This is a genomic window from Saccharomonospora xinjiangensis XJ-54, assembly GCF_000258175.1.
GTDB classification, from domain to species: domain Bacteria; phylum Actinomycetota; class Actinomycetes; order Mycobacteriales; family Pseudonocardiaceae; genus Saccharomonospora; species Saccharomonospora xinjiangensis.
This window is the reverse complement of sequence record NZ_JH636049.1, coordinates 1289239-1401326: the sequence shown is the minus strand read 5'-3', so window position 1 is coordinate 1401326 and position 112088 is coordinate 1289239. Positions and strand designations below refer to the sequence as shown.

The window sequence follows — 112088 nt, the reverse complement described above, 5'->3', positions numbered from 1 at the left end:
ATGGAGTTGACGGTGGACGCGCGCGGCACGCTGCTGCGGCTGTGGCTGGCGCCGTCTGCCGTGAACTGGGGGCCGCAGCGACTCGGCTCGCTCATCGTCGAGGTGGCGCAGGTGGCCATGCGCGAGGCCATCCAGGCGAGCTACAACCTGGTGGCGTTGCGGCTGGGCGAGGACATGACCTACCTCATCGAGCAGCTCTCCGGCATGCCTGCGCCTGCTCGCGACCCGCAGGCCGACACGGGCATCACTGTGGAGGAGTTCCAGCGGCGGCGCGAGCTACGCCTTCGGGAGACCGAACGCCGTACGGGCGGCGCCGCTCGTCAGCACGACGCGGGAGACGGCGCGCAGGGCGAGGCCGACGACTACGACCTCGACACCTTCGACCCCGCGACACTGCGGTCGGACAGATAGCGACCCCCGGTCGAGGGCGGTTTTCGGGCCTTGTATAGTTCTGGGTACAGATGAACACGGGGCTATGGCGCAGCTGGTAGCGCACCTCACTGGCAGTGAGGGGGTCAGGGGTTCGAGTCCCCTTAGCTCCACCACATTGGCGAGAGTGTGAACGCTCGATGCCGCTACCGACGGTTTTCCGAAGGTAGCGGCTTTTTTCATGATGACGGGCGAATGTACCTTCCTGAACTGAACCAGCGCGCGAGCCCAGGGCCCGTGGCAGCCCGGTGCCGGTTGAGGCACAGGCCTCAACCGGTGGGTGCGTCGGCACCCAGTCCGCATGATGTTCGTGGTGGCGGGCGGCAGGGAAGTGCGTCGTCACAGGGACCTGCTACCGACACGGCTCGGCTCGACCGAGGTCGCGCATGCTGGGGCGAGAGGGCAAGCCGTAGCGATGTCGATGATCTGTTCGGCGGCAGACTTTCGTGCGCAGCAGCGCGACCACCGGAATGCGTGAGCCCGTGCCGACCAATGGTCTCCGTGTAGGCTCAGCGGTCGAGTAGTTGGGTCATCGCGGTGCTGGCTTTGAGTCCGGAGCCGGTCAGTACGGCGACGATCGTGTCATCGCGACTGAGCTGGCCGTTACGGGCGAACTGTTCGACAGCGGGTACTACTTGTGCGCTGGTGGGTTCGGTGTAGAGGCCGGTCTTGGCCAGTTCGAGGGTCGCTGGACGCAGCTTCTCCTCGGGGACAGCGGTCATCGCACCTCCGCTGTCACGGATCGCGCGTAGTACCTCGCGGTCGCGGACCGGACGCGCGATGGAGGTCCCCTCGGCGATCGTCCTCCGCCATTCGGCCGGTTCGACCGCATCGACGCCCGAGGTGAACGCGTGGACCAGTGGGCTGCAGTGTGCGGGCTGGGCGACCAGTAGACGCGGAAGGTGCGTGATTTCTCCGGCCCGGTAAAGCTCGGAGAAACCGATGGCGCAACCCAGCACGAGGCTGCCTGCACCGGCCGGGATGACGATGGCGGTCGGTGTTGTGAATCCGAGGTCTTCCCACATTTCGTAGGCGATGAGCTTGGTGCCTTCGATGAATTGGGGGTGCCAGTTGTGGCTGGCGTAGAACCGCTCGGCGGAGCGGCGAAGTGCTTCGTCAGCGGTGTCCTGCCGGGTCCCCGGAATGAGGTTCACCGAGGCGCCGTGGACGTTGCTCTGAAGGATCTTAAAAGACGAGGTTGTTTCCGGGGCGAGGATTTGCGCGTCCATGCCAGCCGCAGCGCAGTAGGCGGCGAAGGAGGAGCCGCCGTTGCCGCTGGAGTCCTCCAGCACCGCGTGAATGCCTTGAGCGCGCAAGGTACTGATCACCACGGAGGTGCCCCGGTCTTTGAAGCTGGCTGTGGGGTTGCACGACTCTACTTTGACTGCCACGTCGAGTCCTGCGAATCGCCACTACTGACGATGCTGGTCATGCCGCTGATCATCTTGACTCTGATAGCAGGTGTTTCGGCTATCGATCCTGGTGCACTCGGGCGGATCGGCGCTAAGGCATTCATCTTCTACTTGATCACGTCAGCCTGTGCCATCGTGATCGGACTGGTGTTGGCGCTGGTCGTTTCGCCGGGCGCCAGGCTGTCGATTCCAGGGGATGCCGAAGGATAGGGCAGGGAGGGGCCGCCCTTGATGTGCGGGCCATCACGGGGTCCTGCCGACGAGCTACTCTCGCCCGGTGGAGTGGCCGGACGTCCTACGGTGAGGTCCGGATTCCGCCAGCCTCCGACCGTGCCCGTTCCTACGGTCGATCGGTGTGAACGTTGACTTCGCCGCGACGACCCCGATCGCGGCTCCGCTCCGCGCTCCCGTCGTGTGGTTCATGTCGCTCGCGGCGGCGTTGGGGACCTCTGCGATCTACCCGCTGCAGCCCGCGATCGCCGATGTGGCCGGCTCACTGGGTTCTCCAGTCACCGCTGTGGGCTTCGCGCTGGCGTGCGGTCCCGCCGGATACCTGATCGGCCTCGCTCTGCTCGTGCCGATGGTCGATCGGTTCCCCGCGAACCGGGTGCTGGCGATGCAGTTCGCGGTCCTGGCTGCCGCGCTGGCGGTGAACACCGTTGTCAGCAGCGTGTGGGCGCTGGGGCCGGTGATCGGCGTGATCGGCGCGTGTTCGGCGGTCGGTGCCGGGCTCAGCTCGGTGGCCGCCCGGCTTGCCCCGCCTCACCGGCGCGCGACGATTCTGGGGATCGTGACCGCCGGGATCTCGGCAGGAATCCTCGCCGGCAGGATCGTCGGTGGGTGGCTCGCCGACGAGATCGGCTGGCGCGGCATGATCCTGGTCTTCGCCGCGGCTTGTGCCGTTGTCGCGGTGTCTTGCCTGTCCCTGCTTCCCGCCACGCAAGGTGGCGGCGGGCGCGGCTACCTCGCCACCTTGCGCTCGATCCCCGGCCTGGTCGTCCGGTATTCCGTCCTCCGGCTCGCGGCGCTTCGCGGAGCCCTGTGGTTCTTCGCGTTCTGCGCCGTGTGGGCGGGGCTCGCGGTAGCCCTCTCGGAACCCCCGTTCTCGTACTCGGCCGAGCGGATCGGCCTGTACGCGCTGGCCGGCCTTTCCGGCATCGTCGCGACACGGATCGCCGGTACCTGGACCGACAGGGCAGGCGCCCGCCGCGTGATCCTGGTCGGCCTCGCACTCACGGGAGCGGCCGCCGCCGTCATCGGTTTCGCGCTGGAGAACACCGCCGTGACGCTGGTGTGTCTCGCGCTCTTCGACGCCGGTCTGTTCGCCGCTCAGGTCGCGAACCAGAGCACCGTCCTCGCCATCAATCCCGCAGCCCCTTCGCGCTTCAACAGCGCCTACATGCTGGTGTACTTCGTGGGCGGAAGCCTCGGTACTGCCTTCGGTGCGGCGTCGGTCGAGTGGTTCGGCTGGCCGGGCACGGCTCTGCTCGCAGCGGGGACGGTCGGGGCAGCCGCACTGCTGACCGTCCCCGAACGCGAGGACGCGAACCCGGCGGCAGCGGCCGACAACGCTCCATAGTGGATAATCGCTGTGCTCGGGCGGTCCGGTGTGGCTCCGCCGTGCAGGGCGAGTGTGCGGCACCCCTGTGATCATCGACTCATCGCCCCGGGCCGGGAATCAGGTGTATGGGAGCCGTGGTTGTTGGGTGACAGCACATCCATGGCTCGGGCGCGCTCGGCGCTCGGCCCGGGGGGAAGGAACAGCCGATGTCGCACGTCATCGTCAACCCGGAGGGCTTGGCCGATCCGGTGAAGTACGGCTACAGCCACATCGCTCGCGGACTGGGCGGGCTCGTGTTCGTGGCGGGTCAGTACGCGGCCGACGCGGAGGGCAACCTCGTGTCCGGCGACTTCGCCGGCCAGGTGCGCCAGTCGTTCGAGAACCTCCGCATCGCGCTGGCCGCCGAGGGGCTCGACTTCTCGTCGGTCCTGCGGCTGGGCACGTACATCGTGGACCACGACACCGAGAAGCTGGCGGTGCTCGGCAGGCAGATCGCCGAGATCTGGGGCGAGCGCCCGCCGACGCAGACCCTCATCGGCGTGGCCACACTGGCTCTGCCCGGCATGCTGTTCGAGGTTGACGCCATCGCGGCGTGAGCATCCGCGACCACACCGGCGGCCCGCACCGCACCGATGTGCGGGCCGCGGTCGTTGAACTTCGTCAGCGCCTGCCCTGCCTCGCGGCCACCAGCGTCGAGAGCATCCCGGCGCACAACAGCGCCGCCGCAGCGAGCGCGGTCGCCCGCATCCCGCCGCCGACGGCCGCGCTGACCTGTGACCCGAGGCTCGCGACGTCGCCGCGCCCGGCGAACCGCCGTGGTGCCACATGACGGCGTCAGCAGGAAAAAGCGTTGCCTGCCTTCCCACCGGGCGCGAGATGATCGCGGCATGCATGCCCGCGCACATCCCGCACCCGACCTTCGCCCGCAGCGATCGTTGCCGACCCTGCACACCGAACGGCTGACCCTGCGGCCGGTGGCCGTCTCGGACCTCGACGCGATGCACGCCTATCTCTCGCGTGAGGACACCTGCCGCTACCTGTTGAACGAACCCCTGTCGCGCGAGGAGGTGAGGGCCAAGCTCACCGAGTGCGAGAGCCGCTCGACACTGGGGGAGAACGGCGACTTCGTCCGGCTCGCCGTCGTGCGGAACGAGGACGGCACCGTGGTGGGTGACGTCATGCTCAACATCGTGTCGGTCACCTCCGCCACCGTGGAGATCGGCTGGATCTTCTCCCCACACGCCAGGGGCCGTGGCTACGCCACCGAGGCGGCGCGCGCTCTGCTCGGCTACACCTTCGAGACCCTCGGCGCGCATCGCGTGATCGCCCACCTTCATCCGGACAACACGGCGTCGTCGCGACTGTGCGAGCGGCTCGGGATGCGTCACGAGGCACTGCACCGCGCCGATTTGTGGATCAAGAACGGGTGGGAGGACACCAGCGTCTACGCGGTCCTGCGCCAGGAGTGGGCGGGCTGACCCGCGTGGACCCGGTGCTCTCCGGCCGCCACGCCGCTGGTCTCAGGGTTTCGGTCCGCAGCGGAGCGGGTACGGGGGGTGCGTGTCAGCGAGAGTGACGAGCGAGGCGGGCCACCGCCACTGCCGTGGACACGCCTGAGTGCGGTGCGGACCCGGTCAGGCGCGTCGAGGTCCGTGTCGAGGGTGTTGTTCAAGGCGTGGGATTCCGCCCTTTCGTCCACGGGCTGGCGCAGCGGCTCGCCCTCTCGGGGCACGTCGGCAATGACACCGCGGGCGTCGTGATCGAGGCCGAGGGACCGAGAGAGGCGGTGTCCGGTTTCCTCAAGGCACTGCGTTCGGACGCCCCTCCACTCGCGGCGATCCACGAGCTTTCCGTCGTCGAGCTCGTCCCGAGGGGAGGCCGTGGCTTCCGCATTCTCGACAGTGACGGGTCGGGGCGGCGCAGGGCGCTGATCTCCGCCGACTCCGCCACCTGCGAGGCGTGCCTTCGGGAGCTGTTCGACCCGCACGACCGGCGCTACCGCTACCCGTTCGTCAACTGCACCGACTGCGGGCCCCGCTTCACGATCGTGCGCGACATCCCGTACGACCGGCCGAACACGACGATGGCGGGATTTCCGCTGTGCGGCGCGTGCTCACGCGAGTACCACGACCCTTCCGACCGCCGCTTCCACGCCCAGCCGGTGTGTTGTCCCGAGTGCGGTCCACAGCTCCGGATCATCGATGCCCACGGGCGGCCACTGGGCGAGGACCCGGTCTCGCGGGCGGCCGAGTTGCTGCGGGCGGGGATGATCGTGGCCGTCAAGGGGCTCGGCGGCTACCACCTCGCCGCCGACGCCGTGAGCCGCGACGCCGCCGCGACGCTGCGCGTTCGGAAACACCGGGAGGACAAACCCTTCGCGGTCATGGTCGCGACACTCGCCGAAGCCAGGCGTCTGTGCCATGTGGATGAATGCGCCGAGCGAGCGCTGTCGGGAAGGCGCCGTCCTGTCGTGTTGCTCGACCGCCGTGACGCGGGGGGCGCCGGTGCACCCGTGTCCGATGCGGTGGCACCCGGCACTCGCAGGCTCGGGATCATGCTGCCGTACACGCCGCTACATCACCTGCTGATGCGTGAGCTCGCGACACCCATCGTGCTCACCAGCGGGAACGTCTCCGACGAGCCCATCGCGTTCACCGACGACGACGCGCTCGCCCGGCTGGCCGGCATCGCCGACGCCTTCCTCGTTCACGACCGCCCCATCCACGTCAGAGCGGACGACTCGGTGGTGACGACCTGGCGCGGCAGGGTAATCCCGGTGCGGCGGTCGCGTGGCTACGCGCCCGAGCCGATTGCCTGCCCCCGCGAGTTCCCGCGTCCCGTCCTCGCCTGCGGTGCCGAGTTGAAGAACACCGTCTGCCTCGCCACGGGGCGCAGAGCGGTGCTGTCCGCGCACATCGGTGATCTGAAGAACGCCGAGACCCTGCTGTCGTTCACCGAGTCGATCGAGCACCTGTGCCGCCTCTTCGACATCACCCCCGAGGTGGTGGCCCACGACCTGCATCCCGACTACGCGTCCACCCGGTACGCGCTGGAGGAGACCGGCCTCGACGCGATCGGGGTGCAGCACCACCACGCCCACGTGGCGGCGTGCCTCGCGGACAACGGTGTGGACGGTCCCGCGATCGGGGTGGCGTTCGACGGCACCGGATACGGCACCGACGGCACCGTGTGGGGCGGTGAGTTCCTGCTCGCCACCTGCGCGACGTTCGAGAGGGCAGGCCACCTCGCGACCGTGCCGATGCCGGGTGGCGAGGCCGCCGTGCGGCAGCCGTGGCGGATGGCCGCAGCCTACCTGCGAGCGGACTCGCGTGCGGGTGACCTCGCGGTGGCACGACGCCAGGGCGACCGGTGGGAGCAGGTGCGGAAACTGATCGATTCGCGCGTGAACACGCCTGCGACGTCGAGCGCGGGCAGGCTGTTCGACGCCGTCGCGGCCGTTCTCGGGGTGCGCGACACCGTCACCTACGAGGGGCAGGCGGCGATCGAACTCGAACAGCGCGCCGACCCGCATCACCCGGACGGCTACCACGCGGGCGTCACCGACATCGGCGGAACACTGGTCGTGGACTCGCCCGCACTCCTCGGCGCCGTCGTGGACGACCATCGGCGGGGCGTGGACCCCGCACTCGTGGCCGCCCGGTTCCACAACGGGCTCGCGGACGTGATCCGCCGTACCTGCCAGGAGATCGCCGAACGCACCGGGATACGCCTCGTCGCGCTGTCCGGCGGGGTGTTCGCGAACCGGCTGCTGCTCGGCAGGACGGTTGATGCGCTGGAGCAACACGGATTCACCGTGCTCAGTCACGGCCACGTGCCGTGCAACGACGGCGGCATCGGTTTCGGGCAGGCCGTTGTCGTGGGCGCCCGCGACAGGGCAGCCCGCTGAAGGGAGCCGCCGTGCTGGTGACCGTGGTCTGTGCCGTGACCGCCGCGCTGTGCAACGCGCTCGGCTCGGTGCTCCAGCGCAAGGGTGCCCGTGAGGTGCCCTCCGACGAGGCGATGTCACCGCGCCTGCTGTGGAAGCTCGGGCACAGTGCCGCGTGGCTCGGGGGAATCGCGGCCATGCTCGGCGGCTTCGGGTTCCAGGTCGCCGCGCTGTCCACCGGGCCGATCTCACTCGTGCAACCGATCCTCGTGGCCGAACTCGGCTTCACACTGGTGCTGTCAGCCATGCTGCTCGGTGCGAGCCTGCACATCCGGGAGTGGACTGCGGTGCTCGGCATGAACTCCGGCATCGCCCTGCTGCTCGTCGCGCTGACCCCAAGCGGCGGTGCCACGCAGGTGTCAGGGCCGAAGTGGGCGGTCGGCTGCGCGGTGACGCTTCTGATCATCGGCACGTTCGTCGTCGTGGCGCATCGCTACCGCTACGCGCACAGGGCCGCCTATCTCGGCATCGCGTCCGGGCTGTTCTTCGGCTTTCTCGCCGTGCTCGTCGCCGGGGTGACGGGACTGTTTCCCGACGGCGCAGGCGCCGTGTTCTCGGCATGGCAGACCTACGCGGTCGTGGTGGCGGGGCCGACCGGGTTCTTCCTCCTTCAGGCGACGTTGCGGGCAGGCAGTCTCGTGGCATCCCAGCCGGGTCTGACGCTCGCCAATCCCGTGGTCGGCATCGGCTGGGGCGTCGCGGTCTTCGGGGAGGACGTCCGTGGTGGCGGGTGGATCGCCGCCGAGATCGCCGGATTCGCGTTGATCGCCGCGTGCACGGTTCTGCTGGCCCGGTCACCGTCGCTGCACGGGGCCGCGGGTGCTTACGAGGGCACCGACGGTGCCTCCAGCTCGGCAGGCGCGGCCGGTTCGGACACTTCGCGGGACGGCACTCCCAGCTCGGACCGCAACCACGAGAACCACTGATGTAGCCCCTCCCCGGACACCACCGAGGTCACCAGCAGTTCCGCCGACCGATTCACCCTGCTCAGGTGCCTGGCGAAGTGGTCAACGTCGAACGTCAGATGCGGGACGAGATCGGCCTTCGTCAGCACCACGAGGTCGGCCGCGCGGAACATGTGCGGGTACTTGAGCGGCTTGTCCTCACCCTCGGCAGTGGACGCCAGCACGACCCTGCGCCGCTCACCGAGGTCGAACAGCGCGGGGCACACCAGGTTTCCCACGTTCTCCACCACGACGAGCGAGCCCCGTTGCGGGTCGAGCTCCCTCAGCGCACGGGCCAGCATGCCAGCGTCGAGATGGCAGCCTGAGCCGGTGTTGATCTGCACCACCCTGCAGCCCACCGCACGCAGCCGGTCGGCGTCGAGCGAACCGGCCTGGTCGCCCTCCACCGCGCCGACGAACACGTCGTCAGCCAGCACACGTACCGTGGCCTCCAGCAGAGTGGTCTTGCCCGATCCCGGCGCGCTCATCAGGTTCACCGCGAACACCGACCGTGAGGCGAGCCACGCCCGGTTCTCCTCGGCGATCCGGTCGTTCTTGGCGAGCACGTCCTTCTCGACCGTGACGGTCTCACTCGTCCCGGCCGCAGTGACCTCGTCACATCCGCAGGTCCCGCACATCGCGTTCCACCTCCACGTCGAGAATTCGTAGTTGTTGTCCCGATCTGACAGCCACATCCACCGACCCGCACGGGCAGGCGTCGAGAAACGACGACAGCGGCACGTCGGCACCGCACCGTCCACATCGGCCTGCCCCGGCCGCGGGCTCGATCACCAATCCGGCGCCGTCCAGCGGGGTTCCCCTCGTCACCGCGTCGAAGCAGAACCGCAGCGCGTCCGCCTCGACGCCGGACAGGGCACCGATCTCAAGGCGAACCGAGCACACCCGCGCGCCGCTGGTGTGCTCGACGACGGCGTCCACGATGCTCTGGGTGATCGACAGTTCGTGCATGTCAGCAGATGCGGGGCAGTGGATCGCCGACGAGCAGGTCGGCGACCCTTGTTCCACCGAAGGCCGTGTTGAGCAACACCGTGCCTGCGGGATCGGGGCCCACCCTGCCGATCACAGCGGCCTCGGCTCCCTGCGGGTGTTCCCGCAGGATCGTGACGGCCTGCTCCGCGTGCGCACCCTCGACCACCGCGACGAACCGCCCCTCACAGGCCACGTACAGCGGGTCGATGCCGAGTAACTCGCAGGCGCCTCTGACCTCGTCGCGCACCGGGACGCGTTCCTCGTCCACCACCACGCACACCTCGGCCGCGCGGGCGATCTCGTTCAGCACTGTCGCGACCCCACCCCGGGTGGCGTCCCGCATGGCCCGCACCCCGGGCACGGTCAGCAGCCGCGCGCAGAGATCCGCGAGCGGCGCGGTGTCGGAGACGAGTTCCGCCTCGATGTCCAGCTCACCTCGGGCGAGCATCACGGTGACGCCGTGCTCACCGACGGGGCCCGAGACGATCACGGCGTCCCCCGGCTTCACGGTGTGGATGCCGAGGGCCCGGTCCGTCGGCAGCAGACCCACTCCCGTGGTGTTGATGTAGCACCCGTCCCCGCTGCCCTTGCCGACGACCTTGGTGTCACCGGTCACGAGCGTGACACCCGCGGCATCGGCGCACTCCCGCATCGACTCCACGATGCGGCGGAGGTCGGCGACTTCGAAGCCTTCCTCCAGGATGAACCCGCACGAGAGGTAGGAAGGCCGCGCGCCTGCCACAGCGAGATCGTTGACGGTTCCGTTGACGGCGAGGTCACCGATGTTGCCGCCGGGGAAGAACAGTGGTGACACGACGAAGGAGTCGGTCGTCATCGCCAGCCTCGTGCCGCCGAGGACGAGGTCGGCGGCGTCACCGAGCGGTTCGAGCAGCGCGTTGCGGAAGGCATCGACGAACACGGCCTCCACGAGCGTCTGCGTCGCCTTGCCACCTGCGCCGTGCGCGGCGGTGATGCGTTCCTGGAGCACCCTCGGCTTGCGGCGGCGAGCCCGCTCGATGCGGTCGAGCACGTCGTCCTCGGTTCTCGTGCCGGTCTTCATGCCGGTCTTCATGCCGTGGTCGCCTCCTTGATCCGCTGCCGGGTGAACCGGCCGAAGTTGTAGTAGGCGGCGCACGCGCCCTCCGGCGACACCATGCAGGTGCCGATGGGGGTCTCCGGGGTGCACGCGGTACCGAACACCTTGCACTCCCACGGCTTCAGCACGCCCTTGAGTACCTCGCCGCACTGGCACGACTTCGGGTCGGCGACGCGCACGCCGGGCAGCGAGAACCGCTGCTCGGCGTCGAACGCCGCGTACTCGTCGCGCAGCCGCAGCGCCGAGTGGGAGATGAAGCCGAGACCGCGCCACTCGAAGTAGGGGCGCAGCCGCATGGTGCGCGCGATGGCGTCGAGTGCGACGGGGTTGCCGTTCCACGGCACCACCCGCGCGTACTGGTTCTCCACCTCGCAGCGGCCCTCCCGCAGTTGCCGGAGCAGGAAGTACACCGACTGAAGAATGTCCAGCGGCTCGAAGCCCGCCACCACGAGTGGTTTGGCGTAGTCGCGCGGGATGAACTCGTAGGGACGGCAACCGATCACGGTGGAGACGTGGCCAGGCCCGAGGAAGCCGTCGAGCCTCAGGTCGGGGGAGTCGAGGATCGCCTTGATGCCGGGGATGATCGTGACGTGGTTGCAGAACACCGAGAAGTTCTCGATACCCTCGCGTTGCGCGCGCAGCACCGTCATGGCGGTGGAAGGCGCGGTGGTCTCGAACCCGATCGCCATGAACACGACCTGCTTGTCGGGGTTCTGCCTGGCAATGCGTAGGGAGTCGAGCGGCGAGTACACCATGCGGATGTCGGTGCCCTCCGAGTTGGAGTCGAAGAACGTGCCGCCGCTGCCGGGAACCCGCATCATGTCGCCGAACGAGGTCATGATGACGTCGTCGAGGCTCGCGATGTGGATGGCGTCGTCGATCCGGCCCATGGGGATCACGCACACCGGGCAGCCGGGCCCGTGCACGAGGGAGACCTGTTCGGGCAGGTAGTCGGCGATCCCGTGCTTGTAGATGGTGTGGGTGTGACCGCCGCACACCTCCATGAACTTGTACTCGCGGCCGGGTTCGCACAGTTCAGCGATCCGCTTCGCCAGCGCCCGTGCCGTGTCCGCGTCGCGGTACTCATCGACAAACCGCATCGTCGCCGCCTTCACTCGATCATCGATTGACTCAGTGCGTCCATCTCGTCGGTGTAAGCACTGCCCAGTTCCTCCAGGTAGCGCAACACCGCCTCGGCCTCTTTTTGGTCTATTTTGGACATTGCGAACCCGACGTGGATGAGCACCCAGTCGCCGGGAACAGGCGGGTCGTCTGACAGCAGGCCGATGTTGATCGCCCTGCGCACCCCGCTCACGTGCACCCTGGCCAGATCCGGCCGATCCGCCAGGATCTCAACCACCTCACCGGGAATGCCGAGACACATCGACGCCACCCCTTTCCAACGCGTCGGCGACGAGCTCGCGCACTCGCCGTGCCGCCTCGTCCACCGCGGCGGCCACCGGTTCGCTCAGCCCCATGCCCTCGGCGACGGTGAGCGGTTCGCAACCGACGACGAACACGCGGCCGGGAGTCCCGCCCAGCCTGCGCAGCAACGCGAGGACGGCGGCGGGATGCATGCCGTGCGCGTCGAGCACAGGGCCCTCGTCGCTGTGATCGCCCGCCGACGGCGTCGAGGCGGGGTCGGCGTCGATGACGTAGACGGTTCCCGGCTCACCACCACGGCGAACGGCGTCCACGAAGATCGTGGTCTCGTACCCGCCGTCGAGGAGCTCGTACGCCAGGTGCACGCCCCGGATGCCGTAGTCCGCGACGACGGCTTCCGGTGGCAGGTCCCTGGTGGACAGCCGGGCCACCACCTCGACACCGAACCCGTCGTCGCCGTTGAAGACGTTGCCGATGCCTGCGATGAGCACCTTGCTCGTCACGGCACCACCTCCCCTGGATAGGGCTCGACCTCGGCCGTGGTGAAGTACCGGAACCGGCCCTGGGCGAGCTGCCACTCCTCGGCGGGGTCGCCATCGACGGTCACCGCGAGGAAGCAGGTTCCGTCCACGTCCTCCAGGACGCTGCGCACGGTGGCCACACGCCCATCGACGAACATGTCCTGCGCGTCGCCGTCCTGGTGAGGGCGCAGCACCACCTTGCTCCCCGTGCCGATCTCGGTGCCTGCCACGCGCACGACGCGGACCCTGCCGTGCATCGACTCCCTCGGCTGGTGCGGCAGGTCCTCGACGCGATCGACGATGCGCCTCGCGCGCTCGTCGGTGGCACGGGCCTCGCGCTTCTCGGCGTCCGTGAGCGTGAGCGTGCGCAGCGTCAGCATCTCGTCGATCTCGCAGGCGTCGAAGAAGTCGCCATGACTGCTCGGGTCCACTTTCGGGTGGTCGTAGAGGATGATCGGCGAGGACAGCATCACGTCGTCGCTGCCCACCGGGCCGACCAGCACCGGCCAGGTGTGCTCGTTGACGCATCCCTTCGCGTACTCCCTCGCCCACTCAGGCGGGTCCAGCAGCGAGAGGAAGCGGCCGTTGCGCAGGCTCAGCACCGTGTGTGCCGCGATGAGGGAGTGCCGCAGCGCCTCGTCCCTGGTGTGCCGCGAACAATCGACGGTGTCCGTGTTCGCCACCGTGACATGCAGGCGCACCAGCCCGGGCAGCCGTTCGGCCCTGCACCGCAGCTCCGCGGTCAGCGGGTTCTTGCGGCGTACCACGCGCCCGCCGTCCACGGCGGTGGTCAGCTCGCCGCCGCGCACGATCACCGGAAGGTACTGGTCGGAGTCGAGCAGCCGCCCGACCGGCAGCGTGACGTCCTGCTCGCACTCCACCGCCTCGTCCCACGGCAGTAGTTCGTCCTCGCCGATGATCAGGGCGTCCACCTCGCGAAAGCCGCTGGGCGCGTCTTCTCGTTCGACCTCAACGGTGCGGCGCTGAGCCTGGAGGAACCGCAGGCGGATGTGCAGTTCGGCGTCCGGCCCCACCTCGGCGAGACACTCCGTGCGGCACGCGGAGTGTTCGCCGGTGCCCGTTGCCGCGTACGACGGCGGCACCAGCACACCGAACTGCCAGCGGACGTGGTTCTTCTGCGCGGACGCGCGGTACGGGTAGAGCACGTACCCCTCGTAGAGCACGGCGTCCGCCACCGCTTTCACCTGGTCGAGCGCGGCCGGATCGGTCATCGCGCACCCTCCGCCGCGAGCTCGGCGAGCACGTGGTAGATCGTCGTCTGCGCCTCCTGGACCCGGTGCACCGACGACGACGGCACCCGGAACAGGTAGTCGATCGAGTCGAGTTCGGCCATCCTGCCGCCTCCGTCGCCGGTGATCCCGATCGTGAGCATCCCGATGCGATGCGCCTGGTCGAACGCGGTGAGGAGGTTGGCCGAGTTGCCGCTGGTGGACAGGCCGACCGCGAGGTCGTCCTTCCTGCCGAACGCGGCGAGTTGCCGCGAGAACACCAGGTCGAAGCCCACGTCGTTGCTCAGTGCGGTGACCACGGCGGCCTCGGCCGTGAGGGCGAAGGCAGGCAGCGGGGTCCTGCCCTGGGGCGGGTCGAGGAACTGCGTGGCGAGATCGGCCGCGTCGGTGGAGCTGCCGCCGTTGCCGAAGCAGAACAGGCGGCCTCCCCTGGAGAACCGCTCCGCCATCGCGGCTCCGCACGCGGCGAGCAGCGCACCCTGCTCCCGGTGGACGCGCCGCCGCAACGCCATGATCTCCCTCGCCTTGTCCACGGTGGAGCGGCGCACCTCGTCCAGTACCGCGTCGGCGGACCTTCCACCGTCCTCGGCGTCGTAGAGGAACGGGTACAGCGAACTCATCGCATCGGTCATCGGGGCACCCCGATCGCCTCCTTGGCGTGCACGAGCAGGTGGGCTCCGGGTTCGAGACATGCGGGATCGACCAGTGCCACGCTGACCTCCTCGTGACCTGTCCCGGTGTCCACGAGCGCGAGGTCGTCGCCGAGAAGCCGCACCACGCGGACGACGACGGCGGCGTCGGAGCAGGTCAGGCACACCTCGCCCGCGCAATGGCCGTCCTCGCTACTCGCGGGGGTCACGACACGGCCTCCGGGGTCAGCGAGCCGGGGTGCTCCAGGAACACGTGCACCAGCTCCCACAGGACGTGGTACATGGTCACGTGCACCTCCTTGACCACCCGTGGATCGTCGGAGTCGGCGCGCAGCACGTGATCGACCGCAGTACTTCTCGCGATGGCGCCACCGTGATCGGTACGGCCTCCCACCAGCGCGATCGTGAGCATGCCGAGCGCGCGTGCTTCTTCGAAGCCGCGGAGCACGTTGGCGCAGTTGCCGTCCACCGAGAGGCCGAGTGCGATGTCGTCGCGGGTGGCCAGGTGGCGCAACTGGTGGGCGAACACCTCGTCGAAGCCCACTCTGGCGGCGATTCCGGTCATGGTGGCCACGTCGGCGGTGAGCGACAGCGCGGGTAGTGCGCGTTTGCCCACGATCACCGGGTGGACGAACTCCACGGAGATGTGCTGGGCGTCGGTCGAGCCGCCGCCGTTGCCGAAGACGACGAGTGTGCCGCCGTTGTGAAAACGCTCCGCCATCGCGTGACAGGCGCGTGCCACGGACCCGGCTTCGCCGAGCAACGATTCGAGGGGCGCGTCACGGCGCTCCATGGCGGCATCGACAAGGGCGTCGAAGGCAGAACTGTCAGGCACTGGTCGTCCGGGCTTTCGTCTCGGTGAATGATCACTGTGGACGGTCTGGCGCATGCTGGACCGGAGATGACCTGACGTTACGGTTCGCGCACAGCTGGCACAAATCGATGTCGGGTGCGCGAATCTTCTTGCCGGGCAAGGCAAAACCACCGTTTCTACCCGCGCCCGAGGAGGTTCAAACAAGTCCACTCCGGACGGGGGCGAAGCTGTGCGAAGCGTTCGCCGGGGCCGCACTGTGGACGCATGAGCACACAGGCAAGCGCCACCGCCGTCGAAGAGATCCACATCCTGTGGACCTCGGAGGGAATGAGCTGCGACGGTGACACCGTCTCGGTCACCGCAGCGTCACTGCCGAGCATCGAGGACGTGGTGCTGTCGGCCGTTCCCGGAATCCCTAAGGTGCATCTGCACAACAAGGTGCTCGCCTACGAGACGGGGGAGGATTTCCTCCGGCCGTTCTTCCAGGCGGCCAACGGTGAACTCGGCGCGCCGTTCATCTTCGTCGTCGAGGGCTCCATCCCCAACGAGAACATCCACAGCGACCCCGACGGGTTCTGGACGGCCATGGGCAACGATCCCGAGACCGGCAAGCCCAAGACCCTCAACCGGTGGATCGACGAACTCGCCCCGAAAGCGTGGGCCGTCGTCGCCATCGGCACCTGTGCCACCTACGGCGGGATTCACGCCATGGCGGGAAACCCGACAGGGTGCATGGGGCTCGTTGACTATCTCGGTGAGGATTTCCGGTCGGCCGGTGGCCTGCCCGTCATCAACATCCCCGGCTGTCCGGTGCAGCCCGACAACTTCATGGAGACCCTGCTGTGGGTGCTGCACCAGGCAGCAGGGCTCGCACCCACCATCCCGCTGGACGACCAGCTCCGGCCGCAGTGGCTCTTCGGTAAGACCGTGCACGAGGGCTGCGATCGCGCGGCCTACTACGAGCAGGCCGACTTCGCCCACGACTACAACTCCCCGAAGTGCCAGGTCAAGATCGGCTGCTGGGGACCCGTGGTGAACTGCAACGTCACCAAGCGGGGCTGGATGGACGGCGTCGGAGGGTGCCCCAACGTCGGCGGCGTGTGCATCGGCTGCACGATGCCCGGATTCCCCGACAAGTTCATGCCGTTCATGGACGAGCCGCCTGGCGGTTCCCTCTCGTCCGCGCTGCTGAGCGTGTACGGGCCTTTCGTGCGCACGATGCGCAGCATCACGAACAAGACAGTCAACACAGAGCCGAAGTGGCGCCACCCCGGCGAGAAACTCACCACCGGCTACCAACCCCGCTACCCCCGAGCCTGAGATCCCCCGAGCAGGAGCGAATCACCCATGTCCCAGACCCAGCGAGAGGTCCGTACCCCGACCCAGCGCGAGTTGGTCGAGGTCAACTTCGACCCGATCACCCGCATCGTCGGCAACCTCGGCATCTACACGAAGGTGGATTTCGCCAACAACGAGGTCGTCGAGTGCCGGAGCACCTCGTCGCTGTTCCGCGGCTACAGCGTGTTCATGAAGGGCAAGGACCCGCGTGACTCGCACTTCATCACCAGCCGGATCTGCGGCATCTGCGGTGACAACCACGCGGTGTGCTCGATCTACGCGCAGAACATGGCCTACGGCGTGAAACCACCACCGCTCGCCGACACGATCATGAACCTCGGTGAGGCCGCCGAGTTCATGTTCGACCACACGATCTTCCAGGACAACATGGTCTTCGTTGACTTCTGCGAGCGGATGGTCGCCGAGACCAACCCCGGCCTGCTCAAGCGCGCGGAGACCACCGAAGCCCCTCGCGGTGACCTGCACGGACGCCGCACCATCGCCGACATCATGCGCGCGTTCAACCCGTTCGAGGGCGAGGTCTACAAACAAGCCCTCCAGATCAGCCGGATCACCAGGGAGATGTGCTGCCTCATGGAGGGCAGACACGTGCACCCCTCCACCCTGTACCCCGGCGGTGTCGGGACGGTGGCGACGCCGCAGGTGTTCACCGACTACCTCACCCGGCTGCTGCGCTGCCTCGACTTCGTGAAGCAGGCCGTCGCCATGAACGACGACGTGTTCGACTTCTTCTACGACGCGCTGCCCGGCTACGAGGAGGTCGGCAGGAGGAGGATTCTCCTCGGCTGCTGGGGCTGTTTCCAGGACCCGTACTCGGTGGACTACCGCTACGAGAACATGGCGAGCTGGGGCCGTGACATGTACGTCACACCCGGCATCGTGGTGGACGGCGAGCTGCTCACCAACAACCTCGTCGATATCAACCTGGGCATGCGCATCCTGCTCGGCAGCTCCTACTACGACGACTGGACGAACGAGCAGACGTTCGTGGAGCGCGACCCGCTCGGCAACCCCGTCGATCAGCGGCACCCGTGGAACCAGACGACGCTGCCCGTCCCGCAGGCCCGTGACCTGGAGAACGGCAACTACAGCTGGGTGATGAGCCCGCGCTGGTTCGACCCGTCGAGCCGCGAACACCTGGCACTCGACACCGGGGGCGGCCCGCTGGCGAGGCTGTGGGCGACGGCGCTGAACGGTCTCGTGGACACGCCGTACGTCAAGGCGACCGGTGGGGCCGTGCAGATCGACCTGCCCGCCACACCGCAGACCCCGGACGTGCGGCTGGAATGGCGGCCACCCCGCTACGCCAACACCCTCGAACGCGACAGGGCGCGGATGTACTTCGTCGCCTACGCGGCTGGCATGGCGTTGCACTTCGTCGAGCAGGCGCTCCAGGAGGTGCGTTCCGGCAACACGAAGGTGTTCGAGAACTTCGAGGTCCCGGACGAGGCCATCGGCGTCGGTTTCCACGAGGCGGTGCGGGGTGTGCTGTCGCACCACCTGGTGATCCGCGACGGGAAGATCGCCAACTATCACCCCTACCCGCCAACCCCGTGGAACGCGAGCCCTCGCGACAGCTACGGGACGCCGGGGCCGTACGAGGACGCGGTGCAGGGGACGCCGATCTTCGAGGAGAACGGCAGGGAGAACTTCAAGGGCATCGACATCATGCGCACGGTGCGCAGCTTCGACCCGTGCCTGCCGTGTGGTGTGCACATGTACCTCGGGGAGGGCAAGGTGCTCAAGAAGATCGCCTCCCCCACGTTCGGCGCGGCGCACCCGGCGTGATCGTCGATGGGTGAGCACGGGAAGGACGACATCGGGCGCATCCGCCGCAGGCTCTCCGAACTCGACGACGGACTCGCCGGGTTGTCGGAGCGAGCCGACGGCGAGGCGCTCGACACGGTGCGGGCCCTCGTCGAAATCTACGGCGAGGCACTGGCCCGAGTGGTGGCCATCGCGACCGAGACCGCGCCCGGACTCCATGACACGCTGGGCCGCGACGAGCTCGTCGGGCATCTGCTGCTGGTGCACGACCTGCACCCCCACGATCCGGCGACCCGTATCCGTCGCGCGCTGGAGGAGCTCGGACCACGGCTCGCCGCCGAGCTGACCGGCTACGACGACGGTGTGGCCACCGTGTCGGTCGAGGGTGCCGCGCGAGCGGGAGGCGACGCCGAGGAGACGGTGAAAGGTACCGTGGCCGCCGCGGCTCCCGAGGTGAGGGACGTGCGCGTGCGGGTGCGAACCGAACCCGCGTTCGTCCCGCTCACGGCGGTGCGGTCGCGATGAAGGGGCCTGTCACGGAGAGCGTGACCCGGCCGTTGCCCCTCGGCAGGCTCCGGGAGCTGGCTCGCGCCGCCACCGGCTCCGCCGAGGAACGCCATCGGTGCGAGTTGTGCGGGGAGATCGTGCCTGATGCGCACCGGCACCTGCTGCGGTTGCCGTCGAGGGAACTGTCGTGTGCGTGCAGGGCGTGCGCTGTGTTGTTCGACCGCGCGAACGCGCGAGCGGGCCGCTACCGCGCCGTGCCGGAGTCCCGCGAACGACTGCCCGGCACCCCGGTGGACGACGTCGGGTGGGCCGCGCTCGGGGTGCCTGTGGGACTCGCGTTCTTCGTGCGGCACGACGACGTGACGCGGGAGCAGCCGGATACCGGTGACGACTGTGACGATGGTGACGGCGGTGACGGCGGTGACGACGGTCACGATGCTGACGCCTCCGGCGCCGGTGAGGGGACGACCGTGATGGCGTACTACCCGAGCCCACTCGGGGTGGTCGGCACGGACGTCGATCCGCAGGCGTGGGAACGCCTTGTGCGCAAGCAGCCGTCGCTTTCGAGGCTCGAACCCGAGGTGAGGGCACTGCTCGTGCACCGTGACATCGGCGAGCAGTGGCTCCTGGGCATCGACGAGTGCTACCGGCTCGTCGCGCGGGTACGCGGCACGTGGAGCGGAATGACAGGAGGTGACGAGGTATGGCACGAGATCGGTCGTTTCTTCGCCGAGTTGCGGGGCGACGGCGTTCCGGCCTGAAACTCGGCAGGCCCGACGTGAGCGTCGATCTGCCCTCACACACCCGAGGGGTGAGACAGGGCAACAGCATCGGCAACTACGCCAAGCAGCAGGGGCATCTGCCGGACGGCAGGTCAACGGCGGAGCGGTCCACCGGAATCCGTTCTCGGCAGAGGAATCCCGTCCTGCCCGGGATGCCGAACCTGTCGCCGCCGTGAGCGCCGTAGTGAGTCCCGAGCTGTCGTGGGCGATCACCGGTGTGGACGCCGCGCCCGTGGACGCCGTGCCGACCCTCCGGTTCCGGCTGCGGGTCGGGTGCGAGGAGACCGGGCGCGCGGCGGTGGTGCGGTCGCTGACACTGGCGGTGTCCGTGCGGATCGCGGCGGCCCTGCGTGACTACAGCGAGGGGGAACGCCGTCGGCTGCGGGGCGTTTTCGGCACGCCCGGCCAGTGGGCCTCCGGCATCGGGGACCTCGTGTGGGCCCGGCCGGTGGTGCACGTGCCGGGTTTCACAGGGCACACCGAGGTGGACGTGCCGGTCGCCTGCGGTCAGGACGTCGAGCTGGCTTCGGTGAGCTATCTCTCCGCACTGGCGGACGGCGACGTGCCACTGCGGTTCCAGTTCAGCGGCACGCTGTTCCACGAGCGGGACGGCAGGCTCGCTGCGGCGCGGCTTCCGTGGGACAGCGAGACGACCTACCGGCTTCCTGTCGCGTGCTGGCAGCGGCTGCGGGAGGCGTACTTCGGGCGCCACCGGTGGCTACGGGTGGACGAGACGGTGTACGAGCGGTTGCACGACTACCGGGTGCGCCACGCGTACGGCTCGCCACAGGAAGCGATCGAATCTCTTCTGAAGCTGTCAGGGAGTGTGTGATGACGAGGAACAGAACGAACCGGGACGCCCGCCCGACGGTGGCCAGGATCGTGGCAGCCGTGGCCAGTGCCTTGGTGCTCGGGGTGCTAGCAAGGGAGCTGCCTGCCGTGGTGCGCTACGTCAAGATCAGGTCGATGTAGCACTCGCCCCATCGTCGTCAGGGTTTTCTGGCCACGCAGAGGATCGACTGGCCGAAGGGGATGGGCAACGTCTTCTCGATCGCTCTGGTGACTGGGACGACGTAGCGGTCGTACAGCGAGACAAGGCGCGGGTCGGGTGCCGTGGTGCCGCCCCTGCGCACAGCTGCCCACCAGGCGAAGGCGCCGAGGAAGTTGACGGGCCGGGCGAGTTCCACCACGAGCCCCGCCTCGCGGGCCGTGGCGGCCACGGTTGTGGGTGTGTAACGGCGGAAGTGCCCGACCCTGCGGTCGAACTCACCGTAGAGCTGCTGGTATCCGGGCACGAAGAGGACGACGTTGCCCCTCGAGGTCAGTGACCGCGAGAGCTGACGTAGAGCGCCGATGTCGTCCTCGATGTGTTCGAGGACGTTGATGGCGACGAGGGTGTGCACGGGTGTGGCGAGCGTGGTGGTTCCGTCGATGTCGTACTGCTGGACCTCCACCTCGGGCCGGTCGTGGAAGCGTTCCTTCAGCTTCTGCACCGCACCGGTGTCCACGTCCGTCACCACGTAGCGGTCGAAGCCTGTGAATCCGGAGGCGAACTCGCCGAGTCCCGCGCCGACCTCCAGGACGGTACGGCCGCAGTGGGGCCGGATGAGTTCACGCTGGTAGGCGAGGTAGCGGGGCTTGCCGTGATCGCTTTCGAGATCGCGTCCCGTCGCGGCACGGAACGCCGATGCCGAGTCGCGTGCCGCGTCGTCGAACTGCCGGATGCCCTCGTCCTGGGGTTCGTTGCGCTGCTCTTTCGCCACGTGCCCTCCCGTCTCAACGCTCGTTCGTTATCAGGATGTGGCCTGATCGTAATGCATGGAGAGGAATGAGATCGGGACGCCACGCGGCCCCGGGACGCCACGGCAGCACAGCGAAGGCACGTCCCCGGATTCGATCCAGGGACGTGCCTTCGAAAGAGGACCGGCGCACATCCGTCGCCTCTCGGCGAGTGGCGCGACGCGGCTCCAGCCGAACGGAATTCCGCGAAGGCATTTCCAGATGGGGCCCGGGGACTGTCAATGCGCACCGGCATGTGGTTCAACACCGGAGTGGAAGCCGCTGTTCCCCTTGGGGAATGAGCTGGCTCACAATTCGGTTCGCGAACTCAGGCGGCCTCGTCCGCGGCGTCCTGGACCCGGCTGGCCCGGCGATTCCGGTGAAGGAGATCACGCCGCTCGCGCTCGGTCAGTCCACCGAAGATTCCGTGGTCGAGGCCGTTCTCCAGCGCGTAGCGCAGGCACTGGTCACGAACGGGACATCTCGCGCACACCGCTTTCGCGCGGGCGGTCTGCCGCGCGCCGGGACCCATGTCGGAAACAGGGAAAAACAGCTCGGGATCTTCGTCACGACAGGCGGCATCCTGCCACCATTCACCATTCGTCATCGGCGTGCCGCCTCCTTTCGTCGTCGGTTGCTCGGAAGTGGGCAAACCCTGGAGGCAACGCGCCGTCGTGAAGCGTTATTCCGGGCGCGTCCTCCGCGGTACAGGTATCCGGGCCAGGTCGTGCGCGATCACGACTTCGCCGTCGAACACCTCAGCCGCCTGATCATGAAATTCGGCCATATTCGAATAGCGTTGTGAAAAATGCGTCAGCACCAGCGTGTGGACACCGCTCTCCCGCGCCACCCGCGCGGCCTGCCGGGCCGTCAGATGGCCGTGCGTGGTGGCCAAGTCCGCTTCGGCTTCGAGGAACGTGGCCTCGATCACCAGCAGGTCCGCACCCTCCGCGAGTGCGAACACGGCATCGCACAACCGCGTGTCCATCACGAACGCGAACCGCTGTCCCCGCCGGAGTGCGCTCACCTCGTCGAGGGTCACGGTGCGTCCGTTGACCAGCCACGATCCTTCCCGCGCCAGCGCGCCGACGTCCGGCCCCGCGACGCCGTGACGTGCCAGCAGGCGGGGGACCATGTTGCGGCGGTCGGGTTCGACGAGCCGGTACCCGAACGCCTCGACGGGATGGTCGAGGCGCAGGGCCGACAGCTCGCCGAACCCTCCTCGCGCCACGACACCGTCTCCCGTGACGGGTTCCTCGATCAGTTCGGTTGTCTCGTGGAAGACGCTGGCGTGCCGGAGCCGCTCGAAGTACGCCTGCCCCGACGCGGGGTAGTGCGCGTGCACCCTGGGAACACCGTCCAGGGAAAGCCGTTGAACGATACCGGGCACCCCGAGGCAGTGATCGCCGTGGAAGTGCGTCAGGCAGAGGCGGGTGACGGCACTCGCGGGAACCCCCGCGAATGTGAGCTGCCGCTGTGTTCCCTCACCGGGGTCGAACAGCAGGCCGATCGAGTCCCAGCGCAGGAGATACCCGTTGTGGTTGCGCGCGCGGGACGGCACCTGGCTGCCAGTGCCAAGGACGATCAGCTCACGGTTCGACACGCGGGCGACGGTACGGCCGGCAGGGTGGTCGCCGCATCCGATTTCGACCGCGGCCGACCTGCCCGGACCGGTCAGCGGTTGCCCCGAGCCGACGAGATGTCGCCGAGCGCCGAGTCCGGATCATGCTCCATCGCGGCATCCCCGATCGAGAACACCCCGACCGGCCTTCCCCTGTCCACGACAGGCACGCGGCGCACCGCGTGCTCGCGCATCCTCGCGACCACGTCGCCGGTCGCGTCGCCGGGACGAGCCGTGATCAACTGCTCGCTGCACACGTCGCGCAGCCGCGTCTTCGAGAGATCGTCGTGGTCGGCCAGCCCGCGAACCACCAGGTCGCGGTCGGTCACGATGCCACGGACCTCCTCGCCGTCGGACACCAGCACGTTTCCGATGTCGTCGTCCCGCATTCTGCGGGCGGCGTCGCGGACAGGGGTGTCGCCGGGCAGCGCGACGGGCTGAGGAGTCATCAGCTCCTTGACCAGCTGTGCCATGAGATCTCCTTTCCTCATCAGCGGTGTGGGTCAGTGCCCCTCACCGGCTCTCAACCGTCTGTTGTCACCCGGCCGGGTACCCCGGTGCCCCGCCGTTCTACTCCTCCTCGTCCTCTGTCTCCACGAGACCGTGCCCGGCCTGCCTCGCGGGGCGCATACTGCACAGGTGTCCACACCGGACTGGGTGCTGCATGTGGATCTCGACCAGTTCATCGCAGCGGTCGAGATCGCCCGCCATCCCGAACTGCGCGGAAAACCCGTCGTCGTGGGAGGCGCCGGAGATCCGAGCCTGCGCGGGGTGGTGGCCACCGCTTCCTACGAGGCGAGGGAGTTCGGCGTGCATTCCGGCATGCCGTTGCGAACGGCGGCCCGTCGCTGTCCCGACGCGATCTTCGTCGCGTCCGATCCGCCCGCGTACGAGGAGGTGTCGGAGCGGGTGATGGCCGTGCTGCGCGAGTTCCCCGTGGTGGTCGAGGTGGCGGGGTGGGACGAGGCGTTCCTCGGTGTGTCGGGTGAGCAGGCCCGCGACCCGGAGCGCCTCGCGAACGCCGTCCGCGAGGCGGTGTCGAGGCGCACGGGGTTGTCGTGTGCGGTCGGGATCGGGGACAACAAGCACACGGCCAAACTGGCGACGGGGTTCGCGAAACCCGGCGGGATCTACCGGCTGACCCGGCAGAACTGGACCGACGTCATGGGCGGGCTGCCCACCGACGCGTTGTGGGGGATCGGGTCGAAGACCCGGAACAAGCTCGCCGCTGCCGGTATCACCACCGTCTCCGACCTCGCCGGGGCCGATCCCACCGAACTGGCAGCGGAGTTCGGCCCCACACTCGGGCCCTACTTCCGTGCGCTGGCCCACGGCCTCGGCGACCGGGACGTGACGGCGACGCCGTACGTGTCGAAATCCCGGAGCCGCGAGATCACGTTCCAGCACGACATCAGCGACGCCGAGCGGCTGAGGGAACACCTGGCCAGGCTCGCGGAGCGGGTCGCGGGCGACGTCGCCGAGGAGGGGCGACCGGTCGCGCGGGTCGCCGTGAAGGTCCGTTTCGCACCGTTCGTCACGCGGACACGCAGTGTCACACTGGCATCGCCGACCAACGACGCGGCGGTGCTGGCACAGGCCGCCGCCGACGTGTTCGGACGCTTCACCGTGGACCGTCCCGTGCGGCTTCTCGGTGTGCGAGCCGAGTTCGTCAGGGAATGACGCCGGACACACCGACGTTGCATTACACGCGCGTCGTCTGTGTCGTTACGCTGCACTACGCTGATGCGGCACTCGAACAGTTGACCGAAACTGCTCGACGCACCCGTCACGATTCCGCGTATCACGACCTGGGAGAGCGACCACGTGACTGTCTCTGCTGAGAACCTCTACGGGGCCGACGACCTCACGCACCTCGAAGGTCTCGAAGCGGTGCGCAAGCGGCCGGGTATGTACATCGGGTCCACCGACAGTCGCGGGGTCAACCACCTGTTCACGGAGATCGTGGACAACTCGACGGACGAGGGCGTCGCGGGGCACGCGACGAAGATCGTGGTGACGCTGCACGCAGACGGCAGTGTGGAGGTCGCCGACGACGGGCGTGGCATCCCCACCGACACCCACGGCAAATCGGGTCTCAGCGGTGTGGAACTCGTGCTGACGCGCCTTCACGCGGGCGGCAAGTTCGGCGGCTCCGGGTACAAGACGTCCGGCGGTCTGCACGGTGTCGGCGCCTCGGCGGTGAACGCGCTGTCGCTGCGGTTCGACGTCACGGTGAAGTACGGCGGCAAGGTTCACGAGATGTCGTTCGCCCGTGGTGTGCCGGGAATCTTCGACGGTCCCGGCCCCAAGGCGAAGTTCACCCCGCAGTCCGGGTTGCGTTTCGTGCGGAAGATGAAGCGTGGTGAATCCACCGGCACCACCGTCCGCTACTGGTACGACGCCCGCTACTTCGAACGCGGCGCGCAGCTCGACGTGGACCTCGTGCGCGCGAAGCTGCGCCACACCGCGTTCCTGGTGCCCAGCGTCACGTACGTGCTGCGCACCGCCACCGACTCGGCCATCAACGAGGAGACCTTCCACTACCCCAACGGGCTCGCCGACATGGTGGAGTTTCTCGCGCCCTCTGGTGACCGCGCCGTGTGTGAGACCCAGTTCATCACCGGCGAGGGGACGTACAAGGAGAACGCGGCCGACGCCAACGGAGTCATGCAGTCCAATGTGGAGCGGCGGGCCGAGGTCGAGGTGGCGCTCCGCTGGGGAACCGGCTACGAACGCACCGTCGAGTGCTTCACCAACACCATCCGCAACGTCCACGGTGGAACGCACAGGAAGGGTTTCGAGCGGGGTCTCGTGCGGGCCGTCCACGACGCCATCTCGAAAACCCGTGGGCTGCTCAAGGCCAAGGAGGAGCCGCCCATCCTCGACGACGTGTGCGAGGGACTCACGGCTGTGGTGCATGTGCGCATCCCCGAGCCGCAATTCACGTCGCAGACCAAGGACGAGCTGTCCACCTCGGGTATCACCAAGGTGGTGCAGGGGCTCGTCGAAAAGCACATCAAAGCGTGGGCCGACAACCGCAGGAGCCGCACCGAGGCCAAGACGGTGCTGCAGAAGATCGTGGACGCCTCGCGCGTGCGGCTGACGCAGAAGCAGCAGAAGGACGCGGCACGGCGCAAGACCGCGCTCGAAGGCGCCGCCATGCCGCCGAAGCTCGTGGACTGCCGCAGCACCGGCATCGCCCGCAGTGAACTGTTCCTCGTGGAGGGTGACAGCGCGCTCGGCTCGGCGAGGATGGCGCGCGTGTCGGAGTACCAGGCGCTGCTGCCACTGCGCGGCAAGATCCTCAACGTGCAGAAGGCCAACCTCGGTGAGGCGCTCAAGAACGCCGAGATCGCGTCGATCGTGCAGGTACTCGGAGCGGGGACGGGGCGGACGTTCGACATCTCGACCATGCGCTACGGCCGCGTGATCCTGATGGCCGACGCCGATGTGGACGGCTCCCACATTCGGACGCTGCTGATCACGCTGTTCGCGAGGTACATGCGGCCGGTCATCGCCGAGGGCAGGCTCTACGCGGCCATGCCGCCGCTGCACAAGATCACCACGAAGGGGCGCGACTCCCGGACCTTCTACACCTACACCGAGCGCGAGATGGAGGCGAAGGTCGCCGAGCTGGAACGGTCGGGTAAGCAGGTCGTCAAGCCGGTGCCCCGGTTCAAGGGACTCGGCGAGATGGACGCCGACGAGTTGTGGGAGACCACGATGAACCCGGCGACCCGCTCGGTGCGCCGCATCACCCTCGACGACGCAGACGCCGCCGAGGCCGCGCTGGAGTTGCTCATGGGCGAGAAGGTCGAACCCCGCAGGAAGTGGCTCATCACGTCGGCCGCGAGGGTTGACCAGGCCGCGATCGACATCTGACGACACAGGAAAGCGACGACCAAGTCATGGCACGGCGTAAGAACCCGACCACCCGCGTCGATCCCTCCGCCTTCGACAGGGCGGGCGCGCGGGTCTTCGACAACCCGGTGAAGACCGAGATCGAGGACTCCTACCTGGAGTACGCCTACTCGGTCATCCACTCTCGCGCGCTGCCCGACGCGCGGGACGGCTTGAAGCCGGTCCATCGCCGCATCCTCTACTCGATGCACGAGAACGGTTACCGGCCCGATCACGCCTACGTGAAGTCGTCCCGCGTCGTGGGCGATGTGATGGGCCGTTACCACCCGCACGGCGACACGGCGATCTACGACGCCATGGTGCGGCTGGCTCAGGACTTCTCGATGAACGTGCCGCTGGTGGACGGGCACGGCAACTTCGGAAGCCCCGACGACGGACCCGCCGCGTCCCGTTACACCGAGGCCCGCATGTCGCCGGAGGCCATGCTGCTCGTGGGCGAGCTGGGCGAGGAGACCGTCGATTTCCGGCCGAACTACGACGGATCGCTGGCCGAGCCGTCGGTGCTGCCCTCGGCGTTTCCGAACCTGCTCGTCAACGGCACCTCCGGTATCGCGGTCGGCATGGCCACCAACATGATCCCGCACAACCTCGGCGAGGTCGTGGCCGCGGCGCGGTGGCTGATCAACCACCCGAACGCCTCACTGGACAAGCTGATGGAGTTCGTCCCGGGCCCCGACCTGCCCACCGGTGGGCACCTGCTGGGGCTCGACCAGGTGCGCAAGGCGTACGAGACCGGGCGCGGCGTCGTGCGGATGCGGGCGAAGGTCACCACAGGCCCCATCGAGGGCAGCCGAAGGCAGGGCATCACCGTCACCGAACTGCCCTACGGCGTCGGCCCCGAGAAGGTGATCGAGCGGATCACCGACGAGGTCAACAAGACGAAACGCCTCTCCGGCATCGCCGACGTCAAGGACCTCACCGACCGCGAGAACGGCACGAAGCTCGTCATCGAGTGCAAGGTCGGGGTGAACCCGCAGCCACTGCTCGCCGACCTCTACCGGCTCACTCCGCTGGAACAGTCGTTCGGCATCAACAACCTCGTGCTGGTGGACGGTCAGCCGCGCACGCTCGGGCTGAAGGAACTTCTCGAAGTCTTTCTCGCCCACCGGTACGAGGTCGTCACGCGGCGCACGCGGTACCGCAGGCGTAAGCGCGAGGACCGCCTGCACCTCGTCGAGGGTCTGCTCGTCGCGCTCCTCGACATCGACAAGGTGATCAAGCTGATCCGGGGGAGCGAGAACGCCAAGGCCGCGAAGGAAGGCCTGATGAGACGCTTCGCGCTGTCCGAGATCCAGGCCACCTACATCCTCGACACGCCGCTGCGCAGGCTCACCAAGTACGACAAGATCGAACTGGAGTCCGAAAAGGAGCGCCTCCGCGAGGAGATCGCGGAACTGACGGCAATCCTCGACGACGAGAAGGTGCTGAAGCGAGTCGTCTCCAGGGAACTCGCCGCCGTGGCCAAGCAGTTCTCCAGCCCGCGCCGCACCTCCCTCATCGACGGCGACCTCAAGGAGGTTCTGGAGGCGTCGAAACCCGCGGGTCCGCTCGAAGTGGCCGACGACCCGTGTCAGGTCATCCTGTCGTCCACCGGCTTGGTCGCGAGGACTGCGGCCGAGTCTGAGGAGGCCGTCGAGGGACGAAGGCGCAGCGGCAGGGCCAAGCACGACGCGATCGCCGCCATGGTCCATACCACCGCGCGCGGCCAGGTACTGCTAGTGACCAGCCGGGGCAGGGCGTTCAAGACCGACGTGCTGCCGCTGCCCGTGCTGCCGCAGTCGTCCGGCACCGTGTCGTTGCGCGGGGGGATGCCAGCGCGGGAACTCGTGCCATTGGAGGGCGACGAGCGCGTTGTGGGGCTCGCGCCGCTGGGAGAGCAGGCGGAAGGCTCGCCGGGCCTGGCTCTCGGCACCCGGCAGGGCGTGGTGAAGGTGTGCGCGCCCGACTGGCCGGTGCGGGCTGACGAGTTCGACGTCATCAGCCTCAGAGAGGGTGACGAGGTGGTCGGCGCCACCTGGCTCACCGACGGCACGGAGACGTTCACGTTCGTGTCGTCGCAGGCCGCGCTGCTGCGGTACGACGCCTCACTCGTGCGACCGCAGGGTCTGCGGGGCGGCGGCATCGCGGGTATCGCGCTCGGCAAGGCCGCCGAGGTGGTGTTCTTCGGCGCGGTGCGCGGTGACGACGCCGAGCACGGTGAGCCGATGGTGGTGACGGCCACCGGCGAGACCGTCAAGGTCACGCCGCTCTCGGAGTATCCGGCCAAGGGCAGGGCCACCGCGGGGGTGCGCGCGCACCGCTTCCTCACAGGTGAGAAGGGACTCGTGCTCGCCTGGGTGGGGCCACGTCCTGTCGGGTCGTCGAAGCGGGGTGAAGCGGTCGAGCTGCCCCAGGTGGACCTTCGAAGGGACGGTTCAGGCGCCGCTCACCCCGGGCCGGACGTGGTGGGCCACCAGATCGAACGTCCGTGACCGGCGGCGTCCGGGCCGGGCCCTCAAGCCGGCCCGGACAGCCACGCCGCATGATCCGACCACGCCACCAGCTCGCGCTTGCTCTCGAAGCGGCGGCGTTCACCGGTCACGGGATCGTCGAACTCCAGTGCCCTGGCGAGGAGCTGGAGTGGCCGGGTGAAGTCGTCGGGCGCGATCTCGCGGACCTCGGGATACAGCGGATCGCCGAGGATCGGGACGCCGAGGCTCGCCAGGTGGACGCGAAGCTGGTGCGTGCGGCCCGTCGTGGGGAGCAGCCGGTACCTGGCGAGGCCGTCCGCGTGGTCGAGCAGGTCCACGTGCGTCTCGGCGTTGGGCTCGCCGGGTATCTCCCGCGCTGTCGGAACCCCGCGCTTCTTGACGATGCGGCTGCGTACCGTGCGCGGCAGTTCCAGCCCGGGGTCGTACGGTGCGACGGCCTCGTACTCCTTGCGGACCAGCCGGTTCTGGAAAAGCTGCTGGTACGGCGCGCGCAGCTCGCGCCGGGTCACGAACAGCAGGAGCCCTGCCGTGACGCGGTCGAGCCGGTGTACCGGGGCGAGGTCGCGGATGCCGAGCAGGTGGCGCAGCCGTACCAGCGCCGTCTGCCGCACATGGCTGCCACGAGGTGTGGTGGCGAGGAAATGCGGTTTGTCGGCCACCACGATGTCGTCGTCGGCGTAAGCGACCTCGATCTCGAACGGCACCGGGACCTCGTCGGGAAGTTCGCGGTGGAACCAGACGAGGGTGTTCGGCAGATACGCCGAGTCAGGGGCGATCGGTCCGTCGAGGGTGACGAAGCGGCCCTGCCGCAGCATCTCGTCGATGTGTTCGGGCTGCAGCCGGTCGAGTTTGCGCACCAGGAAGTCGCGCGCCGTCTCCCACGGTCCGTGCGCGGGAAGCCGGATGCGGGCGGCGTCGAGCCCGTCGCGTTGCGGCAGGGGCGAAGGTGGTCTCCGCGCACGTCTCATGCCCGCACTGTATCCAGGCATCCCCGCCACCGTGTCCGCACCTGACGCACGGGTGTTGGCACCTCACGGACAGGCTCTTGCACTCCACGCACGGTTGCCTGCACTTGTCGTCCGTGTCCGCGCGGGAGGTGCGGACACGGGTGCGGGAGGTGCGGACACGGGTGCGGGAGGTGCGGACACGGGTGCGGGAGGTGCGGACACGGGTGCGGGAGGTGCGGACACGGGTGCGGGAGGTGCGGACACGGGTCAGCGCGACGGGGGGCGGCGTTCCGCGAGCGTGAGGACTCTGCGCGCGGTGTCGTGGTCTGTGACCAGGGTGCTCACCGTGCCGGAGCGGAGCACGGCGTCCACGGCCTCGGCCTTGGGAGTGGTGTAGCCGAGGGCGATCACCTCGGGAATCCGGCGCAGCTCCTCGTGGCTGATCGCGAGCACGTGGTGCGAAAGGCCGGTGTCGAGCGCGTTGCCGTCGGCGTCGAACAGCCGCGCCGCCACCTCGGCCTTCGCGCCCCGCTTCGCGATGGACTCCCGCTCCGCCGGTGACAGCGCGTCGTACACAGTGGACTCGTTCGGTTGCCACGCACCGATGCTCACCACGGCCTTGGTGAGATCGCGGAACCGCCGGAACGTTTCGACGATGCCCGGCTGCCTGCGGAGGATGTCCGTGGTTCTGCGGTCCGGCAGCACGAGAGGCGCGTAGATCGGGTAGGACTCGCCGCCGGACACACCCGCCAGCCTGGACACCGTCTCCACCGACCGGTCGCGCCTGTCGAGGCCGGCCTGGACACCGCAGAGCTGGACGATCGGGCAGCGCGGCAGCGTGCGGATGTGCTCGGTCATGACGTTCACCGAGCGCGCCCAGGACAGGCCGATGACGTCCTCGTCGGTGACGATCTCCGACAGCAGGCGGGCGGCCAGTGAGCCGATGCGCTGCCTGAGCACGGGCCGCGCTTCGGCCTTCTCCGCTCGTTCGAGCACGAATGCCCTGCGGAGTCCGTATGCCGAACGCAGCTCCTCCGACAGCGCGACATCGACGGGCTCCGGTAGGGAGAACTCGATCCGCACCAGGCCCTCGTGCAGCGCCCGCTCAAGCACCCTGGCGATTTTGAACCGGCTCTTGCCGACATCGTTCGCGATCTCCAGCTTCGATTCGCCCCGGACGTAGAAGCGGTGGGCGATGGCGGCTGCCTCGACGGCATCGAGCAGGGACCACGATCGATTACTCGCGCTCATGTGAGCACTATAGCGCCGATCTTTCGGGGCAATGTTGACGTCGTGGCCGGTTCGGTCGTTCAATGCCTGCACATCTGAGACGGATCTTTCTTCAAAGCGCTCGTCTGAGCGATGGAGAGGTGGGGCTTGTGCGTGCCGTTGTCGTGGATCGCCCTGGGAGTGTCCGGGTCGGTGACGTACCCGATCCGACACCGGGCCGAAGGGAGGTCGTGATCAAGGTCGGCGCGTGCGGCATCTGCGGCACCGACCTGCACATCGCCGACGGCCACTTCCCTCCGACGCCGTACCCGATCGTTCCGGGACACGAGTTCGCGGGCGAGATCGTGGAACTGGGCCCGGACGTGCGGGGTGGCTGGGCGATCGGTGACCGGGTCGCCGTCGATCCTTCGCTGTTCTGCGGGTACTGCGATCCCTGCCGGTCGGGGCGCGGCAACCTCTGTGCCAACTGGGGTGCCACGGGTGACACCGTTGACGGGGCGTTCGCCGAGTACGTCGCGGTTCCCTCCGCGACCTGCCACCGGTTGCCCGGCGAGTTGACCTACGCGCAGGGTGCGCTCGTCGAGCCGGTGTCCTGCGCCGTACACGGAATCCGCCGGATCGGTGTGGAGGCGGGCGAGCGTTTTCTCGTGATGGGCGCCGGCACGATGGGCCTGATCATGCAGCAGTTGCTCCAGCGTGCGGGGGCGCTCGTCACCGTGGCCGACCGCAACGCGGGGAGGCTGCCGAGGGCGAGTGCTCTCGGTGCCGCCGCCGTCGTCACCGATCCCGGAGAGCTGGACGGCGAGACGTTCGACGCCTCCGTCGATTGCACCGGCGCCGCACCCGCCATCGAGGCGGCGTTCGACAGGCTGCGCAGGGGCGGGCGGCTCCTCGTCTTCGGCGTCGCTCCGGAGCAGGAGCGGGTGTCACTGTCGCCGTACCGGTTCTACAACGACGAGATCACCGTCGTGGGTTCGATGGCGGTGCTGCACAGCTACGGCGCCGCGCTCGATCTCGTCGCGAGCGGCGCCATCGACACCGACGCGCTGGTGACGCACTCCCTTCCCCTTGAGCGGTTCACCGAGGCACTCGACCTGATGCGCGGCGGAACCGGGCTGAAGATCCAGGTCGTTCCGGGAGGTGAGTGAGCGATGTCGCGAGCCGCACGCCACCGCCTTCCCCTGCTCGTGCTGGCCGTGGTACTCACGGTCACCGGGTGCGCGGGCGCGGGGGCGATCGGAGCGAGTGGCCGCTCGCTCGTCGTCGCCATCGTGGCGAATCCCCAGATGAACGACGCCATCGCCCTGTCCGACCGGTTCGAGCGGGAGCACGGGGTCGAGGTGACGTTCGTGTCGCTTCCGGAGAACCAGGCCAGAGCGAAGATCACGGCCTCGACCGCGACGCAGGGCGGCGAGTTCGACATCGTGATGATCAGCAACTACGAGACGCCGCAGTGGGCGGCCAACGGCTGGTTGACCGACCTCGGCCCGTATCTGGAGGCGAACCCGGACTACGACGCGGACGACTTCATTCCCAGCATCCGCGACTCCCTTTCGTACGGCGCGTCGATGTACGCGGTGCCGTTCTACGGGGAGTCGTCGTTCCTCGCCTACCGCAAGGACCTTTTCGCCGAAGCGGGACTGACGATGCCGGAGCGTCCGACGTGGGAGCAGATCGCGGAGTTCGCCGCTGTGCTCGACGACGACGAGGCCGGGGTCGCCGGGATCTGCCTGCGCGGCAAACCGGGCTGGGGCGAGAGTCTCGCGCCGCTCACCACGGTGGTGAACACGTTCGGGGGGCGGTGGTTCGATGAGAACTGGAACGCGCGACTGACGTCGCCGGAATTCCGCGCGGCGACGCGGTTCTACGTCGATCTGGTGCGCGAGCACGGTGAGGTGGGCGCGTCCAGCGCGGGGTTCTCCGAGTGCGGCACCCGGTACACGCAGGGTCAGGCCGCCATGTGGTACGACGCGACGGTCATGGCTGGCACCAACGAGGACCCGGCCACCAGCAAGGTCGTCGGCAAGTCGGGGTACGTGCAGGCTCCGGTGGCCAAGACGGAGGCGAGCGGCTGGCTCTACACATGGGCGCTGGCGATCCCGGCGAGCACGGAGAACGCAGGCCTCGCCTGGGAGTTCCTGAGCTGGATGACCAGCAAGGACTACGTGCGGCTCGTCGGTGAGGAACTCGGGTGGAATCGCGTTCCGCCAGGCTGCCGACGCTCCACCTACGACATTCCCGAGTACCGCAGAGCCGCGAGCGCCTACGCCGATGCGACGCTCGACGGTATCCGCACCGCCGATCAAGACCACACCATGACGCGGCCGGTGCCGTACGAGGGCATCCAGTTCGTCGGCATCCCCGAGTTCCAGGATCTCGGCACGAGGGTGAGCCAGCAGATCTCGGCCGCCATCGCGGGTCGGCAGACCGTCGAGGAGGCGCTGCGACAGTCCCAGTCCTACGCCGAGACCGTCGGCGATTCGTACCGGGAGGCCCGATGACGACGATGACGACAGTGGCCGGGAAGACCTCAACGCCGTCTCAGGAACGTCGGGAGCCTCGGCGAGGAGAGAGCGGGTGGAAGCGCAGGGCGCCGCTGTTGCCCGCGCTCGTCTTCACGATCGCGGTGACGCAGGTGCCGTTCCTGCTGACGGTGATCTACTCGTTCCAGTCGTGGAACCTGGTGCGGCCCGGTTCGCGGCACTTCGTGGGGCTCGACAACTACGTCGATGTGTTCACCGACAGCCAGTTCAGGGTCGCGATGGTCAACACGGTGCTGTTGACCGTGGTGTGTGTGTTCGTGTCGATGCTGCTCGGCCTGGGTCTCGCTCTGTTGCTCGACAGGGCGTTCCCGGGTAGGGCGGTGGTGCGCACGCTGATCATCACGCCGTTTCTCATCCTTCCCGCCGCCGGTGCGTTGCTGTGGAAGACCACGATGTTCGACCCGGCGTACGGACTGGTGAACTTCCTGTTCGGCGCGGAGGTCGATTGGCTTTCGGAGTACCCGCTCGCGTCGGTGATGGCGCAGGTCGTGTGGCAGTGGACGCCGTTCATGACCTTGCTGCTGCTCGCCGGGCTCCAGGCGCAGTCGAAGGAGGTGCTTGAGGCCGCGCAGATGGACGGCGCGGGGCGGTGGCGGACGTTCGCGTCGGTGACGCTGCCGCAACTCGCCAGGTATCTGCACCTCGCCGCCTTGCTCGGCGCGATCTACATCGTCAACTCCTTCGACGCGATCTACCTCATGACGCAGGGCGGGCCCGGCACAGCGAGCACCAACCTGCCGTTCTACGTCTACCAGCGCGCGTTCGAGGGCTTCGACATCGGACAGTCGTCGGCGATGGGGGTCGTCGTCGTGGCGATGACACTGGTGGTCGCCACCTTCGCCCTGCGGTTGATGTTCCGTTCCTTCGACGTGAGCGGAGGCGTGAAATGAGGCTCACCCGCGCGGCGCTGACCGCGTTCACGTGGCTGGTGGCGATCCTGTTCGTGTTCCCCGTGGTGTGGATGGTGGTGACAGCGTTCAAGAGGGAGGCCGACGCCTACACCGATCCGCCGTCCGTGGTGTTCACGCCGACGCTGGAGCAGTTCGCGGGCGTCGTCGAACGCGGTTTCCTGCCGTATCTGGCCAATTCGGCGTTCGTGACGGCGCTCTCGACGGTGTTCGTGCTCCTGCTCGGCATCCCGGCCGCGTACGCGCTGTCGCTCGCCCCCGTCAAGCGCACGGAGAACGTGCTCGGGTTCTTCCTCTCCACGAAGATGCTTCCGGTCGTCGCCGCGATCATCCCGCTCTACGTCATCTCGCAGAACGTGCGATTGCTCGACCATGTCTGGGCCCTCGTCATCCTCTACACCGCCATGAACCTGCCACTCGCGGTGTGGATGATGCGCTCGTTCCTGCTGGAGGTGCCGAGGGAGATGATCGAGGCGGCTCGGATCGACGGCGCGTCGCTGCCGACGCTGCTCCGTCGCGTCGTGCTCCCCGTCGTGGCACCTGGCATTGCGGCGACGGCACTCATCTGTGTGATCTTTTCGTGGACGGAGTTCTTCTACGCGATCAACCTCACGGCCGCCCGGGCGGGCACGGTTCCGGTGTTCCTTTCCGGCTTCATCACCAGCGAGGGCCTGTACTGGGCGCAGCTGTCCGCCGCGGCCCTCCTCGCCTCACTACCGGTGATGATCATCGGTTGGATCGCGCAGAAGCACCTCGTACGAGGCTTGTCGATGGGGGCGGTGAAGTAGCGTCGCCGCCACCGGCGCCCGCGGGGAGGGTTGATCGCGCCGAGGCCAGGGAACCCGGTTGGCGTCGCCGTGGTCGCATCGAGCAGGGAGGTGACGGCGGAGTGCGCGGGATCGCCAGCGGGACTGCCCGTGGGATGGCCGGCGGGATCGTCGTCGCGTTGTTCACCTCCTCCGCGGTGGTACTCGCCGCCTGCTCGGGCTCGGACGATCAGGGGGAACCACCCCCCGCGTCCCCACCGGCGACCACACCCGGGCAGCCGGACCCCACTCCCACGGAGGGCACCGAGGTGACACTGCGCGGCACCATCTCGCGCGGTGTGGAGCCGAACTGCCTTGTGCTGACGACGGGAGGACGGGAGTACCTGCTGCTGGAGGGCGGCCCCGAGGTACGGCCGGGCGCGGAGGTCGTCGTGCACGGCACGCTGCGGCCCGGCATGGCCACCACCTGCATGCAGGGAACGCCGCTCGTCGTCGATGACGCCGACCTCGTCGAAGGAGGCTCAACGTGATTCGGCACGGACGCCGTGCGACCACGGCGAAGAGGCTCCTCCTCCGGCCGTCCGCGCCGGAGGAGCCCGCAGGGCCGTGGAAAGGCATGCGACCGCCGCACGCCAATCCGTCAGCCGTGCCCGAGGGCAGGAAACCGGAACCGGAACAACCTCCGGCATCGCATCGGACGTCGCCGGTTCCGTATCAGGACGTGCTGGCCGGGCTTCCCGCGGCGATCGCGTTCCTCGCGGGAGTGTGGCTCATCGTGTCGCCCGTGCTGATCGATCATCCCGCCACCGTGTTGGGAGTCTCGGCCGCGGTGCCGGACGTCGTGGCCGGTGTCGTGCTTGCCGCGTTTGGCGCGGCGAAGGCGGTGTCCCCGTTCGTGAGGCAATGGGCAGGCTGGGCGACCATGCTCGTCGGAATCTGGCTGATCGTCGCCCCGTTCGCGATGAACTACCACGGAGCTGAGGAGGGTGTGGCTGTCGTCAACGACGTCGTTGCCGGTGCCGTGGTGGTAGCGATGTCGATCGCCTCCCTGATTCTCGGCGCGCGATGGGGCGGCCGGAGGTCCGAGATCAAGAGGAGCGGCGCATGACGCGTTCGTGGTCGGCCGGTGGTGAGGTGGCAGGCGGGGTGTTGGCGTGTTTCGACGGCTCGGAGGGCGGACGACGCGCCGTGTGGTGGGCTGCCGGTGAGGCCGCCGCGTCCAGGAGTCCGCTGGTCATCGTGTGGTCGCTGGAGTGGGAGCCACCACGCGCGCAAGGGGAGGTCTCGGCTGAGAACCTCGACGCCCGCGCTGTCATCGAAGCCACGCGGCGGGAACTGGAGCTGGCCGCCGACGACTGCCGGTCGCTGTACCCGGATCTGACGGTGCACACGGCCATGCCCGACGGCGCACCCGAGGTCACGGTGACCCAGCTCGCCGAGGAGATCGCACCGGCCATGGTGGTGGCAGGCGCATCGGGCCGTGGTGCGTTGTCCCGGATGCTGCTCGGCTCCACCGTCGCCTACCTCGCGAGGTTCCTTCCCCAGCCGCTGGTCGTGGTGCGGGGCGAACCCGCTCCGCCCGATGCGCCCGTGGTGGTCGGGGTGGACGGGTCGGGCACCAGTGTGAGGGCTGTCGAATTCGCACTGACGTTCGCCGAGCGCCACGGAGCGCCGGTGCGTGCCGTGCATTCGTGGACCGACTGGCCGCTGGATATCTATGCGACCGCGCCGCCCGCGCAGGCCGGGCTTTACCACGTGGACGACACCGTGCAGGAAGCGGCGAGGGAGCAGTTCGAACAGGCGGCTCGTGAACACCCGGCCGTCGCGGTGGACTGGGAAGCGGTCACCGACCGGCCGACTCATGCGCTGCTGGACCGCTCCGAGGGAGCCCGCCTGCTCGTGGTCGGCAGTCATGGCAGGGGGCCGGTGACCAGAGCTCTGCTGGGTTCGGTGAGTCACGCCGTGCTGTACCACGCGCCGTGCCCCGTCGCGGTGCTGCGCGGTGAGGTCGAGTCGGAGGAACCCACCGAGGCTCGCTGAGGATGGCGAGCGGGGCGAGGAATGCGCTGGGAGAGGACGGCGGCTCGTGCCCCGGCGACATCGGGAGGAACTGAGGAGGGTCGGGATGGCAGGCATACCAGGGCTCTACGCCAGAGAGATCCGGATGTCGCTGCGCAACAACTCGGGCGCCTTCGGCTATTCGGTGATGATCACCTGCTCGCTGGCCATGCTCTCGGCGCAGCATTCACCCCCGAAGGCAGTGCAGATCCTGCTGTTCGCCCTCGGCGCGGTGCTGAGCTTCCTCGTGGTGGAAGCGGTCGCCACGAACGCGTTCCGGCGTTCGCTCGGCGACGAGGAACAGAGCAAGGTGGTCGCGCTGGGCAGTTCCATCGGGGTGCTGTCGGTGGGGCTCGCCCTCGGCGCGACGGCCGCCGCCGGTGCGTGGCTTCCGGTCACCGTGGCGTGGTTCGCGGGGCCGTTCGCGGCATCCACCGCCTACCTGCTGCTGAACGCGGTGGAGATGACCATCGCTCGCCGGGTGGAGGAAGCCCGCGACCTGGCGTAGGGCGTGCTCACTCCTCGGTTCCGCCAGGGGTCTCGGTGCCGTCGGACTCGCGTGCCGTGCCGGAGGGCTTCTCCTCGCGTGCCTGCGCTTCCTGCGCCGCATGGTGTTCGGCGACGGCGAGCACCACACCACGTACGGCGGCCAAGACAGGGACGGCGAACAGCACCCCGGCGATGCCGCCTTCGGCACCGCCGATGACCAGGGCGACCAGCACCACGGTGGGGTGCAGATTGCTGAAGTTGCCCTGAAGGATGGGCTGCAATACCTCGCCTTCGAGCTGCTGAACCGCCAGTACGACACCGAGGATGATGAGTGCCGCGACAAGTCCGTTGCTGACGAGGGTCACCGCGACCGCCACGAAGCCCGACACCACCGCGCCGACGTACGGGATGAAACCGCCGATGAACACGAGCGCGGCCAGCGGAACGGCGAGCGGCACTCCCACGGCGAGCAGTCCCACACCGATACCGATCGCGTCGATCAACGCGACCAGCGCCGTCACCCGCACGTAGACGATGACGCTCCGGTACGCCCTGCGCCCGGCGTCATCGATGACCGCGCGGGTGCTCGGCCGCCACGGCAGCAGCGTCGCGGCCCAGAGCCGCGGTCCCGAATGGAGGAACATGATGAACAGCACCAGTGCCACCACGAGGCCGACCAGAAACGCGCCCACCGTGTTGAACGCGGTCAACGCCTGCGCGAGCACCCTCTCCCGGTTTCCGTCGAGCCACTCCTGGAGCCTGCCCGCGAGTTCACCGCCGAGGGGGAGCGGGCTTTCCGCCAGCCAGCTTTCGATCTGCCTGATGCTTTCGAGTACACGCCCGCGAAGTTCGTCGTAGGAGTCGATGATCGAGAAGACCACGAAACTCACGAGGCCGCCCACGACGACGAGTCCCAGCACCAGCGCGGCAAGGACGGCAAGGAAGCGGGGCCATCGGTGGCGGGTGAGCCAGCCGACCACCGGTTCCAGCATCGCCGTGAGCAGCAAGGCGACCGCCAGCGGGATGATCACGTAACTGAGGTGCTTCGTGACGTTGCGCAATGCCCAGAGCGCCGCGAACACGACGAGCAGCTGTGCCGAGACGACGGCCGCGCGGCGCAGCATGCCGGAGGTGAGCCTCACGGCGGTCTCGGACATGGCACCTCCAGCGACACCCCCGGTCACGCACTGACCTCAGAGCGGATAACCGTTGCCGCCGAGGCCAAAACCGCACCTGCGGCCGTGCGCGTGACCCGGGAGCCGCGACCGTTTGCCGTCACCGGAAAGGGGTAGCCACCTGGCATGGGAGCGGTGACGAGCCCGGTGTGTGCGGATCATCCGGTTCGGCGACGAGGCCTCGGCCCTCCGGCCGCGGGGCCGCCACCTCCCCGAGCCGGAGACGGAGCGGGTTCGCCCGGCCCGGCGACGACGGTGACAAACAGGCCGAGGCAGTCTCGCGAACCGCGACGGAGCGTATCCGGGAGCACGCCATGTTGAGCCATCACGAACAGCGGGAGCTGGAGCGGATCCAGGACTGGTTCGAGCACGACGACCCGCACCTCGCCAGGGCGCTCGGAGAGGTCGGTAGCGTGGGCGGTCTCGCGCGTTCTCGCACCCTCCGCTACGCGATCGACGCGCTGGCCATCGGACTGATCATCCTCGGCGCGATGACGCTGAACTTCGGACTGATCTTCTTCGGGGCCGTGTGCCTCGCTGCGGCCGCGTGCCTGCATGTCACCCGCTGGAGCGAGACGACACCCCGGCACCGGCGCCTGGAGTGACGCAAAGCGGCGACCGTCAGGATTCCCAGGCCCGGCCGGTGAGCCGTTCGTACACGTCGATGTAGCGCTGCCGGGTCGCCTCCACGACCTCGGGCGGCACAGCGGGTCCGGGTGGCGTTTTGTCCCATCCGGTCGAGGTGGCCCAGTCGCGCACATACTGCTTGTCGAACGAGTACTGCGGTTGTCCAGGCTCCCACTGGTCGGCAGGCCAGAAGCGTGAGGAGTCGGAGGTGAGGACCTCGTCCCCGAGGGTGAGCGTTCCGTCGGCGGCCCAGCCGAACTCCAGCTTGGTGTCGGCCACGATGATGCCGCGCCCCGCCGCGTACTCGGCGCCCTCACGGTAGATACGTAGGGTGAGCTCGCGGAGGCGTTCGGCCGTCTCGCGGCCCTCCTGTGCGACGACGTCGTCGAACGTGATGGGCAGATCGTGGCCCGATTCGGCCTTGGTGGTGGGTGTGAAGATCGGCTCGGGGAGCTTGCTGCCCTCCACGAGGCCAGGGGGGAGAGCGACACCGCACACGCCGCCCTCGCTCCGGTACTCGGTGAGTGCCGAGCCGGTGAGATAGCCGCGTGCCACGCACTCGACCTTGATCATGGTGAGGGGACGGCAGCGCACGGCCCTGCCTGCGAACTCCTCGGGAACGTCGGTGGCCGAGATCAGGTGGTTGGGCACGAGGTCACGGAAGCGTTCGAACCACCACACCGACAGCTGCGTCAGCAACGCTCCCTTGCCGGGAACGGGCGTCGGCAGGGGCACGTCGTACACCGAGACGCGGTCGGACGCGACGAGTAGCAGGTCACCTCGGTCCTCGTAAAGGTCGCGGACCTTGCCCGCGTGCAGGTGCTTCACGCGCGCCATCGTAGTTGGCCGCCTGAAGCGGCCCCCCGGCACCACGGCGCGGATATGTGTCTCACATCACGTAGGGCCATTGTGGACTGACGCGGAGCGGCGCGGCGTGACGCACCATTGTGGATTGTGGACGGAGTTTTCCGTTCTGTTGCTGCGAAACCGCGTAGTTTTCCATGATCGTGACAGACTGCGCTCGGGCTGTTACGGCAGAAGTTTCCCGTCAGTAGGATCGGCGATGTCGTTCGGGGGACCGCAGACCACTGAAGACCACGGCGCGCGTGGCGCCGTTGGACGTATGAGGAGCGTGCTCGGAACGTGGCAATGCCCAAGGGAGCGTCCCAAGAAGCACCGAACCACCCCGAGATGCCGGGCGGCGCGGTGGCCCCCAACATCGCCCGCATCAGGAACTTCTGGCTCGGCGGGAACCACTACAGCGAGAGCGACCGCGCACTGGCGGAACGCATCGAGTTGTGCGGCCCGCACATTCCCTATCTCGTCCGCGCGCAGCGGGCGCTGGTCCGGCGTCAGGTGCGCTACCTCGCCGAGCGGGGAGTGGGACCAGTTCCTCGACCTCGGTTCCGGATTGCCCGACCGGGGCTACGTGCATCACGTGGCACAGGAGGTGAACCCCGCGTGCAGGGTCGTGTACGTGGACCTCGATGCCACACTCGCGGCCGACGCCGAGGAACTGCTCGCCGGGACCTCCGGCGCGCGTTTCGTGGTGGCGGACTGCCGGGATGTCGATGCTGTCCTCGATCACCCCGTCGTGCGCGAGGTACTCGACCCGGCGAGGCCCTTCGCGGTGCTCATGACGGAACTGCTGTTGCACGTGCCCGACTCCGAGCGGCCCGAGGAACTCGTCTCGGCCTGGGTGGAGGCCATGCCGGGTGGCAGTCACCTGGTCATCTCCCACTTCGGCGAGGACGAGGACGTGCTCGCGGGTTTCCGCATCTTCGAACGGCTGAGATTCGGGCGGTTCCCCGAGGTGAGCCTGCGTCCCCGGCAGCGGGTCGCTGAGTTCTTCGCGGGGCTCGACCTCGTCGAGCCCGGTGTGGTGCCCGCGCCACTCTGGCGGCCGGGTCCCGGCGACGAGACCGTGCTCAATCCGGAGGATGTGCGGATGTTCGCGGGTATCGGGCGCAAGAGGTGACATGGAGTGACACGGTGCGCCTCACCCAGCCAGCGCCACACCGACCAGCGCGACGTCGGCGGCGAGCACCACCGGCATGACGGTGGTGCGCAGCCGGGTGGAACTCACCGCTTCTCCTGCCGCGACACGGCGCATGAGGACGAGCACCGATCCCGTGAACACCGCGTGTCCCGCCGCGCCGAAGGCCGCCGCACCCGGCCCCGCGAAGCTCCACAGGCCCCAGACCAGCGCCGCGAGCCCTGTGAACGACAGCAGGCACGCCGCCCGTAACGCTCCGACGGCGCCGCGGCGCACGCTCGTCGTCCGCTGGCCCGCCGCGGCGTCGGCGTCGCGGTCGGGCACCGACCACCACACCACCCGCCCCGCGGCCAGCATCGTCAGACCGGTGAGAACCAGCGCGGTCGCTGCGGAGGGCAAGGGGTGCAGGGCGGCGCCGGTGAGCAGGGAGGGGAGAGCCACCGCCCCGCAGGCGAACACCACAGCGCCTGCGAGCCCGCGCGACTTGAGGCGCGCTGGTGCGACGTTGTAGAGCACGCCGGCGAGCAGGATTCCCACGGCACAGAACACCGCACCGACATGTCCGGTGTGGACGGTGACGGCGAGGGCGAGCGCGAGCCCGGCCGCGGCCTCACCAGGCAGAGCCCGGCTCGCCTGCCGAGGCGCTGCGCCGCCGAGGAGAGCTGGGACCGCTCCGGGTGCCGCGCGTCGCTGTCGAGGTCGGCGACGGTGTTGAGCACCAGGGTGGCCTCCATGAGCAGCACCGCAGCCGTGACCGCCGCCACCGAGGGCCAGCTCAGCACCTCCCGCGGCGCCGACGCGGCGAAGCACACTCCCCACAGCGCCTGGCACAGCGTGTTGAGCCAGAACGGGAACTCCAGCCGGTGGACGGCCGCGAGTTCCCTCGCCGTCAGGCGCGGCACGCGGTGACCCGGACGCGAAGCCGCGACGACGGCGCCATCGCATGCCCTCGGAGCTGCAACCTCCCCGCCGCCGGGTTGACCAGACGCCACCGGAGGCGTCGCAACACAGCCGACACGATGATCCGCAACTCCAGCATGGCGAGCTGGCTGCCGAGGCATCGGCGGGTGCCGCCACCGAACGGCAGGTAACGCGACGGCGGCGGTTTGCGGCCGAGGAATCGGCCGGGGTCGAACCGCAGCGGGTCGGCGAACCCGTCGTCCTGCCGGTGGGCGAGGTAGATGCTGGTCGTCAGTGTCGTCCCTCGGGGGAACGTCCTGCCGAGCAGCGTCGCGGGGCAACGCAGGCGCCGGTTCTCGGCCACCGTCACCGGGGGCGCGAGGCGCAGCGCCTCCGAGATCACCGCCGTGAGCAGCGGCACCGCCGACGCGGACGGCGTCTCGTCAGTGGTGGCGTCCAGTTCGGCGAGCACGTCGCGCCGCAGCTGCTCGTCGCGGGCCAGCCGGTACAGCGTCCACGCCGCGGCCGACGCCGTCGTCTCGTGTCCGGCGAAGAGCAGCGACACGAGCTGGTCGCGCAAGTCGCCCTCGGCGGTACCGAGGTCGGCGAGCGGGCCGTCCGCGTCGAGGAGCAGCGAAGCCAGGGTGGCCGGCCGCCGTGTCCGTCCGGAGCGGGCCAGCGTCACAAGCCGCTCGTCGAGGTCGGCGCCAGAGCGGGGCAGGCCGCCGCGCAGGAACCGATGGGCCAGTGTGCGGGGCCGCGAACCGAGCGCGTCGTCGATCCAGGACGTGAAGTCGCGGAGCGCCGCATCGGCGCGCTCGTCGAGGTCGCCGAGCACGAGCCTCGCGATCACCCGCAGCGCGACGTGCCGTGTCCAGTCGGCCAGCGCCACGGTCTGTCCCACCCGCAGCGCGTCCACCGACTCGTGCACCGTGCCGGAGATCAGCGGCGCGTACGTCGCGAGCCTGCGACCGCGCAGGGGAGGGCCGAGCACCGTGCGGTACGCGGTATGCCGGGGACCGTCCACCCACAGCAGCGATTGCGTGCCGAACAGCGGCAGGAGACTGCGGCTGCCGGGATGGTCGAGTTCGCCGTCGGCACCGAACATCCACGCGATGGTCTCGGGGTCCCAGACGAGCAGCTTCGGTGGATCGTCCGCCAGCCGGATGTGCCGAGCCGGTGTGGTGCGGTGGGCGTCGAGGAACGGCAGCGTCCGCAACGCCATCCGCAACTCCGTGGAGTTCATGCCGCCCCGCTGCCGGTTACCACCACCGGAAGGTCGGCATCGGCCAGGAGCGGCGCTGTCCTGGGATCGGTGTGCGCCGCGTACAGGGCCGCGAGCATCTCGGTGCGGATGATGCGGGTGGGCGTGTAGACGTCCTTGTCGTGCCACAGCGGCGGGTGGGGGCGCTCGTCCGACCATCGGCTCAGCAGGTAGCGCGCACCTCTCGCCGCTGCCGTGGCCACCTGGTCCGCACTACGGTCCGCGCTCCGCTCGCCCGCCACGAGGAGCACCCGCACCGCGTACGCCGTCTCTTCCCTCGTCGCCGACCAGCGGCCCCAGGCGCCACCGTCACGTTCGGTCGCGAGCACCCACTCGACGGCCCTGTCCACGGCTTCCCTCGCAGCGGACCCTCCGTGGCGGGCGAGTGCGACCGCGCAACAGACGGTGGCGTAGTAGGGCGACGCGTGCCACTTGTCCGACCAGCTCCCGTCAGCATGCTGGTTCTCCTTCAGCCACCGCACCACGGTGGCGAGGGCGTCCGCACACCAGGCCCGCGACTCGTCGTCGAGGACGAGCGAGTTCCGAGGAAGGGCGAGCAGCGCGCCGAGCGCCTGAACGACATGGGCGTTCGCGCTCGTGGACGGGGTGCGTTCCTCGGGGAAGCAGAAGAAATGGTCTCCCCTGTCGAACCGGCGAAGGCAGTCGGGGGAGCGGGGGCTGCCGAGCAGTGCCAGCGCGTGCAGCCCTGCCGCCGTGTCGTCCACGTCCACGGGAAGGCCGAGCCCGCCTGCCGCGCCCTCGTCGCCGAACGCGGCGTGCAGGCTACGGCGGAGTTCCTCCAGCACAGGACGCGGAGCTGTGAGCGGCACTCCGGTGTCGAGCAGCGTGGACAGCACCCACGATCGCTCGAACAGGCTCAGCGGCGCGGCGACGGGCACACCGCCGTTCTCGTGCTGCACCGCCAGCAGGTACGCGACGCCGGGGTGCCGTTCGTCGGCGAGGACGTCGTCACCCAGCCATGCCGCCGTGGCTGCGGGGGAGCACCCGACGAGGTGGCCGCCTCCGGCCGTTCGTTCGGGCCGGACGGATGCCGCGGCCGTGGCCGAGGGGCCGAACAGTTCCAGGGAGTGCCACAGTTTCTCCGGCAGCGCGTGGCCCTCGGCCAGCGTGTCGCGGACGGCCTCGACGAGATCGGGACGCGTACCGGCGGGTTGGGGCAGCGGAGCGCGGCCGAGGCTGGCCAGGTGGGCATTGACGTCGGACAGCAGTGCGGGCACGACGAGTTCCACGGCGACGGTGTCCGGCAGCGTTCCCGGCCGCGCCAGCCTGCGCGACAGTGCCTCGACCCCGAGGTCGGCTGCCCGCGCGACGGCCGGGGGCGACCCCGGCCGCCGCCGCTCGGTGAGAAGTGCCTCCGTCGCGCTCAGGGTGGTGACGAGGTCGTACTCGTCAGGGCCGCCCCAACGGCCGTCGTCCTGTTGCTCCGCGAGCAGGAACCGAACCCGTTGCCGGTGGCCCGGCAGTGACGGCGCCAGGGTGACGAGCCGTCCCGTCTCGTAGACGCACGGTTCGTACTGTCCGTTCGGGTCGGCGGCCATGTCGGCGAGCAGCGTTCGTACTGTCTCGGCCGTACGGTCCAGCCAGGACACACGCGGTGTCATGTGCGGCACTCCTCGGCAGCCACGTCGGTTCAGTTTTCTACCTGATCGAGTAGTCGATCGGGCACCGAACGTAGCACCGATCCTCGTTCCGCGACATGATCTTGATCCGAACGGAGCAGTGAACCGTTCCTATCCGCCGGATGTCACGACCTGGAACTCCGAGCTGGTGCCCGTGAACGCCGTGACCTTGCCGGACAGGTCCTTCGCGTCCCCGTGGTAGCGGATGCGGTAGGTGCCTTTCCGCGCGTCCCCGGGGATGTCCCACTCCACGGTCACCTCCGAGGCGGAGATGCCCCGGCGTTTCCAGCGCAGACCGGTGGACCAGTCGCCGTCGTCGGCCACACGGCGCCACTCGCCGTCCTCCAGCCGCTGCACCTCCAGATACGTGCCACCGCGATGCAGGTCGTTGCTCGGGTGGGCTCCCGTGAAGACGGCGCTCGCACGCTCGCCGGGGAGGTATGCGGACCTGGGCTCGGTGAGCACGTCACCGAAGCGCTTGCCCAGCACGGGTGTGTCGAGCACGACTCCGGGCTGGAGCGTCAGCCGCCCGCCGTCCTCCTCAGGCGGTGTCGTGCCCTCCGGAGGCGGCGCGCCCGTGCGCATCCCGACGGCGAGGTCGTGTGCCGTCTGCCGGAAGGCGTCGAGCTCCCAGCGGCCGAACAGCGTCGAGCCGCCCTCGTAGTGCTGCGCGTCGTACTCCTCCGGCGTGGTGATGTAGTGGACGTAGCTGTTGCTGTACCCGGCGACGAGCACGTCACGGACGTCAGCGCCCACCGCGTCGGCGACCGTCCGCCGCAGCCGCAGTCCCGCCGCGATCGTCACCTCGCCGGGGATCGCGACGAGGTACAGCGACCCGATGCGCACCAGCTGCACCGGAACCTTCTCCGCGACCCACGGATACAGCTCGTTCATCGCGCCGATCGGCACCGCGATGCCCTTCGGGGCCTGGCACTGCCGCAATTCCGGCGACACCTCGTAGAGGATCGAGTCCGACACCATGTCGAGGAACGGGTTGTCGCCCTCGGCGAACAGCGGGAACGCAGGCCCGTCCTCGGTGCTGCCTGCCGCCATGGCGGCACCGACCGCCGCGTCACAGGTGCTGTGCTCTCGGCCGTCCGAGGTGAACTCCGGCCGCACCGTGACGTCCGAGAGGTCGATGTAGACGGTGGCGGAGTCCACTCCGCCGGAAAGCCGCTCGCCCTGTTCGCCGAGCTGCGCCGCCGCGGCGCCGTACTGCCGGAGTCCGATCTCGACGGTGCGTTTCCTGTCCAGCGGCGTGGAGGGTGGAGTGAGGTCGAGGTTGGGGGACATGTCGCCCGCGTTCGTCTGCGCGAACGCGGCCACGAAATCGGGCGTGCGCTCGTGAAGGTAGTCAACGCCTGCCACCTCGCGTTCCCAGTGGTAGGCCGCGTAGCCCTTGTTGTCCGCGCTGACGAGCCGGTTGTCGCCGGACATGCTCGTGTTGTGCGTCGGAAACCAGTTGATCGCCCCGACGGGGGTTGCTCCGCGTTCGATGCGCAGCAGGGTCGTCTGTGGATCGACGCCGTCGGGGAAGAACGCGCGGTCGGCGGCGGGATTGCGGTCGAACGCCGCCTTCGACCGGTTGGCACTCGCACCGGTGAGGTCGTCGTGGGTGAGCCGCAGGGTGGAGGGCGCGAGGTCGTCGTGAGCCCTGTGCACCGACTCCAGAATCCCGTCGGCGATCGCGTCGAAGGTCTTCTCGTGGTATCCGAGCGTGGTGAGGTTGTAGAGCAGGTGGTGCGAGTACCCGCCGGGTCCCGCGTGGGTGTGCGTCGCTGTGATCAGCACGTTCTGCTCGGTGTAGAGGTCGCCGTAGTCGGCGGCGAGTCTCGCGAGCACCTCCCTGTGCACGCTGGAGAAGATCATCGGCGAATCGACGACGACCAGGAGCACCCGCTCACCGGTGGCCTGATCGACGATCACGAACGACCGCGCCCTTAACCGGTTGTGCAGCCCCTCGGCCTGCTGGTCGAGACGGCCGTACCCCATGAGGCCGACCTCGGCGATCTCGCCGGTGGCGTCGGCGATCCCGCGCCCGACGAGATAGCCCTGAGCCGAGGTGGCGGCAGAGACACCTGCCGGTGCGGCCGATTCCTGCTGCGCGTGTCCCGGCGCTCCGGTGAGGGTGACGAGGGCGAGCGCCGCCGAGGTTCCGAGTGCGGTGAGGCGGGTCGTGCGCTTCGGGGAGGCGGTCATCGGTGCAGCACCTCCGAGGGAACGGTGTAGGCGCGGACGCGCTGCGGGTGGTCGCCGACGGGGATGCGGGCGACCTCGCGGGGGTTGTCGTACGACACGACGGAGATGTCGTCACTGTCACTGTTGGACAAAAAGCAGTACCGTCCGTCCGGGGTGCTGGCCGCCCAGTACGGCTTGTCGCCGGTCGGCACGATCGCGTCAACGGTGAGCGCGGGCACCGACAGGATCGCCGCGTAGTCGGAGATGGTTCCCGCGTCGCAGATCTTGGTGTAGTCGTCGTTCATGGCGAGCCCGTGGTGCGCCGAGTCGAGCGGGTAGTCGCTGCGCTTGAGTTTCTCGGCCTCCTCCGACAGCGGGAGGTGCACGGTACGGGTGCGGCGCTGCTCTTCGAGGTCGTACTCGATCAGTCCGTTGTGGAACGACAGTTGCGCGTACATCGTGCGGTTGTCGGGAAGCACCACGAACGGCCGGATGCCGACACCGAAGTCGATCACCTTTTCGACCTCGTACGTCTCAGCGTCGATGATCGTGAGCTCCCTGTCGCCCTTGAGCCCGTCGAGGATCTCGGCGTCGGGCGCGATCACGTTGCCGATCGAGGCGTTGTAGATGGTGCCGCCGTCGGCCGAGTAGCGGTTCTCGTGAGGGAAGTCGCCGGTCGGCACGTCGGCGACGATCTCGCCGGTCGCGGTGTCCACGACGTCGAGCACGTCGGCGGTGGTGGCCGAGACGAGCAGTCTGCTGCCGTCGGGGGAGAGGGCCATGTGGTCGGAGCGGTAGCCGTGGACGCGGCGATGCCACAGTTGCTCACCGGTGGCGATGTCGTACGCGGCGACGTCGCCGAGGCTCGGCCGCGACACGTACATGGTGTGCCCCTCCGGCGACACCATGATGTCGTCCACGAGCTGGTCGTGGCCCTCGCCTGCCGAATCGCGGACCACGGCCATGGCGATGCGCTGGTCGATCCGCATCTGCAAGACCCGTTCGTCGAAGTCCGCTGCCACGTCGATGCGCTGGTACTTCTCGAAGGTGCGCGCGTCCACGAGATCGACCGTGCCGTCCCAGTTGTTGCCGACGAACATCACGTCGCTCATCGGAGCGGCGTGCGCCGTGGGGGAGGGGGTGAACACCGTGGCGGTCATGGCCGAGACCGCCACGGTCGCCAAGGCTGTGGAGGTGGCGACGGCACCCGGCCGCCGGAGTCGCTTCCGCATCTCGCCTACCTACTTCGTCGTAGATATGAATGAGATTCACGATTGTGACGACCGGCGACTCACGGCGCAAGGGGCGAGATTCACACTCCCCAGTCGGGGCGCAACGGCATGAACGCCTCACCCGAAGCCGAGGGCTTCACCCCGAGTACCTGGTGCAGTTCGATGTGGCGGCGCTCGAACGACAGCCGGGACGCCGCCATGTAGAGCGCCCACACGCGCGCTCTGCGCACGCCCGCCTCCCGCACGGCGTCGTGCCAGTTCGCGTCGAGGTTCGCACACCACGCGGCGAGTGTGCTCACGTAGTGCTCACGCAGGTTCTCCTCGTGCCTGACCTCGAAGCCGTTGTCCTGCATGGCCGACACGATGGTGCCGACACCTTCCAACTCGCCGTCGGGAAACACGTAGCGGTCGATGAACGGGCCGGTGCGATGCGGGTCCTTGGTGGTCGGGCGCGTGATGCAGTGGTTGAGCAACCGCCCTCCCTCCCGCAGCCGGGCGGCGAGAAAACGGAAGTAGCCGCCAAGGTTGCGGGCGCCGATGTGCTCGGTGAGACCGATGGACGACACGGCGTCGAACCCGCCTTCGGTGACGTCGCGATAGTCGCCGTGGCGCACCTCGGCGCGATCGCTCAGTCCGAGGCGGCGCAGCTCGGCCTGCGCCCAGGCGGCCTGCTCGCGGGACAGCGTCACGCCGACGGCACCCACCCCGTAGTGCTTCGCCGCGTGCGCCACCATGCCGCCCCAGCCACAGCCGACGTCGAGCAGGCGCATGCCGGGTCGCAGCCCGAGCTTGCGGCACACGAGGTCGAACTTGTGGAACTGCGCCTGCTCCAGATCGGCGCCCGGCTCCGGGTAGCACGCGCAGGTGTAGGCCATCGACGGCCCCAGCACGAGTTCGTAGAACCGGTTCGACACGTCGTAGTGCCGCGCGATCGCCGCACTGTCGCGGCTCTTCGAGTGACGCAGGCCGGACAGCGCCCTCCGCAGCCGTCCCGGCGCCTCCTCGGGAGGCGGTGGCAGCAGCCGCAGGTGGCGAGGACCGAGGTCACGCAGGAGCGAGAACCGGTCGGCGGGGGAGAGGCCGTCAACGACTCCCTCCAGCGCCCTCAGGACCTCGTACAGCTCGCCGGCCACTTCGAGATGGCCGGTGACATACGCGCGGGCGAGGCCCAGTTCGCCCGGCGCCGAAAGGAGGTACGCGAGCGCGGTCGGCGAACGCAGTTCGATGCGCAACGGCGCGCCGGGCTCGCCTGCCGAACTTCCGTCGTAGGCGGTGATGGACACGGGCGCGCCGGGCCGCAGCATGCGCTCGAGGGCCGCGCACACGCCCGCCGAGGGCGCCTTCGCGGAGCCTCGCGCTGTCCGCGGGCCGCCATCGGCATCACCGACCCTCGGCGCGGCCGATTGTGCCCGTGTGGTGCCTGGTGCCGGGTGCCCCATCCGACTCACACTCCCTCCAGCGCACCGCCGTGACGCGGTGCTACTCGGCTCCGACGCACTTGGCGTAGAGATCCAGCAGGCGGCCCTTCGGGTCGTAGCGGCGCTTGAGCCGCTCGTAGGTGGTGCCGTTGTAGAGCCGCCAGAACGTGCGTTCGTCGTAGAACGACTCCGAATACAGCGATTTGCGCCCGCCGAGTTCGGCGACCTTCTCCTCGACGCAACGGTTGTGTGCCGAAGGGCCGTGGCCCTTGCGCTCCGGCACGGTGCCCCAGAACCCGAAGTTGACGTACAGCGTGTGCGGATCGAGTTCGTACAGCGGCCACTGCCGGTCGGGATGCCGCTGCCGCACCGGGCAGATCCACACCGGACTGAGCGGGACCTCGCTGTGCAGGAATCCCAGGAACTCGGCGGCGGAGCCGACCGGGATCTCGACGTCCTGGACGACGGCTTCGCGCCGGGGCCTGCCGAGCAACCGGTAGACGCGGTTGGAGACGTCGTAGCGGCGATCGAACGACACGACCTTCCAGTACACGTCCGAGCGCAGCAGCCGGGGACCGAGCAGCCATCGCACGGGCCGGTGCTGCACGCCGAGGGCGCGCGAGCACCAGAACCAGTCGGTGTCCCAGCGCCACAGGTAGTCCCGGGTGTGCAGGTAGTCGATGTCGTGCCTGCGGATGGAGGTGTAGTAGACGTCCAGCCACGTGTAGTCGCTGAGTCTCGGTGCCTCACCGGTGAACGTGCCCAGCGTCAGGTACAGCTCGTCGGGGCCGAACACGGTGCCGTCGATGAAGTCCGCCGTGCCCTCGGCGCACACCCTGGCCAGCTCGGTGAAGTAGGTGCCGGGATCGGTGTATCGCACGTGACGCAGCCGCACGTAGGGTTTCACCGGCTCCAGTTCGATGCGCAGCCGCAGCGCGTACCCGAGCGTCCCGTACGAGTTCGGGAAGCCGAAGAACAGGTCGGCGTGCTCGTTGTCGGGGCGGGCGAGCACCACGTCCCCGTCGCCGGTGAGGATCTCCGCCTCCAGCACCGACTCGTGAGGCATGCCGTTGCGGAACGACGACGACTCGATGCCGAGTCCCGTCACCGCGCCGCCGACGGTGATGGTCTTGAGCTGGGGCACCACCATCGGCATGAGACCGTGCGGCAGCGTCGCGTCCACGAGCCGCTCGTAGGTGACCATGCCCTCCACGTCGGCCGTGCGGGCGACGGGATCGACGTCGAGAACGTGTGTCAGCGCGGACGTGTCGAGGCCCGGTGCGCTCCGCCTCGCCCTGGAACGGAAGAGGTTCGAGGTCCGCTTGGCGAGACGGATCGGGATGTCCGCCGGTTGAGCGGCGAGCTGTGCCCGCAACGCCGCCACGCGTTCGGCGTGGCCGGGTGCGGAAGAAGGGGCAGAGGCCGGGGACGTGCCCGGCTCCGGAGACGACGCCGACCGGTTGTCCAGCACCATGCTCTTCAGCATCGCGCCTGGTCGCGGGTGCTGCCAGGCGAGCGGACGGCGTTCACTCCGTGCTGTCGCCGGTTGGCCCTTCCGGGTGCGAGCCCTCAGCTTCGGAGGTACGGGAAAGGTGCGCAAGGCGCTGCTTGAGCCGGATGATCTCGGCTCTGGCCTCGTCCAGCTCGCGCTCCAGCCGCAGGATGCGCTGCGCCGACACGAGGTTGTGGCCTTCGTCGAACAACTCCCGCAGGCGATTCGCCAGGCCGAGCTGGTGACGGGAGTAGCGGCGATGGCCACCGCTCGACCGCTGCGGCGTGACGACGCCTGCGTTGTCGAGGCTGCGCAGGAATGGTTGCTCCACCCCCAGGAGCTCGGCGGCCTGACCTGTGCTGAAGGCGGGGTAGTGCTCGTCGTCGAGCTTCCGCAAGTTCATCGCGGCACGCTCCCAGCAACGTCGTTCGGGACCATCCAACGTAGTTTACCTAGCGTGTCAGGTTGACCCAATCTTCATTGATCGATATAAATTTTGTGCGTTCAGCGGACAGGAAACCGGAAACACTCGGTAGAAGTGGGTGACACTGTCGTGACTGTTCTCGATTCTCCGGCTGCCTCCGGGCTCGACGACGCGGCGCAGGCCGTGGAAAGGGCGGGCGAGGGACTCCAGCAGGCCTGCTCCGCGCTCGCCAGACGCGGCGACGACGTCGGCGCTCTCCGCGCGGCCGTCAGCAGCGCGGCACGTCTCACGCGAGCGCTCGCCTCGGCCGTGGACGGCATCGTCCACCACGCTCCCCGCTCCGTGGGGCAGGGCCAGACCGCCGACGACCTGGTGGCCGATCTCAAGGCTTTGCGCAACTGCCTCGCGACAGGCGCGGCCGTGGTGGACCCCGCCCTCGACGATCTCCACGACCTCACCGGGTTCGGCACCGACCCCGAGTTCACGAGGCGTTATCAGGAGTGGGCCGCGGCGAGCACGCCTGCCGGGTCGTAGCGCCGCCGCGCTGCTGTCAGCGCGGGCCAGGCGTCGCCGAAGTGGTGCTCCCACTTCAGCGCACCCCTCGGCAACGCGCTGCCGGGATAGACGGTGCCGCCCGCCTCGGCGACACGGTCGTACAGGCTCGCGTTGCGCTTCAGCCTTCCGGCCAGATCGATCGGGTCTCGTGGGTCGGCGACGGTGAGGAGGGCGAACAACCACACCGGAGTGTGGGCGGGGTCGGCCTTCGGCAGCCGCAACAGTGGCGTGGTGATCCGGTCGGCGCTCACCGGGTACAGCAGCACGGTGTCCGCTTCCCCGAGCGTCAGCCCGGTCAGGGCCTGCCCGACGATGCCGGTGACCGCGTCGTCGGGCAGGAACACCGTGAGCCACGGGTGCGGGTGGAACCACTCACCACTCTCTCGCAACGAGGCTTCGCCGTCGGCCATGCGATCACAGAACTCGCCGTAGGAGTACTCGGCTGTCTCGGTGAGCGCGGTGTCGAACGACAGCCCGTCGAGCGCCTCGGCATCGCTAGCGTCACCCGGAAGCAGGTGGTACGACGTGGCGTCCATGCGGTAAAGCCACTCGCCGCCCGTGTCACGCAGTACGCGACCCTCGACATGGTCGAAGCGTTCCTCGGTGACCACGGTGCGCTGGTCGGCGCGGAACGCGGCGAGGTCGCGGTAGTACAGCTTGCGGCGACGAGCGAGTCGCGCGGCGGGACCGACGGCGATCGTGGCGCGCGTGATCACTCCGCACCGCCCCGAACCCGCCCGCACGGCGTCGAAGAGGTCACGGTTCCGCTCGGGGGAGCACCACAGGGTCTCACCGGTGCCGGTGACCACCTCCAGCGCGGTGACCGTGTCGGTCTGCGCCCCGTGCCGGTGGCTCGCCCCGCCGAGGCCGCCGACCGACAGCGTTCCGCCGACGGAGAGGCCGAGGTAGTCGGGAAGGACCGTGGGCGTGAGACCGCGCGCGAGTGCGGACTCCGTGACGCGGCGCCAGGACGCGCCCGCGTCGGCCACCACCTCCCGCCCCGCACCGGGATGCACCCTGGCAAGGCCGGAGAGATCCAGGACGATCCCGCCCTCGGTGAGGCTCTGCCCGAAGCACGAGTGGCCTGAACCGCGCGGCACCACGGGCGTCCCGGTCTCGGCCGCGAAGGCGAGTACGGCGGCGACGTCGGCTGTCGAGCACGGTCGCACCACGGCGCCGGGACGAGCATGCACGAGCCCACCCCAGTCGCGGGAGAAACGCGCGAGCGTCGCCTCGTCGTCGGCGACGGTGGTGGTGAGCCCGGGTCGGGACCGGAGGAACGCGGCGAGCGCGGCGGCGAGCGACACGGCGTGACTGTAGCGGCCCCCGCACCAGGCGAACCGGAGGCTTTCGGTGCCACTCGCGGACGGCTGTGCGCACTCGGAGGAGACGCGCGAGTCATGCTGCGCTACCCTGCGTCGATCCGCGTCGCTCCGCATTCCCTGCGTCACATTGCGAAACGTCGTTTTCACACGGACGCAGGCTGTGGAGCGGGCGCGTCTTGACCGATTTTCACCGGGTCGGGATGGCGGACAACTGTGTTTTCTGTCTCCTTTCCCGGGTATTTCCCGCAAGATCATCCAGTGCGAAAGGAGCGAGCGATGCGCTACCTCGACATCGACCCCACCCAGCCCGAAGGCGGCGAAGGAGCCGAGCGCGTCAGCACCGGCACGCCGGTAAGTGGAGTCGTTGCCAACGCCTCGTTCGACGACGACGACCTGGAGCCCACCATCGTGCGAGGTCGTGAGTAGCAGGGCCGCCGAAACGGCCCGCCACGCCTCCCGCGCGGTGGCGGGACATCGTGGCGGGCCGTGTCGATTCGAGGTTGGGCCGGATGTCGAGCAGACGGCGGGCCGTCGTCCGTACTCAGCTTTCCGGCGACTCGTCCTCGCGTTCCTGGTCGAAAGGCGGAGCGGGGTAGTCGTCGTCCGCGGGCGGCTCAGGGTCACGCCACTCCTCGGCACGGCTCGGCCGATTGCCCTTCAGCATGCCCTGCAACTCGGCCTTCATCGCCTCGTCCTCGCGCGGACCGTGCGTGTCGCTCTCCCGATGCATGTGCGCCTCCTTTCGCCGTCCGCCTACCCGAGGCCCTCAGGTGTGAAACGCCGGGTTGACGATCGCCCGTCCGGGTATCCGGAGGCGGTCCGACCACGATCCGCGAGGAGGGACCGGGAGATCACATGAACGCGCCGAACCCCGACCCCGACCCGGACAAGACCCCGGGACTCGAACCCGGGGGCGGGGTCAGCCCCGGCGACACGCCACCCGACTCAGGGCAGACGTCCGGACTGTCCCATCGCGAACCGCGGCACAGCAAGAAGATGTCCGTCGCCTGGCTCGTCGCCGTCATCGTGATCGTGGCGCTCATCGCGGGGTTCTTCCTCACCTACCTGATCGTCTATCTGACCCGGTGACTGCTTCGCGCCATTTCTCGTAGGAGGTCCGTGTGCCGAAACGCATTCTGATCGTCGGGGGCGGCTATGTCGGCCTCTACACCGCGCTGCGACTCCAGCGAGGGCTACGGCAGGGCGAGGCCGAGGTGACGGTGATCAACCCGGAGAACTACATGGTGTACCGGCCGCTGCTGCCCGAGGTGGCGTCGGGCACGCTCGAACCGAGGCACGCCGTCGTGCCGCTGCGTGCGGTGTTGCGGAGGGCCCGGTTCATCTCCGGGGCGCTGACCGATCTGGACACCGACCGCGCGACCGCCACGGTGCAGCCCATGGCAGGGCCCGCTCTCTCGCTGCCGTACGACGAACTGGTGCTGGCCCTGGGCGCGACGTCGAAGTTGCTGCCCATTCCCGGCCTCGCCGACAACGGCATCGGCTTCAACTCCCTCGCGGAGGCCGCGCACCTGCGCGACCACGTTCTGAGGCAACTGGAGATCGCCGCCGCGACCACCGACGAGGAGCTGCGCCGCTGCGCGCTGACGTTCGTGTTCGTCGGTGGCGGATACACCGGGGTCGAGGCCATCGCGGAGTTGCAGGACATGGCCATCGACGTCCTCGAGGGGTACCCGGAGGTCGATCGGTCGGAAATGCGCTGGATCCTCGTGGAGGCGATGGACCGCATCCTCGGCACCGTCGATGCCGACCTCGCGGAACTCGCCACGACCGAGCTCACCGCGCGGGGCATCGACATCCGCACTGGCACGCTGCTGGAATCGGCGGAGAACAGGGTCTTGCGACTGTCGGACGGAACGAAGCTGTCGTCCGACACGCTGGTGTGGGTCGCGGGAACCCGGCCGCAGACGATCGTCGGCGAACTCGGGCTCCCCGTTGACGAGCGCGGCAGGCTCGTCGTGGACGACACCATGCGGGTCAACGGCCACGCCAACATCTGGTCGGCAGGTGACTGCGCCGCCGTGCCCGACCCTGAGAAGGGCGGAACCTGCCCGCCCACCGCGCAGCACGCGGTCAGGCAGGCGCAGCAACTCGGGGAGAACCTGCTGCTCACTCTGCGGGGACAGGCCGTGAAGCCGTTCCGCTACAACAGCAGGGGCGAGTTCGTCACGCTGGGCAAGAACAAGGCCGTGGGCCAGGTGCTCGGCCACAAGGTGAACGGCTCACTGGCGTGGACGTTGCGGAGGGCGTACTACGCCACCCAGATCCCGACGTGGAACCGCACGGTGCGCGTGCTCGGCGACTGGGTCGTCGGCATGCCGTTCGGCCATGACGTCGTGAACTTCGGCTCCCGCGAGGAACCACGCGGAGCCTTCCGGGAGGCCGCGGGCAAGAAGTAACCGTGTCCGCAGTCTGTGCGCGGGTGTTGGCAGTCTGTGTGCAGGTGTAGGCACTCCGGGCACGGGTTTCTGCAGTGTGGGCACAGGTTTGGCAATGTGTGTACACATCCCGGCAGGCTGAGCACCGGCGGGTGTCAGTTTCTCTTACGTACCAGTGTCAGCGGTCTCTGTACGAAGGTGGGCAGTCTGCGCGCCGGTGTCGGCAGTCTGAACACGGGCGTCGGCAGTTGTGCGCGGGTGTCGGTAGGCGGCGCACTGGTGTCGGCAGGCCGGGCACGGCTTTCTCGGAGACTTTTGCCCGTACGCCCCCGGAGGCCCGGTCAGCCGTGCGATCGACGTGGTTGACTACCCGCATGCCCAATCAGCCCGATCCCCGGCCTACCCCGCCACTCCGCGGTAGCGAGCGCGAGACGTTGCGCGCGTTCCTCGACTATCACCGCGCCACTCTCGCGTTGAAATGTGAGGGGCTGTCCGACGACGACCTGCGCCGCCGTTCCGTACCGTCCTCCACCCTGTCGCTACTGGGGCTCGTGCGCCATCTGGCCGAAGTGGAACGCGCCTGGTTCCGGCGTGTGATCAACGCCGAGGACGTGCCGCTGGTGTGGTCCGCCGACGGCGACTACCAGGTGGCGTACGACGCGAGCACGGCCACGCGTGCGGAGGCGTTCGCGGCGTGGGAAGCGGAGGTCGAACACTCCCGCCGGATCGAGCGGCAGGCGGCATCTCTCGACGTCACCGGATACGAACCGCGCTCGGGAGAGCACGTGTCGCTGCGGCTCGTGATGCTTCACCTCATCCACGAGTACGCCCGCCACAACGGGCACGCCGACCTCCTCCGCGAGGGAGTGGACGGCACCGTCGGGGTATAGACCGGCGTGAAGCCGACGTAAGAACGGCCTGACCGAGCGACATAAGACCGGCATCGTGTCCGCACTTCCTGTACGGGTGTTCGCACCGTGGGCTGCCAACACCCGTGCACAAGATGCGGACACGGTCATGGCGTGCCAACACGCGCGCATCGCCTGCCAACACCTGCGCACAAGTTGCGAACACCCGTGCACACGCTGCGGACACGCGCGAGCGTTTACTCCGGAAGGGGCCAGGAAACCCCCGACAGCGTGAAGAACATCTTTGTGCTCGCTCTTGACGACGAGAACACCCGAACGCTGAACACCGTCGCAGGCGACGACTACAGGGTCCACCAGTTGCTCACCGTGCAGGACACGCAGGTCGGCGAGATCGACGTGGACGCACTTCTCGCCACAGCAGTGTCCGAACTGGACTCGTTCGATGGTTCGATCGACGCGATCGTGTCGTATTGGGACTTCCCGTCCTCCGCACTGCGCGCCGTGCTGTGCGAGCGGTACGGACTGCCTGGGCCGACACTCGAATCGGTCGTGAAGTGCGAGCACAAATACTGGTCCCGCCTCGAACAGCGGAAGGCGATCGACGAGTACCCGCACTTCGGCATCGTTGACCTGAACGCGAGCCGTCCTGTGCCGCCGGAGGGCGTGCGCTTCCCGATGTGGTTGAAACCGGTGAAGTCCTACTCGTCCGAGCTCGCGTTTCTCGCTCGTGACGACGCCGAGTTCGACACCGCCGTCGCGGAGATCCGCGCCGGGATCAGCCGTATCGGCAAGGCCTTCGACAGCGTCCTCGGACGGTTGGACCTACCGCAGGAGATCCGAGACGTCGGCGGGCAGGCCTGTCTCGCAGAGGAAGCTCTCTCCGGGGTGCAGTGCGCCACGGAGGGCTACGTCCACAACGGAGAAGTTGTGGTGTACGGGGTGCTGGACTCCATCGACTACCCGGGGCGGTCGTCGTTCCTGCGACACCAGTACCCCTCGCAGCTGCCTGAGAAGTCACAGCGCAGGCTCCGGGACATCTCCAAGCGCGTGATCCAACGGATCGGTTTGGACAACTCGACGTTCAGCATCGAGTTCTTCTGCGACCCTTTGTGCGACGACGTGGCGCTACTGGAGATCAACCCGAGACACTCGCAGTCGCACGCCGAACTGTTCGAGTGTGTTGACGGGATCGCGAATCACCACGCCATGGTGCAGCTCGGCCTCGGCCGCGACCCCATGCTTCCCAGCGGCGAAGGACCGTACGCCATCGCCGCGAAGTGGTACTACCGGCGGTTTTCGGACGCCGTGGTGACGTCCGTCCCCGGCACCGAGGACATCGATCGCCTCCGCGACGAACTCGGCGGCATCGAGGTGGACGTGGTGCCCAAGGCCGGTCAGCGCCTTTCGGACCTGCCGGGCCAGGACAGCTACAGCTACGAACTCGCGCACATCTTCATCGGTGCTCGCAGCGAGACCGACCTCGTGCGCAAGTACGAGCGGTGTGTCGAGGCATTGCCGTTCGGGTTCGACGAGGACTGAGGGAGACCCGAGACACCTGAGGGAGACAAGGAGGCCGAGGGCGTGCTTCGCGAGGTCAGCTCGTTGCCCTGCGACATCACCGCCGACGAACATGTCTGGATCACCGTCTCGGACGGGACGAGGCTCGCCGCGAAGATCTGGCGGCCCGTGACATCCGACCGCGAACCCGTGCCCGGTCTGCTGGAGTACATCCCGTACCGCAAGCGCGACCTCACGGCCATTCGCGATTCGATCCACCACCCGTATCTCGCGGGGCACGGCTACGCCTGTGTGCGCGTGGACATGCGGGGCACAGGGGAGTCGGAGGGGGTGCTTATCGATGAGTACCTCGAACAGGAGCAGCGGGACGCCGAGGATGTGCTCGCGTGGCTGGCCCGCCAGCCGTGGTGCACGGGCGAGCTGGGCATGTTCGGCATTTCGTGGGGCGGGTTCGCCGCGTTACAGGTGGCTGCGAGGCAACCACCGAACCTCCGAGCCATCGCCATCTCGTCGTTCACCGACGACCGCTACGCCGACGACTTCCATTACATGGGCGGCTGCCTGCTCTCCGACAACCTCGCCGAGTCGGGAACCATGTTCGCCTACAGCACGTTGCCTCCCGACCCCGAGCTGGTCGGTGAGCGGTGGCGCGACATGTGGCGCGATCGGCTGGAGGCCTCCGGCCCGTGGGTGGACAGGTGGCTGCGGCACCAGCGGCGCGACAGCTACTGGACGCACGCGTCGGTCAACGAGACCTACGCGGACGTGAGATGCCCGGTACTCGCGACGAGCGGCTGGGCGGACGGCTACTCGAACGCTGTCGCGCGGCTGCTGGCGAACGTGGACGTGCCGCGCAAGGGGTTGATCGGACCGTGGTCACACAAATACCCGCACCTCGGCGAGCCCGGCCCCGCGATCGGCTACCTGCAAGAGCTCGTGCGGTGGTGGGACCACTGGTTGAAGGGCGAGGACAACGGTGTGCTCGACGGGCCCATGCTGGTGACGTGGATGCAGGACAGCGTTCCGCCCTCGACCTCTTACCACCAGCGGCCGGGGCGTTGGGTGGGTGAACCGGAATGGCCGTCGCCGAACGTGCGGCCGGCCGCCTTCCCCTTGGCCCGGCACCGGCTGGCCGAACCGGGCGAGCATGTCGCGCGCGAGGAGCTGACGGTGCAGTCACCGTTGTCGGTCGGCCAGTTCGCGGGGAAGTGGGCCTCGTACAACGCGCCCCCCGACCTGCCGTACGACCAGCGGGAGGAGGACGGCGGCTCACTCGTGTTCGAGACGGAGCCGCTGGCCGAGGACGTCGAGGTCCTCGGCGCGCCCCGCGTGACGCTAGACATCGCCGCCGACCGGCCGGTGGCCATGGTGGCGGTGCGACTGTCCGACGTGCTGCCCGACGGCAGGGCCACACGGGTGACGTACGGCCTGTTGAATCTCACTCACCGTGACGGGCACGAACGACCGGAGCCGGTGGAGCCGGGCGAGCGGTACCGCGTGACGGTGGACTGCAACGTGCTCGCGCAGCGCTTCCCTGCGGGACACCGCATCCGCCTTTCGGTGTCGTCGTCGTACTGGCCGCTGGCCTGGCCTCCTCCCGAACCGGTACGGCTGTCGGTGTGGACGTCGTCGAGTGAACTCGTGTTGCCTGTGCGCGAGGTCGCGGGGGAGGAACCGGTACTCGAATTCGGTGAGCCGGAGGGGGCGACTCCGATCGTGACGCGGCAGGTTCGTCCCGGCGGGCACTCGTGGACGGTGTCCCGCGACCTCGTGCGCTACGAGTCGGCGCTCGACATCGTGAAGGACTCGGGGACCCTCGTGTTCGAGGACCACGATCTGGAAGTCACCCGGTGCGCGCGCGAACGGTACAGCTGGGTGGCCGACGATGTCGAGACGGTCGGCGGAGTGACGGAGTGGGCCATGGGCTTCGCCAGAGGCGATTGGGAGGCGACCACGGTGACGCGGCAGGAGCTCACCTGCTCGCGCACCGAGTTCCGCCTGCACGCCCGGCTCGACGCCTACGAGGGAACGAAGCGCGTCTCATCGCGCAACTGGGACCGAGTGATCCCGCGCGACTGTGTCTGATCCACCCGTGCGGGAGGTGCGGACACGAGACGTTTCGGTTCGTGTCCGCAGTTTACGTACGGGTGTTTGCGTCGTGCGGTGCCAACACCTGTGCGGGAAGTGCGGACACGCGTGCGAGAAGTGCGGACACGCCAGCCGGGCAGAGTGCGGTTACTCGGGTGGGGTGAGTTTCACGATCTGGGCTGTGGCCTCGCCCCGAGGGGTCCGGTACGTGACCGTGTCCCCCTCGGAGCGGCCCACCAGCGCGTGACCCAGCGGGCTGTCGGCTGTCAGCGACGACGTGTCGTCGTCCTCGGCCTCGTCGGCCACACCGACCACCGTCATGTCCTCGGTGCTGCCGTCGTCGAAACGCAACGTGACCCGGGTGCCGGACGGCAGCCCTGCCTCCTGCTCAGCGGAGGGCCCACCGTGCAACAGGTCGATGACCTCGGTGATCCGCCGGTCGAGCCGTGACACCACCTCCGCGCGTTCCAGCAGGTCGGCCTGGTCGGCGCTGTCACCGAGCGGGTCCTCACCGAGCCTCGGCGCCAGGGATTCGCGTTGCCGGCGCAGCGATTCGAGCTCGCGTTCCAGACGGGCGCGGGTGGCCGGGCTCAAACCTGGGGTCGATGTCATTGCCCCATTGTCGGGGCAGGCCGCCCGGCTCGCCACGCGCCCGGCTCAGACCCGGAAACCGGCTTTGCGCAGCGCGTCGGCCATCGCGCCGCCCGCGGGTTGCCGGTCGTCGCGCTTGCGTCCCTGCCGTGCCTGACCCTGCTTGCCCTGCCCCTGCTGACCTTGCTGTCCCTGGCCCTTGCGACCCTGCCCCTGCCGTGCTTCCCCACGGCGGTCGGAGCGGTCTCCCTCCTTCGGCGGCTGGACGTCGTCGTCGAGCCGCAAGGTGAGGGAGATGCGCTTGCGCGGCACATCGACGTCCAGGACCTTGACCGTCACCACGTCGCCGGGCTTGACGACCTCGCGAGGGTCGGAGACGTATCGGTGCGACATGGCCGACACGTGGACGAGCCCGTCCTGGTGAACGCCGATGTCAACGAACGCGCCGAACGCGGCCACGTTGGTGACCACACCTTCCAGCCGCATGCCGGGCTTGAGGTCGGCCATCGTGTCAACGCCCTCGGCGAACGTCGCCGTCTTGAACTCCGGCCTGGGGTCGCGGCCGGGTTTCTCCAGCTCGGCAAGGATGTCGGTGACCGTCGGCAGTCCGAACTTCTCGTCGGCGAACGTCTCGGGCTTGAGCGAACGCAGGGTGCGGGCGTTGCCGATGAGCTCCCGGATGCCCACACGGGTGTGATCGAGGATGCGGCGCACGACGGGATACGACTCGGGGTGCACGGCCGAGGTGTCGAGCGGGTCGTCGGAGTCGGGAATGCGGAGGAAGCCGGCACACTGCTCGAACGCCTTCGGGCCGAGCCTCGCCACGTCCTTGAGCGCCGTCCTGCTGCGGAAGGGACCGTTGGCGTCGCGGTGGGCGACGATGTTCTCGGCGAGCCCCGTTCCGATGCCGGACACGCGGGCGAGCAGGGGAGCGGACGCGGTGTTGAGATCGACGCCCACCGCGTTCACACAGTCCTCCACCACGGCGTCGAGGGACCGCGAGAGCTTCGTCTCCGCGATGTCGTGCTGGTACTGCCCGACGCCGATCGACTTGGGGTCGATCTTCACGAGTTCCGCGAGCGGGTCCTGGAGCCTGCGCGCGATGGACACGGCGCCGCGCAGCGACACATCCAGTCCGGGCAGCTCCTGCGCGGCGTAGGCGGACGCCGAGTACACGGAGGCTCCCGCCTCCGACACCACGACCTTGGTGGCGCCGAGACCGGGGTGCCGCTTGAGGAGGTCGCCCGCGAGTTTGTCGGTCTCGCGCGACGCGGTGCCGTTGCCGATGGCGATCAGTTCGACGCCGTGTGCCCGGACGAGGCGTTCCAGCGTGGCCAGTGCCTCGTCCCAGCGCGACTGCGGCTTGTGCGGGTAGATGGTGTCCGTGGCGACGACCTTGCCGGTGCCGTCCACGACCGCCACCTTCACCCCGGTGCGGTAGCCGGGGTCGAGTCCCATCGTCGGGCGGGTTCCGGCTGGCGCGGCCAGCAACAGGTCGCGCAGGTTGGCCGCGAACACCCGCACCGCCTCGTCCTCGGCCGCCTGCCGAAGCCGCATGCGCAGGTCGATGCCGAGGTGCAGCAGGATCTTGGTGCGCCACGCCCAGCGGACAGTGTCACGCAGCCAGCGGTCGGCGGGACGGCCCGTGTCCGAGATGCCGTGCCGTTCGGCGATGCGGGTCTCGTAGTGGCCCGCGTCCCCGCCGGGTTCGACGGGTTCGGTCGAAAGGTCGAGGACCTCTTCCTTCTCGCCCCGGAACAGCGCGAGGATGCGGTGTGACGGCAGCTTCGCGAGCGGCTCGGCGAAGTCGAAGTAGTCGGCGAACTTGGCGCCGTCACTCTCCTTGCCCTCACGGACCTTCGACGTGAGCCAGCCCTTCGACCACATGGTCTCGCGCAGCTCGCCGATGAGGTCGGCGTCCTCGGCGAACCGTTCGACGAGGATGGCGCGCGCGCCCGCCAGCGCCGCGGCGGCGTCGGCGATCCCCGCGTCGGGGTTCACGAACGCCTCGGCTGCCGCCGTGGGGTCCTGGGACGGATCGGTCAGCAGGCCGTCCGCCAGCGGTTCGAGGCCGGCCTCCCTCGCGATCTGGGCCTTCGTCCGCCGTTTCGGCTTGTAGGGCAGATAGATGTCTTCGAGGCGCGCCTTCTCCTCGGCTGCCATGATCCGGGCTTCGAGCTCGTCGGTGAGCTTGCCCTGGGAGCGGATGGATTCGAGGATCACCGTGCGCCGTTCTTCGAGTTCGCGCAGGTATCGCAGGCGTTCTTCGAGTGTCCGCAACTGGGTGTCGTCGAGGCCGCCGGTCACCTCCTTGCGGTAACGCGCGATGAACGGCACCGTCGAGCCGTCGTCGAGCAGCGCCACGGTGGCGTGAACCTGCTCGGGGCGGACGCCGAGCTCGTCGGCGATCTTGTCGTGAAGGGACATCCTGTCAGCCACGACTCCGCATTGTGCCCGTTGGACTCCGCGAGGGGCGACGGCCCCACGACCGAAACCGGCCGCGAGGCCGTGGCGGGCAGGGGTCGCACGTCCGCGAGGTCACCGGCGGCTCCGGCCGCCCTCCGTGCCGTGATCGTCGCCCAGTTTCCGTTCGATCCACCTGACACCGAAGTCGAGGGCCTCGGCGGCCTCGAACAGGTGACTCGGCGCGGCTCCCACGTCGCCGCTCCGGCCGAGTCCGGCCTCCACCATGTCGTCGGCGATCACGCCGAACGGGTCCTCGTCCTCGGCCACCACGGAGGAGTAGTCGAACGCGCCCTCCTCCGAGTCGATGTCGTGGAAGTGCCGCCACACCCGCTCTCCCCCCACGGTGATCGGCATCTCGTACTCGACGAAGATCTTGCCGGGAGCGTCGGCGAGGGCCTCCGCGTGGTGCAGCAACGTCATGGTGTCCAGCGGTGCGCCCAGCATGAGCACCCGGCCACCCGCCTCGACGAGTCTCGCGAGCGGGCTGCCTTCACCGTGCGGATCGTCCCACGGGTGGTCGGCCATCAACTCCCCGGCGAGAGCACCAAGGGCGGCGAAGCTCGCGTCGGGGTGTCTGCTGCGGACAGCCCCCGGCCAGCGTCGCAGCGCCTCGGGGAGCCTGCCGTTATTGTGGTCGGCCTCGCTGAGGCCGGGGTGATAGGCGGGATGCTCGGCGCGGATCTGGTCCTGCCATTCCTTCGGCCACGTGGTGAAGTCGTACGGCGGCGCGTCGTTCCAGCCGCAGGTCACCATCAACGTCCCACGTGGACCGACCACGTCGAGCAGGGCCGTGATGAGTGTGGCCGGTCCACCCGCCACGTAGCCGATGGCCGACAGCCGGGTGTGGAAGAAGACGGTGTCCCCGCTTCGCAGGCCGAGGGATTCGAGGTCGGCGCGTAACCGGCTGCGGGTGACGGGGCCGCCGGATCGGCGCAACAGGTCGAGTTCGTCCATGATGGCGCGAGTGTATTGGCCACGACCCGACCGGATGAATTCATTATTCCGCAGCTGACACGCGCGCGGGCAGCCCGTTTCTGTCCGCCCCCGCTGATAGTCAGTTGTCACCACGGCGCACGGCAGCACGGATGGGGAGGCAGTGATGGTGAAGGCACTGGTGGCCACCGCGGCGACGCAGGGTTTCCGCGAGAGCGACTACCACTGGTGTGTCGAAGGGGAGCTGGTGTGGATCGCGCCGACGTGCTCGAAGGATCGGGATGATCCCGACGGTGGTTGCGGATGCGGTCGTGGTTTCGCCGGGTTGTCGTCCCATCGTGCTACCACCACCGCGATGGTGCGCACTCTGCACGGCATCAGCCGATCCGACTACATCATGGTGCTGCGGTCCAGTGTGGAGGAGCAGGGCTACGACATCGCCGACGTGGAAGGACTGGCCGATTCGTTGCTCGACCTGGTGGCGGACCTTCCCGACGGTGCCGTGCTGGAACACCGGCTGAACTACGTGCAGGTCAGGCAGGGAGTCCCGTGACATCCGAGGGGCGGTCATCTTCGCCGGCCAGCGCGGGTAGCCCGTCGATGCTGTAGGGGTTCTTGCGCCGCTGACGGTGTAGTCGAGGTAGGCGACCCGGTGGTCATCGAGGACGGTGAAGCTGCCCGCGAGTCGGTGACACGTTGACGTGCCCGTCGAGTGCCGTCGGGGCTGTGCCGACGAAGAACACCGGCTGGGCGAGCAGGGACTCCCGCAACCGTGCGTCGATCCCGTCGTGCACCTTCATCCGGTCCTCCCAGCCGCTCGCCGCTGCGCCCAGGCATACCCGGCCGCGATGTCGTGACGAAGACGTGCATTCGCGTGCGGGACTGTCGCGGTGCTGTCACGGTCCCGCCGCGAGACGTTCCTAGCGTGGCTGTCGGTCAAGATCGACAGCCACAGGGAGCAGCCGATGTCGCTGGTAGTAGAGCAGGCACCGCCACGGCGGCCGACGCCGGATTCCGGTGCCGGACGTCCCGAGCGCCGACGGTGGCGGTGGCCGGATGTGCTGTCGGTGGCAGGCGGTACCGCGGCCATCGCAGGGCACGCGACCCTGTACGGCAACTGGCTCATCGACGACGCGGCCATCACCTTCGCGTACGCGCGCAGTGTCTCCGAGGGGCACGGCCCCGTGTTGCAGCCCGGCGCCACGCCGGTGGAGGGGTTCTCCAACCCGACGTGGCTGGTGCTGCTCGCACTCGGCAGGCTTGTCGGCCTCTTCGACAGGGGGACCATCGCGGGCGTTCCCGACTACGTGCTGTTCCCGAAAGCGCTCGCGTTGGTGTGCTGCGCGGGCATCCTCGTGTTGTGCCATCTGATCTTTCGCAGGCTGTTGCGCAGGGCGTGGATGGGGACGGCGGTGGCCGGGGCGTTCTTGGCGTCCGTGCCCTCGTTCGTCATCTGGTGTTTCTCCGGACTGGAGAACTCCCTCTACGCGCTGTTGGTGGCCGGGCTCGCGTTCGTGCTGGTGAGCGCGGCGCTCGACGGCCGCCTGCTGTCGGGGAAGGTGGCCGTTGTCGCAGGGGCGCTCGCCGCGCTCGCCGGACTGACCCGCCCCGACGGCATGATCTACGTGGTGGCCTACCCGATCGTCGCCGTGCTGCTGGTGAAGGGTCGCTGGCCGGAGGTGGGTCGGAGGGTCGCGATGTCGGTGCTGGTGTTCGCGGTTCCCGTCGGAGCCTGCGTGGCGTGGCGGCTGGCCGTGTTCGGCCGCTGGCTGCCCAACACCTCGGTCGCCAAGAGGCAGAGCCTGCCCGACCTGCTCGACGTCGTGGCTTCGGGGGATCTTGTTGCCTACGCGGGTGCGCCTGCCGTACTCGCCGTCGTTGCCGTGCTGGCCATGCTGTGGGTGCGACGGCCGAAATGGTGGCCTGCGGTGGTGGTGCTGCTGACCCTCGCCGCGCTCGGTGTGACCGCGTACTCGGTACTCGAACGCGACTGGATGCAGCAACATCGATTCGCGACACCACTGTGGGTGGTGGCCGCGCTGCTGGGGACGCTCGCCGGTGCGGAGCTGCTGCGGCGCTGCCGGACACGGCGTCCGCGTGTGGCGGTGTCGGCGGCGCTGGCCGTCCTGCTCGGCGGCTCACTCGCCTCATACGTGGAGAACGCGTTGGCGTTCGGCGACAACGTGGACGTGCCTGCCTGCTATGTCGCCGACCGGCTCGGCAGGGGATTCAACGCCTACGCGGACCTGCTCGGGGTCGAGGACGGGTCGGTGTTGCTGCCCGACCTCGGTGGTTCGGCGATGACGAGCAGGCTGCGGCTGGTGGACATGGCAGGACTCGCCGAACCGAGGATCGCCGCCTACATCCGCGACCGGGACAAGGCGGGGTTGCGCGACTACGTCTTCGAAGAGGTCAAGCCGACGTTCATCCACTCGCGCGGACCGTGGAGCGCGGGCAACGGTATCCCTTCCGATCCCCGGCTGACTCGCGACTACGACGTGCTCTACCTCTACGCGAGTGACGATCCACCCAACGGTGACTGGGTTCGCAAGGACGCCGTCACAGACCCTCACGCTCTCGAACGGGCACGTGAGTTCGCGAGGACGGAGCTGGCCAGGGTGGACCGCGAGTCCGCGGGATGGGACACGCGGCACTGCGGGGAGACCCTGCACGTGGGGCAGACCACGGTCGGACGGCTCGGGCTGGAGTGACTCAGGTGGTCGCGCACCCCGCCGTGCCGGTGTGGCCGGGCGGGGTGCGGGGCAGCGTCACCGCGAAGACGGCGCCGTCGGCGCGCGTGACCTCGATCGTTCCACCGTGGACGGCGACGTTCTCGGCGGCGATGGCGAGGCCGAGACCGGTTCCCCCGTCGGTCCTGGCGGCCTCGCCCCTGACGAAACGGTCGAACACCACGGGCACGAGCTTGTCGGGGACACCAGGGCCGCGATCGGCGACGCGGAGCACCACCGTGTCCGGGTGTGTGCCGTCGATGTCCACGGTCACCGGGGGTGCGCCGTGGGAAAGGGCATTGGTGATGAGGTTGCCCACCACCGCGTGCAATCGGCGAGGGTCGGCCACCACGGTGGTGTCACCGGCGGCCCGCACCGTGATTTCGGCGTCCGCAGCCGCGAGTGAGACGGCGTCGGTGACCAGCGCAGGCAACTCCACCCTGTCCGGCCGGATCCGCACCGTGCCCGCGTCGAACCGGGAGATCTCCAGCAGGTCTTCGACGAGCCGGGCCAGCCTGCGAGTCTGCTCACCGAGCAGCGATGCCGATACGGCACGGGCCGCGGGGTCGTCGAGACCGTCCACCGAGGCCACCATGGTGGCGACCGGTGTGCGCAGGTCGTGCGCCGCGTCGGCGATGAAACGCTGTTGTTGCCGGTCCTTGGCATGGAGTTGCGCGATGACTGTGCCGAGGCGTTCGGCCATCTGGTTGAACTCCCTGGCGAGTTCGGCCAACTCGTCGCCACCTCGGACCGGCAATCGCACGTCGAGTTTTCCCGCGCCGAGTCGCCGGGCCGCGCTCGCCGCGGCACGCACCGGCCGCTGCGCGAAGTGCGCGGCCTGGAGCGCGGCCACCGCCGAAAGGACGGTGACCAGAATCGTCACCACCGCGAGGGTGTGCCGCAGATCCGAGAGGTCGTCGTGAAGGCGACGCATGCTGTACTGCTCGACGAGAACAAGGTCCGGTTCGACGAGCCCCGCCACCTGGTACACCCGGGCACCATGCCGGTTCGACAGTTCCGTGGAGGCGGTGGCACCTGTGCGGGCACGGTCAACCAGCCAGGCCGGGACCGCCAGCGACGTGGACTGGGCCATTGCCCTCCCGCCTTCCGGCGCGTCAGGGTAGACGCGGGAGCCGGGGAGGGGCCGCTCGTCTTCGACGAGAAAATCGTAGAGCGCCCAGTGCATCCCCTCGCGTTCCCTCACGAACTGCGAGACGGTCTCCAACCGGTCACCGCCATGGCGGTGAACCTGTGTTCTCGCTTGCTGAAGGTCCGAGGCGAAACCAACGTCCGCCGACACCTTGAACCGTTCGGCGGAGGATTCGGCCTGCAACTGGTAGACCATCAGCGCCATGAACGTGGTGGCCGAGGCGCAGACCACGGCCACGGCCACGGTGATACGGGCCCTCAGCCCGAGCGGACGGCGTTTGCCATGACGACATACCCTCACGGTTTTGCCAACCGGTAGCCGAGGCCGCGGACAGTCTTGAGCAACGTCGGGTTGGCCGGATCGTCCTCGATCTTGGCCCGCAACCGCGCCACGGCGGCGTCCACGAGTCGTGAGTCGCCGACGTAGCCGTAGTCCCAGACTCGTTTGAGCAGCGACTGCCTGCTCAGCACCTGGCCCGCGTGCTGGACGAATTCGACAAGCAACCTCGTCTCGGTGGCGCTGAGGTTCAGTTCCCGCCCGTGCCGGGTGGCCACCATCGCCGTGCGATCGAACTCCAACGGCCCGATCCGCACCACCGTCTCCTGCGCCGAGATCGGCGTGGCCCTGCGCAGCACGGCCTTGACCCGAGCGTCGAGAACGCGCGGTTCGACGGGCTTGACCACATAGTCATCGGCACCGCATTCCAGCCCCGCGACGACGTCGATGGCGTCGCCTCGCGCGGTCAGCAGGATGATCGGAACGGGGAGGGCGGCCCGGACACGGCGGCACACCTCGAAACCGTCGATCCCGGGCAGCATCAGGTCGAGAATCACCACGTCGGGCAGCACGTGATCGTCCAGGAGAGTCCTTAGCGCCGTCTCACCCGACGGGTTCGTCGTCACGTCGTGTCCCAAGCGCCTCAACGCGAGGTGCAGCGCCGTCGCCAGTGCGGTGTCGTCCTCGACCAGCAGAACCCTGGGCATGGACCGCAGCTTATCGACGCCGGACGGCCGCTTCCGGCGCGTGCGTTACGGTCGGCGGGGAGGTGCCGGACATGGTCGTGAGAATCCCCAGAGTCGTCGTCGCGGCACCGGCCACGGGGCACGGCAAGACCAGTGTCGCCACCGGGCTGATGGCCGCGTTGCGGGCCCGTGGGCTGGTGGTGTCGGGACACAAGATCGGTCCCGACTTCATCGACCCCGGCTACCACGCGCTGGCCACGGGGCTGCCTCCCCGCAACCTCGACCCGATCCTCCAGGGTGAGCACCGGGTGGCGCCTCTGCTCGCGCACGGTGCGCGGTCAGCCGATGTGGCCGTGATCGAAGGAGTGATGGGCCTGTTCGACGGCGCGCCCGGCACGCGAGGGGCGGCCTCGACGGCGCACGTCGCGACTCTGGTGTCGGCACCGGTGGTGCTGGTGGTCGATGCGTGGACGGCCAGCCGCAGCATCGCCGCGACCACGCTCGGGTTCGCCCGGTACGACCCCGCTGTCCGCATCGCGGGCGTCGTTCTCAACCGGGTCAGCTCGCGAGGGCACGAGGAGGAGATCCGCGAGGCACTCGACCGGACCGGCGTGCCCGTGCTGGGTGTGCTGCCCTACGACGAGTCGCTGCGGGCTCCCGACCGGCATCTCGGGCTCGTCCCCGCCGGTGAGCGTGGCGCCGACGGTCCGGCTCTGGTGTCGGGCCTGGCCGCGTGGGTGGAGTCGGGGGTGGATCTCGACGCCGTCGTGCGCGTGGCGCGGTCGGCCCCTCCGCTTCCCGCCGAACCGTGGGAGCCGCCACGGCGGGAGCTGGCAGGGACAGACGGGCAGGTGAGCAAGCAGGCTGGCGGGCAGGCTGGCGGGCAGGCTGGCGGGCGCTGTGTGGCGGCGGCGTCGGGTGCGGCGTTCACCTTCCGCTACACCGAGACGGTGGAGCTACTCGCCGCCGAGGGCATCGACGTCGTGGACTTCGATCCCCTGCGCGACGAGACGTTGCCCGAAGGCTGTTCCGGCCTGTACCTGGGCGGTGGGTTCCCCGAGACACACGCGACCGAGCTGTCCGCCAACACGCCGCTGCGGGACGCGATCGCGGACGCCGTCGCCCGTGGCATGCCGGTGGTGGCCGAATGCGCCGGCCTGCTGTATTTGTGCCGCGACCTCGATGGAATGCCGATGACGGGGGTGCTGGACGCGGCAGGCCGGATGAGCGGTGGCGGTGCTCTCGGCTACCGCGAAGCCACCTCACCCCGCGACTCGCTCCTTGCCGCGCGCGGCCTGCGGGTGAGCGGGCACGAGTTCCACCGCACCGTCGTCGAACCTGGTCACGGGCCCAACCCGGCCTGGGAGTGGGACGGCAGGGCAGAGGGGTTCGCCTCGGCGAGTCTGCATGCCTCCTACCTGCACGTGCACTGGGCGGGCCACCCGGATGTCGCCCGCCGCTTCGCCTCGGCCGTCCACGGCTGGGCGGCCCGCGGTCCGGAGTGACTCAGCCGCCGTGTCCGCAGGTCCTGTACGGGTGCCTGCAGCTTGTGCGCGGGTGTTCGCAGCTTGTGCGCGGGTGTCTCAGAAGTTCTCGCCTGGCCGCGCCGCAGGCTGCGGACACGTGTGCACAGACTGCGGACACGGCGTCAGCGCGAGGGCCCTGGGCCCGGCGACCACCAGCCGGGGCGGACCCGACGGTCGCGGTGGATCGTGGGCGGGCCGCCGTTCTCGTAGGGCTTCACGGCGTGGAGCGTGCCCCACGGCTGACCGGGGGCGCCAGCGAGGTAGCTGGGGATCTCCGGCTTGGCCGCCACCTCGTCGAGGTTGCCGAGCACACCGCCCGCGACGGCGCTCGCCCAGCCCGCCTCGTCGGCCAGGGTGCCTGCCGTGAGGTGATACTCGGGCAGCTCCAGCACACCGTCTGTGATGGTCATCGGCCGCAGGCACGGATACACGAAGGACGCGGGCCAGTCGATGTAGACGGGGGAGTCGCCGACCTTGTCGGTCAGCGCCGTGAACGACGGCGTGCGGGGAGCGGTCACGGCCACCCAGCCGTCGGCGGTGAGGTCGTCGTCGGTCGCGCCGACCCGCACCGCGTCGGCGTGCCGGGGGATGTCCGGAAGCGGTAGCCGCACGTCCTCCCATTCCCCTGTGCCCGCACCCTCGCCCAGCACGGTACGGGTGGCGATCGGCCGCACCTCAGCGCCGTCCTGCTGTCCGAATTGGATGCTCACGCTCGTGGCCTTGCCCTGTGGGGAGGCGACGGCGACGACGACCTGCTCCACTGCGTCGGCCGCGCTGTCGCGCGGCAGCTCGTACCACGGTGAGTCGAGCCGTCCTGTCGGCGCGCCCCCGTCCTCGTAGCTGCTCCACATCGGCGTGGTGTCGGCGGTGAACCCGTGTGGCGGTCCCTCGATCGGGTCCTGAGAGGACGACGGACGCGGGTGGAAGCCGGTGCTCGATCCCGTGCTGCCCGGCAGGGTGGTGAGCACACTGGCCGCCGGATCGCGTTCCACCATGACGTGGTCGCCGAGACCGCAGTGCTCGCCCGTCAGGTGGGCGAGGTTGGCCGCGCCGAGACTGTAGGTGCCGCGCTGCTCGATCACGGCCTTGACCATGCTGCCGATCGTGCCGAGTACGACGAGCCCGCACACCGCGACCACGGACACGGAACCTCGCCCCAGCGCCGTCCGCGGACGCTCCGGAGCTGGTGGCTGTCCGGGGCGCCGCGCACGGAGGTGCTCCGCGAACGCCACCACGCCGGCCACGGCGGCGGCGCCCGTCAGCAGGGTGGACAGGGCGATCCCGTGCAGCGAAGGGGGCAGGTCGAACCAGGGAACGCCGAGCTGCGACACGAACCAGTACGCGTTGGGCGCCGTTGCCGAGACAGCGGCGACGAGCAGAAGCCCCGAGGTGAACGCCGCGCGGTTGCGCCGTGATCGCAGGACCGAAGCACTGGTGGCCAGCGCGGTGAGAGCGGCCATGGCGGCGCCGACGGCGGCGAACGCGCCGAAGTGGTGGGTCCACTTGGTGGGTGTGAGCGCGAGCAGCACGAAGAACAGCGCCACGGTGCCGATGAGGCGGCGGCTCGGACCGAGCGCGGCGCCGGGGATGCGATCGCGCCGCAGGAGCACGGCAAGACACGTCGCCGTGCACAACACCAGCAGCAGCACGGGAAACCGCCGCGTCAGCGCTCCGTCGGGGCCCTGGCTGAACAAGAACTGGTAGCGCGTGAGTTCCTCGAACCACGACATGCTCGGCCCCACGGCGTGCCGCAGGCGGATCGCCTCCGACACGCTTGCCGAGGTCTGGTCGGCGAACACCGCGAGCAGCACCAGCGAACCGGACGCGCACACCGGGGCCAGGGTCGCCGCCCAGCCGTCCCTGGCGTGTTCGCGCAGCAGCCGAAACAGCGGACGGGCAGCGACCACGAACGGTGCTACGGCGATCAACCCGGTGGGCGTGGCCGCGAAGGTGAACGCCGCCGCGCCGACCCCGAGACACACGGGAAGCAACCGCCGGGTGGCGAGAGCGCGTTCCACGGCCCACAGCGAGAGCAGCGAGCCGAGCACAGCCACCGGTTCGGGCCGCACACCGTTGTCGTAGGGCAGCCACCAGACACAGAAGACGGTCGCGGCGGCCCAGCCAGCGGAGCGGCTGCGGCGCACGGACGCGCCGAGCCTCGGCAGCACCGCGCGGCTGAGGACGAGCCAGCTCGCCACCCCGAGCACGAACGAAGGAAGGCGGATCACCGGCGGCGCCGCGCTGACCTGCGCCAGCAGCCCGTAGACGTGGTAGAACCAGCCGAAAGGGGCTTCGGCGACGCCGAACCAGCGGTGGTAGTTGCTGAGGTATCCGGCGTCGTCGGCGACGCTGGCCATGGTGAGGATGTAGCCGTCGTCCGAGGTGACCGGACCGATCACGACCCAGACCGCGAGCACGCCGACCACCGCGGCGTCGCGGCCGGTGACCCGGCGACGGTCCGGTGACCACGGGCGAGGCGCCCTGCGGCCGAGGTCGGCGTCGCGCCTCCGGACACACGCCAGTGAACCGAGTGCCGCGACGACTCCCAGCAGCGCGACGAACACCTTCACGGCGGTGGGCGACGACTGGTAGCGCGTGTCCGGTGTGATCGACACGGTGAGCCCGCCGACCGGGTCGAGGGAGCCGTCGAGATCGGAGTAGACGCCCACGATGCGCGGCCGCTGATCGCCTTCGGCGTGGTGGACGGTGGCGCCGCCGACGGTCAGCGTGGTGCGGTGCGGATCGGAACGCAGGCCGACGTCGCAGCCCTGCGGCAGTGTCGTCCGCACGATCCGCTCACCACGGTGAACCGCGACGAGCTGCCCGTCCTGGACGGTCAGCCGCAGTCCGACGCCACTGTCGGCGCGAGCGGGCGGGACGGTGGACAACAGCAGCGCCGGTGCCGGGGACCGGGCGTCGAGGGAACGCACCGAGGCGCAGGGAATGTCGGCCGAGGTGTCCAGAGCCCAGTACGAGACCAGTGGTGCGTTGACCGCCGTGGTGTCGCCGCCCACCGGCCACGTGATGCGCGCGGTCTCCTGGACCACGGGGAGGAAGGGGAACACGACCGCGCACAGCACCGCGACGAGACCTGAGAACGCCGCGGCCCTCCGCAGGAAGCGGCCACCACGACGGCGGCCGAGCCCGTCTTCGGGAGCACGGGTCGAGGTGGCGGTGTCCATCGGTTTTCACGCTAGCCCGAGTCGCGGTCGCGGCCCTGCCGATGCGTCACCCGCTGGTGGACCCGGATCGGATCGAACGCGGCGGATTCGGGATCGATCCCGGTCGATCGCCCGCGCCGGTGGCTCCGCCGAGCGGCGCTGGTGATTCGCCGTGATCACCCCGCCACCGTCCGGACCAATGCCCCGCGCCCCGGCACCCAAGGGCTTCGCCCCCGCGCTACCGGTGTTTTCCGCACCTACAGACGCAGCACACGCCCCGCGACGACGAGCCTCACCGAGTGGGCGCCCGCGGCGACCGCCGTGTTGAACGCGCCGAGCACATCCCGGAACACGCGGCCCGCGTGCGTGGGCGGAACGACCCCGGAGCCGACCTCGTTGCTGACCGCCACGACGGGGACGGTGGTGGTGTGCCACGCATCGACGAAGTCCTGAAGGCGCTCGTCCACGGCACGCTCCCAGCCGGGGCGCTGCTCCCACGCGCCGACATCGTCGAGCACCCGCGTCACCCAGGTACCGAGGCAGTCCACGAGCATCGGCGCCGTGGTGGTTCTGAGCACGCCAGGGAGGTCCATCGTCTCCACGGTGCGCCAGTGGGCGGGCCGTCGTGAGCGATGTGCGGCCACGCGCGCCGCCCACTCGGCGTTGTCGCCCCCCGCAGGAGCGCTCCCCGCCACAGAGACGACGTAGGGGTACCGCGACATGAGCTGCTCGGCGTGCCGTGACTTGCCGGACCGGACCCCGCCCAGGACGAGCGTGCGCTGCCCGCCCCGGGCCCGGCGGCCGTAGTCGCGCAGGAGCTCCGCCCCCGCCTCCAGTCGTTCGGCCACGAACTCGGTGACCCGCCGCCTCGGATCAGTCATCATGGTGGACCATTCTTGCCCACCCGGCCGGTGTCGCGCTGCGATCACGGGCGATATTTCATGTTTGCGCCGTTTCGCCCGTGATCGCGGCGCGCGGCTCAGGTGATCGGCCGGTCGGTCGGCGCGATGGGAGCGGGCAGCACGTCCCGCCCGGTGAGGTAGGCATCGACACCCGCGGCGGCGGAACGGCCCTCCGCGATCGCCCACACGATCAGCGACTGGCCCCTGCCCATGTCACCGGCCACGAACACCCTGTCCACACTCGTGGCGAACGACGCGTCACGGGCGACGTTGCCCCGCTCGTCGAGTTCGACGCCGAGCTGGTCGAGCAGCCCGCCCCGTTCCGGGCCGGTGAAACCCATCGCCAGCAACACCAGTTGCGCTGGCAGCTCCCGTTCGGTGCCCTCGACGGGAACGAACCGGCCGTCCTCACGCCGCACCTCGACGAGCCTCAGCGCCCGCACCCCGCCGTCTCCGTCGGAGAGGAACTCTTCGGTGTTCACCGAGTAAAGGCGCTCGCCGCCCTCCTCGTGAGCCGACGACACCCGGTAGATCATCGGATAGGTCGGCCACGGGTGCGCCTCCGACCGCGACTCCGGCGGTTTCGGCATGATCTCCAGCTGCGTCACCGAACGCGCGCCCTGGCGGTGTGCGGTGCCGACGCAGTCGGCCCCCGTGTCCCCGCCACCGATGACGACGACGTCCTTACCCGCCGCGTCGATCGGCGAGGATTCCAGCACACCGGATGCGACCCGGTTGGCGAGCGGCAGGTACTCCATCGCCTGGTGCACCCCACGCAGGTCCCGGCCCGGCACGGGAAGGTCACGCGCCGCCGTCGCCCCACCCGCCAGCACCACCGCGTCGTGACCGGAGAGCAGTTCGCCTGCCGTGAGGTCCACACCGACGTTGACCCCGGCGCGGAACTCCGTGCCCTCGGCCCGCATCTGCGCGAGCCTGCGGTCGAGCCGGAACTTCTCCATCTTGAACTCGGGAATCCCGTAACGCAGCAGGCCGCCGATCGCGTCGGCCCGCTCGTAGACCACCACGTCGTGGCCCGCGCGCGTCAGCTGTTGTGCCGCAGCCAGCCCCGAAGGACCGGAACCCACCACGGCGACCTTCTTGCCGGTCCTGGTCTCCGGCGGCCTTGGGGTCACCCATCCCTCGTCCCACGCCCTGTCGATGATCGAAATCTCCACACGCTTGATGGTCACGGGATCGTCGTTGATCCCCAGCACGCACGCCGTCTCGCACGGCGCGGGACACAACGTTCCCGTGAACTCGGGGAAGTTGTTCGTGGCGTGCAGGCGCTCGGCGGCAGCCCGCCAGTCGTCGCGCCACGTCAGCGTGTTCCACTCCGGAATCAGATTGCCCAGCGGGCAACCCTGGTGGCAGAACGGGATACCGCAGTCCATACACCGGCCCGCCTGCCCGGTGAGCCTCGATGACTCGAACTCCTCGTAGACCTCCCGCCAGTCACGGATGCGGAGGTCAACGGGACGCGAGCGAGGCACCTCGCGCTTCGTGGTGAGAAACCCTCTGGGGTCAGCCATTGGCCACCTCCTGTGTCTTGCGGGGCGCCCTCCCCTGCTGCGGCCCTTGCCGCAGCGGGGGCCCATCCCGGTCGGTGTCCATGGCTGCGTGAGCAGTGTCAGCCATTGGCCACCTCTGTGTTGTGCGGGGCGCCCGCACCCGGTCGGTGTCCATGGCTGCGTGAGCAGTGTCAGCCATTGGCCACCTCTGTGTTGTGCGGGGCGCCCGCACCCGGTCGGTGGCCATGGCTGCGCAACTAGTGTCAGCCATTGGCCACCTCCATGATCGCGGCGTTGACGTCTCGCCCTTCCCGTTCCGCCTCGGCGCGCGCACGCAGGACCCGCTTGTAGTCCTTCGGCATGACCTTGGTGAACCGTCCGAGCGCGGACTCCCAGTCGGTGAGCAGCGCATGCGCCACAGCCGAATCCGTCTCGACGTAGTGGCGCTCGATCGCGTCGCGCAGGAACTCCTCGTCCTCGTCGTCCAGCGGGTCGAGATCCACCATGTCGGTGTTGACGCGGCTCGGCCCAAGATCGAGCACGTAGGCCACGCCACCCGACATGCCGGCGGCGAAGTTGCGGCCCGTGCGCCCGAGGACGACGACGTGCCCGCCTGTCATGTACTCGCAGCCGTGGTCGCCGACACCTTCAACGACGGCCAGCGCACCCGAGTTGCGCACGCAGAACCGTTCGCCCACCTGGCCTCGCAGGAACAGCTCACCGCTGGTGGCGCCGTAGGCGATCACGTTGCCCGCGATGATGTGGTCCTCGGCGGCGTAGCGGGCCTCCTTCGGGGGCCGCACGATGATCCTGCCTCCGGAAAGGCCCTTGCCCACGTAGTCGTTGCCGTCGCCGAACAACCGCAACGTGACACCGCGTGGCACGAAGGCCCCGAACGACTGGCCTGCCGTGCCCGTGAACGTGATGTCGATCGTGTCATCGGGCAGGCCCGCGCCACCCCAGCGCCGGGTGACCTCCGCGCCCAGCATCGTGCCGACCGTGCGGTTGACGTTGCGCACGGGCAGTTCGAGCCGCACCGTGTCGTCGGAGAGCAGCGCACCCTCGGCGAGCTGGATGAGCGTGTTGTCCAGCGCCGCGTCGAGGCCGTGATCCTGGGCGACTACCTGATGCCGTGCCGCACCTGGTTCCAGTTCGGGCACGTGGAAGATCGGCGAGAGGTCCAGCCCCGACGCCTTCCAGTGGTCAACGGCCTTGCGGGTGTCCAGCAGTTCGGCGTGACCAACCGCCTCGGCGATCGAGCGGAACCCGAGCCTGGCCAGGTACTCCCGTACCTCCTGGGCGATGAACTCGAAGAAGTTCACCACGTACTCGGCCTTGCCGCTGAACTTCGCCCGCAGCGCCGGATTCTGGGTCGCCACGCCGACAGGGCAGGTGTCGAGGTGGCAGACCCGCATCATGATGCAGCCCGACACCACCAGCGGAGCCGTGGCGAAGCCGAACTCCTCCGCGCCGAGCAACGCGGCGATCACCACGTCACGCCCCGTCTTGAGCTGGCCGTCGGCCTGCACCACGATGCGGTCACGCAGCCGGTTGGCCAGCAACGTCTGCTGTGTCTCGGCCAGCCCCAGCTCCCACGGCCCACCGGCGTGCTTGATCGACGACAGGGGCGAGGCGCCCGTTCCGCCGTCGTGCCCGGAGATCAGCACCACGTCGGCGTGTGCCTTCGACACGCCTGCCGCGACGGTCCCGACGCCGACCTCCGACACCAGCTTCACGTGGATGCGGGCTGAGGGGTTGGCGTTCTTAAGATCGTGGATCAGCTGTGCGAGGTCCTCGATCGAGTAGATGTCGTGGTGCGGCGGCGGCGAGATGAGCCCGACACCCGGCGTGGAGTGCCGCGTCTTCGCGATCCACGGATACACCTTCCCGCCCGGCAACTGGCCACCCTCGCCCGGCTTGGCTCCCTGCGCCATCTTGATCTGAATGTCGTCGGCGTTCACCAGGTACTCGCTGGTGACCCCGAACCGTCCACTGGCGACCTGCTTCACGGCGCTGCGCCGCTCGGGGTCGTAGAGCCGCTCGGGATCCTCACCGCCCTCACCGGTGTTGGACTTGCCGCCGAGGCGGTTCATGGCGATGGCGAGGGTCTCGTGCATCTCCTGCGAGATCGAACCGTAGGAGATGGCCCCGGTCGCGAACCGCTTCACGATCGCGGAGACGGGCTCGACCTCCTCGATCGGCACCGGAGGACGCACGCCCTCCTTCAGCTCGAACAACCCGCGCAGCGTCATCAGGTCGCGCGACTGGTCGTCAACAGCGCGCGTGTACTCCTTGAAGATGTCGTACTTGCCGCTGCGCGTGGAGTGCTGGAGCTTGAACACGGTGTGCGGGTTGAACAGGTGCGGCTCTCCCTCGCGCCGCCACTGGTAGTCGCCGCCCGTGTCGAGTTCCCTGTGCGCCGCCCGCACACCGTCCGAGGGGAACGCCTTCCTGTGCCGCTCGATTACCTCGCGGGCGAGCAGGTCGAAACCGACACCGCCGAGCCGAGAGGTCGTCCCCGTGAAACAGGTTTCGACGACCTCGGCGCCGAGCCCGATCGCCTCGAAGATCTGCGCACCGGTGTACGAGGCGACGGTGGAGACGCCCATCTTGGACATCGTCTTGCGCACACCCTTGCCGAGCGCGGCGATGAGGTTGCGTGTGGCCTGCTTCGGCGTGACCTCGCCCAGCCTGCCCTGCTCGGCCAGCTCCTCGACCGTGGCCATCGCCAGATACGGGTTCACCGCGGCGGCGCCATAGCCGATGAGCAGCGCGATGTGGTGCACCTCCCTCGCATCGCCCGACTCGACCACCAGACCCACCTGTGTGCGGCTCTTCTCGCGCACCAGATGGTGGTGCACCGCGCCCGTGAGCAGTAGCGACGGGATCGCCGCGTGCTCGGCGTCCACGCCCCGGTCGGACAGCACGACGAGCCGCGCGCCGTCGGCGATGGCTTCGGTCACCTCGGCGCGGATCTCGTCGAGCCTGCGCATCAGCGCCTCGCCGCCACCGGCGACGCAGAACGTGCCGTGCACCGTGTGCGAGGAGAACTCGGGAAGGTCGCCGTCGTCGTTGGCGTGTACCAGCTTGGCCAACTCGTCGTTGTCGAGCACGGGGAACGGCAACACGATCTTGCGGCAGTGCTCGGGCCCAGCCTCCAGCAGGTTGGGCTCCGACCCGAGTTGCGTGCCCAGCGCGGTCACCAGCTCCTCACGGATCGCGTCCAACGGCGGGTTCGTCACCTGTGCGAACAGCTGGGTGAAGTAGTCGAAGAGCTGCCGGGGGCCCCTGGTCAGCGGAGCGATCGGCGAATCGTTGCCCATCGAGCCGATGGGTTCCGCGCCGGTGCGGGCCATCGGTTCGAGTAGCACACCCACTTCCTCGCTCGTGTAGCCGAACGCCTGCTGCCTGCGCACCAGCGAGGCGTGCGACGGGACCTCACGCTCGCGTTCGGGCAGGTCGCCCAGCCGCACAAGACCCGCGTCGAGCCACTCCGCGTAGGGGTGTTCGGCGGCGAGCTCGTTCTTGATCTCCTCGTCGTCGATGACGCGCCCCTGCGCGGTGTCCACGAGGAACATCCGGCCGGGTTCGAGCCGCCCCTTGCGGACGATGGAGGACTGCTCGACATCGAGCACCCCGACCTCACTCGCGAGGATCACGAGACCGTCCTCTGTCACCCAGTACCGGGCAGGACGCAGGCCGTTGCGGTCGAGCACCGCCCCGATCTGCGTGCCGTCGGTGAACGCCACCAGCGCGGGGCCGTCCCATGGCTCCATGAGCGTGGAGTGGAACTCGTAGAACGCCCGTCGTGCGCCGTCCATCTCCCGATGGTTCTCCCACGCCTCCGGGATCATCATGAGCACGGCGTGCGGCAGTGAACGGCCACCGAGGTGCAGCAGCTCCAGCACCTCGTCGAACGACGCCGAGTCGCTCGCGCCCCGCGTGATGACGGGGAACAGCCGCGACAGGTCGCCGGAGAACAACTCCGACGACAGCTGCGACTCGCGGGCATCCATCCAGTTGCGGTTGCCCCTCAGCGTGTTGATCTCGCCGTTGTGGGCGATGTAGCGGTAAGGGTGCGCGAGCGGCCACGAAGGGAACGTGTTGGTGGAGAACCGCGAATGCACGAGGCCGATGGCGCTGACGACGCGCTCGTCGGTGAGATCGGGGAAGAACCTGCCGACCTGAGGCTCCGTCAGCATTCCTTTGTAGACGATCGTGCGGGACGAGAGGCTGGGGAAGTAGACGTCCTGCTCGGCCAGCGCGTGTTCGGCGCGCTTGCGCACGCAGAATGCGGCGCGTTCGAGATCGAGTCCGGTGATCTCCTCGCGGCGCGGGGCGAGGAACACCTGCGCGAAATGCGGCATGGTGGTGGCTGCGGTGGGGCCGACGTGGTCGGTGTCCACAGGGACGTCGCGCCAGCCCAGCACGCGCATACCTTCCTCGGCTGCGATGCGCTCGATGGTGGAGATCGCCCTGCCTCGCACGTGCTCGTCACGCGGCAGGAAGGCGGTGCCCGCGGCGTAACCGCCGGGTTCGGGAAGGGCGAAGCCGGTGACCTCGCGGAAGAAGGCGTCGGGAAGCTGGATGAGAATGCCGGCGCCGTCACCGGTCTCCGGCTCGGCGCCGCGGGCTCCCCTGTGCTCCAGGTTGCACAGTGCAACCAAGGCTTTCGCGACGATGTCGTGGTTGGCGCGGCCCGCGAGGTCGGCGACGAAGGCCACGCCGCAGGCGTCGTGCTCGTACTGTTCGTCGTACAAACCCGCAGAGGGTTCGCGCGGGGCGGGGCGGGTCACGGTTGGCGGCCCTCCTCTTGCTCGGCGCGACCGGGCCATGCCGAAACCACCAGCGCGGCGTGATGTGGCGCACTGGTCGGCTAACGATGCGGCCCGATCTTGCGATGGTCAGATCAGGAAGCCGATGTCGTTCGCGAGACGGAAGGTCTCAGAGACGCATCGGGTGACCACACGGCGCTGTGCGGCGGAAGAGCATTGCGCAGTCCCCGGGCCGCCCACTGGTCGCGGCGGCTCCGGCGCACGAATGTTTCTCCGGGATCGCCGGGTCTTATGACAGTAATGTGAACGCGCGGTTAGCCAAACAGGCGCGGCGTGTTACATGAACAACAGCACAAGGGGATTGACGATCGTGGCCTTTCTGTGCTTTCCACCGCTGGTGGCGCTCTGACCTGCGATGATGTCTGAACGGGTAAGGTTCCGGACATGGTTGAGACCGGTTTGGACCCAGGTGATTTCCTCGCTGTCGATGCCGAACTGACAGCGGATGAACGCGACATCCGCGACACGGTACGCCGGTTCGCGAAGGCGGAACTGAGCCCGCACATCGCGGATTGGTACGAAAATGCGACGCTTCCTGTGCGGGATCTCGCAAAAAGTTTCGGCAGGCTGGGGCGTACTCGGAATGCATCTCGCGGGCTACGGGTGTGCGGGGTCGTCCTCCGTCGCCTACGGCATCGCGTGCCGCGAGCTTGAGGCCATCGACTCGGGGCTGCGCAGCTTCGTGTCCGTGCAGGGCTCGCTCGCCATGTATGCCATTCACCGCTACGGCAGCGAGGAGCAGAAGCAGCGGTGGCTGCCGTCGCTGGCGTCGGGGGAGGCGATCGGGTGCTTCGGGCTCACCGAAGCCGACGCGGGCAGTGACCCGGCGTCCATGCGTACCCGGGCCCGAAGGGATGGGACGGACTGGGTGCTGGACGGCACCAAGATGTGGATCACCAATGGCACGGTGGCCGATGTGGCCGTGGTGTGGGCGCGCACCGACGACGGTGTGCGTGGCTTCGTGATCCCGGCGGACACGCCCGGCTTCTCGGCTCGGGAGATCACCCGGAAACTGTCGCTGAGGGCGTCGCTGACGGCGGAGCTGGTGCTCGACGGCGTGCGGTTGCCCGCCGACGCCGTTCTGCCCGGCGTGACGGGTCTGCGCGGGCCGCTGTCGTGTCTCAACGAGGCGCGTTTCGGCATCGTGTTCGGCGTCGTCGGCGCGGCACGCACGTGTTACGAGACGGCGCTGGAGTACACCACGACGCGCGCCCAGTTCGGGCAGCCGCTCGCGGCGTTCCAGCTCACGCAGCGCAAGCTGGCGGATCTCGTCGTCGAGGTCAACAGGGCGGGCTTGGTGGCTCTGCGGCTCGGCCGGTTGAAGGACGCCGGGCAGCTGCATCACGGCCAGGTGAGTTTCGGCAAACTCGCCAACGTGCGCGCGGCACTCGACGTGGCCCGCACGGCGCGGTCGATGCTGGGAGCCAACGGGATCTCGCTGGAGTACCCGGTGATGCGGCACGCGGCGAACCTGGAGACGGTGCTGACCTACGAGGGAACCGAGGAAATGCATGCCCTGTCGGTGGGCCAGGCGGTGACGGGCATCCCGGCGTTCCGGGTGACCCCCTGACACCGTGTCCGCACCCTGCGCACGCGTGCCTGCACTTCGTGCACGTATGACCGCAGGGTGCGGGCGGCCTCAGGGCTTCGGCAGCCGGGGCTCGACGAGGTAGGCGATGTCGCGAGCGACGTCGCAGGCGTCGTTGACGTCCTCACCCAGTACGTTCACGTCGATGCGGGAGCCGTCGTCGATGGCGATGGCGAGCGTGCAGCCTCCCGAAGTAGGATCAGGGGCTTCTGCTGCCGTTCTTCCGTTGATTTCTCCTGAGTTGATTCCGCCTCCGACATCGGCGATGGTGTCAACGCTTTGTTTGTCGCGGACCGCGAGTCCGATGATGAGTGTATCTTCGAGTGGGTTCTGTTTTTTGCGCTTCCAGGAACAGGCTCGTGCGCCAGCCATGTCTTGGCTCGACTCCTGGCGGGGAGCGAATTCGCCGTATTCTTTGAGGTCTTTTTCATGCTGGATTACGGCGCAGGGGTCAACCAACCCGCTGAGTGGTTCGGCCGCTGGGGAAGGCGCCTCTGAAATTGCCGTACTGGGAGGTCGCGGCGTTGGCTCGGCGACGCCAGGTTGTTCGGCGGCGCACCCACTGGCGGCGAGTACGGCCGTCGCGAAGGCAGCCAGGAGAGTGATAGGCCGAGTCATCTTTTCCTTCACCTGTCAGGCGGAACGGGTGGAGCGTTTGACCGCATCGACCACGCTGGACTCCGTCTCCTCGTACTGACCGGAGGCTCGCTGCAGGGCCTCGATGCTCATCTTGAGGATTTCTTTGAGTTGATGGACAACCATCCGAGCCGAGTTTGGGCCGTTGGCGGCGTCATACATGTGTTGTGCGACGAGCTTTCCGTACTCGTGATTGCCGAGCGGAGGCCGTTGGTTGAAAACGAGTAGGTCGTGCTTCATGTTGTCGATGCGTTCGACGAAGTGCGCCATGATGTCGATCAGCTCGTTCGCGCTGTCCTTGCTGACGCGGAAGCCGCCGTTCTTGGCGGAGTTGACCAGTTCGGAGGCCGCGGCTCTGGCCCTTGGCCATCGACGCGGCGTTGGCTGTCGCGTTGAACGCGGCAGCGGCGGCGTGCACGATCCCACCCACGCCGATCGGCTGGTTGTAGGCCTGGCCTTGCTCACTGAACTCCTCTGCCATGACGGCATCCCCCAGGACGATCGGTTACGGAACCGTATGACTTCGGAGTGTAACGACAGGCCGGGTGAGCCGGGAGGGACTTCGGAAAGCCCGAATACGGGTCCGCCTCCCGCACGCTCGGGCGTTGTGGGAGGCGGACTCAGGTGTGTCAGCGGCCTGCGAGGGCGGGGGTGTTGCCGAGTGCGCGCTTGCCTGCATCGGTCAGGGTGGCGGGGACTCGCTGACCGGGTTCGCCGTGGCGGGCGGGGGCGATGAGCCCCTGCCGGACGAGCCGGTGCGCTGTCGCCTGGTCGGCGCAGGCGAGCCCGTCAACAAAAAGGTTCGTTCCGCAACCGGTGGTGATTTCGGCGATGCCCTGCGCCACGGCGTGCAGGGTCGCGCGCTCGCGATGGTTCAAATCGGTGTCATTGCCGTCCTGAGGCACCTCTGCCTCCTTGCGTCCACGACCGGGTCCCTTTACCGGTCCCTAGTTCCCGATTCAACCTTCTGACACCCACATGTCGCAAAGCTGTGAGGCGTATCTCATGCTTTGGTAGGAGTTCGAGGGGTTCGTTCGGCCCGTTCGGCGACCGGCGTGGTACGCACCGTGACCGCGATCAGGGCGTCCGCCCTGGGCGAGCACGGTCGAGCACCTGAGCCAGGTGCAGTGAACGGCGCCCCGTGAGGTCGGCGATCTGGGTACGGCAGCTGAATCCATCGGCGAGCACGAGCACCTCGGGGCCGGCCGCGTCGATCTCCGGCACGAGCACGCGGTTGGCCGCCGCGACCGACACGTCGTAGTGCCCGCGCTCCACACCGAAGTTCCCTGCCAGTCCACAGCAGCCCGAATCGAGCGTGCGGTTGTGGATTCCGGCCCTGCGTAACAGTTTCTCGTCGGCGTCATGCCCGAGCACCGCGTGCTGGTGGCAGTGCCGCTGGGTCACCGCGTGCGCGTCGAGTGCCTCGAACGGAGCGTCGGGGGCGTGCCTGTCGAGGAACTCGGCGAGAGTCAGCGCGGGGACGGGCGGGGTGTCGAGCAGATCGTGCACGTCGTGGCGCAGCACGGCGAGACAACTCGGTTCGAGCCCCACGATCGGTGTTCCGGCGTCGATGTCCTCCCTCAGGACATCGAGGGTGCGGCTCAGCACCCGGCGGGCGATGCCGAGTTGGCCCGTGGAGATCCAGGTGAGGCCGCAGCACACCGGCGACCGGGGAAGCGTCACGTCGAAGCCGACGTGTTCCAGTACGCGGGTGGCCGCGACCCCGATCTCGGGCGCGAAGTGATCGGTGAAGGTGTCGGGCCAGAGCACGACCTTCGGCCGGATTCCGGTGTTGCGGCGGGGTTTGTGGCGCCACGCCCGCCGCAACGTCGTGCGGGCGAACGCGGGCAACTCCCGCTGCGCTGCGATACCGCCGAGCCGTTTCACCAGCGAGGACACCGTGGGAGACCGCAGGATTCCGTTGACGAGGCAGGGCGCGAGGGCGGCCAGCCTCGCCCACACCGGGAGGAAACCCAGCGAGTAGTGGCTCGCGGGACGCGGTCTTCCCGCGTAATGGTGATGCAGGAACTCCGCCTTGTACGCGGCCATGTCCACGTTGACAGGGCAGTCGGAAAGGCAGCCCTTGCACGCGAGGCAGAGATCGAGCGCGTCGCGGACCTCCTCGGAGTCCCAGCCGCTGGTGACGACCTCACCGCGCAGCATCTCGAACAGCAGCCGCGCCCGCCCCCGGGTCGAATGCTCCTCGCGGCGGGTCACCATGTAGCTCGGGCACATGACACCGGTGGTGGTGTCCACGCACTTGCCCACCCCGACACAGCGCCGTGCTGCCGTGGCGAGGCTGCCGCCGTCGTGCGGGTAGCGCAGCGTGATCGGAAGATTCGTGCGGGGGCCGGAGAACCGGAGGTCGGCGTCGAGCGGGCGGGGTCGCACGAGGTTGCCGGGGTTCAGCACCCCGTCCGGATCCCACACGGCCTTGAACACCTCGAACAGCCGGATCATCTCCGGCGAATACATCCGGGGCAGCAGTTCGGCCCTTGCCTGCCCGTCGCCGTGCTCGCCGGACAGCGACCCACCGTGGGCGACGACGAGATTGGCGGCGTCGGCGAGGAACCGGCGGAACGTCGCCACGCCGTCGTCGGTGAGCAGGTCGAAATCGATGCGAATGTGCACGCAGCCTTCGCCGAAGTGCCCGTACGGGATGCCGCGCAGCCCATACGAGTCGAGCAGTTGCCGGAACGACCTCAGGTAGGAGCCGAGCCGTTCCGGTGGCACGGCGGCGTCCTCCCATCCCGGCCACGCCTCGGAGCCGTCGGCCATGCGAGTGGCGATGCCCGCCGCGGACTCACGGATCGCCCACAGTTGCCTCTGCCGCGCGGGGTCGGTGGTCACGGACGTGGCGGCACCCGTTTCGCGGGCCAGCGCCGCTGCCAGGTCCTCCGCGTTCCGTCGTGCTTCGCCGGGATCGTCGCCACCCACCTCCACGAACAGCCAGCCGCGCCCGGCGGGCAGCGCGTCGAGTGCCGCGGGGCGGGGCCCCCGAACGAGAAGGATCTCCACGAGGTCGGCGCCCATCCCCTCCACGGTGAGCGGCTGATGCGGCAGCACCTGGGGAACGGCGTCGGCTGCGGCGATGTCGTCGGCGAACCCGGCCACCACGAGAACCCTCGCGCGAGGTGAGGGGACAAGCCGCACGGTGGCCTCCGTCAGCAACACACACGTGCCCTCGGTGCCGACCAGTGCCCTCGCGATGTCGGTGCCGTTCTCCGGCAGGAGGTTGTCGAGCGCGTATCCGGACACGCGTCGCGGCAGTGAGGGGAAGCCGGTGCGCAGCACGGCGAGATTGCCCTGTGCGAGATCGCGCAGCGACTCACGGATTTCCGAGGCTCTCGCCGATGGCTCTCCTGTGACGCGGTCGCCGGGGCCGACGGAGAGCCGAGCGCCGTCGCCCGTGATCACCTCCAGCGACACGACGTTGTCGGCGGTGCGGCCCCACGCCACCGAATGCGGCCCGCACGCATCGTTGCCGAGCATCCCGCCGAGTGTGCAGCGGCTGTGGGTGGAGGGATCGGGGCCGAAGGTCAGCCCGTGCCGGGCGGCGGCCTCGCGGAGCCTGTCCAGCACGACACCGGGCTGCACGCGCGCGGTGCGGCGTTCGGGGTCGATGTCGATGACCCTGTCGAGATGGCGGCTGTAGTCGAGCACCACGCCCTCACCGAGTGCCTGCCCCCCGATGCCGGTGCCCGCGCCCCGCGCCGTCACGGACACGCCGTGATCGCGGGCCACGCGAAGGGCGGCCGCCACGTCGTCGGCGGTGCGGGGGAACACGACCACCGAGGGGACGTGCCGGTAGTTGGACGCGTCCATGCCGAACATGGCCCGTGCGCCGGTGCTCGCGTCCACCTCTCCCGACACGGCGCGGGCGAGGGCGTCGGCCAGTGAGGTCACGGCGGTCACCAGTTCTCCAGCGAGTCGGCGAGGATGGCTTCCAGGTCGGTGTCGCGCACCGTCCTCGGCGCGACGGCCAGCAGCCGCTGCTGCTTGAGCGCACCGTCCACGAGCGACGGCACGTCCGAGGTCGTGTAACCGACACCGGCCAGCCCGTTGGGGAGGCCGATGTCGAGCATGAGCGAGGTCAGAGCCGACGGCAACTGCTCGCGCGGATCGCGCTGCTCGGGCGCGGAGGGCGCGAGGACGCGCGCGGCGTGCAGGTGCTTCGCGGGGTCGGTGGGGAAGGTGAACCGGAACGCGGCGGGGGCGGTCAGCGCCACCGACTCGCCGTGAGGCACCAGTGGCTCGTCCTGCGGGTAGTCGCCGGGGCGGTAGTCCCGCACGCGTCCCGCGATGGGGTACGCGCACGCGTGGGGTATGTGGACTCCCGCGTTGCCGAAGCCCATACCCGCGAACGTGGCGGCGAGCATCATGTCGGTACGCGCGTCGAGGTCACCGCCGTTGAGGACCGCTTTGCGGAACGACCTCGCGAGCAGGTGCAGCGCCTTCTCGGTCCAGGCGTCGGAGATCGGGTTCGCGCCGTTGTAGGCGACCCGGGTGGCCGGGGTGTGCCGGGGAAACGAGTGGAACGGTCGTGCCGTGTAGGACTCGAGGGCGTGGCAGAGGACGTCCATACCGCAGGCCGCGGTGACTCTTGGCGGCAGGGACAGCGTCAGCAGCGGATCGACGACGGCCATGCTCGGCCGCAGGGCCGGGTGGCTGATGCCGGACTTCACCTTCAGGTCGAGGAAATCCATGATGCACACCGGCGTTGTCTCCGACCCGGTACCGGCGGTGGTGGGCACGGCGACGAGCGGCTTGAGCGGCCCCGGCGGAGCTTTGGCCGACCCGATGGGCTTGTTGACGTAGTCGAGCAGGTCGGCGGGATGGGTGGTGAGCAGGTTGACGGCCTTCGCGGTGTCGATGGCCGACCCGCCTCCGACACCGACGAAACCGTCCCACACCGACTGCCGGGCGAACTCGACGGCGTGGAGCACGCTGACATCGGTGGGCTCGACCCGCACGCCGTCGTAGATCTCGGCGGTGAGCCCGCCCGCGCGAGCGGCCTCCGCGACGCGCTCGGGAACACCGGTGGCCGCGACTCCTGGGTCGGTGACGATCAGTACCCGCTTCGCGCCCTGCTGTGCGAGGTCGTGCCCGATCTCGTCGGCCGCTCCAGCGCCGAACTTCAGGGGCGTCGCACCCCACGTGAACACGGTTTCGTGCAGGTACGCGGTCATCGGGCCCTCCCCAGCGAGCGAGTGAGAGGGCGAGAGTGGCATGTAGCATGCCACTCGGTCAAGAGCCTTCCCGGGGCGAGAGAGCACCGGTCTCCGGATCAGCCGGAGAGTTTCGTCCATTCGTAGGACACAGGGGGAACCGGTTCTCCGGACTCGGCCGATTCCTGGGCGACGATGAGGCGCGCTGTGGTGAGCAGGTGTTGCCGCATGGCCTCCGCGGCCTCGGCGGGACTGCCCTTCTCGACACCCTCGGCGATGGCCTCGTGCTCGGCGAGGATGTCGGCAAGCCCCCTGCTCGTGTCCACAGTGGATGTTCCGCGCAGGAAGACCATGTCGCGAAGGGAATCGACGTAACGGGCCAGCCGCAGGTTTCCCGATGCCATGTTGATGGTCTCGTGGAACGCCCGATCGGCCGTCGTGAACACGAACTCGTCGCCCTCTTCGGCAGCCGCGCGCATCGCGTCGAGATGAGCGCGGAGTTCGGTCACGAACCCCGGCGGAGCCTGGCTCGTGGCGCGGAACGTGGCGGGAACCTCCAGCAGCAACCGGATCGCGAAGACCTCCTCCAGGTCGTGCAGCGAGGTCTGCAACACGCGAATGCCCCGGTTGCGTTCGAACCGCACCATGCCGCGTTCGGCGAGCTGGATCAGCGCCTCCCGCACGGGGGTTCGCGAGACGCCGAGCCGGGCGGCCAAATCATGCACCGAGTACAGCGTGCCCGGAACGAGTTCCCCGCTGACGATCGCTCCCCGCAGTTCGTCGAGGATCGTCCTGGCGAGGTTCCGGTCGGTGTCGATCTGCCGCATCCGCTCATCTTCCCATGTCCGCACAGGCGTGAGAGTGCCTCGCTCCGGACCCCGGCCGGGGTCATGCCGGCATATGGCCCACCCCGATGAGACTGCTCGCGTCGAGCATGTCGATCCCGGCTCGCCGCAGCCCGTCCGTGAATCGCGCTCTGGTCCGGTCGAGCGCGTCCTGTGGCAGTCCCTCGACGAAGGCGCGCATGGCCGCGCCGAGGTAGAACGACCATGCGTCGTCGGGATGCAGCGGGATGCGGAACTCCACAGGGCGAATCTGGATGTCCACGAGCCCGAGAGAGTCCAGCCACGAGTGCAGTCTCGCCTCTGTGTCGAGGCGCGCGCTCGGGCCGCGCGGGCCTTCCCCAGCGAGGTCAGGGCGTTCCGGGGCCGCCGCGGCGCGCCCGACGGGAACGATTCGTTCCATGCCTCCGGAAAGCCACGTGCTCACGGCGAAGCGACCGCCGGGGCGCAGGCGCTCGCACAGTGCCTTGGCGTCGGCGTCGAGGTCGGGGAGGAAGAAGACGCCGTACCCGCACTGCACCACGTCGTACGGTTCGGCGGCGGTCCGCGACGGCCAGGAGCGGACGTCGGCGACATGGAACCGAAGGTGGGACAGCCCCGCCTCCGTGGCCTCGCGCGCACCCTCGGCAACGAGTGCCGCGGCGAGGTCCACGGCGTCCACCGCGCCGGTCGGCCCCACAGCGTGCGCGGCAGGCAGTGCGGAGGCGCCCGCACCGCAGCAAGCGTCGAGAACTCGATCACCTGTGCTCGGGCGGGCCACCGAGACCAGCACCTCGCCGAGCGGGCGCCACAGCCGATTCGACCAGCGGAGGAAGTCGGCACGGGCGGCGTCGAACACCTCTCCCGCCCTGTTCACCGGCCCTCCTCGCGGTGGAAGTGCCGCACGAGGCGGCGTGGTACGAGCATTCGCTCACCGTTGACCACGATGGGCACCAGTTCGGGAGCGGACGCCGTCCAGCGTGCCCGCCGCGAGCGCGTGTTCGCTCTGGACTTCCTGCGTTTGGGAACGGCCATCAGCCGAGCCTCCTTTCGGTCACGCGCCCCAGCGTAAATGAAAACGATTGTCAATTCCAGTGTGTTCTGGATCTGACGCGGGGCGAGAGCGGCCACGAACCTCCCGCCCCGCGTCAGCCGAACCAGAGGACGGCCAGTTCGTCGAGAGACGGTTTCGCGGGCAGCGGCATCCACTCCAGGTACCTGCGCAGCGACGAGTACCGGTGCAGCACCGTGTACGCCAGGCAGCGGCGGGCGAACGCCTCACCGGGATGCGCCTGGTATCCGTATCCGCGCAGGAACCCGCGCCACCCCGCGGGATCACCCTCCGCGAGATACACCGACGCCGCCACGAACTCGTACTCGGGCGCGCCGGTCATCACCGGTTCGAAGTCGATGAGGCCCGAGACCGCCCACCGCTTCCCGTCGTGCCGGACCAGCACGTGTTCGTGCAGCAGTTCCGTGTGAAGGAGAACCGGCGACACGGTGGAGAGGTCCACGTCGTCGAGGAACGCGGGGATCAGGTCGAGCCACTCCGGGGCCAGCCCCTGCCTGCGGTGATGGCCGGCGGCGGCCTCCCGCCTGCCACGGACGAACTCGCTCCAGTCCTGGTCGAGGGCGGCAGGCCGGTCACCGACGGCGTGCAGTTCGGCCGTCACCTCGCCCACGTCGGCACACAGCGTGCGGCGTTCGGTGGGGGAGAGCGTGTCCCACACCGTGTCGAGGCCGAGACCGGGCACGCGGCGCATGAGCGTGTAGTGCCAGCCGCCAGCCGTGCCGATGGCCTCCAGCCGGGGTGTCGTGACGGAGAGGCGGCCTTCCAGTGCGCCGAGTACCGCCGCCTCGACCTGGGCCTCGTCGGCGTCCTCGGCTGGATAGAACTTCAGCACGAGGTCGTCGCCGACGGCGTGGACGGGCAGCGAGCCGCTGGTGAAGCGCGTTGTCGGGTGGTGATCCAGCGAGAGGTCGGCGAGCACGGAACGCAGCGGAGGGGTGGTCACGCCCCGGCACGCTATCCCAGCGGGGAGGAGTGATCGACCGGTTTACGGAGTTTGCCCCCTGCCCTCGGCCAGAACGCCGTTCTCGGTGACGACGGCCGTCACGAGGGCAACCGGGGTGACGTCGAAGGCGGGGTTGAACACGGCGGTGCCCTCCGGTGCGACGCGCGTACCCGCGAAGTGGGTGATCTCCTCCGGAGCGCGTTCCTCCACGACGATCCCGGCGCCGTCGGGCACGGATCTGTCCACAGTGGATTCGGTGGCGACGACGACGAAAGGGAGGTCGTGGCGCGCCGCGACCACGGCGAGGCCGTAGGTGCCGATCTTGTTCGCCGTGTCGCCGTTCGCGGCGATCCGGTCGGCTCCCACCACCACGCAGTCCACCATGCCGCGCGCCATCGCCGAGGCAGCGGCCGAGTCGGGAAGCACGCGGTACGGGATGCCCTCGTCAGCCAGCTCCCACGCGGTGAGCCGCGACCCCTGCAACAGGGGCCTCGTCTCGTCGGCGAGGACGACCTCAAGCCTCCCCTCCGCGTGGAGGTGACGGATCGCGCCGAGCGCGGTGCCCCACGCGACCGTGGCCAGCCGCCCGGTGTTGCAGTGGGTGAGCACCCTCAGCCTGCGTCCGGGACACAGCCGCAGCAGGAGGTCGGCGGCGTGCCGCGAGGCGGCGCGGTTGATCCGCTCGTCGGTGTCGAGCATCGCCAGCGCGTCGGCGAGAACGGCCTCGGGACCGTGCTCCAGCACGGCGAGCGCGCGTTCGACGCCGTGACGCAGGTTCACCGCCGTGGGCCGGGCCCTCGCAAGGCGCCCTGCCTCGGCCCGCACGGTCGCGAGTGCCTCCGGCGTTTCCGTGCCGTGCCTGCCTGCCGCCAGAGCCACCCCGAGGGCGCCTGCCGCGCCCAGTGCGGGGGCCCCGCGCACCGCGAGCCGCCGGATGGCCCCGATCAGCTCGTCCACCGTCTCGAGCCGGACGGTGGAGAACCGGCCCGGTAACAGGGTCTGGTCGATGATCACCACGGCGCCGCTGTCCCAGTCGATCGCTCTCACCACCCGGCACATTCTGCGTCACATTCCTCTGGAAATCGACCACGCTGGAGGTTGCAGGCTTGCGGCCATGACACACACCCAACCGCGGCGACGCGGCGTGCTCTGGACCCCGGAGCACCGGCTGACGACGGCGGGACTGCTGCTGGTCATCACTTTGCTGGCGTTCGAGAGCATGGGTGTGGCCACCGCGACGCCTGTCATGGTGGCCGACCTCGACGGCGGCGACCTGTACTCATGGCCGTTCACCACCTTCCTCGTCGCGAGCGTCGCCGCCACGGTGCTGTCCGGCAGGGTGTGCGATCGCCGCGGCCCCGCACCGTCGCTGCTGGTCGCTCCGTGGATCTTCCTCGCCGGTCTGGTCGCGGCGGGGCTCGCGCCGACCATGGGTGTGCTGCTCGCGGGAAGGGCGCTCCAGGGCTTCGGGACGGGTGCGCTCATGGTGGCGACGTCGGTGCTCATCGCGCTCACCTACGACGACAGGGACCGGCCGGTGATCTACGCGGCCAACGCGGCGGCATGGGTCATTCCCGCGGTCGTCGGGCCATCGATCGCGGGACTGGTGACCGAGACCGTCGGCTGGCGGTGGGTGTTCCTCGGGCTCGTCCCCTTCATGCTGCTGGGAATCGGGCTGCTCCTGCCGGTGGTCCGCAGGCTGCCTGCCCATGTCGCCGACCCCTCGGTGCGCAGGGCCGGAATCCCGTCGGCCGTGGCCGCCGCACTCGCGGTCGCTGCCCTGACCTGGGCCGCGCAACACCCTTCCCCTGTCGCCCTCGCCTACGGTGTGCCCGCGCTCGGCGTGGTCGCGGTGGCCCTGCGGAGGCTGCTGCCCGAGGGGACACTGCGGGGCAGGCCGGGGCTGCCGACCGTGGTGGCCAGCCGAGCACTGATCGGTGGGGCGTTCGCCGGCATGGAGGCATACCTGCCGCTGATCATGTCCGAGGTGCACGGTTACAACGCCGCGCTGGCCGGGCTGCCGCTGACCGTGAGCGCGCTGAGTTGGACGGCCGCGTCGGCCGTCCAGGGCCGCTACCTCGGGTGGAGCAGGGAAGCACTGCTGCGCGCCGGGTTCGCGTTCGTGGCCGTGGGGCTCGCGTTGTTCGCTGTCCTCGCCTGGGGCGATGCGCCTGCGTGGGTGGCGTTCGCCGCGGCGGCGTTCGGAGGTGCGGGAATGGGTATCGGGCTGCCCTCGATCTCGGTACTGCTGCTGCGCCTTTCGCCGGAAGCCGAACGCGGGTTCAACACCTCGGCCATGCAGCTCGGCGACTGGATCAGCTCGGCACTCGCGATCGGCGCGGGCGGGGTGCTGCTCGCTCTCGCGGGCGGTGCGGCCGACCCTTCGGCCGGCATCACCGCGCTCGCCTCGGCACTTGCCGCGATCGCCGTCCTCGGCGTCCTGCTGGCACGAAGGGGACTCGGAGCGAAGGCGGTCGAGCCTTCGCAGCCGTGAGCAGTGCGGTCATCGCCGGTTCGGCGACCGCGACTACCCTGGGAAGCGATGACGTACCTCGACCACGCGGCCACCACGCCGATGGTGCCCGAGGCCCTCGCGGCCATGACCGATGCGCTGTCCACGCTGGGCAACGCCTCGTCGCTGCATTCGTCGGGGCGGCGAGCCCGCAGGGTGGTCGAGGAGGCAAGGGAAACCATCGCCGCGGCCGTCGGCGCCCGCCCTTCGGAAGTGATCTTCACCGCGGGCGGCACCGAGAGCGACAACCTCGCCGTCAAGGGCTTGTTCTGGGCGCGTCGCCAGGCCGATCCGCGACGCAACAGGGTGCTGGCGAGTGCCGTCGAACACCACGCCGTGCTCGACGCCGTGCAGTGGCTCTCCGATCATGAGGGCGCCGACGTCACCTGGCTTGCGGTCGATCAGCACGGCCGCCTGAGGCCCGAGACGCTGCGCGCCGCCGTCGAGGAGGATCCGGAATCCGTGGCAATGGCCACGGTGATGTGGGCCAATAACGAGGTCGGCACCGTCAACCCGATCCCGGAACTCGCCGCCGTGTGCACCGAGTACGGGGTGCCCCTGCACACCGACGCCGTGCAGGCGGTGGGGGCCGTCGAGGTGGACTTCGCCGCGAGCGGCGCCGCCGCCCTCACGCTCACCGGGCACAAACTCGGTGGCCCCTACGGGGTCGGAGCGTTGTTGCTGCGACGTGACGTGCCCTGCACACCGTTGCTCCACGGCGGAGGTCAGGAGCGCGAGGTGCGTTCGGGAACGCTGGACGTTCCCGGCATTCACGCGCTGGCCACCGCCGTGAGGGCGGCCGTCGAGCACAGGCAGGAGCACGCCGCGCGGCTGGTCAAGCTCCGCGACGAGCTCATCGCCGCCGTCCGCGCCGAGGTCGGTGACGTCGTGCTGAACGGCCCCCCTCAGGACGCGGCCGACCGGCTGCCTGGTGTGGTGCACCTGACTTTCCCCGGGTGTGCGGGTGACAGCCTGCTGATGCTGCTCGATGCGAAGGGCATCGAGTGCTCCACCGGCTCGGCGTGCACGGCGGGAGTGGCCGAACCGAGCCACGTGCTGCTCGCGATGGGCGCGGACGCGGCGTCGGCGCGCAGTTCGTTGCGGTTCTCGCTGGGACACACGTCAACCCAGGCCGACGTGGACGCGCTGGCGGCCGAGATCGGCGGCGTGGTGGCGAGGGCACGGCAGGCCGGACTGTCCGGGATGCGCCGGATGCGAAGCGAACAGGAGGTGTAGGCGGTGCGGGTACTGGCCGCGATGAGCGGGGGAGTGGACTCGGCGGTCGCCGCCGCGAGGGCCGTCGAGGCGGGCCACGACGTGGTCGGCGTGCACCTGGCGCTGTCGGCCAAACCGGGAACGCTGCGCACGGGTTCGCGTGGCTGCTGCACCATCGAGGACGCCCACGACGCGAGGCGCGCCGCCGACATCCTCGGTATCCCTTTCTACGTGTGGGACTTCGCCGAGCGGTTCACCGAGGAGGTCGTGGAGACCTTCGTCGGCGAGTACGCGGCAGGCCGCACGCCCAACCCGTGCGTGACCTGCAACGAGAAGATCAAGTTCGAGGCGCTGCTGGAGAAGGCGATCGCGCTCGGCTTCGACGCCGTCTGCACAGGTCACTACGCACGACTGTCCGTTGTGGATGGTGTTCCTGAGTTGCGGCGCAGCGCCGACGAGGGCAAGGACCAGTCCTACGTGCTCGCGTCGCTGACGCCCGAGCAGTTGCGGCACGCGATGTTCCCACTCGGTGACTCCGTGAAGCCGGACGTGCGCGCTGAGGCGGCGGAGCGAGGGCTTCCCGTGGCGCGCAAGCCGGACAGCCATGACATCTGTTTTATCCCGGACGGCGACACGAAGTCGTTCCTCGAGAAGCGGCTCGGCCAGCGCCCCGGCGACCTCGTTGACGCGGAGACGGGAGCCGTGCTTGGTAGGCATACGGGCGTGCACGGATTCACGATCGGGCAGCGCAAGGGCCTCGGCATCGACGCGCCCGCGCCGGACGGAAGGCCACGGTACGTCCTGTCACTCGAGCCCGTGTCCGGAACCGTGAAGGTCGGTTCGTCGCGTGATCTCGCGGTGAGCCGCATCGAGGCCGACCGGCCGATCTGGCCGAGCGAGACCCCACTGGACGGCCCGACGGAGTGCGTCGCGCAGGTGCGCGCCCACGGCAGCACCGCCCCCGCGGTGGCCGAGGTCGTGGACGGCAGGGTGGTCGTCGAGCTGCGCGAACAGTTGCGCGGGGTCGCGCCGGGGCAGGTCGTGGTGCTGTACCGGCCGGACGCCGGGGCCGGTGATGTGGTGCTCGGCAGCGCGAAGATCGCCGCTACGGCGTGAGTGGTCGTCCCGCCTCGGGGATTGCCCGATGTGTCCATGAGCGACCTCGGCAACGCACTCCGCGCTGACAGCGCACAGGGGAGACACCCGTGCACCTGATGTTGTGCGACACGAAGCAGAAGACCTTCGCGCTCGGCAGGTTCTCGGTGGTGCGTGGTCCGGGTGAGCTGAAGGGGACCGAGGAGATCCGCGTCCGGCGGTGACGAATGCTTCGCCCGGACAGTTCAAACCCCGGCATGTCACGATCCGGTCAACGTGCGTCACGTAATGTCGGGAGTGTCAGCCCCCGCGATCTCCGTGCGAGATCATCGAGACCGGCACACCGCGGACCAACACAGGGGGAATCGTGACGCAGCCGCACCAGGTAGCCAACAGCGGGCAATGGCCGTACCCGGCTCAGCAGTGGCAGCAGCCACAGCAGCATCCCCAGCAGTGGCAGCAACCTCCTGCTCCCGGATACGGCTATCCCGGTTACCCCGGCCATCCCTTTGCTCCGCAGGCCCAGAAGCCGTCCGGCCTTTCCGTCGCGGGCATGATCCTCGGGCTTGTGGCCATCGCATTCCTGCTACTCTCGCTCGTCATTCCTCCGATGGGATTCGTCTCGCTCCCCGCCGCGGTGGTCGGGATCGCGCTGTCCTCCGTCGGCGGCGCGCAGGACAACCGGTCCGGTGTGGGCAACGGAATGGCCACCGCCGGCGTCATCTGTTCCTTCCTCCCGTTGCTGCTCTTCGTCATCGGTCTCGCGTTCTGGTTCCGCTGGTGATCTCTTCGACCACTGCCTCCGACAAGCGCCGTGGCGTGTGGTTCCCGCTGGTGGCACTGGCTGTCCTGGTTCTCGGCAGCGTGGCGGCAACCCTGATCGAGAAGCTGTTCGCCACGGCCCGTGTGCCGTCCGGCCATCGCCTGGGAGAGGGTGAACTCGTCGGCACCGGCTATCCGGACACCGCTTCGGCGGTCGCCGTCACACCGGAGAGCGCGTACGGGGCCATGGACGAGTACTGGTTGTTCGCGACCGTCGTGTGCTGGTCGCTGATCCTCGCCTGGTATCGCGGGTCGTGGTCGTGGCGGCGAACCGCGGCGGTGGGGATCGTCGTCCCGCTCGGGTTCGTGCTCGGCGTCGTGTTCGTCGCCGCTGACGTCACAGGCGGCGACACCGGGCTCACCGCGCCCGCACTGCTGTTCGGCCTCACCGTGCTGGCGGGAGGCTGGGCGCGCGTGGGGAGCGGGCGTGGACACGCGCTCGCCGTGGCGGTGTGCGTGGGGCTTGCCGCCGCACTCGCGTTCCTCGGTGCCTCGGCTGTGGTGCCCGAGGGCGCCGCTGTCCTGCTCGTGGGCGGTGTCGCGCTCGCCTGGTTCGCCCGGAGCCGCCTCGTTGCCGTCGCCACCGTGGCGGCTGTGGCGGCGCTGGCGTGGTTGCCCGGCCCCGTGCTCGCCGCTGCGGTGGCCGCTGCTCTGCTCGTGGCCCTCTCGATCGCCTCTCGACATCCACGGCTGCGTCACGTGTAATGGCGGGCACACGACTTGCCCGACCGGAGGACGCCGATGACGCCTGTCCGCTCCAGCACCGTTGCCGACATCCTGCGCCGTAGCGCCGCGCGCCATCCCGGCAGGATCGCCCTCCGGTTCGGCAGTCGAGAGTGGACGTACGAGGAACTCGACTCCGCCGTGACCCGAGCCGCCGCGCATCTGCTGTCGCTGGGGCTGGAGCACGGCGACCGCGTCGCCGCCTACGGTCGCAACTCCGATGCCTTCCTCATCGGTTTTCTCGCCTGCGCGAGAGCGGGCCTCGTGCACGTGCCCGTGAACTACAACCTCACCGGCGACGAGCTGTCCTACCTGCTGGAGCAGTCGGGCAGCCGGGCCGTCCTCGCCGATCCGGCTCTCGCTCCCAACGTGACCACGAGCGCCGCGCGGCCCGGCCGGCTCGTGCCCCTGCGCGACGCCGAAGGCAGCCTGCTCGACGCCGCGACGACCGGCGAGATCCCTGCGCTGGACGTGGCGGTGGCCGACACCGACCTCGTCCAGCTCCTCTACACCTCGGGTACCACGGCCCGGCCCAAGGGCGCCATGATGACCCACAGGGCGCTGGTGCACGAATACCTGTCCTGTGTCGTGAACCTCGACCTCACGGCCGACGACGCACCCCTGCACGTGATGCCGCTTTATCACAGTGCTCAACTGCACGTGTTCCTCGTTCCGTGGCTGGCCGTCGGCGCCACCAACACGGTGCTGGAGACCCCCGATCCCACGGAGATCCTCCGCAGGATCGAGGCGGACCGGCACGGCGCGTTCTTCGCCGCGCCCACGCTGTGGGTGGCGCTGTCCAACCACGCCGACTTCGACCGCCGCGACCTCTCGACGCTGCGCAAGGCGTACTACGGCGCGTCGATCATGCCGGTTCCGGTGCTGAACCGGTTGCGCGAGGCGTTGCCGGGGCTCGGTTTCTACAACTGCTTCGGGCAGTCGGAGATCGCGCCGCTCGCCACGGTGCTGCGGCCGGAGGAACACGACGAGCGACCCGACTCGGCGGGAAGGCCGGTGTTGTTCGTCGAGGCGCGCGTGGTCGATCCGGACGGCAACGAGGTCGCGCCGGGCGAGCAGGGCGAGGTCGTGTACCGGTCGCCGCAGCTCGCGACGGGCTACTGGAACAAGCCGGAGGAGACGGAGGAGGCGTTCCGCGACGGCTGGTTCCACTCCGGCGACCTCGTGAGAGTTGATGAGGAGGGCTACTTCTACGTCGTCGATCGCATCAAGGACGTGATCAATACCGGTGGTGTGCTCGTGGCGTCGCGGGAGGTGGAGGACGCCCTCTACACACATCCCGGGGTGGCCGAGGTCGCCGTCGTGGGACTGCCCGACGATCGGTGGATCGAAGCGATCACCGCTGTCGTCGTGCCCAAGGGCGAGGTGAGCGCCGACGAGCTCCTCGCCCACGCCAAGTCATCGCTGTCGGGCTTCAAGGTCCCCAAGGCGATCCACTTCGCCGACGATCTGCCCCGCAACGCCTCCGGCAAGATCCTCAAGCGGGAATTGAGGCAACAACTCACCGCAGGGTGAGCCGGCGCGCCCTCCGCCGTGCCGCTGGAGGGCGCGGGGCACGTGAACCCGCGGTCAGCTCGCGGACGTGTTCGCCCGCTGGTCACGGCCACTGGCGTGACGAGATCAGTCCACAGTGGTCAGGCGAGCGTGAAGCGGCGAACCGGTTCCCGGCCACCCTCGGCGTCGTCGGTGGCGAGCAGTTCCTCCCGCGCCGCGAGCACGTCGAGGTGGGCGGCGACCTCCAGCACCGCGAGTGCCTGATGGAAGGGGTCGAGGTCGCCGAGTGTGCGCTCGCGGCGCGTCCACCGCAGGCGGCGAGCCACGTCGTAGGCGGTGTGCGCGCCACCGGCCACGAGGTCGGCGATCTCGTCGAACCGGCGTTCGTGGTGGCACAGCAGCTCCTCCACCCTGGCGTGGACGCTGGGCGAGACGGGACCGTGAGCCGGCAGCACCCGCCGGTCGGGCCTCGACAGCAGCAGCCGTAGTGAGGCGAGGTAGTCGCGCAGCGGGAGTGGCCCGGGTGCGGCATGCAGGCCCACCGACGGCGTGATGTGCGGCAGCACGTGGTCGCCGGTGAACAGCAGTCCCTCGGCGGAGTCGTCGAACACCACGTGTCCTGCCGTGTGGCCCGGCGTGTGGACGACGTCGAGGTGCCTGCCGCCGGGCGTGCGGATCTCTCCCGGCGTCAGCCAGTGGTCCGGCCGCTCCCACAGGCTCCAATCCTGCGGGGGAAGGGAGCCGAACGCGGCGACGAGCGCGTCCACCACGGGCGCGGCGCCCGCCTTCCCGAGCAGGGGGAGCTGATCGGCCAGGGGGACGCGACCCGGCTGTGACACGGCGGCGAGAGCCGCACGCTCGCCGGACCCGAGCGCGACAGGCGTGCCGTGCTCGCGGCGCATCGCCACGGCGAGCGAGTAGTGGTCACGGTGGACGTGCGTGATCAGAAATCGACGGATGTCCGAAGGGGATGCCCCGATGGCCGCCAGCGCCGATTCCAGCCGGACCTCAGCGTCGTCCAGTGCCCAACCGGAGTCGATCAGCGTCAGCGAGTCGCCGTCGGCGAGCACATAGGCGTTGACCGCCCGCAGGCCGTTGCCCGGCATGGGCAGGGGCACCCGGTACACGCCTGGTGCGACGGAGTAGATCCCCGGTTCCATCCAGTCCCGTGAGCCGTCGTCGAGCGGTCGCATCCGGTGATGAGACCAGTTGCGGTGCCGCACGTGGAGGCGAGTGAGACCCAGCTCACTGAGCGGGCGCTCAGCCGGTGTCCGGTCATGGTCGCCGCCGTGTCAGTCGTCGCCGCTTTCGAGCATCAGCCGCTCCAGCTCCCGGCGCAGCAGGCCCATGCGCGCGTCGGCGAGGAGCGGGATCTCCCGCCTGCGCCGCCGAACCGCGCCGAGGTCCACATCGATCACCGTGAGCGACTCCTCCCAGTTGGGAGCCGTCGCCACGGCCGAACCCCACGGGTCGAGCACGCGCGAGCCGCCCCAGAACCGCACTCCAGCCTCGTCGCCGACCCGGTTGACGAACACCACCCAGCACTGCTGCATGCGGGCTGTGAACGTGAGCAGGTCGTGCCAGTACTCCGCGGGATCGAACGAACCACCCGTCAGTTTCGCCGCGCTGTTGGCAGGGACGATGAGCAGCTCAGCGCCGTCCTGCGCCGCCAGCCACGGCAACATCGGCTGCCAGGCGTCGTTGCAGATCAGCGTGGCGAACCGGCCGTACTCCGTGTCGAACGCCCGCATGTACTGGCCGGGATTGGCATGCTTGCGTTCCTCCCAGATCAGGTAGTTCGGCAGGTAGAGCTTGCGGTGGTTGTGCACAAGCCTGCCCCCTGAGAGGTACAGCGCCGAGTTGTGCCTTCGGATGCGCCCGTCCTCGAGAAGGCCGATCACCACGTCCGGCCCGTGCTTCGACAAGGTGGCGAGACGCGGGTCGTCCGGCCACAGCGAGATGTCGTCGGCGAGCTGCCCCAGCGCGTACCCGGTGAGAGACAGTTCGGGGAACACGACAAGGTCGGCGTCCTGAGCCGCCGCGTCCTTGACGATCCGCTCGGCATCGGCGAGGTTTCCCTCCACGTCGCCGAGCCGGCAGTCGGTCTGCGCCAGTGCCACTCTCATGCGTCTCACCTCCCTTTCGGCGTACCTGATCGACCATGCGAGCACCTCCGACGGTACGGCACCGTAACGCCGGGCCGAAGCCGGTGTTCCGCGTGGTGAACGGAGGCCGCCCCGGAGGTGGCGGCGGGTGGGCGCGGCGGCACAATCGGTGCTGTGAGCAGTGGTGAGACGCAACGGTTCTGGCCGAGGGGCGCGGCGACCGGCGTGGGGTCGATGCCGGGTATCGACGCCGCCGAGGCTGCCGCCGTCGTGTTCGGTGAGCTGCCGGAGTTCCCGCACCTGCCCGAGCTGCCCGCACGCGGGGTCGGCGCCGATGTGATCGGCCGCGCGGCGGCGTTGCTCGTGGACCTCGCCGTCGAGGTGGTGCCGTCGGGATACCGGGTCACCGCGAGACCGGGACGGGACCACCGCAGGGCGGTGGATCTGCTGCGCTGGGACACCGACGCCGTCACCGAGGCAGCCGAGCGCAGCCGCCCCTCCGTTGTGAAGACCCAGGTGGCGGGTCCGTGGACACTGGCGGCCGGGGTCGAGCTGCCACGGGGACACCGGGTGCTGACCGACGAGGGAGCGCTGAGGGACTTCACCGACTCGCTCGTGGAGGGACTGGCCGCGCACGTCACCGAACTGGCCGACCGCACAGGGGCTCGCGTCGTGGTGCAACTGGACGAGCCGACGCTGCCTTCCGTGCTCGCCGGTGCGCTGTCCACCCCCTCCGGCTACGGCACGGTGGCCGCCGTTCCCGAACCCAGGGCCCGTGAGCTGCTCGGCACCGTCGTCGAAGCGGCCAGGGCCGCCACGGGTTGCCCTGTCGTCCTGCACTGCTGCGCCCGCCGCCCGCCCGTCGGCCTGCTGCACGCCTCGGGCGCCGACGCGATCTCGCTCGACGCGACCCTGCTCCGTGGCGCTCCCGGCGCACTCCTCGACGAGATCGGCGAGGCGTGGGACGCCGGTGTGACGTTCCTGCTGGGGCTGGTGCCGAGCGTGGAGGGCGAGGCGCGGCTAAAGCTGAAGGAGCTGGCGCGACCGGCCTTCGACCTGGTGGACCGGCTGGGGTTCGCGCGGGAGACCCTCGCCGAGCGCGCCGTCCCCACGCCCACCTGCGGGCTGGCTTCGGCCGACAACGACTGGGTGCGGCGAGCCCTTTCCCTGGCGAGGGATCTGGGCAAAGCGTTCGTCGAGCCCGTCGAGGGCTGGTAGTAGTGGCAGGCATGCGACCGTTTCGTCGTCGTCCGCGAGCCCGGCACGGCGGTATCGGCGAGCCTGCCGTCGATCCACGGACCCCGTGGCCCGAACGTCCCGCGCCCGAGGATCCGGACGCGGCCGCGCGGGAGTTCTGGCGCCACTGGCACGACGTGCTCCCCGAACTCAGCGCCGCGCTCGGAGAGGATAATCCGAGGGCGGCGGAGACGTTGCTGTGCGACGCCGTGGCCGCAGTGCATCCCGATCTCCAGTTCTCGCTCGAACGCGGAACACGGTCCCTCTACGCGCTCGTGGTCAGCGGGAGGGAGGACCCTGTGCTGCGCCCGTACACCGACGCCTGGAAGGCAGCGGCCCCGCCTGACGACGCCATCTGGGAGTTCCACGACTCCGTGCCGCCGGTGCCCGATCCCGCCGGTGTGACGGTCAATCTGGGCTCGCACCGCATCGCGCTGGGGGACGTGCGGGTGGTGGCTCAGGTGGACGCGGCGGAGGGCGTCGTCGATGTCGCCGTGCATCACCCTGTCTTCGCCGAGCTCGGGGAGGCCGAACGCACCGCGATGACGTTCCTGCCGCTGGACGCCGCGCTCGGTGAGCGGCTCGCGGGCGAGCGCCTGCGCCGCGTCGAGACCGCGGTGGCGCCACCGCAGCGCACCGTCACCCTCGGTGAACTGCGCGACCTGGTGCTCGGCCTGGCCGGAAATGTCGGAGAGGCGCACTAGGCTGCTCTGCTGTGAGCACTGAGGACCTGGCGGCGAGCGACGAGCTGGCCGAGGCCGGCTCGGTCGAGGGCAGCGCCCGGGAGGCCGTGGGCGGCGCCGATATCGAGGACATCAAGGACGTGCCCGTCGAGGTGCGGGAGCGGCACACCGCGCTGGCGGACGAAGTCCGGGGCCACCAGTTCCGGTACTACGTGCTGGACGCGCCCACGATCTCCGACGCCGAGTTCGACCGGAAGCTGCGCGAGCTGGAGAGCCTTGAGGCCGAGCATCCCGCGCTCGTCACGCCCGACTCGCCCACCCAGCAGGTCGGCGGCATGTTCTCCACGGAGTTCAACGCCTACGACCACCTCGAACGCATGCTGAGCCTCGACAACGCGTTCGACCTCGACGAGCTCATGGCCTGGATCGAGCGGGTCGAGAGGGAGATCGGCGGGGGCACCCGGTATCTCTGCGAACTCAAGGTGGACGGCCTGGCCGTCAACCTCCTGTACGAGAAGGGCAGGCTCACCCGAGCGCTCACCAGGGGCGACGGCCGGACAGGGGAAGACGTCACACTCAACGTCCGGACGTTGCAGGACGTGCCGGACACGCTGACGGCCACGGCCGGGTTCGACGTGCCAGACCTCGTCGAGGTGCGCGGCGAGGTGTATTTCCGGGTCGAGGAGTTCGCCGACCTCAACGCCCAGCTCGTGGCCGCGGGCAGGTCGCCGTTCGCCAACCCGCGCAACGCCGCCGCCGGTTCGCTGAGGCAGAAGGACCCCAAGGTCACCCGCACAAGGCCGCTCCGGCTGATCTGCCACGGCCTCGGCAGGCGCTCGGGGTTCGACCCGGTGCGCCAGTCGGAGGCGTACGACGCGCTGGCGGCGTGGGGGCTGCCCGTGTCCGAGTACAGCAAGGTGATCGACTCGCCAGAGGGGCTCGTCGAGCACATCCGCTACTGGGGAGAGCACCGGCACGACGCCTCCTACGAGATCGACGGCGTCGTCATCAAGGTGGACGACGTGGCGCTGCAACGGAGGCTCGGCGCGACGTCGCGGGCTCCCCGCTGGGCCATCGCCTACAAGTACCCGCCCGAAGAAGCCAACACGACGCTGCTCGACATCCGGGTCAACGTCGGCCGCACGGGCAGGGTCACGCCGTACGCCGTCATGGAGCCGGTGAAAGTCGCCGGTTCCACAGTCGCGATGGCGACACTGCACAACGCGGAGGAGGTCAAACGCAAGGGCGTCCTCATCGGCGACCGCGTGGTGATCCGCAAGGCAGGCGACGTGATTCCCGAGGTTCTCGGCCCCGTCGTGGACGTGCGCACCGGGTCGGAACGCGAGTTCGTCATGCCCACCCACTGCCCCGAATGCGGCACCCCGCTGCGGTACGAGAAGGAAGGCGACGTCGATATCCGGTGCCCGAACGCGCGGTCGTGTCCCGCTCAACTGCGGGAACGGCTGTTCCACCTCGCCGGCCGGGGTGCGTTCGACATCGAGGTGCTCGGGTACGAGGCCGCGGGTGCGTTGCTCCAGTCCGGTGTGATCACGGACGAGGGTGACGTGTTCGATCTCGACGAGGAGAAGCTGTCGCGGGTCGATCTGTTCGTCACCAAGGCCGGCGCGCTGTCGGCCAACGGCAGGCGGCTGCTCGACAACCTCGACTCGGCGAAGGACCGTCCGTTGTGGAAGGTGCTGGTCGGGTTGTCGATCCGGCATGTGGGCCCGACGGCGGCGCAGGCGCTCGCGCGCGAGTTCGGATCGGTCGATGCCATCGACGCCGCCGACGAGCAACGCCTCGCCGACGTTGACGGCGTCGGCCCCACCATCGCGCATGCCGTGCGGGAGTGGTTCGCGATCGACTGGCATCGCGAGATCGTGGAGAAGTGGCGTCGTGCCGGGGTGCGCATGGAGGCCGAGCGCGACACCTCTGTCCCTCGTCACCTCGAAGGTCTGTCGATCGTCGTCACGGGCTCGCTCAACGAGTTCTCCCGCGACGAGGCGAAGGAAGCGATCATGGTTCGCGGGGGCAAGGCCGCGGGCTCTGTGTCGAAGAAGACGGCGTTCGTCGTGGTGGGCGACGCGCCGGGCTCGAAGTACGACAAGGCGATTCAGCTCAAGGTGCCTGTGCTGAACGAAGACGGCTTCCGCGTGCTGCTCGACGACGGTCCCGAGGCCGCGCGCGAGGTGGCGGAGAACCCACCGGACTGACGCCGTGTCCGCACTTCCTGCACGCGTGTCCGCACCTTGTGCACGTGTGTTGGCACTTCTTGCACATGTGCTCGCAGGTGTGGCATGTGTGTCCGACGTCGAGAGGAAACGGGAAAGATATGACTGACATCGTCGTGCGCGTGGCGCGGCCGGAGGAGATCACCGAAGTGGGTGAGATGACCGTTGCCGCGTACCGGGTGAACGGCTATCTCGACGACCCCGACGGCCAGGTGTACACGCGGTCGCTGCGCGACGCCGCGCGGCGCGCCGAGCACGCCCACCTTCTCGTTGCCGTCGATGGCGCCGACGAGCTGGTGGGCACGGCCACCGTGGCCGAGGCAGGTTCCGCGCTGGCCGAGATGTGCGGTGAGGGCGAGGCGGAGTTGCGCATGGTCGCCGTGCCCGAGCACGCCAGGGGGCGCGGTGTGGGGGAGGCGTTGACGCGGGCGGCGATGGAGTTGGCCGCCGATCGTGGCGCGAAGCGCATGGTGCTGTGCAGCCTCGACACGATGACAGCGGCGCACCGCCTTTACGAACGCCTCGGCTTCGAGCGCGTTCCCTCTCGCGACTGGCACACACCCTCGGGACTTCCGCTGGTGGCGTTCACCAAGGAACTCTGACCGTGTCCGCCCTGTGCTGACCTGTGCTCGCAGAGAGCGGACACAGTACGCAGGGTGCTGGCATGCGGTCGCAGGGTGCGGACACGTGTGCACTAAGTGCCGATACGTGTGCACAAGCTGCCAACACACATACGCAGGGTGCCAACACGCGTGCATCAGGTGCGGACACGGTGTCAGCTGTCCAGGACCACCGCCACGATGCCCGCGAGGTGCGCGAGGCGCGCCACCTCGGCGGCGCGGAACATCGGGCCGCCCGGCCTGCCGACCAGCAGAGCGCGGTCGGGTTTGCCGACCGGTGTCGCGGCGAGTTCGGTGCCGAGGTCACGCCACATCCGCGGCACCCACGGCTCCTCGGCGTCGAGCACCGTCGCGCGCTCCAGAGGCAGCCACGGCAGTTCGCCCAACGGTGCCTCCGGCGCCGCCGTCGAGGACGCGAGTCGGGTGATGTCGCCGTCGTCGTGGCGCACGACGAGCGCCCATCCCGCCCGCACGATCCTCGGCACCCCGTCGGCGAGCAGGTCCAGCCCCGACGCGGGCTGCGCCGCGATCTCCTCGACGAGTTCGAGCTCCCTGTGGGTGTCGAGCACCCCCGCGTACGGCCGTACCGCGTCCACTTCGACACCGTCAACGCTCTCGGCCGCCGTGATGAGCGTGTCGGGGAGCCTGCCGGACGGCAGCTCCACCACGAGATCGTCGATCGCGACGCCGTTGCCGCGCTCGACGACGTCCACACTGAGTATGTCCGCGCCGGCCAGACCCAGGGCGCTCGCCACGGCGCCGAGGGTTCCGGGGCTGTCCGGGAGTTGCACCCGGATCAGGAAAGACAACGTGGACCCCTTTCCTCGGCCAGCGTCCTCACCTCGTCACTGCTCGTCCACTTCGTGCTCTTCGCCGACCGATGATTGTGACAGTTCCGACCCCCGCATGGGTAGTCGCAGCGCCCCGGACCCGCGACGAGCGATCGGGGCCACACGCCATAGACTGCCCTGGGTAACACCCGAAATCGACAACACCCGCGCCTTTGCGAATCGAGAAAACCCCGGGAGTCGCCCGCGTGTCGAACATTTCCCGCGACGAGGTCGCGCATTTGGCCAGGCTGGCGAGGATGGCCGTCACCGAGGAAGAACTGGACGTCTTCGCGGGCCAGCTGGACCAGATCCTGGACGCGGTGGCGAAGGTGGCCGAAGTCGCCTCCGACGACATTCCGCCCATGTCGCACGCCGTTCCGCTGACGAACACCTTCCGTGACGACGAGATCCGTCCCGGCCTGAGCCAGCAGGAGGCGCTGGCAGGCGCTCCGGCTGCGGAGGACGGCAGGTTCCGGGTGCCACGCATTCTTGGGGAAGAGCAGTGACCGATCTGACGAGGCTGTCCGCGGCCGAACTGGCGGAGAAGATCCACGCCCGCGAGGTGTCCTCCGAGGAGGTGACCCGGGCTCATCTCGACCGGATCGCCGAGGTGGATTCCGGCATCAACGCGTTCCTCCACATCGATGCCGAGGGGGCACTGTCCTCGGCGCGGGCCGTGGACGAATCGCTGGCGAGCGGCGCCGAACCCGCCTCAGCGCTGGCCGGGGTTCCGCTGGCGCTCAAGGACGTCTTCACCACGCGCGGCATGCCCACCACGTGCGGTTCGCGCACGCTGGAGAACTGGATCCCGCCGTACGACGCCACGGTGACGCGCAAGCTGCGCGAGGCCGGCGTGCCGATCCTCGGCAAGACCAACATGGACGAGTTCGCGATGGGCTCGTCCACGGAGAACTCGGCGTTCGGCCCGACCCGCAACCCGTGGGATCGGGATCGGGTGCCTGGCGGTTCGGGCGGCGGCTCTTCGGCGTCGGTGGCGGCGTTCGAGACGCCGCTCGCGATCGGTACCGACACGGGCGGTTCGATCCGGCAACCCGCCTCGGTCACCGGGACGGTGGGCGTGAAGCCGACCTACGGCGGTGTCTCCCGCTACGGGCTCGTGGCGTTCTCGTCGTCGCTCGACCAGGGCGGCCCGTGTGCGCGGACGGTGCTGGACGCCGCCCTGCTGCACGAGGTCATCGCGGGCCACGACCCGCTCGACTCCACGTCGATCGACGCTCCTGTGCCGCCCGTGGTGCGGGCCGCTCGCGAGGGCGCCGACGGTGACCTCGCCGGTGTGCGGATCGGTGTGGTCCGGGAGCTGTCGGGCGAGGGCTACCAGGCCGGCGTGCTCGCGTCGTTCGACGCGGCGGTGGCGCAGCTGCGCGAGCTCGGCGCGGAGATCGTCGAGGTGTCCTGCCCGCACTTCACGTACGGCCTTTCGGCGTACTACCTGATCGCGCCGAGCGAGTGCTCGTCCAACCTCGCGCGGTTCGACGCCATGCGTTACGGGCTGAGGGTCGGCGACGACGGTGAGCGCAGTGCTGAGGAGGTCATGTCCGCCTCGCGTGAGGCAGGGTTCGGGCCCGAGGTCAAGCGCCGCATCATGCTCGGCACCTACGCGCTGTCCTCCGGCTACTACGACGCCTACTACGGCTCGGCGCAGAAGGTCCGCACGCTGATCGCCCGTGACTTCACGGCCGCGTTCGAGCAGGTGGATGTGCTCGTGTCGCCGACGACGCCCACCACGGCGTTCCGCATCGGCGAGCGCATCGACGACCCGCTGGCGATGTACCTCGCCGACCTGTGCACGATCCCGGCGAACCTCGCGGGCAACGCGGCGATGAGCGTGCCGAGCGGACTCTCCGGCGACGACGGGCTTCCGGTCGGGTTGCAGATCATGGCGCCGGCACTGGCCGACGAGCGGCTGTACCGCGTCGGTGCGGCCTACGAGGTGGCCAGGGGCCCCGTGCTGGACAAGATGCCTGAGCTGAAGGGAGCGCCGACGCCGTGACAGCGGTTGCCGACCTGATGGATTACGCCGAGGTCGTCGAGTCGTACGACCCGGTGCTCGGGCTCGAAGTGCATGTCGAGCTCAACACGAAGACGAAGATGTTCTGCGGCTGCGCGAACCTGTTCGGTGGCGAGCCGAACACGCACGTGTGCCCCACGTGCCTCGGGTTGCCCGGCGCGCTGCCCGTGGTCAACGGCAAGGCGGTGGAGTCGGCGATCCGGATCGGGCTCGCGCTGAACTGCCGGATCGCGGAGTGGTGCCGGTTCGCGCGGAAGAACTACTTCTACCCCGACATGCCGAAGAACTTCCAGACGTCGCAGTACGACGAGCCGATCGCCTTCGACGGCTACCTCGACGTCGTGCTCGACGATGGCGAGGTGGTGCGTGTCGGCATCGAGCGCGCGCACATGGAGGAGGACACCGGGAAGTCGCTGCACGTCGGTGGGGCCACGGGCCGCATCCACGGCGCGGAGCACTCGCTGCTCGACTACAACCGCGCAGGCGTGCCGCTGATCGAGATCGTCACCAAGCCCATCGAGGGCATGGGGGCGCGCGCGCCGGAGGTGGCACGTGCCTATGTGACGGCCCTGCGCGACCTGCTGCGGGCCATGGACGTCTCCGACGTGCGCATGGACCAGGGCTCGCTGCGGTGTGACGCGAACGTGTCGCTGATGGCGAAGGGCGCGTCCGAGTTCGGCACGCGCACGGAGACCAAGAACGTCAACTCGCTGCGCAGCGTCGAACGCGCCGTGCGGTACGAGATGATGCGACAGGCCGCGATTCTCGCTGAGGGCGGCAGCATCACGCAGGAGACCCGGCACTTCCAGGAGGCCGACGGCACGACGTCGGCAGGCCGCGTCAAGGAGACGGCGGAGGACTACCGCTACTTCCCCGAACCCGACCTTGTGCCCATCGCGCCCTCCCGCGAGTGGGTGGAGCAGTTGCGGACGACGCTTCCCGAGCTGCCGTGGGAGCGCCGCAAGCGCATCAAGGAGGAGTGGAACCTCACCGACGAGGAACTGCGGGACCTCATCAACACGGGCGCGGCCGACCTGGTCGCGGCCACCGTGGAGGCAGGAGCCAAGCCGAACGAGGCGCGTAGCTGGTGGGTGCAGTACCTGACCCAGCAGGCGAACCTCCGTGAGGTGGAGCTGGCGGGGCTGCCCATCACGCCGGTGCAGGTGGCCCGTGTGATCGAACTCGTCAACTCCGGTGAGCTGACCAACAAGCTCGCCCGCGAGGTCGTGCAGGGCGTGCTTTCCGGTGAGGGCGAGCCCGACGAGGTCGTGGAGAAGCGCGGTCTCAAGGTGGTGTCCGACGACTCCGCGCTGATCACAGCCGTGGATGAGGCGCTCGCCGCGCAGCCCGACGTGGCCGACAAGATCCGTGGTGGCAAGGTGCAGGCCGCGGGGGCCATCGTGGGCGCGGTGATGAAGGCGACGAAGGGCCAGGCGGATGCCAAGCGGGTCCGCGAGCTGGTCCTGGAGAGGGTCGGCGCCTGACCGTGTCGTCGCGCGACGGTCGCGAGCCGGGGTGGTCGCTGTCCCGGGTGTCGTGGCGTGAGTGGCTCGGCCTCGCGGCCGGGCTGCTCGCCGTCGTGGCTCTTGTCCTGCCGTGGACCCGGCTGAGTGCTTCCGACCCTGAGGTGAGTGCGGCGCTGGCCGAGTTGCCGCGTGCGGACGTCCACCGCTCGGTGTGGCGGGCGACGTTCCTCGGCTGGCTCGCACCGCTGCTGGTAGCAGTCGCAGGCGTGTCCGTGGTCCTGTTCGGGCAGCGGCCCGCTCTGCGCAGGGACGGCCTTCCGCACCTGTGGCTGGTGGCCGCAGGCGTTGCCGCGTGCGCGACGGCGCTGGCGTGGGTCTTTCTCGACTGGCAGTTCGGTGAGGAACAGCGCACCTTCCTCGCGGAGAGCGGGGTGGCCGTCGAGGCGGCATTCGGACGGTATCTCGGTGCGGCGGCGGTGCTGGTGTCGCTGGTGGCGGCCACGCTGGATGTGCGGGCCGCCGTCAGTCGCGGCCCGAACCGGAGGCGGGCTGGCGCACGATGAGGATCACGCGGTCGTCGCTGGAGACGGGCTTGCCGCCGTCCTTGTTGACCGTGCCTGCCACGGCGACGTCGCCGGTCACCTGCGCGAGGCTGCCGAGCCGTCCGTAGGCGGTGCCGTTCTCCCCGTCCATCGTGATCTGCGGTTCACCGCCGACGGAGCCGTCCTCCGTCAGGGGTAGGTTCTGCACGTTGCCTGCCCCCTCGGTGGAGACGG

General features: G+C 69.2%; 106 protein-coding genes, 1 tRNA gene and 2 pseudogenes (2 of these 109 only partly in view). 55 read left to right on the top strand and 54 right to left on the bottom strand.

Annotated features, from left to right (window positions below; genetic code table 11):
• A protein-coding gene (locus tag SACXIDRAFT_RS05860; RefSeq protein WP_006237584.1) for a YbaB/EbfC family nucleoid-associated protein crosses the window boundary here: on the top strand, positions 1-411 show its 3' portion. It extends 138 nt beyond the left edge of the window; 411 of the gene's 549 nt are visible here — the last part of the coding sequence; its start codon lies beyond the left edge, outside the window; it ends in the stop codon at positions 409-411.
• 58 nt (positions 412-469) lie between these two features.
• Positions 470-545 (top strand) — tRNA-Ala (locus tag SACXIDRAFT_RS05855).
• 393 nt (positions 546-938) lie between these two features.
• On the opposite strand, the gene SACXIDRAFT_RS05850 is transcribed toward SACXIDRAFT_RS05855, so the two are convergent.
• Positions 939-1820 (bottom strand): pyridoxal-phosphate dependent enzyme, encoded by an 882-nt coding sequence (locus tag SACXIDRAFT_RS05850; protein ID WP_006237583.1) that lies wholly within the window; start codon positions 1818-1820, stop codon positions 939-941.
• Positions 1821-1850: 30 nt separating this feature from the next.
• Between SACXIDRAFT_RS05850 and SACXIDRAFT_RS05845 the strand changes: the two genes are divergently transcribed.
• The 3 genes from SACXIDRAFT_RS05845 (at position 1851) to SACXIDRAFT_RS05835 (ending at position 3998) form a co-directional block, all read left to right on the top strand.
• Positions 1851-2051 (top strand): cation:dicarboxylate symporter family transporter, encoded by a 201-nt coding sequence (locus tag SACXIDRAFT_RS05845; protein WP_040922061.1) that lies wholly within the window; start codon positions 1851-1853, stop codon positions 2049-2051.
• Between the two features lie 145 nt (positions 2052-2196).
• On the top strand, positions 2197-3420 hold the full coding sequence (locus SACXIDRAFT_RS05840; protein WP_006237582.1) for an MFS transporter: 1224 nt from the start codon (positions 2197-2199) through the stop codon (positions 3418-3420).
• Positions 3421-3608: 188 nt separating this feature from the next.
• Positions 3609-3998: a RidA family protein gene (locus tag SACXIDRAFT_RS05835; protein ID WP_006237581.1), complete on the top strand. Its 390-nt coding sequence runs from the start codon at positions 3609-3611 to the stop codon at positions 3996-3998.
• A 64-nt stretch (positions 3999-4062) separates the two neighbouring features.
• Here SACXIDRAFT_RS05835 and SACXIDRAFT_RS23010 read toward each other — a convergent pair whose 3' ends face one another.
• Positions 4063-4227: a hypothetical protein gene (locus SACXIDRAFT_RS23010; protein ID WP_232285259.1), complete on the bottom strand. Its 165-nt coding sequence runs from the start codon at positions 4225-4227 to the stop codon at positions 4063-4065.
• Positions 4228-4289: 62 nt separating this feature from the next.
• On the opposite strand from SACXIDRAFT_RS23010, the gene SACXIDRAFT_RS05825 reads away from it, so the two are divergent.
• The 3 genes from SACXIDRAFT_RS05825 to SACXIDRAFT_RS05815 all read left to right on the top strand — a co-directional run bounded on the left by SACXIDRAFT_RS05825 (position 4290) and on the right by SACXIDRAFT_RS05815 (position 8274).
• Positions 4290-4880, top strand: coding sequence for a GNAT family N-acetyltransferase (locus SACXIDRAFT_RS05825; RefSeq protein ID WP_006237579.1), 591 nt, complete (start codon positions 4290-4292; stop codon positions 4878-4880).
• A 125-nt stretch (positions 4881-5005) separates the two neighbouring features.
• Positions 5006-7309, top strand: coding sequence for a carbamoyltransferase HypF (gene hypF / locus SACXIDRAFT_RS05820; RefSeq protein ID WP_006237578.1), 2304 nt, complete (start codon positions 5006-5008; stop codon positions 7307-7309).
• 11 nt (positions 7310-7320) lie between these two features.
• A complete protein-coding gene (locus SACXIDRAFT_RS05815; protein WP_006237577.1) occupies positions 7321-8274 on the top strand; it encodes a DMT family transporter in 954 nt (317 codons plus the stop codon).
• Here the strand turns inward: SACXIDRAFT_RS05815 and hypB are convergent.
• The 10 genes from hypB to SACXIDRAFT_RS05765 are packed head-to-tail and all read right to left on the bottom strand — an operon-like array spanning position 8172 to position 14975.
• A complete protein-coding gene (gene hypB, locus SACXIDRAFT_RS05810) occupies positions 8172-8930 on the bottom strand; it encodes a hydrogenase nickel incorporation protein HypB (RefSeq protein ID WP_006237576.1) in 759 nt (252 codons plus the stop codon). The two genes, SACXIDRAFT_RS05815 and hypB, sit on opposite strands and share 103 nt — an antisense overlap.
• Positions 8908-9261: a hydrogenase maturation nickel metallochaperone HypA/HybF gene (locus tag SACXIDRAFT_RS05805; protein WP_006237575.1), complete on the bottom strand. Its 354-nt coding sequence runs from the start codon at positions 9259-9261 to the stop codon at positions 8908-8910. The genes hypB and SACXIDRAFT_RS05805 overlap by 23 nt, the downstream gene beginning before the upstream one ends.
• 1 nt (position 9262) lies before the next feature.
• Positions 9263-10354 carry a hydrogenase expression/formation protein HypE gene (hypE, locus tag SACXIDRAFT_RS05800; protein WP_006237574.1) on the bottom strand — a complete coding sequence of 364 codons (1092 nt, stop codon included), beginning with the start codon at positions 10352-10354 and terminating at the stop codon, positions 9263-9265.
• Entirely contained in the window at positions 10351-11478 is a 1128-nt protein-coding gene (gene hypD, locus SACXIDRAFT_RS05795) for a hydrogenase formation protein HypD (RefSeq protein WP_006237573.1), read from the bottom strand. The genes hypE and hypD overlap by 4 nt, the downstream gene beginning before the upstream one ends.
• A gap of 11 nt (positions 11479-11489) precedes the next feature.
• Positions 11490-11762: a HypC/HybG/HupF family hydrogenase formation chaperone gene (locus tag SACXIDRAFT_RS05790; protein ID WP_006237572.1), complete on the bottom strand. Its 273-nt coding sequence runs from the start codon at positions 11760-11762 to the stop codon at positions 11490-11492.
• Positions 11740-12264: a hydrogenase maturation protease gene (locus tag SACXIDRAFT_RS05785; RefSeq protein ID WP_006237571.1), complete on the bottom strand. Its 525-nt coding sequence runs from the start codon at positions 12262-12264 to the stop codon at positions 11740-11742. The genes SACXIDRAFT_RS05790 and SACXIDRAFT_RS05785 overlap by 23 nt, the downstream gene beginning before the upstream one ends.
• Positions 12261-13514, bottom strand: coding sequence for a hypothetical protein (locus SACXIDRAFT_RS05780; protein ID WP_006237570.1), 1254 nt, complete (start codon positions 13512-13514; stop codon positions 12261-12263). Before SACXIDRAFT_RS05780 ends, SACXIDRAFT_RS05785 begins: the two co-directional genes overlap by 4 nt.
• A complete protein-coding gene (locus SACXIDRAFT_RS05775; RefSeq protein ID WP_006237569.1) occupies positions 13511-14164 on the bottom strand; it encodes a D-sedoheptulose-7-phosphate isomerase in 654 nt (217 codons plus the stop codon). Before SACXIDRAFT_RS05775 ends, SACXIDRAFT_RS05780 begins: the two co-directional genes overlap by 4 nt.
• Complete coding sequence (locus SACXIDRAFT_RS05770; protein WP_006237568.1) at positions 14161-14391, bottom strand: hydrogenase assembly protein HupF; 231 nt, start codon at positions 14389-14391, stop codon at positions 14161-14163. The genes SACXIDRAFT_RS05775 and SACXIDRAFT_RS05770 overlap by 4 nt, the downstream gene beginning before the upstream one ends.
• Positions 14388-14975, bottom strand: coding sequence for a D-sedoheptulose-7-phosphate isomerase (locus SACXIDRAFT_RS05765; protein ID WP_050986995.1), 588 nt, complete (start codon positions 14973-14975; stop codon positions 14388-14390). Before SACXIDRAFT_RS05765 ends, SACXIDRAFT_RS05770 begins: the two co-directional genes overlap by 4 nt.
• A gap of 285 nt (positions 14976-15260) precedes the next feature.
• Here SACXIDRAFT_RS05765 and SACXIDRAFT_RS05760 point away from each other — a divergent pair, with 285 nt between their 5' ends.
• Genes SACXIDRAFT_RS05760 through SACXIDRAFT_RS23270 form a run of 7 tightly spaced genes read left to right on the top strand, consistent with a single transcriptional unit; the run spans position 15261 to position 20383 of the window.
• A complete protein-coding gene (locus SACXIDRAFT_RS05760; protein WP_006237566.1) occupies positions 15261-16316 on the top strand; it encodes an NADH-quinone oxidoreductase subunit B family protein in 1056 nt (351 codons plus the stop codon).
• Positions 16317-16343: 27 nt separating this feature from the next.
• Positions 16344-18143, top strand: coding sequence for a nickel-dependent hydrogenase large subunit (locus SACXIDRAFT_RS05755; RefSeq protein ID WP_006237565.1), 1800 nt, complete (start codon positions 16344-16346; stop codon positions 18141-18143).
• A gap of 6 nt (positions 18144-18149) precedes the next feature.
• Entirely contained in the window at positions 18150-18647 is a 498-nt protein-coding gene (locus SACXIDRAFT_RS05750; RefSeq protein ID WP_006237564.1) for a NifU-related iron-sulfur-binding protein, read from the top strand.
• On the top strand, positions 18644-19390 hold the full coding sequence (locus SACXIDRAFT_RS05745) for a DUF5947 family protein (RefSeq protein WP_006237563.1): 747 nt from the start codon (positions 18644-18646) through the stop codon (positions 19388-19390). Before SACXIDRAFT_RS05750 ends, SACXIDRAFT_RS05745 begins: the two co-directional genes overlap by 4 nt.
• A gap of 50 nt (positions 19391-19440) precedes the next feature.
• Positions 19441-19587 carry a hypothetical protein gene (locus tag SACXIDRAFT_RS23520; RefSeq protein WP_232285258.1) on the top strand — a complete coding sequence of 49 codons (147 nt, stop codon included), beginning with the start codon at positions 19441-19443 and terminating at the stop codon, positions 19585-19587.
• Positions 19584-20243 carry a DUF6084 family protein gene (locus SACXIDRAFT_RS05740; RefSeq protein WP_040922060.1) on the top strand — a complete coding sequence of 220 codons (660 nt, stop codon included), beginning with the start codon at positions 19584-19586 and terminating at the stop codon, positions 20241-20243. The genes SACXIDRAFT_RS23520 and SACXIDRAFT_RS05740 overlap by 4 nt, the downstream gene beginning before the upstream one ends.
• Entirely contained in the window at positions 20243-20383 is a 141-nt protein-coding gene (locus SACXIDRAFT_RS23270) for a hypothetical protein (RefSeq protein ID WP_006237560.1), read from the top strand. The genes SACXIDRAFT_RS05740 and SACXIDRAFT_RS23270 overlap by 1 nt, the downstream gene beginning before the upstream one ends.
• A 17-nt stretch (positions 20384-20400) precedes the next feature.
• On the opposite strand, the gene SACXIDRAFT_RS05735 is transcribed toward SACXIDRAFT_RS23270, so the two are convergent.
• From SACXIDRAFT_RS05735 to SACXIDRAFT_RS05720, 4 genes are all read right to left on the bottom strand, one after another.
• Positions 20401-21135, bottom strand: a complete 735-nt coding sequence (locus SACXIDRAFT_RS05735; protein WP_050986994.1) for a class I SAM-dependent methyltransferase — start codon at positions 21133-21135, stop codon at positions 20401-20403.
• Between the two features lie 383 nt (positions 21136-21518).
• The gene (locus SACXIDRAFT_RS05730; RefSeq protein WP_006237558.1) at positions 21519-21797 is read right to left on the bottom strand and encodes a WhiB family transcriptional regulator; all 279 of its coding nucleotides are present in this window, start codon (positions 21795-21797) and stop codon (positions 21519-21521) included.
• 75 nt (positions 21798-21872) lie between these two features.
• Entirely contained in the window at positions 21873-22793 is a 921-nt protein-coding gene (locus SACXIDRAFT_RS05725; protein WP_006237557.1) for a ribonuclease Z, read from the bottom strand.
• A 71-nt stretch (positions 22794-22864) separates the two neighbouring features.
• Positions 22865-23284 carry a CBS domain-containing protein gene (locus SACXIDRAFT_RS05720; protein ID WP_006237556.1) on the bottom strand — a complete coding sequence of 140 codons (420 nt, stop codon included), beginning with the start codon at positions 23282-23284 and terminating at the stop codon, positions 22865-22867.
• Positions 23285-23450: 166 nt separating this feature from the next.
• Here SACXIDRAFT_RS05720 and SACXIDRAFT_RS05715 point away from each other — a divergent pair, with 166 nt between their 5' ends.
• From SACXIDRAFT_RS05715 to SACXIDRAFT_RS05705, 3 genes are all read left to right on the top strand, one after another.
• Entirely contained in the window at positions 23451-24491 is a 1041-nt protein-coding gene (locus SACXIDRAFT_RS05715; RefSeq protein ID WP_006237555.1) for a DNA polymerase IV, read from the top strand.
• A 144-nt stretch (positions 24492-24635) separates the two neighbouring features.
• Positions 24636-26693, top strand: a complete 2058-nt coding sequence (locus SACXIDRAFT_RS05710; RefSeq protein ID WP_006237554.1) for a DNA gyrase/topoisomerase IV subunit B — start codon at positions 24636-24638, stop codon at positions 26691-26693.
• Positions 26694-26719: 26 nt separating this feature from the next.
• Complete coding sequence (locus SACXIDRAFT_RS05705; protein WP_006237553.1) at positions 26720-29203, top strand: DNA gyrase/topoisomerase IV subunit A; 2484 nt, start codon at positions 26720-26722, stop codon at positions 29201-29203.
• Between the two features lie 23 nt (positions 29204-29226).
• On the opposite strand, the gene SACXIDRAFT_RS05700 is transcribed toward SACXIDRAFT_RS05705, so the two are convergent.
• A complete protein-coding gene (locus SACXIDRAFT_RS05700; protein WP_040922059.1) occupies positions 29227-30171 on the bottom strand; it encodes a pseudouridine synthase in 945 nt (314 codons plus the stop codon).
• Positions 30172-30417: 246 nt separating this feature from the next.
• The gene (locus SACXIDRAFT_RS05695; RefSeq protein ID WP_040922058.1) at positions 30418-31401 is read right to left on the bottom strand and encodes a sugar-binding transcriptional regulator; all 984 of its coding nucleotides are present in this window, start codon (positions 31399-31401) and stop codon (positions 30418-30420) included.
• 128 nt (positions 31402-31529) lie between these two features.
• Here SACXIDRAFT_RS05695 and SACXIDRAFT_RS05690 point away from each other — a divergent pair, with 128 nt between their 5' ends.
• The 8 genes from SACXIDRAFT_RS05690 to SACXIDRAFT_RS05655 all read left to right on the top strand — a co-directional run bounded on the left by SACXIDRAFT_RS05690 (position 31530) and on the right by SACXIDRAFT_RS05655 (position 38164).
• On the top strand, positions 31530-32528 hold the full coding sequence (locus tag SACXIDRAFT_RS05690; RefSeq protein WP_006237550.1) for a zinc-dependent alcohol dehydrogenase family protein: 999 nt from the start codon (positions 31530-31532) through the stop codon (positions 32526-32528).
• Between the two features lie 3 nt (positions 32529-32531).
• Positions 32532-33881: an ABC transporter substrate-binding protein gene (locus tag SACXIDRAFT_RS05685; RefSeq protein WP_006237549.1), complete on the top strand. Its 1350-nt coding sequence runs from the start codon at positions 32532-32534 to the stop codon at positions 33879-33881.
• Positions 33878-34813: a carbohydrate ABC transporter permease gene (locus tag SACXIDRAFT_RS05680; RefSeq protein ID WP_006237548.1), complete on the top strand. Its 936-nt coding sequence runs from the start codon at positions 33878-33880 to the stop codon at positions 34811-34813. Before SACXIDRAFT_RS05685 ends, SACXIDRAFT_RS05680 begins: the two co-directional genes overlap by 4 nt.
• Entirely contained in the window at positions 34810-35619 is an 810-nt protein-coding gene (locus SACXIDRAFT_RS05675) for a carbohydrate ABC transporter permease (RefSeq protein ID WP_006237547.1), read from the top strand. The genes SACXIDRAFT_RS05680 and SACXIDRAFT_RS05675 overlap by 4 nt, the downstream gene beginning before the upstream one ends.
• A gap of 134 nt (positions 35620-35753) precedes the next feature.
• Positions 35754-36128 (top strand): hypothetical protein, encoded by a 375-nt coding sequence (locus tag SACXIDRAFT_RS05670; protein ID WP_040922057.1) that lies wholly within the window; start codon positions 35754-35756, stop codon positions 36126-36128.
• On the top strand, positions 36125-36706 hold the full coding sequence (locus SACXIDRAFT_RS05665; protein ID WP_006237545.1) for an SPW repeat domain-containing protein: 582 nt from the start codon (positions 36125-36127) through the stop codon (positions 36704-36706). The genes SACXIDRAFT_RS05670 and SACXIDRAFT_RS05665 overlap by 4 nt, the downstream gene beginning before the upstream one ends.
• Positions 36703-37638, top strand: coding sequence for a universal stress protein (locus tag SACXIDRAFT_RS05660; RefSeq protein WP_006237544.1), 936 nt, complete (start codon positions 36703-36705; stop codon positions 37636-37638). The genes SACXIDRAFT_RS05665 and SACXIDRAFT_RS05660 overlap by 4 nt, the downstream gene beginning before the upstream one ends.
• 85 nt (positions 37639-37723) lie before the next feature.
• Positions 37724-38164, top strand: coding sequence for a hypothetical protein (locus tag SACXIDRAFT_RS05655; RefSeq protein ID WP_006237543.1), 441 nt, complete (start codon positions 37724-37726; stop codon positions 38162-38164).
• Positions 38165-38171: 7 nt separating this feature from the next.
• Here SACXIDRAFT_RS05655 and SACXIDRAFT_RS05650 read toward each other — a convergent pair whose 3' ends face one another.
• On the bottom strand, positions 38172-39302 hold the full coding sequence (locus SACXIDRAFT_RS05650; RefSeq protein ID WP_006237542.1) for an AI-2E family transporter: 1131 nt from the start codon (positions 39300-39302) through the stop codon (positions 38172-38174).
• A gap of 332 nt (positions 39303-39634) precedes the next feature.
• Between SACXIDRAFT_RS05650 and SACXIDRAFT_RS05645 the strand changes: the two genes are divergently transcribed.
• Complete coding sequence (locus tag SACXIDRAFT_RS05645) at positions 39635-39925, top strand: DUF3040 domain-containing protein (protein ID WP_006237540.1); 291 nt, start codon at positions 39635-39637, stop codon at positions 39923-39925.
• Positions 39926-39941: 16 nt separating this feature from the next.
• Here the strand turns inward: SACXIDRAFT_RS05645 and SACXIDRAFT_RS05640 are convergent, their stop codons facing one another.
• The gene (locus SACXIDRAFT_RS05640) at positions 39942-40784 is read right to left on the bottom strand and encodes a phosphoribosylaminoimidazolesuccinocarboxamide synthase (protein WP_006237539.1); all 843 of its coding nucleotides are present in this window, start codon (positions 40782-40784) and stop codon (positions 39942-39944) included.
• A 312-nt stretch (positions 40785-41096) separates the two neighbouring features.
• On the opposite strand from SACXIDRAFT_RS05640, the pseudogene SACXIDRAFT_RS23515 reads away from it, so the two are divergent.
• Positions 41097-41270, top strand: a pseudogene (locus SACXIDRAFT_RS23515) (SAM-dependent methyltransferase); the annotation flags it as partial.
• 115 nt (positions 41271-41385) lie between these two features.
• Positions 41386-41925 (top strand): SAM-dependent methyltransferase, encoded by a 540-nt coding sequence (locus SACXIDRAFT_RS05635; protein ID WP_232285257.1) that lies wholly within the window; start codon positions 41386-41388, stop codon positions 41923-41925.
• A 21-nt stretch (positions 41926-41946) separates the two neighbouring features.
• Here SACXIDRAFT_RS05635 and SACXIDRAFT_RS23510 read toward each other — a convergent pair whose 3' ends face one another.
• The gene (locus SACXIDRAFT_RS23510; protein WP_006237537.1) at positions 41947-42492 is read right to left on the bottom strand and encodes a UbiA family prenyltransferase; all 546 of its coding nucleotides are present in this window, start codon (positions 42490-42492) and stop codon (positions 41947-41949) included.
• 9 nt (positions 42493-42501) lie between these two features.
• Between SACXIDRAFT_RS23510 and SACXIDRAFT_RS23505 the strand changes: the two genes are divergently transcribed.
• Positions 42502-42852: a hypothetical protein gene (locus tag SACXIDRAFT_RS23505; protein WP_006237536.1), complete on the top strand. Its 351-nt coding sequence runs from the start codon at positions 42502-42504 to the stop codon at positions 42850-42852.
• On the opposite strand, the gene SACXIDRAFT_RS05625 is transcribed toward SACXIDRAFT_RS23505, so the two are convergent.
• The 7 genes from SACXIDRAFT_RS05625 to SACXIDRAFT_RS05595 all read right to left on the bottom strand — a co-directional run bounded on the left by SACXIDRAFT_RS05625 (position 42833) and on the right by SACXIDRAFT_RS05595 (position 52470).
• Positions 42833-44089 carry a cytochrome P450 gene (locus tag SACXIDRAFT_RS05625; RefSeq protein ID WP_006237535.1) on the bottom strand — a complete coding sequence of 419 codons (1257 nt, stop codon included), beginning with the start codon at positions 44087-44089 and terminating at the stop codon, positions 42833-42835. The genes SACXIDRAFT_RS23505 and SACXIDRAFT_RS05625 overlap by 20 nt on opposite strands.
• Positions 44086-45729, bottom strand: coding sequence for a prenyltransferase/squalene oxidase repeat-containing protein (locus tag SACXIDRAFT_RS05620; RefSeq protein WP_006237534.1), 1644 nt, complete (start codon positions 45727-45729; stop codon positions 44086-44088). Before SACXIDRAFT_RS05620 ends, SACXIDRAFT_RS05625 begins: the two co-directional genes overlap by 4 nt.
• Positions 45730-45858: 129 nt before the next feature.
• Entirely contained in the window at positions 45859-47946 is a 2088-nt protein-coding gene (locus SACXIDRAFT_RS05615; RefSeq protein WP_006237533.1) for a neutral/alkaline ceramidase, read from the bottom strand.
• On the bottom strand, positions 47943-49157 hold the full coding sequence (locus tag SACXIDRAFT_RS05610; RefSeq protein WP_006237532.1) for a YncE family protein: 1215 nt from the start codon (positions 49155-49157) through the stop codon (positions 47943-47945). The genes SACXIDRAFT_RS05615 and SACXIDRAFT_RS05610 overlap by 4 nt, the downstream gene beginning before the upstream one ends.
• An 80-nt stretch (positions 49158-49237) precedes the next feature.
• On the bottom strand, positions 49238-50596 hold the full coding sequence (locus tag SACXIDRAFT_RS05605) for an SAM-dependent methyltransferase (RefSeq protein WP_040922056.1): 1359 nt from the start codon (positions 50594-50596) through the stop codon (positions 49238-49240).
• 40 nt (positions 50597-50636) lie between these two features.
• Positions 50637-52049 carry an FAD-binding oxidoreductase gene (locus tag SACXIDRAFT_RS05600; RefSeq protein ID WP_040922482.1) on the bottom strand — a complete coding sequence of 471 codons (1413 nt, stop codon included), beginning with the start codon at positions 52047-52049 and terminating at the stop codon, positions 50637-50639.
• A 52-nt stretch (positions 52050-52101) separates the two neighbouring features.
• Positions 52102-52470: a MerR family transcriptional regulator gene (locus SACXIDRAFT_RS05595; RefSeq protein WP_006237529.1), complete on the bottom strand. Its 369-nt coding sequence runs from the start codon at positions 52468-52470 to the stop codon at positions 52102-52104.
• A 150-nt stretch (positions 52471-52620) separates the two neighbouring features.
• On the opposite strand from SACXIDRAFT_RS05595, the gene SACXIDRAFT_RS05590 reads away from it, so the two are divergent.
• Positions 52621-53025 carry a hypothetical protein gene (locus tag SACXIDRAFT_RS05590; protein WP_232285256.1) on the top strand — a complete coding sequence of 135 codons (405 nt, stop codon included), beginning with the start codon at positions 52621-52623 and terminating at the stop codon, positions 53023-53025.
• Here the strand turns inward: SACXIDRAFT_RS05590 and SACXIDRAFT_RS05585 are convergent.
• On the bottom strand, positions 52986-54353 hold the full coding sequence (locus tag SACXIDRAFT_RS05585; RefSeq protein WP_040922481.1) for an FAD-binding protein: 1368 nt from the start codon (positions 54351-54353) through the stop codon (positions 52986-52988). The genes SACXIDRAFT_RS05590 and SACXIDRAFT_RS05585 overlap by 40 nt on opposite strands.
• Positions 54354-54629: 276 nt before the next feature.
• Between SACXIDRAFT_RS05585 and SACXIDRAFT_RS23005 the strand changes: the two genes are divergently transcribed.
• Complete coding sequence (locus tag SACXIDRAFT_RS23005; protein ID WP_157599644.1) at positions 54630-54797, top strand: hypothetical protein; 168 nt, start codon at positions 54630-54632, stop codon at positions 54795-54797.
• 115 nt (positions 54798-54912) lie between these two features.
• On the opposite strand, the gene SACXIDRAFT_RS05580 is transcribed toward SACXIDRAFT_RS23005, so the two are convergent.
• Positions 54913-55101 (bottom strand): hypothetical protein, encoded by a 189-nt coding sequence (locus SACXIDRAFT_RS05580; RefSeq protein WP_006237525.1) that lies wholly within the window; start codon positions 55099-55101, stop codon positions 54913-54915.
• A gap of 125 nt (positions 55102-55226) precedes the next feature.
• On the opposite strand from SACXIDRAFT_RS05580, the gene SACXIDRAFT_RS05575 reads away from it, so the two are divergent.
• The 5 genes from SACXIDRAFT_RS05575 (at position 55227) to SACXIDRAFT_RS05555 (ending at position 61239) form a co-directional block, all read left to right on the top strand.
• A complete protein-coding gene (locus tag SACXIDRAFT_RS05575) occupies positions 55227-55460 on the top strand; it encodes a DUF6480 family protein (protein WP_006237524.1) in 234 nt (77 codons plus the stop codon).
• Between the two features lie 32 nt (positions 55461-55492).
• Positions 55493-56788, top strand: a complete 1296-nt coding sequence (locus SACXIDRAFT_RS05570; RefSeq protein ID WP_006237523.1) for an NAD(P)/FAD-dependent oxidoreductase — start codon at positions 55493-55495, stop codon at positions 56786-56788.
• A gap of 353 nt (positions 56789-57141) precedes the next feature.
• Entirely contained in the window at positions 57142-57657 is a 516-nt protein-coding gene (locus SACXIDRAFT_RS05565; RefSeq protein ID WP_040922055.1) for a DinB family protein, read from the top strand.
• Between the two features lie 249 nt (positions 57658-57906).
• Positions 57907-59175, top strand: coding sequence for an ATP-grasp domain-containing protein (locus SACXIDRAFT_RS05560; protein ID WP_040922480.1), 1269 nt, complete (start codon positions 57907-57909; stop codon positions 59173-59175).
• Between the two features lie 42 nt (positions 59176-59217).
• Positions 59218-61239, top strand: coding sequence for a CocE/NonD family hydrolase (locus SACXIDRAFT_RS05555; protein WP_006237520.1), 2022 nt, complete (start codon positions 59218-59220; stop codon positions 61237-61239).
• A 150-nt stretch (positions 61240-61389) separates the two neighbouring features.
• Here SACXIDRAFT_RS05555 and SACXIDRAFT_RS05550 read toward each other — a convergent pair whose 3' ends face one another.
• The 3 genes from SACXIDRAFT_RS05550 to aac(3) all read right to left on the bottom strand — a co-directional run bounded on the left by SACXIDRAFT_RS05550 (position 61390) and on the right by aac(3) (position 65253).
• Positions 61390-61854, bottom strand: coding sequence for a GreA/GreB family elongation factor (locus tag SACXIDRAFT_RS05550; RefSeq protein WP_040922054.1), 465 nt, complete (start codon positions 61852-61854; stop codon positions 61390-61392).
• Positions 61855-61899: 45 nt separating this feature from the next.
• Entirely contained in the window at positions 61900-64260 is a 2361-nt protein-coding gene (locus SACXIDRAFT_RS05545; RefSeq protein ID WP_006237518.1) for a Tex family protein, read from the bottom strand.
• Between the two features lie 111 nt (positions 64261-64371).
• A complete protein-coding gene (gene aac(3), locus SACXIDRAFT_RS05540) occupies positions 64372-65253 on the bottom strand; it encodes an aminoglycoside 3-N-acetyltransferase (RefSeq protein WP_006237517.1) in 882 nt (293 codons plus the stop codon).
• Between the two features lie 145 nt (positions 65254-65398).
• On the opposite strand from aac(3), the gene SACXIDRAFT_RS05535 reads away from it, so the two are divergent.
• Positions 65399-65785, top strand: a complete 387-nt coding sequence (locus tag SACXIDRAFT_RS05535) for a DUF7715 family protein (protein WP_006237516.1) — start codon at positions 65399-65401, stop codon at positions 65783-65785.
• A gap of 103 nt (positions 65786-65888) precedes the next feature.
• On the opposite strand, the gene SACXIDRAFT_RS22250 is transcribed toward SACXIDRAFT_RS05535, so the two are convergent.
• Positions 65889-66032: a hypothetical protein gene (locus SACXIDRAFT_RS22250; protein ID WP_006237515.1), complete on the bottom strand. Its 144-nt coding sequence runs from the start codon at positions 66030-66032 to the stop codon at positions 65889-65891.
• 165 nt (positions 66033-66197) lie between these two features.
• Here SACXIDRAFT_RS22250 and SACXIDRAFT_RS05530 point away from each other — a divergent pair, with 165 nt between their 5' ends.
• The gene (locus tag SACXIDRAFT_RS05530; protein WP_085978676.1) at positions 66198-67943 is read left to right on the top strand and encodes a hypothetical protein; all 1746 of its coding nucleotides are present in this window, start codon (positions 66198-66200) and stop codon (positions 67941-67943) included.
• 1 nt (position 67944) lies between these two features.
• Here SACXIDRAFT_RS05530 and SACXIDRAFT_RS05525 read toward each other — a convergent pair whose 3' ends face one another.
• Positions 67945-69348, bottom strand: a complete 1404-nt coding sequence (locus SACXIDRAFT_RS05525) for a sensor histidine kinase (RefSeq protein ID WP_232285255.1) — start codon at positions 69346-69348, stop codon at positions 67945-67947.
• A gap of 59 nt (positions 69349-69407) precedes the next feature.
• Complete coding sequence (locus SACXIDRAFT_RS05520; RefSeq protein ID WP_006237512.1) at positions 69408-70094, bottom strand: winged helix-turn-helix domain-containing protein; 687 nt, start codon at positions 70092-70094, stop codon at positions 69408-69410.
• Positions 70095-70165: 71 nt separating this feature from the next.
• On the opposite strand from SACXIDRAFT_RS05520, the gene SACXIDRAFT_RS05515 reads away from it, so the two are divergent.
• Positions 70166-71578, top strand: a complete 1413-nt coding sequence (locus SACXIDRAFT_RS05515) for a cobyrinic acid a,c-diamide synthase CobB (protein ID WP_006237511.1) — start codon at positions 70166-70168, stop codon at positions 71576-71578.
• 143 nt (positions 71579-71721) lie between these two features.
• Here the strand turns inward: SACXIDRAFT_RS05515 and SACXIDRAFT_RS05510 are convergent, their stop codons facing one another.
• From SACXIDRAFT_RS05510 to gltB, 4 genes are all read right to left on the bottom strand, one after another.
• Positions 71722-74781, bottom strand: coding sequence for an arabinosyltransferase domain-containing protein (locus tag SACXIDRAFT_RS05510; protein WP_006237510.1), 3060 nt, complete (start codon positions 74779-74781; stop codon positions 71722-71724).
• Positions 74782-75017: 236 nt separating this feature from the next.
• Positions 75018-75644 carry a bifunctional adenosylcobinamide kinase/adenosylcobinamide-phosphate guanylyltransferase gene (locus tag SACXIDRAFT_RS05505; RefSeq protein ID WP_006237509.1) on the bottom strand — a complete coding sequence of 209 codons (627 nt, stop codon included), beginning with the start codon at positions 75642-75644 and terminating at the stop codon, positions 75018-75020.
• A 95-nt stretch (positions 75645-75739) separates the two neighbouring features.
• A complete protein-coding gene (locus tag SACXIDRAFT_RS05500) occupies positions 75740-77191 on the bottom strand; it encodes a glutamate synthase subunit beta (protein ID WP_006237508.1) in 1452 nt (483 codons plus the stop codon).
• A gap of 242 nt (positions 77192-77433) precedes the next feature.
• Entirely contained in the window at positions 77434-81966 is a 4533-nt protein-coding gene (gltB, locus tag SACXIDRAFT_RS05495; RefSeq protein WP_006237506.1) for a glutamate synthase large subunit, read from the bottom strand.
• A 423-nt stretch (positions 81967-82389) separates the two neighbouring features.
• On the opposite strand from gltB, the pseudogene SACXIDRAFT_RS05490 reads away from it, so the two are divergent.
• Positions 82390-83575 (top strand): annotated as a pseudogene (locus tag SACXIDRAFT_RS05490) (acyl-CoA dehydrogenase family protein).
• A gap of 69 nt (positions 83576-83644) precedes the next feature.
• Here SACXIDRAFT_RS05490 and SACXIDRAFT_RS22240 read toward each other — a convergent pair.
• The 10 genes from SACXIDRAFT_RS22240 to mtnA all read right to left on the bottom strand — a co-directional run bounded on the left by SACXIDRAFT_RS22240 (position 83645) and on the right by mtnA (position 93292).
• Positions 83645-84223, bottom strand: a complete 579-nt coding sequence (locus SACXIDRAFT_RS22240) for a DUF3558 domain-containing protein (protein WP_232285254.1) — start codon at positions 84221-84223, stop codon at positions 83645-83647.
• Between the two features lie 3 nt (positions 84224-84226).
• Positions 84227-84694, bottom strand: a complete 468-nt coding sequence (locus SACXIDRAFT_RS05480; RefSeq protein WP_006237503.1) for a hypothetical protein — start codon at positions 84692-84694, stop codon at positions 84227-84229.
• Positions 84695-84858: 164 nt separating this feature from the next.
• On the bottom strand, positions 84859-85134 hold the full coding sequence (locus SACXIDRAFT_RS05475) for a hypothetical protein (protein ID WP_006237502.1): 276 nt from the start codon (positions 85132-85134) through the stop codon (positions 84859-84861).
• 172 nt (positions 85135-85306) lie between these two features.
• Positions 85307-88144: an FAD-binding and (Fe-S)-binding domain-containing protein gene (locus SACXIDRAFT_RS05470; RefSeq protein ID WP_006237501.1), complete on the bottom strand. Its 2838-nt coding sequence runs from the start codon at positions 88142-88144 to the stop codon at positions 85307-85309.
• Positions 88141-89418 (bottom strand): hydroxyacid-oxoacid transhydrogenase, encoded by a 1278-nt coding sequence (locus SACXIDRAFT_RS05465; protein ID WP_006237500.1) that lies wholly within the window; start codon positions 89416-89418, stop codon positions 88141-88143. Before SACXIDRAFT_RS05465 ends, SACXIDRAFT_RS05470 begins: the two co-directional genes overlap by 4 nt.
• A 98-nt stretch (positions 89419-89516) precedes the next feature.
• Positions 89517-90224, bottom strand: a complete 708-nt coding sequence (locus tag SACXIDRAFT_RS05460; RefSeq protein ID WP_006237499.1) for a GntR family transcriptional regulator — start codon at positions 90222-90224, stop codon at positions 89517-89519.
• Positions 90225-90285: 61 nt separating this feature from the next.
• Positions 90286-91095, bottom strand: coding sequence for a class I SAM-dependent methyltransferase (locus SACXIDRAFT_RS05455; RefSeq protein WP_006237498.1), 810 nt, complete (start codon positions 91093-91095; stop codon positions 90286-90288).
• On the bottom strand, positions 91092-91253 hold the full coding sequence (gene rpmF, locus SACXIDRAFT_RS05450) for a 50S ribosomal protein L32 (protein WP_006237497.1): 162 nt from the start codon (positions 91251-91253) through the stop codon (positions 91092-91094). Before rpmF ends, SACXIDRAFT_RS05455 begins: the two co-directional genes overlap by 4 nt.
• A 113-nt stretch (positions 91254-91366) precedes the next feature.
• Positions 91367-92233: a phosphotransferase family protein gene (locus SACXIDRAFT_RS05445; protein ID WP_006237496.1), complete on the bottom strand. Its 867-nt coding sequence runs from the start codon at positions 92231-92233 to the stop codon at positions 91367-91369.
• Between the two features lie 42 nt (positions 92234-92275).
• The gene (gene mtnA, locus SACXIDRAFT_RS05440) at positions 92276-93292 is read right to left on the bottom strand and encodes an S-methyl-5-thioribose-1-phosphate isomerase (RefSeq protein WP_006237495.1); all 1017 of its coding nucleotides are present in this window, start codon (positions 93290-93292) and stop codon (positions 92276-92278) included.
• A 55-nt stretch (positions 93293-93347) separates the two neighbouring features.
• Here mtnA and SACXIDRAFT_RS05435 point away from each other — a divergent pair, with 55 nt between their 5' ends.
• The 6 genes from SACXIDRAFT_RS05435 (at position 93348) to SACXIDRAFT_RS05410 (ending at position 100133) form a co-directional block, all read left to right on the top strand.
• Entirely contained in the window at positions 93348-94727 is a 1380-nt protein-coding gene (locus tag SACXIDRAFT_RS05435) for an MFS transporter (RefSeq protein WP_006237494.1), read from the top strand.
• A gap of 48 nt (positions 94728-94775) precedes the next feature.
• Complete coding sequence (locus tag SACXIDRAFT_RS05430; RefSeq protein WP_006237493.1) at positions 94776-95981, top strand: cysteine desulfurase family protein; 1206 nt, start codon at positions 94776-94778, stop codon at positions 95979-95981.
• Between the two features lie 3 nt (positions 95982-95984).
• The gene (gene mnmA, locus SACXIDRAFT_RS05425; protein ID WP_006237492.1) at positions 95985-97076 is read left to right on the top strand and encodes a tRNA 2-thiouridine(34) synthase MnmA; all 1092 of its coding nucleotides are present in this window, start codon (positions 95985-95987) and stop codon (positions 97074-97076) included.
• Positions 97077-97422: 346 nt separating this feature from the next.
• The gene (locus SACXIDRAFT_RS23000; RefSeq protein ID WP_006237489.1) at positions 97423-97839 is read left to right on the top strand and encodes a hypothetical protein; all 417 of its coding nucleotides are present in this window, start codon (positions 97423-97425) and stop codon (positions 97837-97839) included.
• On the top strand, positions 97836-98582 hold the full coding sequence (locus SACXIDRAFT_RS05415; protein WP_006237488.1) for a hypothetical protein: 747 nt from the start codon (positions 97836-97838) through the stop codon (positions 98580-98582). The genes SACXIDRAFT_RS23000 and SACXIDRAFT_RS05415 overlap by 4 nt, the downstream gene beginning before the upstream one ends.
• Positions 98583-98618: 36 nt before the next feature.
• Positions 98619-100133 (top strand): acyl-CoA synthetase, encoded by a 1515-nt coding sequence (locus SACXIDRAFT_RS05410; RefSeq protein ID WP_006237487.1) that lies wholly within the window; start codon positions 98619-98621, stop codon positions 100131-100133.
• A 119-nt stretch (positions 100134-100252) separates the two neighbouring features.
• On the opposite strand, the gene SACXIDRAFT_RS05405 is transcribed toward SACXIDRAFT_RS05410, so the two are convergent.
• Together SACXIDRAFT_RS05405 and SACXIDRAFT_RS05400 are read right to left on the bottom strand one after the other, a co-directional pair.
• Positions 100253-101305, bottom strand: a complete 1053-nt coding sequence (locus SACXIDRAFT_RS05405; protein WP_006237486.1) for an MBL fold metallo-hydrolase — start codon at positions 101303-101305, stop codon at positions 100253-100255.
• A gap of 99 nt (positions 101306-101404) precedes the next feature.
• Positions 101405-102238, bottom strand: coding sequence for a nitrilase-related carbon-nitrogen hydrolase (locus SACXIDRAFT_RS05400; RefSeq protein WP_006237485.1), 834 nt, complete (start codon positions 102236-102238; stop codon positions 101405-101407).
• 153 nt (positions 102239-102391) lie between these two features.
• Between SACXIDRAFT_RS05400 and SACXIDRAFT_RS05395 the strand changes: the two genes are divergently transcribed.
• From SACXIDRAFT_RS05395 to SACXIDRAFT_RS05380, 4 genes are all read left to right on the top strand, one after another.
• Positions 102392-103435, top strand: coding sequence for a methionine synthase (locus SACXIDRAFT_RS05395; RefSeq protein ID WP_040922477.1), 1044 nt, complete (start codon positions 102392-102394; stop codon positions 103433-103435).
• 11 nt (positions 103436-103446) lie between these two features.
• Entirely contained in the window at positions 103447-104157 is a 711-nt protein-coding gene (locus SACXIDRAFT_RS05390) for a hypothetical protein (protein WP_198284300.1), read from the top strand.
• An 11-nt stretch (positions 104158-104168) separates the two neighbouring features.
• Positions 104169-106349 carry an NAD-dependent DNA ligase LigA gene (ligA, locus tag SACXIDRAFT_RS05385; protein ID WP_006237481.1) on the top strand — a complete coding sequence of 727 codons (2181 nt, stop codon included), beginning with the start codon at positions 104169-104171 and terminating at the stop codon, positions 106347-106349.
• Between the two features lie 119 nt (positions 106350-106468).
• On the top strand, positions 106469-106969 hold the full coding sequence (locus SACXIDRAFT_RS05380) for a GNAT family N-acetyltransferase (RefSeq protein ID WP_006237480.1): 501 nt from the start codon (positions 106469-106471) through the stop codon (positions 106967-106969).
• 173 nt (positions 106970-107142) lie between these two features.
• Here the strand turns inward: SACXIDRAFT_RS05380 and SACXIDRAFT_RS05375 are convergent, their stop codons facing one another.
• Positions 107143-107796: an ACT domain-containing protein gene (locus tag SACXIDRAFT_RS05375; RefSeq protein WP_006237479.1), complete on the bottom strand. Its 654-nt coding sequence runs from the start codon at positions 107794-107796 to the stop codon at positions 107143-107145.
• 227 nt (positions 107797-108023) lie between these two features.
• Here SACXIDRAFT_RS05375 and gatC point away from each other — a divergent pair, with 227 nt between their 5' ends.
• The 4 genes from gatC to SACXIDRAFT_RS05355 are packed head-to-tail and all read left to right on the top strand — an operon-like array spanning position 108024 to position 111875.
• Positions 108024-108323: an Asp-tRNA(Asn)/Glu-tRNA(Gln) amidotransferase subunit GatC gene (gatC, locus tag SACXIDRAFT_RS05370; RefSeq protein WP_006237478.1), complete on the top strand. Its 300-nt coding sequence runs from the start codon at positions 108024-108026 to the stop codon at positions 108321-108323.
• Positions 108320-109828, top strand: coding sequence for an Asp-tRNA(Asn)/Glu-tRNA(Gln) amidotransferase subunit GatA (gene gatA, locus SACXIDRAFT_RS05365; protein WP_006237477.1), 1509 nt, complete (start codon positions 108320-108322; stop codon positions 109826-109828). Before gatC ends, gatA begins: the two co-directional genes overlap by 4 nt.
• Positions 109825-111330 carry an Asp-tRNA(Asn)/Glu-tRNA(Gln) amidotransferase subunit GatB gene (gene gatB, locus SACXIDRAFT_RS05360; RefSeq protein ID WP_006237476.1) on the top strand — a complete coding sequence of 502 codons (1506 nt, stop codon included), beginning with the start codon at positions 109825-109827 and terminating at the stop codon, positions 111328-111330. Before gatA ends, gatB begins: the two co-directional genes overlap by 4 nt.
• Positions 111331-111332: 2 nt before the next feature.
• Positions 111333-111875 (top strand): hypothetical protein, encoded by a 543-nt coding sequence (locus SACXIDRAFT_RS05355; RefSeq protein ID WP_006237475.1) that lies wholly within the window; start codon positions 111333-111335, stop codon positions 111873-111875.
• Here SACXIDRAFT_RS05355 and SACXIDRAFT_RS05350 read toward each other — a convergent pair.
• A protein-coding gene (locus SACXIDRAFT_RS05350; RefSeq protein ID WP_006237474.1) for a PQQ-dependent sugar dehydrogenase crosses the window boundary here: on the bottom strand, positions 111835-112088 show its 3' portion. Its footprint extends 934 nt past the window's final position; only the last 254 of its 1188 coding nucleotides appear in the window; its start codon lies beyond the right edge, outside the window; its stop codon occupies positions 111835-111837. The genes SACXIDRAFT_RS05355 and SACXIDRAFT_RS05350 overlap by 41 nt on opposite strands.

Bases quoted from the DNA above. Each gene is read 5' to 3' on its own strand.
- SACXIDRAFT_RS05845 (WP_040922061.1), top strand. From the start codon at position 1,851: ATGCTGGTCATGCCGCTGATCATCTTGACTCTGATAGCAGGTGTTTCG.
- SACXIDRAFT_RS05835 (WP_006237581.1), top strand. From the start codon at position 3,609: ATGTCGCACGTCATCGTCAACCCGGAGGGCTTGGCCGATCCGGTGAAG.
- SACXIDRAFT_RS05825 (WP_006237579.1), top strand. From the start codon at position 4,290: ATGCATGCCCGCGCACATCCCGCACCCGACCTTCGCCCGCAGCGATCG.
- hypB (WP_006237576.1), bottom strand. From the start codon at position 8,930: ATGTGCGGGACCTGCGGATGTGACGAGGTCACTGCGGCCGGGACGAGT.
- SACXIDRAFT_RS05805 (WP_006237575.1), bottom strand. From the start codon at position 9,261: ATGCACGAACTGTCGATCACCCAGAGCATCGTGGACGCCGTCGTCGAG.
- hypE (WP_006237574.1), bottom strand. From the start codon at position 10,354: ATGAAGACCGGCATGAAGACCGGCACGAGAACCGAGGACGACGTGCTC.
- hypD (WP_006237573.1), bottom strand. From the start codon at position 11,478: ATGCGGTTTGTCGATGAGTACCGCGACGCGGACACGGCACGGGCGCTG.
- SACXIDRAFT_RS05790 (WP_006237572.1), bottom strand. From the start codon at position 11,762: ATGTGTCTCGGCATTCCCGGTGAGGTGGTTGAGATCCTGGCGGATCGG.
- SACXIDRAFT_RS05780 (WP_006237570.1), bottom strand. From the start codon at position 13,514: ATGACCGATCCGGCCGCGCTCGACCAGGTGAAAGCGGTGGCGGACGCC.
- SACXIDRAFT_RS05775 (WP_006237569.1), bottom strand. From the start codon at position 14,164: ATGACCGATGCGATGAGTTCGCTGTACCCGTTCCTCTACGACGCCGAG.
- SACXIDRAFT_RS05765 (WP_050986995.1), bottom strand. From the start codon at position 14,975: ATGGAGCGCCGTGACGCGCCCCTCGAATCGTTGCTCGGCGAAGCCGGG.
- SACXIDRAFT_RS05760 (WP_006237566.1), top strand. From the start codon at position 15,261: ATGAGCACACAGGCAAGCGCCACCGCCGTCGAAGAGATCCACATCCTG.
- SACXIDRAFT_RS05755 (WP_006237565.1), top strand. From the start codon at position 16,344: ATGTCCCAGACCCAGCGAGAGGTCCGTACCCCGACCCAGCGCGAGTTG.
- SACXIDRAFT_RS05750 (WP_006237564.1), top strand. From the start codon at position 18,150: ATGGGTGAGCACGGGAAGGACGACATCGGGCGCATCCGCCGCAGGCTC.
- SACXIDRAFT_RS05745 (WP_006237563.1), top strand. From the start codon at position 18,644: ATGAAGGGGCCTGTCACGGAGAGCGTGACCCGGCCGTTGCCCCTCGGC.
- SACXIDRAFT_RS23270 (WP_006237560.1), top strand. From the start codon at position 20,243: ATGACGAGGAACAGAACGAACCGGGACGCCCGCCCGACGGTGGCCAGG.
- SACXIDRAFT_RS05730 (WP_006237558.1), bottom strand. From the start codon at position 21,797: ATGACGAATGGTGAATGGTGGCAGGATGCCGCCTGTCGTGACGAAGAT.
- SACXIDRAFT_RS05720 (WP_006237556.1), bottom strand. From the start codon at position 23,284: ATGGCACAGCTGGTCAAGGAGCTGATGACTCCTCAGCCCGTCGCGCTG.
- SACXIDRAFT_RS05705 (WP_006237553.1), top strand. From the start codon at position 26,720: ATGGCACGGCGTAAGAACCCGACCACCCGCGTCGATCCCTCCGCCTTC.
- SACXIDRAFT_RS05700 (WP_040922059.1), bottom strand. From the start codon at position 30,171: ATGAGACGTGCGCGGAGACCACCTTCGCCCCTGCCGCAACGCGACGGG.
- SACXIDRAFT_RS05695 (WP_040922058.1), bottom strand. From the start codon at position 31,401: ATGAGCGCGAGTAATCGATCGTGGTCCCTGCTCGATGCCGTCGAGGCA.
- SACXIDRAFT_RS05685 (WP_006237549.1), top strand. From the start codon at position 32,532: ATGTCGCGAGCCGCACGCCACCGCCTTCCCCTGCTCGTGCTGGCCGTG.
- SACXIDRAFT_RS05680 (WP_006237548.1), top strand. From the start codon at position 33,878: ATGACGACGATGACGACAGTGGCCGGGAAGACCTCAACGCCGTCTCAG.
- SACXIDRAFT_RS05675 (WP_006237547.1), top strand. From the start codon at position 34,810: ATGAGGCTCACCCGCGCGGCGCTGACCGCGTTCACGTGGCTGGTGGCG.
- SACXIDRAFT_RS05670 (WP_040922057.1), top strand. From the start codon at position 35,754: ATGGCCGGCGGGATCGTCGTCGCGTTGTTCACCTCCTCCGCGGTGGTA.
- SACXIDRAFT_RS05660 (WP_006237544.1), top strand. From the start codon at position 36,703: ATGACGCGTTCGTGGTCGGCCGGTGGTGAGGTGGCAGGCGGGGTGTTG.
- SACXIDRAFT_RS05655 (WP_006237543.1), top strand. From the start codon at position 37,724: ATGGCAGGCATACCAGGGCTCTACGCCAGAGAGATCCGGATGTCGCTG.
- SACXIDRAFT_RS05650 (WP_006237542.1), bottom strand. From the start codon at position 39,302: ATGTCCGAGACCGCCGTGAGGCTCACCTCCGGCATGCTGCGCCGCGCG.
- SACXIDRAFT_RS05645 (WP_006237540.1), top strand. From the start codon at position 39,635: ATGTTGAGCCATCACGAACAGCGGGAGCTGGAGCGGATCCAGGACTGG.
- SACXIDRAFT_RS05640 (WP_006237539.1), bottom strand. From the start codon at position 40,784: ATGGCGCGCGTGAAGCACCTGCACGCGGGCAAGGTCCGCGACCTTTAC.
- SACXIDRAFT_RS23505 (WP_006237536.1), top strand. From the start codon at position 42,502: ATGTCCGGTGTGGACGGTGACGGCGAGGGCGAGCGCGAGCCCGGCCGC.
- SACXIDRAFT_RS05625 (WP_006237535.1), bottom strand. From the start codon at position 44,089: ATGAACTCCACGGAGTTGCGGATGGCGTTGCGGACGCTGCCGTTCCTC.
- SACXIDRAFT_RS05620 (WP_006237534.1), bottom strand. From the start codon at position 45,729: ATGACACCGCGTGTGTCCTGGCTGGACCGTACGGCCGAGACAGTACGA.
- SACXIDRAFT_RS05615 (WP_006237533.1), bottom strand. From the start codon at position 47,946: ATGACCGCCTCCCCGAAGCGCACGACCCGCCTCACCGCACTCGGAACC.
- SACXIDRAFT_RS05610 (WP_006237532.1), bottom strand. From the start codon at position 49,157: ATGCGGAAGCGACTCCGGCGGCCGGGTGCCGTCGCCACCTCCACAGCC.
- SACXIDRAFT_RS05605 (WP_040922056.1), bottom strand. From the start codon at position 50,596: ATGGGGCACCCGGCACCAGGCACCACACGGGCACAATCGGCCGCGCCG.
- SACXIDRAFT_RS05600 (WP_040922482.1), bottom strand. From the start codon at position 52,049: ATGGTGCTGGACAACCGGTCGGCGTCGTCTCCGGAGCCGGGCACGTCC.
- SACXIDRAFT_RS05595 (WP_006237529.1), bottom strand. From the start codon at position 52,470: ATGAACTTGCGGAAGCTCGACGACGAGCACTACCCCGCCTTCAGCACA.
- SACXIDRAFT_RS05580 (WP_006237525.1), bottom strand. From the start codon at position 55,101: ATGCATCGGGAGAGCGACACGCACGGTCCGCGCGAGGACGAGGCGATG.
- SACXIDRAFT_RS05575 (WP_006237524.1), top strand. From the start codon at position 55,227: ATGAACGCGCCGAACCCCGACCCCGACCCGGACAAGACCCCGGGACTC.
- SACXIDRAFT_RS05565 (WP_040922055.1), top strand. From the start codon at position 57,142: ATGCCCAATCAGCCCGATCCCCGGCCTACCCCGCCACTCCGCGGTAGC.
- SACXIDRAFT_RS05550 (WP_040922054.1), bottom strand. From the start codon at position 61,854: ATGACATCGACCCCAGGTTTGAGCCCGGCCACCCGCGCCCGTCTGGAA.
- SACXIDRAFT_RS05545 (WP_006237518.1), bottom strand. From the start codon at position 64,260: ATGTCCCTTCACGACAAGATCGCCGACGAGCTCGGCGTCCGCCCCGAG.
- SACXIDRAFT_RS05535 (WP_006237516.1), top strand. From the start codon at position 65,399: ATGGTGAAGGCACTGGTGGCCACCGCGGCGACGCAGGGTTTCCGCGAG.
- SACXIDRAFT_RS22250 (WP_006237515.1), bottom strand. From the start codon at position 66,032: ATGAAGGTGCACGACGGGATCGACGCACGGTTGCGGGAGTCCCTGCTC.
- SACXIDRAFT_RS05530 (WP_085978676.1), top strand. From the start codon at position 66,198: ATGTCGCTGGTAGTAGAGCAGGCACCGCCACGGCGGCCGACGCCGGAT.
- SACXIDRAFT_RS05520 (WP_006237512.1), bottom strand. From the start codon at position 70,094: ATGCCCAGGGTTCTGCTGGTCGAGGACGACACCGCACTGGCGACGGCG.
- SACXIDRAFT_RS05515 (WP_006237511.1), top strand. From the start codon at position 70,166: ATGGTCGTGAGAATCCCCAGAGTCGTCGTCGCGGCACCGGCCACGGGG.
- SACXIDRAFT_RS05510 (WP_006237510.1), bottom strand. From the start codon at position 74,781: ATGGACACCGCCACCTCGACCCGTGCTCCCGAAGACGGGCTCGGCCGC.
- SACXIDRAFT_RS05505 (WP_006237509.1), bottom strand. From the start codon at position 75,644: ATGATGACTGATCCGAGGCGGCGGGTCACCGAGTTCGTGGCCGAACGA.
- SACXIDRAFT_RS05500 (WP_006237508.1), bottom strand. From the start codon at position 77,191: ATGGCTGACCCCAGAGGGTTTCTCACCACGAAGCGCGAGGTGCCTCGC.
- SACXIDRAFT_RS05465 (WP_006237500.1), bottom strand. From the start codon at position 89,418: ATGACCGCGTACCTGCACGAAACCGTGTTCACGTGGGGTGCGACGCCC.
- SACXIDRAFT_RS05460 (WP_006237499.1), bottom strand. From the start codon at position 90,224: ATGCGGCAGATCGACACCGACCGGAACCTCGCCAGGACGATCCTCGAC.
- rpmF (WP_006237497.1), bottom strand. From the start codon at position 91,253: ATGGCCGTTCCCAAACGCAGGAAGTCCAGAGCGAACACGCGCTCGCGG.
- mtnA (WP_006237495.1), bottom strand. From the start codon at position 93,292: ATGTGCCGGGTGGTGAGAGCGATCGACTGGGACAGCGGCGCCGTGGTG.
- SACXIDRAFT_RS05435 (WP_006237494.1), top strand. From the start codon at position 93,348: ATGACACACACCCAACCGCGGCGACGCGGCGTGCTCTGGACCCCGGAG.
- SACXIDRAFT_RS05430 (WP_006237493.1), top strand. From the start codon at position 94,776: ATGACGTACCTCGACCACGCGGCCACCACGCCGATGGTGCCCGAGGCC.
- SACXIDRAFT_RS05410 (WP_006237487.1), top strand. From the start codon at position 98,619: ATGACGCCTGTCCGCTCCAGCACCGTTGCCGACATCCTGCGCCGTAGC.
- SACXIDRAFT_RS05405 (WP_006237486.1), bottom strand. From the start codon at position 101,305: ATGCGACCGCTCGACGACGGCTCACGGGACTGGATGGAACCGGGGATC.
- SACXIDRAFT_RS05400 (WP_006237485.1), bottom strand. From the start codon at position 102,238: ATGAGAGTGGCACTGGCGCAGACCGACTGCCGGCTCGGCGACGTGGAG.
- SACXIDRAFT_RS05390 (WP_198284300.1), top strand. From the start codon at position 103,447: ATGCGACCGTTTCGTCGTCGTCCGCGAGCCCGGCACGGCGGTATCGGC.
- SACXIDRAFT_RS05380 (WP_006237480.1), top strand. From the start codon at position 106,469: ATGACTGACATCGTCGTGCGCGTGGCGCGGCCGGAGGAGATCACCGAA.